The organism is Pseudoflavonifractor sp. MCC625, from assembly GCF_018784545.1.
Lineage (GTDB): Bacteria > Bacillota > Clostridia > Oscillospirales > Oscillospiraceae > Pseudoflavonifractor_A > Pseudoflavonifractor_A gallinarum.
Map to the genome: position 1 here is coordinate 518,747 of NZ_WQOJ01000030.1, position 111,139 is coordinate 629,885.

The window sequence follows — 111,139 nt, forward strand, 5'->3', positions numbered from 1 at the left end:
AAGACGAAATAGAGGTCGTTTTCGCTCTTCTGGAGCTGCTCCAGCGCCAGGAGCAGGACGGCGCAGGAGATGTGGTTGTCCATATAAGGGGCCACCATGCGCTTGCCCGCCATAAAGGAGGCGGTGTCATACACAAAGGTGTCACCCAGCGTCACCTGGCTGCGGGCCTCGGCCTCGTCGCAGGCGCCGATGTCCACATAGAGGTCGTCCAGCTTGAGCTCCTTGGGGTCGGCGCTCTCGGGCACGCAGAGCACACCACGGGTCCCGTTCTGGAACCGGACCGGCGTGGCGGCCAGATCGGGGGCGTGGAGCCCGCCGATGGCGCCGAAGCGCACAAAGCCCTTCTCATCCACGTGGGTGACGATCCCGCCGATGGAGTCCATGTGGGCGGCGAACATCACCTTGGGACCGCTCCCCTTCCGGTGCACGATCACATTGCCCAGCGTATCCACCGAGATGTGGTCGGCATAGGGGGCGGCGAGGGTCTGAATGGCCTGGGCGATCTCCCGCTCATTTCCCGAGGGGGCGTGGCAGGCGTTGAGTGTTTCTATGATCTTTACGATGTCCATCTTGGTACCTCCCTGTTTATGCGCGCGCGGCGATCGCGCCGATGAAGAGCCGGGTCAGATGCAGGATGGCGTCCAGATCCCGCTTGGCCGCCACGCTGGCCGGCGCGTGGAGATACCGTACCGCCAGGGATACGGTGGCCGTGCGCACCCCTTCCCGGGCGCGCTGGAAGGCGGCGGCGTCGTTCCCGCCGGAGATCCAGTGTTTGGTCTGCCAGGGGATCTGATGCTCCTCCGCCAGGGAGCGCAGCAGCTCGAAGAGCCCCCGGTCGGCGATGGAGCCCTTGTCCATGAAGGGGATCACCGCGCCCGCGCCGGGGACACAGACCTTCTGGTGCCCCTCCATGCCGGGCAGATCGGCCGCGGTGGTGGTCTCCAGCACCAGGGCGATCTCGGGCTTGACCGAGAAGGCCGCGCCGAAGGCGCCCCGGGTCCCCACCTCCTCCTGGGCGGTGAAGACAAAAGTGCAGTCCATGGGGAGCTCCTCCTCCAGGAGCTTCAGGAGCACCGCGCAGCCAGCCCGGTCGTCCAGGGCCTTGGCCTTGACCATGCCCTGACCAAACTCCACCCAGTCACTCTCAAAGACGGCGCAGTCCCCCAGGGAGACCAGCGCCTGGGCCTCCGCCTTGGAGCGGGCGCCGATGTCGATATAGTAGTCGTCCAGCTTGGGGACCACCTTTTCCTCCTCGGCGCTGACCAGGTGGTAGGCCTTCAGGCCGATGACTCCGGGGAGGCCCTTCTCCCCCACCTTGACGGGCTTTCCGATGAGGACGCGGCGGTCGATGCCCCCCACCGCGGAGAATTTCAGATACCCCTCGTCGGTGATGTGGCGCACGATGAGGCCCACCTCGTCCATGTGGGCGCACAGGACCAGCTTGTCGCCGGTGGCCTTCCTGCCGCGCTTTTTCACGATCAGGTTCCCCAGGGCGTCCACCCGGATCTCGTCCGCGTAGGGCTGGGCATGAGCCCGGATACAGGCGCGGACCTCGTCTTCAAAGCTGGAGACGCCGGAACAGGCGCACAGCTCTTGCAGCAACTTCAGCATAGGGTCTCCGCCTCCTCTCCCAGTCCCTCGGCAAAGGCGGCCAGGAGCTGGGCCACCTGCTCGGCGTCCGGCTCATCCATGACCTCGATGGGACTGTGCATATATTTGAGGGGCAGGCTGACCACCAGCGTGGCGATCCCCTCCCGGCAGATCTGCATGAACCAGCCGTTGGTCCCGGTGTGCCCGGCCATGACCTCCAGCTGGTAGGGAATGCCCCGCTCGTCCGCCTTCTCCATGGCCCGGCGGGTCATCCAGCGGGTCATGTTGGGACCCACCCCGATGACCGGGCCGCCGCCCACTTCAAAGCTCTTCTCCCTGGGACCGTCCGGCGTGCGGCCGTGGGTCACGTCCACCGCCACGCAGAAGTCGGGGGCGATGGCGAAGGTGGCACACTGGGCGCCCGAGCCGCTGATCTCCTCCCGGGTGGAGCCCATCACATAGAGGTCCACGTCCAGCTCCTTCCCCTGGAGCAGCTCAGCTGCCCGCAGCAGGGTCACGAAGCAGGCCCGGTCGTCCATGGACTTTCCGCAGATCTCCCGCTCGCCCAGTGGGAAGCAGCTTCCCCGGAAGGTCATGGGGGTGCCGATGGGCACCCGGCGCTCGGCCTCCTCCTGGCTCATGCCGATGTCCACGTAGAGCTCGGAGATGGGAATGGAGCGCTTGTCGTCCCCCTCCTTCTGCACGTGGGGGGGCAGGCAGGCCACCACCCCGAAGAGGGGCGGGTCGGTGAGTACGTTCAGCTCCCGGTTGGGGAGCATCCGGGGGTCCACCCCGCCGATGGTCTGAAAGCGGAGGAAACCCTCCTCGATGCCGGTGACGATGAGCCCGATCTCGTCCAGATGGGCGTCCAGCAGCAGCTTTTTGGCGCCCGGCTTTCCGCAGCGGCGCACCCCGATCACATTGCCCATGCGGTCGGTCCAGACCTCGTCCATCAGGGGCTCCAGCAGCGCCCGGGCCACCTGGGCCGCGGGGGCCTCAAAGCCGGAGGGCGCGTTCTGGGCACACAGCTGCTCCAGTGCGTTTCGCATATTCAATCCATATCACTTCCTGTTGTGTTGGGTAAAACCAAAATGGCGCTCAGTCCAGCGCGTGGATGATTCGTTTGAAGGCGTTGCCCCGCTCCATGAAGTTCTTGAACCGGTCAAAGGAGGCGCAGGCGGGCGACAGGATGACCACGTCGCCGGGAACCGTGTCCCGGTTGGCCTCCGCCACCGCTTCGTCAAAGTCCTCCACCTCCACGATGGCGGGCCGGCCCGGGGCGTAGCCCGGAGCCCCCTCCACCGCGGCGCGGATCTTGCCGGCGGTGGGTCCGGTGAGGACCAGCTTCTTCACGTGGGAGACGATCTCCGGCCCCAGGGTGTCGAAGGGGATGTGCTTATCGTATCCTCCGGCGATCAGGATGACCGGCTGGTCGAAGCAGCGCAGCCCCGCCGCCGTCCGGGACGGGCTGGAGGCGATGGAGTCGTTGTAGTAGCGCACGCCCCGCAGGGTGCGCACCAGCTCGATGCGGTGCTCCACTCCCTGGAAGGCGGCGGCAAACTCCCGGATCACGTCGTCGGGCACCAGGCCGTTCACGGCGGCGATGGCCGCCATGTAGTTCTCCACGTTGTGGACGCCGGGCAGCAGGATGCCCTCGATGGGGAGCACCTCCCGCTTGCCGTTGTCGTCGGAGACCCAGATGGCCCCGTCCTTCACGTAGACGCCCCGCTCCAGCTCCTGCTTCCGGCTGAAGCACATCACCCGGCCGGGGGCCTTGGCGGCAAAGCTGCGGGTGATCTCATTGTCCTCGTTGAGGACCACCAGGCCCTCTTCCTCCTGATGGAGATAGATGTTCTCCTTGGCGGAGACATACTCCTCCATGGAGGTGTGTACATCCAGGTGGTTGGGGGCCAGGTTGGTGATGACCGCGATGTCCGGGCTGCGCTGCATGGTCATCAGCTGGAAGGAGGAGAGCTCCAGCACGGCCACATCCCCGTGCTCCATCCCGTCCGCGTCGGGCAGCAGGGGCTTGCCGATGTTGCCGCCCACATAGGTGGTATAGCCCGCGGCCTTCAAAAGCCCGGCGATGATGGTGGTGGTGGTGGTCTTTCCGTCACTGCCGGTGACGCCGATCATCTGGCAGGGACAGACCTCGAAAAAGGCCTCCATCTCCGAGGTGAGGACCGCGCCCCGCTCCCGGGCGGCCAGGAGCTGGGGAACATCCGGCCGCAGGCCCGGGGTACGGAAGATCACATCCTGATCCAACCCCTCCAGATAATCCTCCCCCAGGCGCAGCGTCACGCCCAGGCTCTCCAGTGCCTCGGCCTGACCGCCGAAGTCGGCACGGTCCCGCTTGTCGCAGGCGGTCACCTGCACGCCGGCGCGCACCAGCATTTTAATCAGGGGCGTATTGGACACGCCGATGCCGATGACGGCCACCCGCTTCCCCCTGAGATCATCCAGGTATTGCTGTATCATGGAACTCATGGTCTCGTTCCCCTTTCCGGATCACTCCAGTTGTTTAACTGATATATTATATCTCCTCCGCCCAAAAATTTCAAACCATTCTTGCGGTTATCCGTCGGCTGTGAGTGCTGCCCGCAGGTTGCGGAAGATGGGCTTGCTGGTTTCTCTCGAAAAAACACTTGACATTGTTTATAAAAAGTGATACAATATAAAATTAATATTGACATAAATGAAGTTGCATGCTACTCTTTACTCAACACAGGGTAAGGAGTATTTTTTATGGATTTTTCCAAGAATATGTTTTTTACAAGAAAAAAGATGCTGACCATTGCGCTCAAATCGTACATTTTGCAGCAGGGCAATTCTCACCTGCAGAAATATTACAGAAGTGCAGAGGATATCGCCGGCTTTATCTGTGATTTGCAGCCGGCAGAACAGGATGATTACCACGACCTTGCGCACTATATCAAACAGTGGGAAGAGAATCGCGGTGTTCTTTTTGTTTGACAATTTTTCTTCCATAGGGTACAATACCCTTTGCAAGTAGGCTGGACAGCCGCGCAGACGGGACGAAAGGCCCGCCTGTGAGGAAAGTCCGGGCTCCGCAGGGCAAGGATAACGGGTAACACCCGCCGGGGGCGACCCTAGGAAAAGTGCAACAGAGATAAACCGCCTCGGTCCTCTCGTAGGAGCGAGGTAAGGGTGGAAAGGCGGAGATAAGAGCCCGCCCGATGGCTGGGAACAGTCCATCGCTGTAAACTCTATCCGGAGCAACGCCGTGGAGGGACATATGGTCGGCCCGACCGTCCCATGGAGGCGGCTGGAGCGTACCGGCAACGGTGCGTCGAGATAGATGGCTGTCTTAAATGACAGAACCCGGCTTACAGGCCTGCTTGTACCAGAAAGAACGTCTCGGCTGTATGGCCGGGGCGTTTTTTGCTGTTCTGAAAAGCTTATTCCACCTCCCGGCAGCGCGCCAGCTCCCGGCGCATCTGTGCCATCTCTTCCCGCTCCTGACGCTTGCGCTCCCCGGTTTCCGTGCCGCTCCCCTGCCCCGCCCGCCGGCGCTCCTGGGCGGCCTGGCGGCCCAGCCAGCGCTGGGTGTCCCGGTGGATGTTGGAACACATGAAGAGGCAGGCCATCCGGGTCTCCTCCGTCATGGCGGGAAAGGCCTCCAGGATCTCCGGGATGGACGGACTGTCCGGCTCCCCGGCGGCCATGCCGTATTCGAAGAGGGCGGTCAGCAGCAGGCCCCGCTGCTCCAGCGGCAGAGCCTGGACCATGGGGTAGTTGTCAAAATAAACGAGAAAGCTTTTCTTCTGTGCCATGGAAAGCACCTCCTACCCCTACCCTCCCGACCGCCCTTTGGTGTACGTTTGCGTACACCTGGGACGCCATATAGGGATAGAAATAGAAAAAGAAATAGAAATAAAGATAGACATAGAAATGGATAGGGTCATAGGCACAGCCACCGTGCCCCGGTGGGGCGGGGTGGCTGTGCAGCGCGTGAGGTGTTCCTTCGGGCGTAAAAAAGCCCCGGTGTACAGCCGGGGCTTTTTTACAAAATCTTTAATATCCTATTCCGATTCCTGAATAGCAGTGACAATTCCATTATCAAGATAGATATATCTCGAATTGTCGTATACCCACTGTTCCCAAGTTCCATAAGCCGTTGTCGTTTTATTCTTTTTTTTCGGAGAACCCCATGTAGAATCTAAGACTTCTTCGTCGGACATTCCAATCATCGGCTCTCGATTTTTTGACTGTGTATTATTCTGAGACTTTTTATCCGAGTATTTGCTCATTCCTGTAACTATATTTTTCGAGATATCAATTTGAACTCTCGCTTTTTCGGGGTAATAGGTTACCCATTGATACACCATCGTTTTTGCTGTGTCCCCCACAATTTCCCCCAAAAATCCTGTAAATGGTTCGTATATTTTAACCAATCTCCCTGGACTGTTAAGAATTTTTACTACTTGATTATAGTCCATACCTACTTCCACCATATTATACGCACCCAGATTTGTGATATAGTCTATTGCAATCCGCAAGGTATTTCCATTGTGTGTAAGTAAAATACTATAAGTTTTATTGGTCATTATGTATTTAGAGCCTAGGATTCGGGTAAAACCCTTTAATTGTAATTCATGTATATATCTATCTACAATTCCTTGAGAAACATTTTTATATCTAAACACTCCATCGCTGTCCTCGATTGCGGATACTCCACAAAATGCCCCGAAATCCAGTAGCCCCTGATAGGAGGAATAATCTTTGATCTGCACTGGCTGAAAAGACGCTGCCTCTTGAGCATATTGTTGTAATTCAATTATTTTATCATCTACCTCAATGTTGGGATATTCTTGCGATAATTTATTAGTATATTCGATAACATCTGTATAATTGCCTTGATCGTACAGAATTTGCATGCTACGAAGAATAATATCTTCGTTCTGTTTAAATAGTTCCTCATTTTTGGTGGTGGAAATTACATCGTAAGCCTGCATAATCGCGTCTGTATATTCCTTGGCAGCAAATGAATTGAGCACATCTATAGAATCCAACTGGGATTTACTTTCTATCATTAGGCTCTCAGCTTCATCTCTTTTTTTGGATTTTGGATAATCCTCAACTATCTTATTTGCTGCATCGAATGCCTGTTGCCAATTCTGCTCAGCAAAACTGTTTTGTGCGGTTTCAAATAGTTCTTCATCTTTACAGGAACACAAAAATGTACATACAAATAGGATATAGAAGAACAGTTTCAAAAACTTTTTTCTGTTCATCTTAAAATCACCTTTCTCTATAATATTATAAAAACTCCCCCAGATGTGTCCAATTGACTTTTCTGGGGGAGTTTTGCTACATCGAAAGATGTATAAGCACAACTTAACTTCTATTATTTATTTTGGACATATACCAAAACGAGGTATCAATCCTGATCCCAGTTGTGGTAGACGTTCTGCACGTCGTCGTTTTCCTCCAGCAGGTCGATGAGCTTCTCCATGTTCTTGATGTCGGTCTCATCGGTGAGCTTGACATAGTTCTGGGGCACCATCTGCACGGAGGCCTCCAGGAAAGCGTAGCCCTTCTCCTCCAGCTGGGCGAGCACATCGCCGAAAGCGTCGGGGGCGGTGTAGACGGTGAAGACTTCCTCTTCCACCTGCATGTCGTCGGCGCCGCAGTCCAGGGCGTCCATCATCATGGTGTCCTCGTCCAGGTCCTCCCGCTCGATGACGATGACGCCCTTCTGGTCAAAGGACCAGGACACGCAGCCGGTGGCGCCCAGGCCCTTGCCGTACTTGTCCAGGAGGTGACGGACCTCGGGGGCGGTGCGCTGACGGTTATCGGTCAGAGCCTCCACGATGACGGCCACGCCGTTGGGGCCGTAGCCCTCGTAGACCACGCTCTCGAAGTTGTCGCTGTTCCCGGCGCCCAGAGCCTTGTCGATGGTGCGCTTGATGTTGTCGTTGGGCATGTTGGCCGCCTTGGCCTTGGCGATGACGGTGGCCAGACGGGAGTTGTTGGCGGGGTCGCCGCTGCCGCCCTGCTTGACCGCCACGATCATCTCGCGGGCGATCTTGGTAAAGAGCTGAGACCGCTTGGCGTCAGCCGCGCCCTTGGTCTTCTGAATATTGTGCCACTTGGAATGTCCGGACATACAATTCGTTCCCTTCTCCAGAAATCAATACGTCTGCCCCAGCGGGCAGCCGACAAAAATCAGCTAGACTAGTTTAGCACAGCCCACAGGCCTTTGCAACCCCTAAACGTGACGATTATAGATAAGAAAAGACCTCTTTGTGCCGTTTTGTCTGCACAAACTCGACCCCGGGGAAGGCGCCGCGCAGCCATTTCTCCAAAACGGGACAGACCACCTGCTCGGTGGGATAGTGTCCGGCGTCGATCAGATTGATGCCCAGGGCCTTGGCGTCCAGGAAGCCGTTGTACTTCACATCGGAGGTCACGAAGGTGTCGCAGCCCATCCGGAAGGCGTCGGTCAGCAGGTCGCCGCAGGCGCCGCCCCCCACCGCCACACGCCGCACGGGACGGCGGGCGTCCACATAGCGCACGCCGTTGGCGCCCAGGGTCTCCTTCACGAACTGGGCAAAGGCGGGGGCGTACTCAGGGATGCCCTCCCGCATGCCCACACGGCCCACGCCGTAGGGATGGCCGTCCCCGTCCACCCCGTCGGTGTGGAGGAGCTCCAGCTGGGTGAGACCCAGCTTCTGGGCCAGGGCGTCGTTGACGCCGCCGGCCACCGCGTCCAGGTTGGTGTGTACGCAGATGGCGGCGATCTGGTGCTCGATCAGAGAGAGCAGGATGCGCCCGGTGGGATCGTTGTCCCGGATGCTCTTCACCGGATGGAAGATCACCGGGTGGTGGGACACGATGAGCTCGGCCCCCAGCTCGGCGGCCTCGGCCACCACCTCTTCCGTGATGTCCAGGGCGATCAGGACCTTGGAGACCGTGCGCTCCCCGTGGCCCACCAGAAAACCGGCGTTGTCAAAGTCCATCTGGATGGAGAAAGGCGCTCTCTGGTCCAGATAGGCGTAGATGTCATTTACTTTCATCTTGCTTCAACTCCCTTTGCATGGTGATGAGTCCCTCCCGGACGGACTCCAGCTCTGTTTTCCAGGGGATGTCCTCCGGGCGCGTCGAGTGGCGGATGCCGGCGAGGGCCCGTTCCACCCGGGCCAGCAGGTGCTCCAGCAGCGCCGGGCGCAGCGGTTCGCTCCCAGCAGTCTCCCGGGAACCGGCCCAGCACTCCGCGGGGGTCAGAGGGGGCATCTCCCCCGCTGCCACCTGCATAATGGTATAAATGGTGTTGCCTTCCCGGCACAGGCGCTCCCGCAGGATGCGGTAGCCGCTGCGCTGAAGCCAGGCGCGCAGCTCGGGCAGCGCGCTCATGGGCTGGAGGATCAGCGTCCGATCCCCCAGGCGGCACCAGGGGGCGGCCGAGAGGATGGCGGAGATGGTCTCCCCTCCCATCCCGGCAATGGCGATGGTCTGGGCCTCCTCCGGCTGCACCCGCTCCAGCCCGTTGCCCAGGCGGAAGGACATTTGATCGGTGACTCCGTAGCGCTCCGCCGTCTGCCGGGCGCGCTCCAGGGGCCCTTTCCGCAGATCGGAGGCCACCGCGCTGGGGATGATCCCCTTCTGGATCAGATAGGCAGGCAGATAGGCGTGATCCGTCCCCACATCCACAAACCTGGTCTGGGGCGGGACCAGGTCCGCCACGGCCTGCAGGCGCGGCGACAGCTCAATGGTTTTCAAGAACTTCCCTCCTGATCTGAGAAACTCAAAAAAGAGCGGCCGAAAAGCCGCTCTTTTTTTCTCGTACCGATTACTGCTGCTCGGAAGCGGCGATCTGCTCGTTGATGGCGTTGAGCAGGGCCTCCACATTGACGCCGTGGACCATGCAGGCCTCCTCCACGGTCTCGCCGCGAGAAGAGGGGCAGCCCAGGCAGTGCATGCCGATGGACATGAAGAGAGGAGCAGTCTGGGGGGCGATATCCAGGATGTCGCCGATGATGGTGTCTTTCGTAATCTGAACCATATGGGTAAACCTCCAAATCAGAAGATAAAAGGATACGTGAGTAGTATATCCTATTTGTCGCCCTTTTTCAACTCTTTTTCCGCTCTCAAAAATGCAAGCATTTTTTCGAAGGGGATGCAGGCCGCGGCGCGCACGCGCGGATGCGCGCACACTTGCGGCCTGAGAGGAGTGTTTTCCGACGTACACGCCGCCGGAAAACACGCTTTCCCTCTCTTCCGCCGTCTGCGGACGGCGGAACTCTGCGAGGCTCCGTGGCAAAGCGCAGAAACCTGCGCAAAAGACAAGGACGCCCCGGAGGGCGTCCTTGTCTTACATACAGAGCTTACTGCTGCTCGCCGCGCATACGAGCGAAGCAATCGCTGCAGTACACGGGACGGTCGGACTTGGGCTCGAAGGGCACGCGGGCCTCACCGCCGCAGGCGGCGCAGGTAGCAGTGAAGTACTCGCGGGGGCCACGGGAAGCGGCCTTGCGGGCGTCACGGCAGGCCTTGCAGCGCTGGGGCTCGTTCTGGAAGCCGCGCTCTGCGTAGAACTCCTGCTCACCAGCGGTGAACACGAACTCCTGGCCACACTCTTTGCATACCAAAGTCTTGTCTTCGTACATGATAAATACCCTCTCTTTGACTCATTTGCCCAGGTCCGGAATTGAAACCGTGAAGTGCTGGGACAGATTAATATTGCGTTCAGCTCTCGCTGACATCGCCAGATGAAAAGTGCTGCGCGACCTTCCGCCGGATACGTTGCACAGCGTTGTCCACCGATTTCGGGGACCGTTTTACCTCAGCGGCAATCTCGGAATAGGACAACCCTTCCAGATAGAGCCCGAGGATCTTCGCTTCGAAACCGGACAACTGGCCCTTTAGCACATTCATTCGCTCACGGACTTCTTCCTGACCGATCAGAGTATCCTCCGGATTTTCCAGACAGCGATACTCCCTGCCACAGATGTCATGGACGGCAAATCCGTCAAAAAGCGGGGTTTCGAAAGAAACAGAATTGTTCAACGGGGAATGCTTATCTCTTGCTGCTGCTTTAATAGCGGAGCGCAAACGGTTGCGGATACAGGTCTCGGCATAGGTCCGAAAGGAGACCTCCCGCCGGGGATCGTACTCGCGAATGGCGTTCCAAAGTCCCAACATCCCCTCCTGGATCAGATCCTCGCTGTCACCGCCCGCCAGAAAGTAGGGCCGGGCGCACACACGCACCACGCGGTTATAGCGCAGAACCAGCTCCTCTGCCGCGCTGCGATCGCCGGATTTGCTCCTGACGCACAGGCATTCGTCGGAAGGATTGGAGTTTTGGGGTTGGAAAGCACTCATGCTCTTGCTCCTTGTCTGTTATTATACGCAAGAGTATATCTTGTTGTCAAGCGTTTATGCAAAATATTTATATTATGCCAAAAAATCTCACAGGATTTTTATGACATCTACCAGTTCTTCGGCGCAGGCACGGGCTGCCTCCTCGGTCTGAGCCTCCACCATCACGCGGATGAGGGCCTCGGTTCCGGAGGGGCGCACCAGGATGCGGCCGGTCCCCTGAAGGGCGGCCTCCTTGGCCTGGACCGCGTCCTTGAGGGCCTGGGCGGCCATGATTTCTTCCTTCTTCTCCTTGCTCTCCACCGGGAGGTTGATGAGGACCTGGGGATACCGGCGGCAGTCGGCCACCAGCTCAGAGGCCTTCTTGCCCGAGCGGTGGAGCACCTGGAGGAACTGGAGGGAGGTGAGCTCTCCGTCGCCGGTGGTGGCATAGGCGCGGAAAATGGTGTGGCCGGACTGCTCTCCCCCGATGACGAAGTCGTGCTCCAGCATCTTCTCCAGCACGTTGCGGTCGCCCACGGGCGTGCAGTGCAGCTCCATGCCGTTCTCCTTGGCGAAGATGTGCAGGCCCATGTTGCTCATGACGGTGCCCACCATGGCGTTGCCGTTGAGCTTGCCCTCGGCCTGGAGCACCCGTGCGCAGGCGGCCATGATCTGGTCGCCGTCGATGTCCTCGCCCTTCTCGTCCACGGCCAGGAAGCGGTCGGCGTCGCCGTCATAGGCCAGACCCAGGTCGTACCCGCCCTTCACGACAGCGGCCTTCAGGTCCTCCATATGGGTGGAGCCGCAGCCATTGTTGATGTTGATGCCGTCGGGCTGGGCGTGCAGGATGTCGGCGTGCAGCTTGGGGAAGCGGGCGAACAGCCCCGGCGCCGTGGCCGAAGCCGCGCCGTTGGCGCAGTCCACCACGATGCGCATACCGGCAAAATCGGTGTCCACGGTGGAGACCAGGTGGTCGATGTAGGCCCGGGTCTCCTCCTCGTCCTTGTGGATGACCCGGCCCAGGTCCCCGTGGGTCTTGAGGGCGGGCAGCTGTCCGGAGAGGATGATCTCCTCGATCTCCCCCTCCAGGGCGTCGCGCAGCTTGTAGCCCTGGCTGTTGAAGATCTTGATGCCGTTGTGCTCAAAGGGGTTGTGAGAGGCCGAGATGACGATGCCCGCGTCGGCCCCCATCTCCACCGTGAGGAAGGCCACCGCCGGGGTGGGCACCACGCCCAGATGGAGCACGTCCGCTCCCGCGGAGCAAAGGCCCGCGATCAGGGCGCTCTCCAGCAGGTCGGAGGAAATGCGGGTATCCTTTCCGATGGCCACCTGGGGGCGGCTCTTTCCGGTCTCCTTGGCCATGACCACGGCGGCCGCCAGGCCCACCTGATAGGCGAGAGTGGCGTCCAGACCGGCGTTGACCACGCCGCGGATGCCGTCCGTACCAAACAATTTTCCCATAAATACACCTCATTCTCGTTGAATGTGAGTCAGATTCGATGGCAGTTCCCCGCAGGGCTTAAAAGGTGAGCTGCTCCATGCCGCCGGCGGCGCCCCCCGGGACGGGAAGTCCCAGGTGGAGATAGGCCTGCCGGGTGACGCAGCGGCCCCGGGGCGTGCGGGTGAGAAAACCCATCTGCATGAGATAGGGCTCATAGACGTCCTCCAGGGTGATGGACTCCTCATTGATGGTGGCGGCCAGAGTCTCCAGCCCCACCGGGCCGCCGCCGTAGTGCTCGATGATGGCGCGCAGCATCCGGCGGTCCACCGCGTCCAGCCCCAGGTCGTCCACCTCCAGGGCGGTGAGGGCCAGGTCGGCCACTGCGCGGGTGATGACGCCCCCGGCCTTCACCTGGGCGAAATCCCGCACCCGGCGGAGCATCCGGTTGGCGATGCGGGGGGTGCCGCGGCTGCGCCGGGCGATCTCCATGGCCCCGTCCGGCTCGATGGGGACGTTCAGGATGCCCGCGCTCCGGGTGACGATGAGGGAGAGCTCCTCCGGCGTGTAGAGCTCCAGCCGCAGGGTGACGCCGAACCGGTCCCGCAGAGGGGCGGAGAGCTGGCCCGCCCGGGTGGTGGCCCCGATCAGGGTGAACTTGGGCAGGTCCAGGCGGATGGAGTTGGCCGAGGGACCCTTTCCGATGATGATGTCGATGGCGAAATCCTCCATGGCGGGATACAGGATCTCCTCCACCGAGCGGTTGAGCCGGTGGATCTCGTCCACGAAGAGGATGTCGTTCTCATTCAGGTTGGTGAGGAGGGCGGCCAGATCCCCCGGTTTCTCGATGGCCGGGCCGGAGGTAATGCGGATATGGACCCCCATCTCGTTGGCGATGATCCCGCTGAGGGTGGTCTTGCCCAGGCCCGGAGGGCCGTGGAGCAGCACGTGGTCCAGGGGTTCATTGCGCATCTTGGCGGCTTGGATAAAGACCTCCAGGTTGTCCTTGGCCTTGCGCTGTCCGATGTATTCCGAGAGGACCTTGGGCCGGAGGGAGTACTCCCCTTCGTCCTCCTGGAGCAGCGAGGTGGTCACCAGCGGCTCTCTGGTCTCCAGGCTCCCGTCGTCCGAAAAGTCAATGCTCAAAATCTCACTTCCTGTCTCTGATGCGTTTCAAATCCATCTCGATCTCCGCCGCGACCTCCTCCACGCCCTTGCCGTCTGTCCAGACGGGGATCGTATCCATGTCCCGATACAGCGGAAGATAGGCCAGGCTCCGCCCGATCACGTCCTCCTGCCGTTTTCCCGCCCGGATATCCCGCCGCAGCCGCTCCTCCAGTACAGCGGGTGCGGCCAGCAGCGAAAAGGCGTGGACCTCCACCCCGTCCAGGGGCAGCCGGGCGCAGATCTCGTCCACGATCTCCTGGCGGTGCATGACCCAGCCGAAAATGACATACTCCACCTCCGAGCACCGGAGAAAGCGGCCCAACAGCGTCCCGATGTTGTCCAGGACCAGGGCCTTCGTCTCCTCGGTCACCCGGAAGGGGTTCAGGTTCCAGCACCAGTCCCCGTCCAGGTAGACGCTGGGCTGGAGCCGCTTTTGCAGGCGCTGGCACACCTGAGTCTTACCCACGCCCATGGGTCCGCCGATCAGGAGAAGCTGTTTCACTGCTTCACCATTTTCTTCAGGGCCTGCTTGATGATGTCCTCCAGGCTGAGGGCCTCCACGTCGATGCCCTTGAGGGCCATGGCCACCTCGCTCTGGCTGTATCCCAGCACGGCCAGGGCGGCGGCCGCCTCGCTGGACTTGTTCTGGGGGATGACGGTCACGCCGGTGCCGCCGTAGCTCTCGCCCTTGGGGGCGATCTGTCCCTTGGCCAGCTTGTCCTTGAGCTCCAGGATGATGCGCTGGGCGATCTTCTTCCCGATGCCCTGGGCCACGGTGAGGGCCTTCTCGTCCCCGGTGATGATGCTCATGGCCAGCCCCTCCGGCGTGGTGGCCGAGAGGATGGAGAGGGCGGCCTTGGGTCCCACGCCCGACACGCCGATGAGCAGCCGGAAGCAGTTGAGCTCATCCTCGGTGGCAAAGCCGTAGAGCTCAAAGATCTCCTCCCGCACGTAGAGATGGGTGAAGAGCTTCCCCTTCTCCCCTACGGTGAGGCGGGAGAGACTCTGGTTGGTGGTCCGGCAGGCATAGCCCACCCCACCGCAGTCGATCACCGCCAGATAGGGCTCCACATGGGCCACGGTACCGCTGACATAGTAAAACATACGCTGTTGTTTCTCCAATCCTGTTATGATCTGGTCCGGGCGGCGTAGCGGCCGCTGCCCGGGCGGGCGGAGTCCAGAAGACTCAGCCGCGAGGTAAAGGATCTGGCGTGGCACAGGGCGATGGCCACCGCGTCGGCGGCGTCGTCCGGCTTGGGGACGGCGGAGAGGCGCAGCAGCTTGCGGGTCATCTCCATGACCTGGCGCTTTTCGGCCTTTCCATAGCCGGCCACGGCCTGCTTGACCTGGGAGGGGCTGTACTCAAAAATGGGGACCCCCTCCTGTTCGGCGGCCAGGAGGATCACCCCTCTGGCCTGGGCCACACCGATACCGGTGGTCACGTTCTGGTTGAAAAAGAGCTCCTCCACCGCCATGGCGTCCGGCCGGAAGGTGGTCAGCAGCTGGTGCATATCCTCGAAGATCTGCCGAAGGCGCCCCGGGAGAGGCACTCCAGCCGGTGTCGTGATGGCCCCGCACCGGAGCAGACGCTGGGCATTCCGGTCGGCCTCCAGGATGCCGAAGCCCACGATGGCAAATCCCGGGTCGATGCCTAAAATAACCATGTCCTTCCTCCCTGCCCGGTGTTCCGATCCTCTGGGCCGGGCATAGACCCGGCGCTCAATCTTCTTTATTGTAGCACAGACGTTTGAAAATGAAAAGGAGATTTCTCTGCCTCTCTCGTGTGGAGATAGGAAAAGCCGGCGCGCATCCGCGCACCGGCTTTCGGCATGACGAGAAAGTGTATCCCCTCTCAAAAATGCCATGCGTTTTTGAGACAGGTTTATGCCCTTGGATGGGCCTTGCGGTAGACGTCCTTCAGCTTCTGGCTGACGATCTGGGTGTAGATCTGGGTGGAGGAGATGTCGGCGTGCCCCAGCATTTCCTGAATGGAGCGCAGGTCGGCCCCGTTCTCCAGCAGGTGGGCCGCAAAGGAGTGACGCAGGGTATGGGGGGTGATCTCCTTCTGGATGCCCGCCTTCTCCTGATAGTATTTGATGAGCTTCCAGAAGCCCTGGCGGCTCATCCGCTCACCGCTCATGTTGACGAAGAGGGCCTGTTCGTCCGGGTGCTCGATCATCTGGGGGCGCACATGCTCGATGTAATCGCTCAGGGCCCGCACCGCCGCCGGATACAGGGGGATGATCCGCTCCCGGTCCCGGCCGGAGCAGCGGATAAAGGCGGCGCTCAGGTTGATGTGGTCCATATTCAGGCCGATCAGCTCGCTCACCCGGATGCCGGTGGCATAGAGCAGCTCCAGCATGGCCCGGTCCCGGCAGCCCTTGGCGTCCGAGGCGTCGGGCTGCTCCAGAAAGAGCTCCACTTCCTTGCTGGTCAGGATCTGGGGGAGCTTGCGCTCCACCTTGGCCGGAGAGAGCCCCCGGGCGGGGTTGACCTCCACCACGCCCTGACGGATCAGGAAGCTGTAAAAGGATTTCAGCGAGGCCAGAGAACGGGTCACCGTCGCGGCCGATTTCCCCTCGGAGGAGAGAAACTGCGTGTAGGATTCGACGTCTGACTGTTTTACTTGCTCAGGCAGCTTGCCTGCACCCTCCAGCCAGTGCAAAAACTGGCGGATATCACGAAGATACGAGCTCAATGTATTGGAGGCTACTTTTTTCTCCTCCGCCAGATAACGCTCATACTCTTGATAACAGTCCATCATCCAACACCTTCTTTTTCGCTATTTACCGGTTTCCTAGAGGGAAAACAGTCCGGCCGCGCCCGCCAGCAGCGAGGGGACGACCACGGATTCTAAAAAGATACACACACACAGCGCGCAGGCACACACCCCGCAGCGCAAAAAATAGAGTCTCCCATACGGGAGGGTACGCCGTCCGTCCCCCAGCATGCGGGTGGCCAGACAGCGGGACGCGATCCAACCCTGTACGCCCAGGACGAACAGCGCCGGAAGCGCGATACAGCCGGACACGCCAAAGACCACGAAGGCCAGCAGCGCGCCGCTCGCCCCGAACATCTTGACGAACGAGGCGATGGAAAAGGCCAGGAGGAATCCCCGCACGGAAAAAACCAGCGGGATACCCAGAAGCCCCAGCGTGGTAAACCCCAGTCCGAACACCAGAAGCGGCCAGCGTATGGTCTCCCAGACGGAGATCAGCAGCGGAGGAGATGCGGGCTGCACCTGTACGCTCTGTAAAAAGGAGGTCAGATATTCCGCGAGGAGGTCGTTCCCTCCCCCGCCGACCCGCACCGCCAACAGACACCCCAGGCATCCGCCCAGGAAAAAGCAGATCGATGTCACAGCGAGCGCCGCACTCAGGCCGGACGGCACGTCCCAGACTTTTGCAGTGGGTTTATGCATCTCTCTCACCTCCACCCCATCCTATGCGGAGGAGGGAGGCCTTTAGAAGCACAGAAAAACAACGGACTGGATTCATCCATAATTATAATAATCTACATAATACAATTATGCAAGAGGATTTCCAAAACTACCCGATTTTTGTCAATTATGATAACGCATTATGTATATAATATTATGTAAATTTCAGAATGCGAAAAAAAGATGTGGCCCCCGTTTGGGGGGCACAAAACGCAAGATATAGCGATATACAAAACGGATACCGCAAAATGTAGCGGTATCCGTTTTGTTGTCAAAGTTAATCCGCCATCCCGGACGCAATGGCGCGCAGTGCAATGGCACACTCCAGCCGCTTGCGCTCCAGCACACATCCCACATGGTGGGGGTGCTTGATATCGCCGTTGACCAGCAGGTTGGACGCGCTGCACCCGCCGCTGCAGTAGAAGCGGGCCCAGCAGTTGCCGCACTCCTCGCGGGTGTAGATGTTCAGACCGGCAAACTTTCCGGACAGCTCCATATCAAAGGTGCCGTCGTAGATGTTGCCCAGCTTGTACTCCTCGTTGCCCACGAACTGGTGGCAGGGGTAGATATCCCCTTCCGGCGTGATGGCCACATACTCACATCCGGCGCCGCAGCCGCGCAGGCGCTTGATCACGCAGGGACCCTGTGCCAGGTCCACATTGAAGTGGAAGAAGTTGGTCTCGGGGTGGTCCTTGAGGTACTCGGCCAGGCGCTCGTACTCGGCCTCCAGCTCGGGCAGGTCGGACTCCTGGAGGGCATAGGGATCGTCCTCCTTGCCCACCACCGGCTCCACCGAGATGTTCCGGCCGATGGCGGCCAGAGCCTTCACGTCCTCCGCGAAGTCCTTGTGGAAGCGGGTGAAGGTGCCGCGCAGGTAGTAGTCCTTGGTGCCCCGGCCCTCGATGAGTTTCTTGAACTTGGGCACGATCACGTCGTAGCTCCCCTTCCCGTTCACGGTGGGGCGCAGGTCGTCGTTGACCTCCTTGCGTCCGTCAATGGAGAGCACCGCGTTGGACATCTCGCGGTTGATGTACTCGATGTTCTCGTCGTTGAGGAGCACGCCGTTGGTGGTGATGGTGAAGCGGAAGCACTTCCCCTTCTCCTTCTCGATGGAGCGGGCGTAGGCCACGGTCTCCTTCACGGTCTCCATGGCCATGAGGGGCTCGCCGCCGAAGAAGTCCACCTCGATGTTGCGGCGGGGACCGGACTTCTCGATGACGAAGTCGATGGCCTTCTTGGCGGTCTCCACGTCCATGGTCATGCGGTGGCCGGTGCCGAAATCGCCGGTGGAGGCGAAGCAGTACTTGCACCGCAGGTTGCAGTCGTGGGACACGTGGAGGCACAGGGCCTTGACTAGGGCGGACTGCTGCATGGAGGCAGCCTTCTCCCGGTCGATGTAGTCGTCCTCCTCAAAGAGGAGTCCCTCGGCGGCCAGACCGCGCAGCTCCTGCCACGCCTCCTCCAGCGCGGCGGGATCGTACTGGGACAGAGCGGCCTTGATGTCCTCCGGGCAGTGCTCCCCCATGGGAGGGGTCACCTTCTCCAGCAGGTGGTAGGTCACCTCGTCCAGCACGTGGACCGCGCCGCTGTTGACATCCACCGCGATATTGACCCCAAGGGCTTGAAAGGTATGTACCATGTTCTTTCGATCCTCCAAATCAGATTGAGCGTCCCGGTATCGCGGGGACGTATGCGCTTACGTAGCATGGAAAAAGGGTGGGAAGCCCCACCCTTTTCAACCATGTGTGTTGGTTCTGCCTCTTACTTGTTGTTCTCGCACTTCTGGTTGGCGACGGTGCAAGAGGTCTTACAGGCGGACTGGCAAGAGGTCTGGCACTCGCCGCAGCCGCCGTGAGCAGCGCTGTTCTTCAGGGTAGCGCCGTTGAGCGTCTTGATATGCTTCATTTCTGTTTCCCTCCCATTTGATATAGGATAACCGCAATTAGTATAGCATAGACCGGAAGAAATTTCAATCACTTTCGCCGTTTTTTCCGGCGGGGCGTCATCAACTGACTGCACAGCCCCGCGCCGCACCCGCCCAGCAGGCAGGCCAGTGCCAGCGCGACCCCTCCGTTTTCCAGGGGCTGGGCGTGAAAGGCAAGGCTTCCCACCAGGAGCAGCAGGAGCAAAACCACCGCTCCGGTCCCCGCGCCCACGGGCAGCGCCCGCCGTGTGCAGCGCTTCACGGCCCACAGCGCGCCCAAAAAGGTCCCCAGAACACACGCGGCCAGCGTGATGCGGTCCATATGAGACTCCTTCAGGGCGCCCAGATAGATGGCCGCCGAGGCGGCAAGCAGTAAAAGCAGGCACAGGCCCAGGGCGATGCATCCGCCCAGCAGGATGCCGCCTGCGTAGCGGGTCCACAATTCTTTCGGCCCCTCTTCTTTTTTCGGCACAGCGCTCTCCCCTTCCTCATCGATTCTGCTCCCATTCTATGAGGCGCATGGAGCGGTCATGCCGGACCGGAGATAAAAAAAGATTCCCGCCTCCGGAGAGACAGGAATCTTTTGATCCATTATTTCGTGGCAGCGTCCGCCTGCTGGCCCTTGGTGGAGACAGCCCACTTGGTGAACTCGATGCGCACACGGTCGGCGCCGGTCTCGATGACGATGGTCTCCTCCTTGACGGCGCAGATGGTGCCCACGATGCCGCCGATGGTGGTGATGACGTCGCCCACGGCCAGCTCGGAGCGCATCTTCTCCATAGCCTTCTTCTTCTTGTTCTCGGGACGGATCAGCATAAAGTAGAAAATGGCGATCAGCAGGACAAAGGGCAGGATCATGCTGACCATGCTTGCAGTATCACTGCCCGTCAGAAGTGCAGTTCCGATTCCGTTCAAAATAATCTCCTCCAAAATCAAAGTTCCATCACGCTTTGCACGTGAAAGATATTATACGGCAGGCTTGTCCGTTTGACAAGTGTTTTTGCGATTTTTCCCAGAATGGGCCGCACGTTACAGGCGGCGGTCCAGCTTTTCGCTGTACTCGGCCCGGAACTGGGCAAAGGTCCCGGCGTCCAGTTCGGCGCGGATGCGCGCCATGAGGCTGTTGTAGAAGTACAGGTTGTGCAGCACGGCCAGACGCATGGCCAGCATCTCCCCTGCGGCGAAGAGATGGCGCAGGTAGGCCCGGGAGAAGTGCTGACAGGCGGGGCAGCGGCACTCCGGATCGATGGGGCTCCGGTCCAGCTTGTACTTCTCGTTCTTGATGTTGATGGACCCCTCCCAGGTGTAGAGCTTGCCGTGGCGGGCGTTGCGGGCGGGCATCACGCAGTCGAAGAAATCCACGCCCCGGGCCACCGCCTCGATGATATTGGAGGGAGTGCCCACGCCCATGAGATAGCGTGGCTTGTCCTGGGGCATATGGGGCTCCACCGCGTCGATGATGTCGTACATGACCTGCGTGGGCTCACCCACCGCAAGGCCGCCGATGGCATAGCCGTCACAGGGGATCTTGGCGGTTTCCTTCATGTGCCAGACCCGCAGGTCGTGGAAGGTGGCGCCCTGGTTGATGCCGAAGAGCATCTGCTGGGGGTTCACCGCGTCGGGCTGGGCGTTGAGCCGGTCGTGCTCCTTCTTGCACCGCTCCAGCCAGCGGAGGGTCCGCTCGCAGGAGGCCTTGGCGTACTCATAGGTGGCGGGATTCTCCACGCACTCGTCAAAGGCCATGGCGATGTCCGATCCCAGATTGGACTGGATCTGCATGGACTCCTCCGGACCCATGAAGATGCGCCGTCCGTCGATGTGGGAGGCGAAGGTGACGCCCTCCTCCTTGATCTTGCGCAGCCCGGAGAGGGAGAACACCTGGAATCCGCCGGAATCGGTGAGGATGGGGCCGTCCCAGTCCATGAAGGCGTGGAGGCCTCCCATGTCCCGGACCACCTTGTCCCCCGGGCGTAGGTGCAGGTGGTAGGTGTTGGAGAGCTCCACCTGGCACCCGATCTCCTTCAGGTCGTGGGCGGATACCGCACCCTTGATGGCGCCCTGGGTTCCCACATTCATGAAAACAGGGGTCTGCACCGTGCCGTGGGCACACTGGAAAACGCCCCGGCGGGCCCGCCCCTCCGTCTTAATTACTTCAAACACAGAAAAACTCCTTTGATGGAGAACGCCGCGTCTGGCCGCACTCGTTCTTCCAATTCATAATATCGCTCTTATACCATGACGGCAACGCCGGAATGGTATAAACGTCAGGTTTTTCGGCTGCCCCGTCAGGGGCGAGAAAAACGGCAATTGAAATCCGGTATAATAGCCGCTCTGGGGCTATTATACCACAGGATAAAATCCCCTGCAATCAGAGCCCGCACGCTTCTCCCTGCAAGGACCGGAGCAGGTCCACCGCGTCCTGGACCAGGCTGCCCATGGACTGCTTCCCCACCCCGGCCACCAGGTTGTCGCAGTGGTTCACCGGGATCAGAATACGCTTGGCCCGGCTCTGCCCCACGGCGGCGGCCATGGCCGGAGTGATCTCCCCCAGCAGGGCGTCGGCGATGACGATGCCCAGGGGTCCGATGATGGCGTCCGCTTTCCGGCACCCCACCAGGACGGCATTCTCTCCGGTGGCGGCCAGATGGGCCCCCGCTTTCATCATGGCGCTGGTGGCCAGGCTGTTGGTGCCGACGGCGGTGATCTCCGCGTCGGGGCAGGTCTCCCGAATGGCGGCGACCAGCTGACGGCCGATCCCGCCGCCCTGACCATCAATCACAAGAACCTTCATGGGGGCATCTCCTCTTTCTCTCTCTCAGGGGTATTTTTATATCATATTAGCTTATATAGATTGTGCCGCAATGCCTGTAAAGTAATATCGCTATACAGTTGATTTTGAGAAGGACTTTTTGAACCTTCAAAAAGTTAACTGTAAAGTAGAATAACTTTTCATATATTGCAGCACAATGGATAGGACGGATTACGCGTCGGATTTGGGCTGGGTTTCCTCCAGGGCGGGCATCTGGTCTGTAATGAACATGGCGTCCCCGAAGGAGAAGAAGCGATAGCGCTGCTCCACTGCCTCCCGGTAGGCGTTCAGGATGTGCTCCCGCCCGGCCAGGGCCGAGACCAGCATCACCAGCGTGGATTCGGGCAGGTGGAAATTCGTGATCAGGCAGTCCAGCACCTTGAAGCGGTAGCCCGGGTAGATGAAGATATTGGTCCAGCCGGCGCTCTCCTGCATGGTGCCGTCCGGGGCGGCCCAGCTCTCGATGGTACGGCAGGAGGTGGTGCCCACGCAGATGACGCGCCCCCCCTCCCGCTTGGTGCGGTTGATGGTCTCGGCGGTCTCGGCAGAGATCATGCAGTACTCCGAGTGCATCTCATGGTCCAGGATGTCGTCCTCCTTGACCGGCCGGAAGGTGCCCAGGCCCACGTGGAGGGTGACATAGCAGATACGCACGCCCATCGCCTCGATCTCGTGGAGCAGCTCCTTGGTGAAGTGGAGTCCGGCAGTGGGAGCCGCGGCCGAACCCACCTCCTTGGAATAGACGGTCTGATACCGCTCGGGGTCGTTCAGCTCCTCCTTGATATAGGGCGGCAGAGGCATCTTCCCCAGCTGCTCCAGCAGCTCCAGGAAGATTCCCTCGTATTCAAAGCGGATCAGGCGGTTGCCGTTGTCCAGCACCTCCACCACCTCGGCCGTGAGCAGGCCGTCGCCGAAGGAGAGCCGGGTCCCGGTGCGCACCTTGCGTCCGGGCCGGACCAGGCACTCCCACACCTTTTCGCCCCGGTCCACCAGGAGGAGGACCTCCGCCGCGCCGCCGGAGGGGATGCGGTGGCCCAGCAGCCGGGCGGGCAGAACCCGGGAGTCATTGAGCACCAGGCAGTCCCCCGGCCGCAGGAGCTTGGGGAGATCGAAGAAGTGCATGTGGGCGGTCTGGCCGCTCTCCCGGTCCAGAACCAGCAGCCGGGAGGTGTCCCGCTTTTCCAGCGGGGTCTGGGCGATCAGCTCTTCCGGAAGGTCAAAGTAAAAATCAGATGTTTTCATCGGGATATGTCGACTCCTGTGTAGTAGAATTGTAAGATCTCTTGGTAAGTATAGCCCTGCTTGGCCATGGCGTTGGCGCCATACTGGCTCATGCCCACATTGTGGCCGTAGCCGGAGCCCTGGATCACAAAGCGGTCGGAACCGGCGGCGGTCCCCCCGCCCAGCAGGGCGGTCCCATTGCTGGTGATCACATAGGGCGAGGCGGAGAGATCCACCTGCCCGGTGGAGCCGTCCCCGCCGATGGCGTAGAAGGAGCTCCCCTCCAGCGGGGTCTGGGCGTTGTTGACATACAGCCCCCCGGAGCTGGAGGAGCTGCTCCCCCCGCCGCCCGTCACGGTATAGCGCTGGGAGCGCAGGCCCAGGAAGGTCCGGGCCTGCTCCTTCTGGAAGGTCCAGCTCTTGCCCGAGGCGTCGGTGAAGGTGATGGCTTTCACATTTCCGGTGGGGGTGGTCTCGGAGACCCGGAAGTCCACGATCTGGTCACAGGAGCGCCCGCTGCTGCGCAGCTTCTGGGTCAGCTCGTCGGCGGTATAGGTCACGCTCCAGTTATAGTTGGGGATCTGGCTGGAAATGGTGGCCTCGTAGGGGTCCACCTTGCCCCGCAGGTAGGGCAGCGCGTCGTTCCAAACGTTTTCGGAATTTTCGGTGGCTCCGCCGTCGCTGGAGGAGTACACGGCGTCGATGAGCGCACCGTTATACCGGATGACCATGCCGGCCGTCTCCTGGGTGGCCCGGAGGGTGTTGCTTCCCGTCAGCTTCATGCCCGGATAGGCCTGACAGTGGGTCCCGTTGCACAGGTCGAAGTGGTCGGCGGCGTGCTTGCTGCTGTTGGGCTTGCGCATGGCATAGGTCCGCGCCGCGCAGGCCTGGGCCTTGAGGGCCTCCAGCGGCCAGGAGTCGCTCATCTCCTGGGAGATGACGCAGTTGATATAGTCCTCCATGCCGATGAGGTTGACCACGGTGATGTTGTCGCCCCCCACCCGCTCATAGCGGAAGCCGCCGTAATACTTATAGCCCTTGAACCAGGTGACCGACTGGCTCACCCCGGTGATGTCGGGCATGACGCCGAACACATAGCTACTGCCCCCGTCGAATTGAAAGAGGATCTGAGCCGTGCCGGTCTCCACCACATTGATCCCGGAGGAGCTGGTCTGGACCACCTGGGCAGTGGTCCCCAGGGCGGCGGCCTCGGCCTCCGCCTGGGTGGCATAGGCCCCGGAGCGGACCTGATAGGTCCCCTCTACCCAGGCGGGAAAGCCCCCCGACACGGAAGCGGCCGCCGTCTGGGCGGAGGTAAAATCAGAATAAGTCCCCGGCCACTGGAGGGAATATCCCCCGATGGTCTGGGCCCCGCTGCTGGGCGTAGTCTGATAGGTCCCCCCAGAGAGGTAGAGAGTCTTTGTTTTCAGCATGGACAGTTTCGTTTTGCTGGTCCGTCCCAGCTCCACAAACTGATTGGCGTCGTCAAAATACCCCAGACGGTAGCCGGAGCCCACGCTGTTTTCCAGATTGGCCGACGGCATGGCGTTGCTTCCATAGTAGAGCCCGATGCGCAGAATGGTCTCCTCCGCCGGGGCCGCCCGGGCGGGCAGGCCGGAGGCGGACAGGGCGGCGGCCAGGCACAGGGCAGTCCATTTGATCCATTTTCCCTTCATGGTTTTCTCCTGTTTTATCATTTAACACAGCAAAGTATTGACACGAAAGAATTCCTGTGCTACTCTAAGAGCAACGTCAGGCGTTCGTTTCCGGCGGATACCTGTCCATACAGTAAGTACAGATCAGGCCGATCCACATACCTTATGCCATTATAGTACAAAATCAGCCGGTGTGTAAACCCGCTGATTTCTTTTTTTCCCTTGGATTTTTTTCAATGGACAGACCTGATTTCTTCTGTACCAGCATAGAATCCATCAGAACAACGGGAGGTCATCAGAATGGAAAAGTACAGAGTAGGCGTGATCGGCGGCACGGGTATGGTAGGACAGAGGTTTGTCACTCTGATGGCGGAGCATCCCTGGTTCCAGCTCACCGCCATTGCGGCCAGTGCCCGCTCGGCCGGCAAGACCTACGAGGAGGCCATCGGCAATCGCTGGGCCATGGAGGCCCCCATGCCGGAGGCGGCCAAACACATGGTGGTGCTCAACGCCGAGACCGATATTGAGCGCATCGCATCCCAGGTGGATTTTGTGTTCTCCGCAGTCGATATGAAGAAGGAGGAGATCCAGGCGCTGGAGGAGGCCTATGCCAAGCATGAGTGCCCGGTGGTCTCCAACAACTCCGCCCACCGCTGGACGCCCGACGTGCCCATGGTGGTCCCCGAGATCAACCCGGAGCACCTGAGCGTGATCCCCGCCCAGCGCCGCCGTCTGGGGACCGAGCGCGGCTTCATCGCGGTCAAGTCCAACTGCTCGCTCCAGAGCTATGTGCCCGCCCTCCATCCCCTGCGGGAGCGCTTCGGCCTCTCCAAGGCCCTGGTGTGTACCTATCAGGCCATCTCCGGCGCGGGCAAGACCTTTGAGACCTGGCCCGAGATGGTGGACAACGTGATCCCCTACATCGGCGGCGAGGAGGAGAAGAGCGAGCGGGAGCCCCTTAAGCTCTGGGGTCACGTGGAGGACGGTGTGATCGTCAATGCCGACTCCCCTGCCATCACCGCCCAGTGCTTCCGGGTAGCCGCTTCCGACGGCCACATGGCCGCGGTCTTTGCCAGCTTTGACCGCAAGCCCACGGAGGAGGAGATCAAGGAGGCGTGGGCGTCCTTCCGGGGCCGTCCCCAGGAGCTGGGCCTTCCCTCCGCGCCCCAGCAGTTCCTGCACTATTTCGAGGACCCCAGCCGTCCCCAGACCAAGCTGGACCGCATGACCGAGCGCGGCATGGCCGTTTGCGCCGGCCGTCTGCGTCCGGATACCCAGTATGACTACAAGTTCGTCTGCCTGTCCCACAACACGCTGCGCGGCGCGGCCGGCGGCGCGGTGCTGCTGGCCGAGCTGCTGTGTGCGGAGGGATACATCACAAGGAGGTAATGGATTGAAGAAAGAGCCTGTTTTTACCGGTGTGTGCACCGCTATCGTCACACCATTCGAACCGGACGGCGCCATCGCGTATGACGTCTTCGGAAGGTTGATCGAGGAGCAGATCGCATGCGGCGTGGACGCCATCTGTGTCTGCGGCACCACCGGTGAAAGCGCCACCATGAGCATCCGGGAGCACCACGACGCCGTGGCCTTCTGTGTCGCGCAGGTGAACCACCGGGTGAAGGTGATCGCGGGGGCGGGAAGCAATGACACCGCCGCCGCCCTCTACCTCTCCCAGCAAGCTCAGGATGCGGGGGCCGATGCTCTGCTTCATGTCACTCCTTACTATAATAAGACCACCCAGGCCGGGCTCATCCGGCACTATGAGTTTCTGACCCAGCGCGTGTCTCTTCCCATCCTGCTCTACAACGTGCCCAGCCGCACGGGGCTCTCTTTTACCGCCGAGACCTACCGGGTCCTCTCCCAGAACCCGGGGATCAACGGGGTCAAGGAGGCCAGCGGGAACTTCTCCCTGGCGGCCCAGACCCGGCACCTGTGCGGGGAGGACCTCTTCCTCTGGTCGGGGAACGACGATCAGGTGGTCTCCCTTATGGCACTGGGAGCAAAGGGGGTCATCTCGGTGGCCTCCAACCTGATCCCCCGGGAGATGGGGCGCATCAGCCACCTGTGTCTGGAGGGGCGCTTTGCGGAGGCCGCGCAGCTTCAGCTCCGCTATCTGGAGCTGATCAACGCCCTCTTTCTGGAGGTCAACCCCATTCCCATCAAGGCCGCCCTGGAGATGGCGGGGTACCCGGTGGGGCCCCTCCGCCTCCCCCTCTGCCCCATCTCGGAGGCACACCGGAGGGAGCTGCGGGAGGCCATGGAGCGCTCAGGGGTCCTCCCGGCCCTCACACCCTCCCCGGCTCAGAGCTCCAGGATCATGACGTAGTTTTTCAGCAAAATTCCGCCCCGCTCCACCTCCTGCTCCCGCAGCAGGGCGTAGCCCCGGGCGACAAAGAATGGACGGGCGGTGATGGAGGCGTGGGTCTCCAATCGGCGCACCCCGGCCGCCCGGGCACAGGCCTCGGCGGCATCACACAGGGCGGTGCCCACGCCCCTTCGCTGGGCGTCCTTGTGGACGTAGAGCCGGTCCAGATATCCGGCCTCCACGTCCAGGTCGGCAAAGCCCACGATGTGCCCGTCCTCCTCCGCGATCCAGGTCCGGTGGGCCTGAAAGGACGCGTCCCAGGCCGAAAGGTCCGGGTGCCCCGTGGCCCAGACCCGGCACTGCTCCGCGGTATAGTCCCGCCGGTTCACGCTGTGGACGGTCTGGTAAAAGAGCTCCGCCAGCGCCGATACGTCAGAAGGGCGATAAGGTCGAAGATTCATGATGGACTCCTTTCTTTTGGGTAGAAAAGGACTCTGCTTTGTAAGAAGCAGAGTCCTTTTTTCGCTTTTATGGTTCATTGGTTGGATCGTCCGGCCCTTCCGGCGGGATCACCTCCGGCTCGCCGCCCTTGACGGGGCGAATGCCCTTCTGGGTGAGGCGCGCCCGGGTCCACTCGCCTACCAGCGCATAGATCACCGCAAAGGTGGGCACGCCCAGCAGCATCCCGGGGAAGCCGAACAGGCCTCCGCCCACCACAATGGAGATGAGCACCCAGAAGGCCGAGATCCCGGTGCTGTCGCCCAGGATCTTGGGACCGAGGATGTTCCCGTCGAACTGCTGTAGGGCCAGGGCCAGGATGCCGAAGCGCAGGGCCTGCCAGGGGTCCACCAGCAGCAGGATGAGCACGCAGGGGACCGCGCCCACGATGGGGCCGAAGAAGGGGATCACATTGGTCACCCCGATGACCACGCTGATGAGCACCGGGAATTCGATCCGCAGGAGCGAGGTCAGGAAAAAGCACAGCACGCCGATGATGGCGCTGTCCAGGATCTTTCCGTTGATGAAGCCGGAGAAGATGCCGTTGGCCTGGGCACACACGGTGATGAGCCGATTGGCCTTTCTGGTGGGCAGAATCGCATAGACCAGCTTTTTGGACTGAAGGGACAGGCGGTCCTTGTCCAGCAGCATGTAGACCGAGGAGATCACGGTGGTGATGGCCGAGATCACGCCGGACACCACCCCGCTGCCCACGGCCACGCCCATGCTCAGCACATAGGGCACCGCCTTGGAGAGCATGTTGGACAGGTTCGTCATGATGTCCTTATAGGAGGAATTCAGGTCCAAAAGGAACTCGTTGAGGGCATTCTGGTCGATATTCAGCTGGATCGCCGCCTCCTGCATCCAGGTGTTGATATTCAGGAAAAAGCTCTGGATGATGCTGTACAGCGCCACGATGCTCTGCACGATCTGGGGCAGGATGAGCTTGACCAGAACGGCCAGCAGCGCGATGACCAGGAGATACACCAACAGCACCGCAAGGCCCCGCCGGCATTTGAATCGATAGAAGACCTTCTGCTCAAAATAGTTGGTCGGGCCGTTGAGGAGGTAGGCAAAGGCAAACCCCACGATAAACGGCATCAGCACGCCGGTGATCATGGAGACCACCCCGCGCACCATATCAAAATGGGAAAAGATCAGGTAAAACGCGATTCCGGCCAGGACTACCAGCAGATTGGACCACATGCGCTCGTCCAGCGAGAACCATTTCTTCTTTTCCTTCACAGGCATTCCACCCTTCTCATCGGTACTGGTCCGGCAAATCAGCCCAGCAGGGCACGGTGGAACACTTTCTTGCCCTTCTTGATCATGAGGCCCTCGTCGCCGAAGGAGGCGGCGTCAAAGGCGGCGTTCACGTCGGAGACCTTCTCGCCGTTGACCGACACACCGCCCTGCTCCACCAGACGGCGGCCTTCCTTCTTGGAGGGGACCAGACCGCACTTGAGGAGCAGATCCAGCACGCCGATGGAGCCGTCGGTCAGGTCGCCGGTCTCCAGCGTGGTGGTGGGCACGTTGCTCATGTCGCCGCCGCCCACGAAGAGGGCCTTGGCGGCGTCCTGGGCCTTCTGGGCCTCCTCGGTGCCGTGGACCAGCTGGGTCAGCTCAAAGGCCAGGATCTCCTTGGCGGTGTTGAGCTGGGCGCCCTCCCAATGGTCCATCTCGTCGATCTGCTCGATGGGCAGGAAGGTGAGCATCCGCAGGCACTTGAGCACGTCGGCGTCGCCCACGTTGCGCCAGTACTGGTAGAACTCGTAGGGAGAAGTCTTGTTGGGGTCCAGCCACACGGCGCCGGACTGGGTCTTGCCCATCTTCTTGCCCTCGGAGTTGAGCAGCAGAGTGATGGTCATGGCGTGGGCGTCCTTGCCCAGCTTGCGGCGGATGAGCTCGGTGCCGCCCAGCATGTTGGACCACTGGTCGTCGCCGCCGAACTGCATGTTGCAGCCGTAGTGCTGGAAGAGGTGGTAGAAGTCGTAGGACTGCATGATCATGTAGTTGAACTCCAGGAAGGACAGACCCTTCTCCATGCGCTGCTTGTAGCACTCGGCCCGCAGCATGTTGTTCACCGAGAAGCAGGCGCCCACTTCCCGCAGGAGCTCCACATAGTTGAGCTTCATGAGCCAGTCGGCGTTGTTGACCATCTGGGCCTTGCCCTCGCCGAACTCGATGAAGCGCTCCATCTGCTTCTTGAAGCAGTCGCAGTTGTGCTGGATGGTCTCGGGGGTCATCATCTGGCGCATGTCGGTGCGGCCGGAGGGGTCGCCCACCATGCCGGTGCCGCCGCCGATGAGGGCGATGGGCCGGTTGCCCGCCATCTGGAGCCGCTTCATCAGGCACAGGGCCATGAAATGGCCCACGTGGAGGGAGTCGGCGGTGGGGTCAAAGCCGATGTAGAATACCGCCTTGCCCTCGTTGATCATCTTGGAGATCTCCTCCTCGTTGGTCACCTGGGCGATCAGGCCGCGGGCCTTCAGTTCTTCGTAGCAAGTCATCTTCCATTCTCCTTTGATCGGATTCTGATGGGAATCCGTTTTGTTACAGTTTAATAGAGCCGCGTTCCGCAGTGGGGACATTTGGGGTCGTCCAGATCATGGAGCGTTCCGCAGACAGGACAGCGGGTCTGGGCGATACCGGAGCCGGAGCTGCCGGAAGCGCTCTCATCCAGGTAAAAATCCAGCCGGCGGCAGTTCTGGCAGCACCAGACCTCGACCGGCAGGAGATTCTCCCCGTCGAAATGCTCCAGGTTGCCCCGCAGATGCCAGCCGGGAGCACCTTTCTTCAGAAAATGCGATCCCATGGGCGCCATCGTACCGCCGCAGCGGATGCAGGTATCCCGCTCCATATTCTCCCCCCGTTTCGCAAAAAAACGCCCTCTGTCCCCATTCGGACAGAGGGCGTGGATCACGCGGTACCACCTCTGGTTCGTCTCCCCCTCACGGCGGGAGACCTCGTCGAGTGCCATCACACTCCCAGCGCGATAACGGGCGCACCCGACCCTCCCTACTTGACCTGAGCGTTCAGGGGGCTGCTCCGGGGTGTATTCACGGCGTCCGCTCTCCTCTTTTCACCGATCCAGAGGCTCTCTTTGCAGCGGTGGGGCCGTTACTTCTCCCCATCATCACAGTGATTGAGATGTATTATAGCGCAGTCCTCCCGGTTTGTCAAATGGAGATTTCCGCGTGCGGCGGACAGTCAGCGCCCCCGTCTGGCCGCCTTGTACCCCTCGGCGGCCGAGAGCAGCTCCTCCGCTCCGGCCAGGATGGCCGGGGTGATGTGGGCCCCGCCGGTGAGCCGGGCCAGCTCCTCGGTCCGCCGGGTGCGGGTCAGGAGCTCCACCTCAGTGTAGGTCCGCCCCTTCCGCTCCCCCTTCACCACGGAGAAGTGGGTGTCCGCCATGGCGGCAATCTGGGGCAGATGGGTCACGCAGAGCACCTGCTTGTGCCCCGCCACGTCGGCCATCTTCTCGGCCACCTTCTGGGCCGCCCGGCCGGACACGCCGGTGTCCACCTCGTCAAAGATCAGCGTGGCCACCGCCTCATTTTCCGCCAGCACGTTCTTGAGGGCCAGCATGATGCGGGAGAGCTCGCCGCCCGAGGCGATGCGCTGGATGGGCTTGAGGTCCTCCCCCACGTTGGCCGACATGAGGAACTGCACCTCGTCCATGCCGGTCTCATCCATGCCAAACTCCCCGCCCTTGGGGGAAAAGTCCACCTGAAAGCGGACCTTGGGCATGTCCAGCTGGCGCAGCTCGGACTGGATGCGCTCCCGCAGGGCCTCGGCCGCCTCCCGCCGCCGGGCCGAGAGGGCCTCGGCCTGGCATTTGGCCTTGGCCAGGACGGCCGCCTTCCGCTGCTCCAGCTTGGCGATGGTGTCGCTGGAATACTCGATCTCGGAGAGCTCGGCCCGGCATTTCTCCAGATAGGCCAGCATCTCGCTCACGCTGTTGCCGTACTTCTTTTTGAGCCGGTAGAGCACGTCCAGACGGCTCTCGATCTCGTCCAGCTCCCCCGGCTCAAAGGAAAAGGACTCCCGCAGGTCCCGGACCAGCTCGGCCGCGTCCTCGGCAGCGGAGCGCAGCTCCACCAGACGCTCGGTCACCCCGGCGATCTCCTCGCTCATCCCGGACACGCTGGAGAGGGAGCCCTCGGCAGCGGCGATGAGGGAGGCCGCTCCCTCCCGCTCGTCGTCCCCGGAGAGGGCGAAATGGGCCCCCTCCACGGCGGAGATGAGCCGCTCGGCGTTGCGCAGCAGGGTGCGCCGCTCGGTGAGGCTCTCCTCCTCGCCCTCCTTCAGGTCGGCCCGCTCCAGCTCGCCGATCTGGAAGTGGAGGCTGTCCATCCGCCGGGACTTGACCGCGTCGTCCATCTGGAGGGAGGCGATCTCCCGGCGGATGGCGGTCAGCTCCCGAAAGGTCTCCTGATAGGGGGTCAGAAGGGCTTCGGTCTCCCCGAAGCTATCCAGATAGGACAGGTGGCAGCTCTCATCCAGCAGCTGCTGTCCATCGTGCTGGCCGTGGATGTTGACCAGCTGCTGCCCCAGCTCCCGCAGCTGGCTCACATTGAGGAGCCGCCCGTTTACCCGGCAGATATTCTTTCCGTCGCTCTGGATCTCCCGCTGGATGACAAGGCTCCCGCTCCCATCCAGGGAGAGGCCGTTCTCCTCCAGCCAGGGCATGGGCTGGACCTGGGTGAACTGGGCCTCCACCCGGGCGCTTTTCGCCCCGGTACGGATGAGATCCCGGCTGGTCCGGGCGCCGATGATGGCGCTGATGGCGTCGATCACAATGGATTTGCCCGCGCCGGTCTCGCCGGTGAGGACATTGAAGCCGGAATCGAACTGGATATCCACCGACTCAATGACCGCAATATTCTCGATGTGAAGCAGAGAGAGCATGGCATACCTCCAAAGGGATGGCGGCGGATTTATTTCAGCATCTTGTGGATCTCGTCGCAGAATTCGATGGCCGACTCGTTGGTGCGCATGATGAGGATGGCGGTGTCGTCGCCCGCCAGGCTGCCCACCAGATCGGCGATCTCCATTCCGTCGATGGCCGCCGCCGCCGCCGAGGCGAGACCCGGCATGGTCTTGAGCACCACGATGTTCTGCGCCACATCAAAGGAGGTCACGCCCTCCTTGAAGATGGTGCGCAGGCGTCCGGCCAGGTTCAGGGACACCTTGCGCTCGGACACGGCATAGCGGTAAGTACCAAAGCCGGTCAGCTCCTTGATGAGATGGAGCTCCTTGATGTCCCGGGAGATGGTGGCCTGGGTGGACTGCACCCCCCGCGCCCTCAGCTCGGCCAGAAGCTGGTCCTGGGTCTCTACGTCGTGCTCTTCAATGATACGAAGGATCTCCTGTTGACGCTTTCCCTTCATATTACATCCTCCCCAGTTTCTGCGTGATGATTTCGTAAAAGCTCCGGCCGGTCAGCCGGACCAGGTTGGTCTTGGTGTCAGCCTGCCGGATGTGCATGATGTCGCCCCCGTTGAGCTTGAAGGCCTTTCCGCCGTCCACCGAGAGATAGGCGGTCTTCCGGCTCATGGAGCGCATCCGGACGGTCACGGCCCGGCGGTGGTCCAGCACGAAGGAGCGGGCGTTGACCACGTGGGGGCAGATGGGCGTGACGATGATGTTTTCCGCCGTGGGCTCCACGATGGGTCCCCCTGCGGACATGGAGTAGGCGGTGGAGCCGGTGGGGGTGCTGATGATGACGCCGTCCCCCGAGAAGGCGGTGATGGGCACCTTGTCGCTGCGCACCTCCATCTCCACCACCCGGGCTACCGCGCCCTTGGTGATGACCGCGTCGTTGAGGGCCAGGTCGGAGAAGACGGTCTTTCCGTCCCGGCGGATCTCCACCATGAGCATCATACGGGACTCCACGGTGTATTTTCCCACCGCCAGCTTGGAGAGAAGGGAGAGCTCGCTCTGCTCCACCTCGGCCATGAAGCCCACGCTTCCCATGTTGACCCCCAGGATGGGGATGCCGAAGGCGTTGGCGTCCTTGGCGGCGTGGAGGATGGTCCCGTCCCCGCCGAAGCAGATGAGGATATCGGCGTCGGGCAGCTCCTTCTGCATGTCGCAGCACTCCACCTGCCGGGGAAATTTGATGTCGGTCCCCTCGGTGGAGAAGGGCAGGCAGATCCGGGTATCCACCCCGGCGTTGTTGAGAATGCGGGCGGCAGACTGGGCCGCTTTCAATCCCTTATCCCGGAATGGATTGGGGCTGAGTACAATCTTCACGGCGTATGCTCCTCCAATGTCTCATGAGATTCGGCCACCAGAGCCTTCAGATCTCCGCTCCAGTCCTCGCCCGCGCCCACCGTCAGATAGCCCAGATATTCGATGTTCCCCTCCGGTCCCTTGATGGGAGAGTAGGTCATGTCCCGCACGGTGAAATCCGCCTCTCTGGCGTGCTCCAGAAAATGCTCCAGGACCTCCAGGTGGACCTTGGGGTCCCGGACGACCCCCTTCTTGCCCACCTTGTCCCGGCCGGCCTCAAACTGGGGCTTGACCAGGCAGACCACGGAGCCGTCCTCCTTCAGGACCCCCCGCAGGGCGGGCAGGATCAGGCGCAGGGAGATGAAGGAGACGTCCACCGAGGCAAAGTCCAGCTCGTCGGGCACCTGCTCATGGGTCAGGTACCGGGCGTTGGTCCGCTCCAGCGCCACCACCCTGGGGTCGCTGCGGATCTTCCAGTCCAGCTTTCCATACCCGGTGTCCACCGCATAGACCTTGGCCGCGCCGTTTTGCAGCATACAGTCGGAAAAGCCGCCGGTGGACGCGCCGATGTCAGCGCAGATCTTGCCGTCCAGGCGGACGGGAAAGACCTTCATGGCCTTCTCCAGCTTCAGCCCGCCCCGGCTCACATAGGGGATGGCCTTCCCCCGCACTTCGATCTGGGCGTCCTCCGCAATGGAGGCCCCCGCCTTGTCCACCCGCTGGCCGTTGACAAAGACCAGGCCACTCATGATGGTGGCCTGCGCCTTCTGCCGGCTCTCAAAATATCCCTGTTCCGTCAGCAGCACATCAAGTCTCTTTTTTGCCATGCCGCAGAACCTCCTCCGCACGTTTTGTCAGTTGTTCCGCCCGCAGTCCGCACAGCTCGCGCAGCTGTTCCACGGTGCCGTGGGGAATGAATCGGTTGCCAAGATTCTGTAAAGCAATTCCCTTTACAGGTATGTTTTGCAGCAGCAGATCGGCCGCCAGACGCTGGCCGATGCAGTTGGAGGCATTGCTCTCCTCCGCCACCAGAAGGTAGCCGGTTTTCCGGACGGAATCCAGGATGGGAGCGGGGTCGAACGGTGTAATGCGTCCTACCTTTACAACCTCTGCTTCTATGCCCAATTCCGCCAGCTGCGCGGCGCTCTGGAGCACCTCGTTGATGAGGGTGCCGTACCCCACCAGCGTGAGGTCCCCGCCGGTGCGCAGGATCGCGGTCTCCGGTCCGGCGTCGCCCCGGTACTCCCCTTCGCCGCCCCGGGGATAGCGCAGAGCCACCGGGCCGGTACACTGGAAGAGGGCGTAGCGGAGCATGGAAGAGACCTCCGCAAAGCTGGCCGGGCACAGTACCGTCATCCCGGGGATGGTGTCCAGGAAGGCGGGGTCCAGAGTGCCGTGGTGGGTCTCGCCGTCGGCGCCCACCAGGCCGGCCCGGTCCACCCCAAAGACTACATGGAGGCCCTGGATGCCCACATCGTGGACCAGCATGTCATAGGCCCGCTGCAGGAAGGAGGAGTAGACGGCAAAGACCGGGAGCATCCCCTGCTTGGCCATGCCGGCCGCCATGGAGACCGCATGTCCCTCCGCGATCCCCACGTCAAAGGAGCGCTCCGGAAAACGTTCAAAGAAGTCGTGGAGCCCGGTCCCGGGGACCATGGCGGCCGAGATGGCGCATACCCGCTCATCCTCTTCCGCCAGGGCGCACATGGCCTCTCCAAAGGCCTTGGAGAAGTCACGCTTGGAGGGCTGGACCGGCTCACCGGTCTCCAGACAGAACCGGCTCACACCGTGGAACCGGTCCGGATTGCGCTCGGCAGGTGCATAGCCTTTTCCCTTTACAGTTCTGATGTGGAGCAGGACTGGACCGTCGATGTCCTTGGCGTACTGGAGCAGACGGGTGAGCCTGCGCACATCGTGGCCGTCCACCGGTCCCAGATAGGTGAAGCCCATCTCCTCGAACATACTGCACGGGAGGAGGGTGCCCTTGATGGCCGTCTTGAGCTTGTGGGTGAACCGGTAGATATGCCCTCCGCCGGGCAGCTTCCCCATCAGCTTCCGGTAGCCCTTTTTAAAGCGCAGGTACTGAGGCTTGAGCCGCTGGCGGGCCAGGTGCTCGGCCACGCCGCCCACGTTTTTCGTGATGGACATGCCGTTGTCGTTGAGGATCACGATGAGGGGCTCCTTGCTGTCCCCGGCGTTGGAGAGGCCCTCATAGGCCAGTCCCCCCGTGAGCGCGCCGTCGCCGATGAGGGCCAGGACATGGTACTTCTCCCCCATCCGGGTCCGGGCGTGGGCCATGCCCACCGCCACCGACACGGAGTCAGAGGCATGCCCCGCGATGAATGCGTCGTGGACGCTCTCCGACGGCTTGGGAAAACCGGCCAGACCGCCAAAGGTACGCAAGGTCTTCATGGCCTCCCTGCGGCCGGTCAGCATCTTATGGATGTAGCACTGGTGTCCCACATCGAACAGGATGCGGTCCCGGCTGGTGTCAAAGACCCGGTGGATGGCCACCGTGATCTCCACTGCACCCAGGTTGGAGCCCAGGTGTCCTCCGGTCTGTGAGACGATTTGCAGCAGATCCCCCCGAAGACGGGCGCACAGCGCCTCGGCCTCGGCATCGCTGATATGATGCAGATCGGGAATGTTATCCTCGAATGTAATGATACTACCGCCTCCATATGCTCGGTGTGAGATCCACCGCGCTCTATTACTCAACAAAAATTTTCTTTTGTGGAGTAATTCGGTCAACCCCACAGCCAGACGCCGCCCAGACCGATGGCAATGCCCAGCAATCCGCCCATCAGTACCTGGAACGGCGTATGTCCCAGCAGCTCCTTGAGTTCTTTACCGAAAAACTCCGGCCGCATTTCCTTCCAGTGATCCATCATGTAGTTGAGGATCTTGGCCTGCTCTCCCGCGGCCCGCCGGACGTTGGACGCGTCATACATCACGACGATGGCCACCACCGCGGCAATGGCAAAGGTGACGGTGCTGAAGCCCTCCACCATGCCCACCGAGGCCGCGCAGGAACAGACAAAGGCCGAATGGGAGCTGGGCATCCCTCCGCTGGAGAGGATGTGGCGCCAGTCCCAGCGGTGCTTGGTAATGAGCACCGTCAGGGCCTTCAGCACCTGCGCCATCGCCCAGGCCAGGATGGAGAGATTCAGGATCAGATTTCCGGTCAGAACATCGGTCACATTCTTTACGTTCATGGACAGCGCCCCGTTTCTCAGTTCTTGCGTCCCACCAGGGACTCCGCCAGCCAGCACAGGAAAGACGGATCGGGGAAGGCAGAGAGCGCCTCCATCGCCTCCTGTGTCAGCTTTGCCACCAGCTCCCGGCAGGTCTCGACTCCCTTGAGGGTGACAAAGGTGGTCTTTTCATTCTCCTGATCGGAACCGAGGGGCTTGCCCATCAGGGTCTCGTCCCCCTCCACGTCCAGAATGTCGTCCTGGATCTGGAAGGCAAGGCCCAGCTTCTGGGCGTAGCGGCGGACCGCGGCGCGCTGGTCCTCGCTGCCCCCGGCCAGGATGCAGCCCATCTCGGCGGCCGCGGAGATGAGCGCGCCCGTCTTGAGCTGCTGCAATTCCTCCACTTCCGCCAGGGCCAGGGCATGTCCCTCACCGGCCATGTCCAGCACCTGTCCGCCCACCATGCCCCGGGCACCTGCGGCGCGGGCCAGGCAGCCCGCGGCGGCCACGATGCGCTCGGCAGGCAGGTCCACCTGGGCCTCCAGCATGGTCTCAAAGCAGGCGGTGAGGAGCCCGTCTCCGGCCAGCACCGCCGTGGCCTCACCGTAGACCTTGTGGTTGGTGGGCCGGCCCCGGCGCAGATCGTCATTGTCCATGCAGGGCAGGTCGTCGTGAATGAGAGAATAGGTGTGAAGCATTTCTACTGCACAGGCAAAGGGCAGCACCGCTTCCGCGTCGCCGCCGCACATCCGGCAGGTCTCCAGAAGCAGGATGGGGCGCAGCCGCTTCCCGCCCGCCAGGAGGCTGTACTCCATGGCGTCATAAATATCTCCATGGGGCTCTCGTCCCGCAAAGCACTGCCGGAGCCAATGCTCCACCTGTTCCCGGTCCTGCTGCATTCTCTCTGCGTGGGTCATACCGTCCCCTCCTTGTCCATGGGCTCCTCCACCGGAGCGCCATCCGGCCCGGCGGTCAGCTTACGGACCTTCTGCTCCGCCCGGTCCAGCATGGTGGTACATTTTTTCATAAGCGCCGTTCCCTCTTCAAAGAGGGTCATGGATTCCTCCAGCGGCGCGTCGCCCTGCTCCAGCTGGCGGACGATCTCCTCCAGCCGGGCGGCAGCCTGTTCAAAGGTCAGCTTTTTTTCCGCCATTGCGATACTCCTTTTGTATGCGTCGTCTGCTCTACCCGGCAGTCGATGGAACCGTCCGCCACCGTCAGCGACAGCCGCTGTCCTGGCTCCACCGCCCGGCTGGAGCGCAGGATATGCCCGTCCTCCGTCTTGGGGATGGCATAGCCCCGGCCCAGTACCTTCAGCGGGCTCATGGCGTCCAGGGCGGCGGCCAGACGGGCCAGGCGCTCCCGTTCCCCACTCAGGGCGGCAGAGAGACCGTGGCCCAGCCGCTCTCCCTGATAGCTAAGCCAGGTCCGGCGGTCCATAATCTGCGCCATGGGATCCCGGAGGACCCGGCGCTCAGCCATGCGCTCCAGCCGGGTGCGGGAGAGCTCCAGCTTGCGCTCCATGGCGCGGTTCATGCGCCGCTCCAGCTGAAAGAGGGCGGCGTACACGTCGTTTTGATCGGGGACGGCCAGCTCCGCCCCGTTGGAGGGCGTGGCTGCCCGCACATCGGCCACAAAGTCGGCGATGGTCACGTCGGGCTCATGCCCCACGGCAGAGATCACCGGGATCTCCGAGGCGAAAATGCTCCGGGCCACGTCCTCGTCGTTGAAGGCCCACAGGTCCTCCATGGACCCGCCGCCCCGTCCGGTGATGATGAGGTCGGCCACCCGGTGGCGGTTGGCCCAGGCCAGGGCGGCGCAGAGCTCGCCTGGGGCCTCGCTCCCCTGCACCCGCACCGGGATGACCACCACCTCGGCCATGGGCCAGCGGGCGTTCAGGATGCGCAGCATATCCCGCACCGCCGCCCCGGCAGGCGAGGTGATGAGGGCGATTTTCCCGGGAAATTTGGGCAGCGGCTTTTTCCGGGCAGGGTCAAAGAGTCCCTCCCGGTAGAGCTTTTCCTTGCACTGCTCAAAGGCCAGATGGAGGTCGCCGATGCCGTCGGCCGTCAGCTGGCTGCAATAGAGCTGGTACTGCCCGTCCCGAGGGAATACCGTGATGCGGCCGTAGGCGATGACCTTCATGCCGTTCTGGGGGCGGAAGCGCAGGTTGACCGCCTCCCGCCGGAAGAGGACGCACCGGATGGCTCCCTCCGCGTCCTTCATGGAAAAATAGTGGTGTCCCGAGGGGTAGAGCTTATAGTTGGAGATCTCCCCCCGAATAAAAACGCCGGACAAAAGCTTGTCGCCGTCCAGCATGCTCTTGATATACTGGTTGACCTGGGTCACGGTATAGACCGGCGTCCCGCTCACGGCGTATCCCCTCCGTTCCGCAGCCGGTGGGCCAGGATGGCCACGCCCATGGCGTTGTCGGTGGAATAGCGGGGCTCAGCAAAGGCGGCCTGGCAGGCGCGGGTCATCACGTCCCGCAGGATGCGGTTGGAGGCCACCCCGCCCGAGCAGAGCACGGGCAGGCCGGGATAGGCCTTCTGGGCCTCCAGCGTTGCCCGGCGCACCACGTCGGAGACGGTGTTCAGGACAAAGCGGGCGATGTCGGCCCCCTCTCTCCCCTGCTCCGCCATGGCGCGGCTCTTGTTCTCCATCCCCGAGAGGGAGAAGGTCAGGCCGTTCAGGCGCACGGGGAACCGCTCCTTGCTCTCCGAGGCGGCGGCCAGGGCGTCCAGCCCCTTCCCCGCCGGGAAGGGAATGCCCAGCAGGACCCCGGTCCGGTCAATGAGCTGTCCGGCCGAGATGTCGCTGGTGCCCCCCAGCTTTTCCGCGTGGACGTTCACCCCATCGGGGGTCACATGGAGCAGCTCCGTGGTGCCGCCCGACAGGTGCCACGCCAGGAAGGGCTTGTCCAGCAGCTCCATCCGCCCGGCCGACCACGCGGCGGCCGCCAGGTGCCCCTGCTGGTGGGAGACGGCATAGAACGGGACCCCCAGCGTATCTGCCAGGGCCCGCCCCTGCCCCTCTCCGGCCAGGAAGCAGGGCATGTAGGAGCCCTCTACCGCCCGGGGGCGGGTGCTGGCCGCCACGGCGGCGATGTCGTGCAGCTCCCCCTGCTCCCGCAGGGTGGCAAAGAGGGCGGGCAGACGCTTGACGTGCTGAAAGAGCGCGTCGCTCTGCCGCAGGCCCAGAGAGCCCTCCGCCACCTCGAGAAGCCGTCCGGCATTGGTGCCGCTTGTCCCGTCAAAGACGGCCACCGAGGTGGTATAGTTGCTGGTATCCAGCCCCAGGCAGCGCAGCGTGCTCATCCTTCCGCGCCGTCCTGCTTGGCGGGAGCGGCCCCCCGCTCGGGCGGGCACTCGTTGCGGACAAAGGAGCCCAGGATGCCGTTGACAAAGGAGACCACCTCGGGCTCCAGATAGTGCTTGGCCATCTGCACGGCCTCGTTGATGGCCGCGGCATTGGGGATATCCTGCATATAGAGGATCTCATACATGGCCACGCGCATGATGGAGACGGCCACGCGGGGGATGCGGGCGTACTTCCAGCCGATGGCATAGCGGGAGATATACTCGTCCAGCTCGGGGCAGTGGTCGTATACGCCCTTCACCAGCGTGCGGATGTAGGCCTGCTGCTTGTCGTCGGGAAACTCCGCATAGAGCGGCTCTTCCTCCCCGATCTGAGCAAAGACCGGACGGGTCAGCATGTGTTCCAGCAGCTCATCGGCGGTCTCGTTGGAAAATCCAAGCTCAAAGGAGAAGTGCACCGCGATTTCCCGGGCATTGGTTCTGGTCATTCGTGATTCCTCCAATCCGGGCGCCTGGCCCGGTCAATAAAATTTCGGTTCATATCCATAATATCCACTCTATTATACACAGGAACCCTCAAAAAGAAAACCCTTTCTTTTCCTCCGGCGCAGAAAAACACGCGGAAGAGATCCTGGGATCTCACCCGCGTGTCTTTGCTCTGGATATTTAGGCCTTTTTCAGCTCCCGCTCGAAGGCGATGCCGCCCACATTGATATTCACGCACTCCACATGCAGTCCGCTGGTATTTCCAATGGCGCTGAACACAGCCTCCTGTACGGCCTTGGCCACCTCGGGGATGGTATAGCCGTATTTCAGGAAGATGGAGACCTCTACACTGACGCTGGACTCATTCACAGCGATATGGACACCCTTGGACAGGTTCTTTTTGCCCAGAAGCTCCGCCAGGTCGGAACCCAGATTGGGGGCCAGGCTGGCCACGCCCTCGGTCTCCAGGGCGGCGGCGGCGGCAATGACAGCCAGGACTTCCTCCGATATATGGATATTTCCCAGCTCGTCCGGACGGGAAACGTATTCTCTTGCATCGGCCATTGCAGGTCACGCTCCTTTTTTGTACAACTCCAAAGTTGCTGCTCTTTTTGGTATTGTACCACAGAAGCCGGAAAATACCAACAGATTTTTTTGAAACTGTGCCGGTGCCTTAGGGTTCGGCCTCGATGATCTTGATCTGGCTGGCCGCCAGACCGGTCTCCCCGGTGACGATCTCGGTGATCCGGGCCACGTCGGCGTCGGTGAGGCCCTCCTCGGTGGCGGCCACGACGATGCTGGCGCTGTTCTCGTTGAGGAAGGCCACGCAGTCGGTATACCCCTTGGCGGTGACCAGATTCTCCACCTGGGCCTCGGAGACCGTGAAGTCTGCCATGGTCTCGATGGCGGCGGTCATCTCCTGCTTCATGGTCTCGTCCGCAGTCTCACTCTCGGCCGACTGCTGGAGGATGGACAGCGCGCTGTCCCGGGCCTGCTGGCGGTTGAGCCGGGCGGAGGCGAAATACCCGCTCTCCTCCTCACTCACGGTGGGGGCGGCGCTGGCGCTGGGGGCGGGAGAGACGCTGTGCTCGGCGGTCTCCCCCTCGGTTCCGGCTGAGAGGAGCGGGTCGTTGGTCTGTCCGCCCACCAGGGCCGCCTGTCCCAGCACCTTCCCCGTGTCGGCGCTCTCCTGATTATAGGACCAGTTCAGATAGACCGCCACACACACAAAGAGGACGATGGCGGCCACCACCGCATTGCGTTTCCACAGTTTCATACTCATTTTCCTCACTTTCCATTACAAATCGAAATTTTATCGGAACCCAGCCCCGTCAGGGCGGAAACCGCCTCCACCAGGGAGAGGCGCACCTCTGGATCCCCGCCCCCTGAGCATACCACCAGCGCGCCCCGGAATCGGGGCGAAATCTGCTGTACCGGGACGGCCTCCTCGCTCCCGCTGCCCCGGGAGAGGACCACGGTGCTCTCCTCCTCGCTTCGGGATTGGGCGTCCACCTCGGATTTCCGGTCTTCCGCCCAGATCTGCTTGGTCCCGGCCTCCACCGAGAGCACCACGGTCACCTCTCCCGCCCCTTCGATCTGGGAGAGGGCCTGCTCCAGCTTGTGCTCCAGCTCCGCGGTGGTATCCAGGCTCGCGGTCACCCCCGCACCGGAGGTGGGCACGCTCTCCTTCTCCTCCCCGCCGGGCAGAAGCAAAAGCAGCACGCCCGCCAGGATCACCAGCAGCACATAGCGGTATTTGCTCAGCAGGCCGGGAATCCGCTTCCCCCAGCCCGCAAGATCCAGCTCTCTCATGTCACTCCCTCCGCTTTCTGGTAGATCTGGCGCTCTGCCGGGATGGCAAAGTCCGCCTCGATGCGCCGGGTCAGCGCCTGGCGCTGCTGCTGGCTGAGCTCTCCCGCCACGGTGACCTGATAGGGGACGGGATAGCCGTCCTCCCCCGCCCGGGTCTCCACGGCGACGGAGCATGCGATGCCCAGGTCCTCCGCCTTGTCCGAAATATATGCGACTGCCTTCTCCTCTATGAGTGCTTGGAGCACATCGGCGCTGTTGTTCTGAAAGGCCTCCACCTCCTCCACCGGGAGATGGTATTCGCTCAGCGCCCGGGAGAGGGCGTCCTGGTCCAGCGTCAGCACCGGACCCAGGGCAGCCAGCAGCAGGACCAGTCCGCCGGTGAGCCGTCCCACCCGGCGGATGGCGCCGCCGGGCATCAGGCTCTGGGCCGCCGCCACCAGCAGGGCCGCGGCGGTGATACCCAGAAGCCAGGCTTTGATCCATGCCAGCACCGCTATCCACCTCCCATCGTAACGGTGATGGCCGAGACCAGCGACACCAGCAGCAAGAGTGCGCTGGCTCCGGTCATCCCCAGCACCAGTCCAAAAGCGCCGCCGATCCGGTCGATGAGCGCGGACATCCGTCCGCCCGACACGGTAGCGGCCAGCGCCGCCGTCAGTTTGTAGACCAGGTAGTGGACCCCCAGCTGCAAAAAGGGCACCACGCACAGGGCCAGCACCCCCAGCATCCCGAAGATCCCCACCGTATTGCGCAAAATACCCGCCCCGGCCAAAACCGTCTCGGCCGCGTCGGAGAGGATGCCCCCCACCACCGGCACCATGCCGGAGATGGTCAGCTTGGCCGCCTTGAGGGTCATGGCGTCGGCACTTCCCGCGATGACGCCGCTCACGGTCAGATAGCCCACAAAGGTCAGCAGCACCCCGGTCAGAATGGACCGCACCGCCCATTTCAGAAGGTCGGCCACCCGTTTGAGCCCCTCGTTCCCCAGGGCGGCATAGGCGGTGCAGGCCGCCACATAGGCGTATACCATGGGCAGCAGGAGCCGCTCGATCAGGGTGAGGAGCACATCGGAGAAGAGCATGGTGGCCAGCTGCCGGGCGGCTGCACCGCTCGGTGCGCCGCTGGCGGCCGCGGCCGCCGTGATGGTGGGGAGCAGCACCTTGGAAAAGCCCCCCATCTGCTCCAGCGCCTCCCGGCCCATGCCCACCAGGGCGTGAACGTCGGCCACCGCCACCGCGGTCACCGCCAGAGCGCCCACCAGGGCCCCGGCATCCAGCTCGCCCGATGAGCCCACGCTCTTGGAGAGCTCCTCCACCAGGGCACACAGCACCACCACCGCCAGCAGCAGCACGCCGCTGCGCACCGCCTTGCGGAGAATGCCGGGCACCGCGCCGCTCCCGGTATCCAGGATTTTCGTCAGCCCCTCATTGAGGTCCACCCCCTCCGAGAGATCCAGGCCGGAGAGCTCAGAGGACGCGGCGTCCTGGAGCTCGTCCAGCTCCAGTGCGGCCGCCTGCTGCTCCAGCACCTCCTCCGTGTCGGCCGCCCGGGCCGCCGGAAGCAGGGAGAACAGCAAGGTCAGACAGAACACCGTCACCAGCAGCTTTAAAAGAGCCCGCTCAGCGTGTCCAGCACGGAGCGCAGCAGCGGGACCGACACGCACAGGGCCATGGCGGCCCCCGCCGTCTCCACAAAGGAGGCGATGCCCCCCTCCCCCGCGTCCCGGCACAGCTCGGCGGTGATCTTGGTGAGAATGGAGATCCCCACCGTCTTGAGCACCGGGGAGAGCACCGCCGGAGAGAGCCCGGCCAGCTCGCTCAGGCTGTCCAGCAGCATCCCCAGGCCGGACAGCGCCCGGAAGGCCATCCCCAGAATGAGGGCGCCCGCCGCCAGAGCCAGGACCAGCCCAAGCTCCCGCACCTGCTTTTTGACCACGCAGGCGCACAGGGCAGCCGTGATGGCCAGGGCTGCCACCTTTACCATATCGTCCATGGGCCATCACAGTCCAAACAGGGTCTTGACCAGGTCGAAGAGGGCGCTGATCTGCTGCACCACCAGCATCAGCACCACCACCAGACCGGTCAGGGTCACCATGGTCGCCTGCTCGTCCCGCCCGGAGCGGATGAGCACCTGGTTGAGCACCGACACCAGAATGCCGATGGCCGCGATTTTAAAGATCAAATCCACATCCATGCAGTTCTACTTCCTCTCTCCCCGTCAAAGCAGCAGGATGACAAAAAAGGCTCCCGCCGTCACCCCCAACGCTCCATAGAGCCTCCCGTGGCTGTCCCGCTCCCGTTCCGCGCCCTCCAGCTGATGGGAAAGGCGCAGGCGGGCCTGTCCCACGGCCTGCCCCTGTCCATCTCCATCAAAACGGCCCAGCACCTGGCCCAGCTCGGCCAGGATGGCCCGGTCCTCTCCCCGCAGGTCGGGAAGGCTCTCCTCCACCGCGGCGGTCCAGATCTGTCCCAGACTCTCCTCGCCCAGGCGGTCCAGGCCCCCGAGGCACCGGGCGAACAGGGGCCGGGCGGGGGGCGGCGCGCGCCGGGACAGCTCGTCCAGCAATTCCGGGATGGGGGTCAGGCGGAAGGAGAGCTCCCGCTCCATCAGCTCCAGCGCCGTGACCATGGCCCGCAGCTCACTCACCCGTCGGCCCAGCTGAGCCGCCGCCCCAAAGCCGATGGCCCCGGTCCCCGCGGTCACCAGCGCCGCGCCCAACAGACTCAGCATAGCCCGTCCCCCAGGGGGAGCACCTCGTAGCTGCGCCCCGACCCGTTGCGCCGGATCAAAATGACCTGCGAAAAAATGTTCCGCTCCAGCATCCCCCGGTAGAGGGGGCGGCGGCGCAGATCCTCCAATCCGCTTCCGTGGGCGGTGGCCAGGAGGGACACGCCGCAGTTGGCCGCGTGCTCCAGGGCCGCCACGTCAGCGGGGGCGGTGATCTCATCCACCGCCAGCACCTGGGGGTTCATCCCCCGCAAAAGCATCATCAGAGCCTCGGCCTTGGGGCAGCCCTCCAGCACATCGGTGCGGCGGCCCACATCCAGCTGGGGGATCCCCTCCCACAGGGCGGCCAGCTCGCTGCGCTCGTCGGCCACACCCACCCGGATTGCCGTGCCGCCCTCCCCGTCGGAGAGGGCGCGGATCAGGTCCCGGAGCAGGGTGGTCTTTCCGCCCCCGGGGGGCGAGAGGATGAGGGTCCCCTTCACACCCTGCCCGTCCCGTACCTGCCCCAGTACCTCCCGCGCCGCGCCGGGGACCGACCGGGCCACCCGGATACACAGGGAGGAGAGCTGCCGCAGATTATGTACTGCTCCCTCCCGGAGGACCGCCGTCCCGCACAGGCCGATGCGGTGGCCCCCGCGGACGGTGACGAATCCGTTCTGGACCCGGTCCAGGGCCGTGTGGGCCGAGGCCTGGGTCGCTACTTCCAGAATAAGGGAGAGATCCGCGGGACGGACCGCCTCCTCCGCGCCCGGGACACCGTGCTCCCCGGCGGGACCGGAGACCGTCACCGGCTGTCCCGCCCGGAGGCGGATCTCCTCAATGCGGGCCTGCTCGCTGCGGGGCAGGCGCTCCAGGGGAGTGCGCAGCCACGCCGGAAGCAGCGCCGCTGTCTGCCCAAACCGCTCGGCGGGGTCCTGCTGATGCTGTGCCGCCATCTTGTTCACGCTCCTTGTCTTTGGAATGGAGTTCTGGCACATTCTATGAGGGGGAGCGGACCAGTATGACAGCCTGTCCGGATTTTTTGTTTCTCTGCGCGCTCCTCCCCAGAGGGGAAAAATAGAAACAAACCGTAAATTTTCCGGAATGGAGGTGTCAGCCCCGCTAAAATATGGTATGATAAAGTGTTGATCTCTGTGAGAGCCTAAGAGGAAGACGGGAATCTCCCGCCGCGCCTCTCTCCGGCTTCCAAAGAAAGGAATGGTGGCCTATGGCCGAATTGACACGAAGTGAACTCTTTCCCGGCGTCCATCTGACGGCGGTCCATACCGAAAAATTCAAATCCTGCGTCCTGGGGGCGTCCTTCCTGGCCCCGCTGGACCGGACCACAGCGGCCTGCAACGCGCTGGTCCCCTCGGTCCTCCGCCGGGGCACCCAGGAGCACCCGGACATGGAATCCCTGTCTGCCGCACTGGACGAGCTGTACGGCGGCTCCATCGAGCCGGTGGTGCGTACCCGGGGCGAGACCCAGTGCGTGGGCTTCCTGGGGAGCTTCTTGGACGACGCCTACACCCTGGACGGCTCGGCCATCCTGGAGAAGGCCGCCGCGCTCTTGGGGGAGCTCCTCCTCCGCCCCTGCACGGAGCAGGGGGTGTTCCGCCGGGACTATACCGACAGTGAGCGGCAGAACCTGATCGACCGTATCCAGGCCCAGGTCAACGACAAGCGCAGCTATGCCCTCCTGCGACTCAAGCGGGAGATGTGCGCCGGGGAGCCCTTCGGCGTGGACCGCCTGGGCGACGAATCCTCTGCCCGGGCCATCACGCCAGAGAGCCTCTGGGCGCGCTACCAGGATCTGCTGCGCACCGCTCCCATGGAGCTCTATTACTGCGGCTCGGCCAAGCCGGAGCGTGTGGCTGACGCCCTGCGCGCCGCTCTCTCCCAGCTCCCCACCGACGGAGTGCGCATTCCCCTGCCCCGCCCCGCCGCCAAGGAGGCCCCCGCGCAGCCCCGCGAGGTGGTGGAGTCCCTGGACGTCACCCAGGGCAAGCTGACCATGGGCCTGCGTACCGGCTCCACCGTGTGGAGCGAGGACTACCCCGCCCTGCTGCTGGCCAACGCCATTTTCGGCGGCACCACCACCTCCCGCCTCTTCCTGCATGTGCGGGAAAAGCTCTCCCTGTGCTACTACGCCAGCTCCCAGCTGGAGAAGCTCAAGGGCGTGATGCTGGTCTCCTCCGGCGTGGAGTTTGACAAGGTGGGCGAGGCCCGCTCCGAGATCCTCTCCCAGCTGGAGGCCTGCCGGAAGGGCGCATTTGAGGACTGGGAGCTGGAGGGTGCCCGCCGCTCGGTGGTCAGCGCCCTCCACAGCGCCATGGACGCCCAGGCCCGGCTGGAGGATTTCTGGCTGGGACAGGCGGTGGCCGGTCTCACCGAGGACCCGGAGGCCCTGGCCCGCCGGGTGGAGGAAGTCACCCGGGAGCAGGTGGTGGCGGCCTTCTCCTCCCTTCAGCTGGACACCATCTATTTCCTGAAAGGCAGAGAGGCGTGATGCACATGGAAAAAACGATCTATTCCCGGGTGGGAGAGACCCTCTTCCACACCCGGCTCGAGAATGGCCTGCCCATTTATGTGAATGTAAAGCCCGGCTTCCGCAAGGCCTTCGCCTTCTTCGCCACCAACTACGGCGGGATGGATATGCGCTTTCAGCTGGATGGGACCTGGCAGGAGACCCCCGCCGGTGTGGCCCATTTTCTGGAGCACAAGATGTTCGACACCAAGGAGGGCAACGCCCTTCAGGATCTGGCGGCCAACGGCGCCTCTCCCAACGCCTTCACCAGCTCGGCCATCACCGGGTACTATTTTGAGTGCACCGAGAAGTTTGAGGAGAATCTGAAAACCCTCCTCTCCTTTGTCTCAGTCCCCTGGTTCACCCCCGAGAGCGTGGAGAAGGAGCAGGGCATCATCGGCCAGGAGATCCAGATGATCGAGGACGACCCCGAGTGGCAGGTCTTCATCCACCTGCTCTCCGGCCTGTATGAGCACCATCCCATCCGCTTCTCGGTGGCGGGCAGCCGGGAGTCCATCTCCCACATCACCGCCGACACCCTCTATGCCTGCCACAAGGCCTTCTACAATCCCGCCAACATGGTGCTGTGCGTGGCGGGCGATGTGGACCCGGAGCAGGTGGAGCGTCTCGCCCGGGAGATCCTCCCCAAAGATGGGCTCTCCGACATCCCCCGGGATTACGGCGAACCGGAGCCCACCCACGCGGCCCACAGTGTGCAGGAGCTGCGCATGGAGGTCTCCACCCCCATCTTCCAGCTGGGCTTTAAGGCCGACCCCCTCCCCCAGGGGCCGGAGCACCTCAGGGGGGAGCTGATCGGCACTCTGGTCAGCGAGGTCCTGGCCGGTTCCTCCAGCCCCCTCTATGCCCGGCTCTACCGGGAGGGGCTCATCAACAAGAATTTCGGCAGCAGCTTTGAGGCCTATCCGGGCTGCGCCTTCCTGGCCGCGGGCGGCGAGAGCCGCTCTCCCGAGGCCGTGCGGGACGCCCTTCTGGAGGAGGCCCGCCGCCTGAGCGAGGAGGGGGTGGACGAGGCCCTCTTCCTGCGGCTGAAAAAGGCCCTGTACGGCGCCATGGTCCGGAGCCTCAACTCCTTTGAGCACGTCTGCATCGAGCAGGCCCAGAGCCACTTTGCGGGCGTGGATTACCTGGACTTCCCCGCTGTGTTTGACTCCATCGGCAAGGCCGACGTGGAGGAGGCGCTGCGCACCTGGTGCGTCCCTGCCCGCTCCACCCTGGCCGTGGTCCGGCCCAAGGAGGAAGCGCAGGCATGAGTCAGATCGTCACATTCCCGGGATTGGGGCTCTCCTTTGACCTCAATCCCATCCCCTTCTCCATCTTTGGCTGGCCCATCCACTGGTACGGAATCATCATCGCCGCGGGCTTTCTCCTGGCGGTGGCCTACTGTACCCGGGCCAGCAAGCGCTTCGGCATCCAGGAGGACGACCTGCTGGACATGCTGTTCTTTGCCGTTCCCCTGGGCATCCTGGGGGCGCGGCTCTACTACATCATCTTCTATCTGGACCTGTTCCGCACCGCCGACGGCTCCCTGGACTTTGCTAAAATGGTCCGGATCTGGGATGGAGGCCTGGCCATCTACGGCGGCGTGATCGCCTCGGCCCTCACCCTCCTGATCTTCTGCAAGAAACGGCACATCCCCTTCCTGGCCTTTGCGGACCTGGGCGTGTTCGGCCTTCTGATCGGGCAGGCGGTGGGCCGCTGGGGCAACTTCGTCAACGTGGAGGCCTACGGCGGCGAGACCACCCTTCCCTGGCGCATGGGGATCACCGAGGTGGTCAATGGCGTGGAGGTCTACAAGGAGGTCCACCCCACTTTCCTCTATGAGTCCCTCTGGAATCTGGTGGGACTGGTCCTGCTCATTCTCATTGCCCGGAATTGGCGCAAGTTTGACGGACAGATGTTTTACAGCTACCTGGCCTGGTACGGCGTGGGCCGCGGCATGATCGAGGGCCTGCGCACCGACAGCCTCTATTTCTTCGGCACCGGTATCCGGGTCTCCCAGATGCTGGGCTTTGCCTCGGCGCTGGTGGGTATCGCCCTGCTGGTCTGGAATCTGAAGGTGCGCCCCCATACCCCGGAGGAGCTGTGGGTCAACCGCTCCGCCGCGGTCAAGGCCGCCGGGGAGGGCGAACATGGCGGAGATTGACCGAAACGCTGCCGCCCGGGAAGTCCTCTCCTGGGTGCGCGGGGAAGCCGGACGCCTGGAAGTCCGGCCGGGTCTGGCCCTCCTCCTGGTGGAGGACGGATGGGACAGCCGCGCCTTCTCCGCCCAGCTGGAGCGAGAGGGTGAGGAATGCGGCATCTACTGCGAAGCGTACACCTTCCCCGCCCCGCTGCGGGAGGAGGCCGAGGAGCTTCTCCCCCTCCTGGAGACCCGGGGCGACCTCCACTGGGCGGTGCTCCTCCGGCGGGATGGACTGGATCTGAGCGGTCACCTCTCCGCCTCCCTTCTGGAGCGGCTGGAGGTCTGGGGTATCCTGCCCGAGACCATCGCCCGCCTGACCCCGGAAGAGGCGCTCTTCCGCGCCCTTCTGCTGGCCGGGGCCGTGGAGCGCGCCGGACAGGGTAACTGAGAAATATAACCGATAAGATAAGGGAGCGGCACGGTTGAATCAACCGTGCCGCTCCCTTTTTCCGCGCTGTATAGGGGCCGTGGGCCCCATTATTTTTTTCCGGGATTCTGTTCAAAGAGGACCAGATTCAAATCCGGATCGCAGACCGCCAGAAACACATCCTTGGCCGAGTGTATCCGGCGCTCCTTCAACTGTTTTTCCAGCCAGGTCAGATTCAGCCCCATGCGTTTCAGGTTGTCCTCCAGAATTCGGCCGTCCATAATGAGCTCGGTAAAGAGCTGCTCCTGCTTTGGGGACAGGTTCATGTCGTTTGGCGTGGCCGGGCGCTGGCTGCTCACCGGCAGGATGGTGAGCTTTCCATTGTACTCAAACACCGCGGTTTGGATGCTCGTAAGGTCAAAGTATCCCTGCTGGCGGCACATGACCATGAATTCGCTCAGATCCAGCTTGGCCTTCTTCAGGTTCTCACGGTAGAGCTTTCCGCGATCCATCAGAATGGTGGGCGTGCCGTTGAGGTATTTCCGGGCCCTGGGAAGGCGGTTGGACAGAATGCTCAGCAGCACGGTCACCCCTCCGTACAGGAGCATGGCAACCAGCGGCTTCCACGGCTCTTCCAGCTCGGTGGCCATCTCGGCCGCGATGGACCCGACCGTGATTCCGGTGATATAGTCAAAAAAATCCAGCTGGGCGATCTGCTTGTGCCCGATCAGCTTGGCAATCAGAAACAGTGCGCCGAACGATCCGAGCGAGGTGAGGCAGAGAACCAAGAAGCGCATAACATTCCCCCTTTGGGGTAGTTTGCCCACAGCTTCTGCCAATACCCGTTCCAAATACTTCCGCGGCTATATTAGCTCGCATACAGGTCGCAGATGATGCTGACACACTTGTCGATCCCAATTTTTCCGCTGTCCAGACACAGCTGATAGCTGTCGGCATTGCCCCACTCGGTACCCGTGTAGAGCTCGTAATAGGCTTTCCGCTTCCGGTCCTTTTCGTGGAGACGCTGGGCGGGAGACTCCTCTCTCTGCCCATAGACCGACACGATGCGCGCGGCCCGCTGCTCATCCGAGGCGTGGATGAACACGGTCAGGCAATCGGCAAGATCCTGCAAAATGGAATCGGCGCAGCGGCCCACAATGACGCAGGGGCCCTTTTCGGCCAGATCGGTAATGACTTCCTTCTGGGCCAGCCAGATCTTATCCATGGCGGACTGCCCGTCCCGGCCGCGGCTGGACAGGGCGTTTTCATAGAGCTTATCCGACAGGGCGTACTCACCGTATTTTTCCACGAACTCCTTTGCCAGACCGCTCTGCGCCGCGATTTTGTCGATCAGCTCACTGTCATAGCAGGGAATGCCCAGGGTTTCGGCCACCTTTTTGCCGATCGTTCTGCCGCCGCTGCCAAACTCCCGGCTGATGGTGACGATCCGGCTGCCGGATACCGGCGCGGCGGCGGGGGCCTGCTGGTGCATAACTTCCTGCATCACCGATTGCTTGAACCGGGCATACAGGGCCATTGCAATCAGGCAGGAGGCGGTATCGGTGATGGCCTGCACCCACATCAGGCCGTTGACCCCAAAGAGCGCATCCATCAGGAAGCACAGCACGGAGAAGATCACGCCCAGCCGGAGCACGGCCAGAAACAGAGAGGTCTTCCACTTGCCCACCGCCTGGAAAATGGAGTTGTACATATTGAAGAGGCTCATGCCCACCACACACCAGGACCAGCGGGCCAGGAAGACCCCGCCCACCTCGATGGTCTGGGCATCCGGGGTAAAGATCCGTACGATGGTCTCGGGCATGACCTGCACCAGCGCCAGGAAAATCAGGGAGAAGACCAGCAGGATCCGGAAAGAGAGATTGCAGACCTGATGGACCCGCTTGTGGTTCTTTGCCCCGTAGTTATAGCCGATCAAAGGCATCACGCCCTGGGCAATGCCGATGCTGATGTGCAGGGCGATGGTACCGCACTTGGAGGCCACGCCATAGGAGGCCGAGAGGATGTTGCCGCCCTCATGGCTGAGGAGCAGTCCGTTGAGCAGGGAGATGGAGACCGACACCAGCAGCACCGAAATGGCCGCCGGGAAGCCAACCGCCAGGGACGCCCAGCAGACATTTTTCTCCAGAGAAACATATTTTGGCGAGATGGTCAGGACCGTTGTCTTTCGGATCTTGGCCAGTACGGCAAAAAAATACAGCATGGAGATGGTATTGGAGAGCATGGTAGCCAGCGCCGCGCCGGCCACATCCATCTGGAAGACAAAAATAAAGACCGGGTCCAGGATGATGTTCATGACCCCGCCCAGGGTGAGACCGATACTGGCCTCTTTGGTCTTACCGACGGCGCGCACCAGATGTCCCAGCACCAGGCCGGCCACCGTGGGAATGCCGCCTATGACAAAGACCCAGCCCAGATAATCGCTGGTGTAGCCAAAGGTCAGGCTGTCCGCACCGAAGAAAAAGAGAACCGGCCGCATGAAAATGGCCAGCAGAATGGACAAAACGGCGGTCAGTGCGAGAGAGCCCCAAAAGCTGAAGGAGGACGCCTTCTTCGCCGTGGCCTCATCGTTTTGGCCCATGCTGCGGGCAATGACGCTGTTGGCGCCGATGCCGAACAGATTGGCGACCGCTGTAAGGAGCGTATAGATGGGAAAAGTGATCGAGAGAGCGGCCAGCTGGTTGGGGTCTCCGATCTGTCCAATAAAGAAGGTATCCGCCAGCGAGTAGAGGATAACGATGATCTGGCTGACCACCGTAGGTACAGCCAGCTTGGCCACTGCCCTGCCCACCGGCATGGTGGTAAAGAGTTCCTTGTCTTTTTTCATCGCTTATCTTCCTCCGGACGGCTGTGCCTGACGGACACGGTTCATGTTCTCCAGAGCGATGTCCAGTAGGCGGATGAATTCCTCCTGTTCCGCCTCACTCATCCCCTCTACCAGGGACTGCTGGGTCTCCAGGGCGATCTCTTTCAGGGGCATCTCCAGGGCCAGCCCCTGGTCCGTGGGAGTCAGGATGGCTTTCCGCGCATCCTCCTGATCCGCCTTTTTCTCGATCAGACCCTTGCCCTCCAGCCGGGAAAGAATGCCGGCCACCGTGGACTGGGAGAGCTGGAGCTGCTCCTTCAGACGGGCGGCGGTGATCCCCGGGTTCCGTAAGGCGGCGATCAGGGCGTCACTCTGCACGGAGGTGAGCCCGATGTGCTCCATCTTCAGGTTTCGATAATAGGTCACGGCGTTCCCCAGCTGTACGATCAGAGAAGCCGCGCGGAATTGTGTATTCTGAATCATATTCTCCCTCCATATTGAATCGCATAAGATGCATCGTATGCGATTTAATATACTCCTTTTTCTGAGGAAAGTCAACCGTCTTTCCTTCGGAAAAGGAAAAGGATACCCACTCCGTAAACGTTGGACAGAGAAAAGCATTACACATGTGAATCTTTACCGGAGAGTAAATATTTTCTTGATTTTTGTGATATTGCGGCGATATATGTAGAATTTTTGTAATAGCTTTTGATATTTTTCCATCTTGCTTGGTTACAAAAATTTTATTAAAATGAATAAGATAACGATTATTGTTACTTTTTGTGTGCGTAAAAAGGAGGAACTCTATGAAAAAACGGCTGCTCAGCATGGCGTGTGTCGTGCCCCTGTGTCTGACCATGCTTCCGGCTACGGCGCTTGCGGAGGATTTGGACAATCCCCCTGTTCTGTCTGAAGAAAATAGTCCCCAGACCAATGAAAACGCCGCCCTTTCCGCAGAAAACGCTCTCGCAGGAGATGAAAGCGTTGAGGTATCGGAAGAGACGCCTGCTGTCTCCGACGATTGGAAGGACAACGCCGATGTAGCTTGGTTTACCGGGTCCGAGACTCAGTACATCCTCTCTACCCCTGAGGAACTTGCCGGATTGGCCCAGTTGGTCAATCAGGGGGAAAGCTTTCAGGGTAAGACTATCCTGTTAGGCGCTGATATGGATCTGGGCAACCGGGAGTGGACTCCCATTGGCGGAGGCGGATCTGGAAAGCAGTTTCAATGGAGATGGTCATACCATTTCCAACCTGAAGATTACCCGTGGACTGTCTTATACAGATAAGAATATTAGCATCGGATTTTTTGGCGCCACCCAGAGCGGCGTAGTGAAAAACTTCACGCTGCACAACGTGGATGTGACTGGCAGCGGCCGTGTAGCCGCAGTGGTAGGCGGGGATGCGAATGTAGAGTCCAAGATCACCAATGTCCATGTTACCGGCAGCATACAGATCTCCGGCTACTGGTATGTAGGGGCTATTTTAGGCAACGGCTATACTTCCATCTCGGACTGCTCCGTGGTGGGAGATGGCGCTGAAACCTCCTTTGTTTCCATCACCGGCGGATATGCCGGAGGAATTGTAGGTTTTATGGGTGAAGGAAACTGTGTTACTTCCGGCTGTACGGTCCGGGACCTTACGGTCCAGGGCGCCCATAACGGTATCGGCGGTGTCAGCGGCATCCTCCACTACGGCAACACCATCCAGGACTGCACTGCAGAAAATGTAGTGGTGTGGCAGACCGTCACCCCCGAGGAGGATGGCCGCATCTATGCCGGCGCCTTTGCCGGCACCTTTTTGGACAACGGCGGCAAGACTCCGCCCACCCTGGAGAACTGCGAATTCACCGGCGAAATTTACAGTGGCCCGGACCGGCAGGATATTCTGGAGGCAGAACGCTATGTCGGCAGCCTGTGGTATGGCGCCCACCCCCCTGCCACGGTAAATATTGCGGGCTGCACCATCCATATGCCCGCTGTGGCACAGGTCAACGGTCAGTCCTACTCTGATCTGAGCCGAGCTGCCGAGGCTGCCAAGCCCGGCGATACCATTTCTCTGCTGCGGGACATCACTTCCAGTACTTGGAGTACCATCCGCAATCTCTCCGGCATCACGCTGGAGGGCAATGGCCATGTACTGACCCTCAACACCCAGGCATTCCAATCCAATGGCGGCAACACCTTCCGCAATTTTACATTGGACCTTACCGGCAGTGCGGACGGGTACGGCATCGGCGCAGCTTCCGGCGACGTCTTCCAGAACGTGTCCCTTTTGAGCGGCAAAGATCTCTCGTATGGCATTTTTATCAGCGGTACCGACAACGACCATGAGACCGTCACAGTGGACAACTGTACCTTTGACGGCATGTCCCATGCCATTTATGATGATAAAGAGGGAAAACTGGAGTCCCTCATCGTCACCAACTCCACGTTGAAGGGCGGTGCCTGCCTGATCCTCTGCGCTCCCCAGGGCCAGTTCACTGGCAACACCATGGACGGGACCAAGTTGAGTATCGCAGGCAATGACCAGACCATCACCGGCAACACCCTCCGCAACGGCAGCAGCATTTCCTTCTATCAGGACGGCTCTATTTTTACCGGAAACCATATTCTGTCCGGTAGCTATCTGGAGTTTGTCCAGGACAACGACCAGAACTGGGACCTCCGGGACAATGACTTCGGCGAGGAGATCATCCTCACTACGGAAGTCGAGACGGTCTCTGTGATCCTCCCCACTCTGGAGAAAACGGGCTACACTTTTGCCGGTTGGCGTGAGGGAGAGACTACTTTCCAGGGGGGCGTCCCCTGCTCTCTCACCCAAAGTATGACGCTCACTGCCCAGTGGGAAAAGACCTCCTCTGCTGGGTCCGGCGGGGGCTCCAGCAGCGGGACTTCCGGCTCGGACCATAAGACAGAAACCACGGTCCATCCCGATGGCTCCATCACCACGATCGTGACCCAGCCCAACGGTACCGTCACCGAGACCACGACCGATCCCCAGGGCAACAAGACTCAGACCGTCACCAAGCCGGACGGGTCCAGCCAGACAACGGTATCCAATCAAAACGGTGCTTCCTCTGTGGTCACCACCGATAAAACCGGCCAGGTGGATGCCCAGGTGACCCTGCCCTCTACCGTGGTGGAGGATGCCGCCCAGATGGGGGAAGCCGTTGCGCTTCCCATGCCCGGCGTATCCGCCACCAACGACCGTGAGAATGCCCCCACGGTATCCGTGATTCTGCCATCCGGCACCTCGGCTAAGGTGGAGATCCCCGTCTCCAACGTGACCCCCGGAACGGTAGCCGTCATCATCAAGGAAGATGGGACCGAGGAGATTGTGAAGAACTCCATCCCCACCCAGACCGGTGTGACCATCACTCTGGAAAATGGGGAGACCGTAAAAATCGTGGATAACAGCAAGCGTTTTGAGGATGTAGAGGACAGCTATTGGGGCAGTGCGTACATTGACTTTACTTCTAGCCGGGAGATCTTCTCCGGTACCAGCCAGACTACTTTTACCCCTGAGCAGCCCATGACCCGGGCTATGCTCGTCACTGTGCTGGCCGCCTACGATGGCGCGGATATCTCTGTTTCTTCGGGCAGTTGGTATGAGGCCGGACAGCAGTGGGCTGTGGAGAAGGGTATCTCCGACGGCAGCGATATGGAAGAGATCCTTACCCGAGAGCAGCTGGCTGTGATGCTGTGGAACTATGCGGGCAAGCCTGCATCCAGCGGCGATGTGAGTGCCTATGCCGATGGCAGCGACACCAGTGCCTGGGCGACACAAGCTATGGCTTGGGCTGTGGAGCAGGAGTTGATCTCCGGTATGGGCAACGGAAGCCTGGCACCTCAGGGCAGCGCTACTCGCGTCCAAGTGGCGGCTATCCTCTATCATTTCATCAGCCGCATGGGCTGATTGATTCCATTCAAGCCCCATACGATTTGAAACAGAATTTATGACAAAAAAGAGAGCGAACTGACCAAGCAAAATCAGTTCGCTCTCTTTTTATGAATCATGAAACGAGGTTGCCAAATCGTTGCCACAGAGGGCATCCGGCCTCAGAAAACCAGTGTCTTCCGGTTGTCTGGGTTACTCCCATTCGATGGTCCCGCTGGGCTTCGGCGTCAGATCGTAGAGCACCCGGTTGACCCCCTTGACCTCGGAGGTGATGCGCTGGGTGATCTTCTGCAGCAGAGCAAAGGGCACATCCTCCACGGTGGCGGTCATGGCATCCACGGTATTGACCGCACGCAGGATCACCGGCCAGTCAAAGGTACGCACATTGTCCCGCACGCCCACCGACTTGAAGTCGGGCACCACGGTGAAATACTGCCACACCTTGCCCTGGAGGCCCGCCTGGGCAAACTCCTCCCGCAGGATGGCGTCGCTCTCCCGGACGGCCTCCAGCCTGTCCCGGGTGATGGCGCCCAGGCAGCGCACGCCCAGGCCGGGGCCCGGGAAGGGCTGACGGTATACCATGGAATCGGGCAGACCCAGCGCGGCGCCGCAGGCGCGCACCTCGTCCTTGAAGAGCATCTTCAGAGGCTCCACCAGCTCAAACTTCAGGTCCTCCGGCAGTCCGCCCACATTGTGGTGGCTCTTCACCGCCTTCACGGTCTTGGTGCCCGACTCGATGATGTCGGGATAGATGGTGCCCTGGGCCAGGAAGTCGATACCGTCCAGCTTGCGGGCCTCCTCTTCAAAGACCCGAATGAACTCCCCGCCGATGATCTTCCGCTTTTCCTCGGGGTCGGCCACACCGGCCAGCTTGTCCAGGAAACGGTCCACCGCATCCACATAGATGAGGTTGGCGTCCATCTCATCCCGGAACACCTTGACCACCTGCTCGGGCTCCCCCTTGCGCAGCAGGCCGTGGTTCACGTGGACGCAGGTCAGCTGCTTGCCGATGGCCTTGATGAGCAGCGCCGCCACCACCGAGGAGTCCACGCCGCCGGAGAGGGCCAGCAGGACCTTCTTGTCCCCCACCTGCCGGCGGATGAGCTCCACCTGATCGGCGATGAAGTTCTCCATATTCCAGTTGGCCTGAGCGCCGCAGACCCCAAAGACGAAGTTGGAAAGAGCGGCCTTCCGCTCCTCCGGATCGGCGGGCCAGGGGGCGTCTCCCCCGTGATCGGCCAACAGGACCGGAACAGGGGCATTGTAGATCTCTTTGGAGACGTCGATCTCCACGCCGTCCACCACGCGGTTGGGGCCGCCGTTGAGAATGACGCCCTTCACGTTGGGGAGCGCGGCCAGCTCCTCCGCCGTGATGTCATGGGGATGGATCTCACTGTACACGCCAAGGGCACGGATCTCCCGGGCCAGTCGAGGGTTCTCTTCACTGCCCAGATCCAGAATGACGATCATGTCCTGCTTCATCGCAGTCCCTCCTATGTCAGATTCTGGTCTTATCCTACCATACCGGCGCACGGGCCGCAAGAGATTTGGTCGAATTCCGCCGTTATCCCGCCCGGCGTTCCAGTGCCTGACCCACCCGGCGGCCCACCAGCAGGGCCAGAGCGATCTTGATGGCGTCCGGGAGCACAAAGGGCAGCACGCACAGTCCCAGCGCCGCCGAGAGGCTCATGGGGCCGGAGGTCCGGGTATATACCGCCAGGAACCAGGCCGTCCCAAATGCATAGCAGACCACCAGACCCAGCACCATGGACAGCGCCAGGACCCATCCGCGGCGGCCCAGGAGCCGCTCCATCCCCCACACGGTCAGGGCAGAGCCCAGAAAGCCCAGGATATAGCCGCCGGTGGCCCCCAGAAGAACGCCGATCCCACCTTTGAATCCCGCAAAGACCGGCAGGCCCACCATGCCCATCAGCAGATAGACGGCCACCGCCGCGCTCCCCCGCTTTCCGCCCAGGATGGCCACTGCCGCGAAAATACCGAAGGTCTGCAAGGTAAAGGGAACCGCCGCGGGAATGGAGATCCAGGCGCACAGCGCGATCACCGCCGCCATCAGTGCACACTCGGCCAGCGCCCGGGTCCTGCCCCGGGAAAGAGTCTTTGTATCCATGTCACATCCTCCTATGTTCGGTATGATTCTGCCTGGAACTTTACCATATCCCAGATTGATTGTCAACTTAATTTTATTATCGGTTTACAATCGAATAGGAGCGTTGACAATATCGAGGTGCGATATTATAATATCAATAGACGATATCGACTCTTGATATTCGAGGTGAGACTTATGGCAAAGAAAGCCCTGGAGGCCCTGAGCGAGCCCATGTTCTATGTCCTGATGGCCTTTCAGCCCGGGCCCCGCTGCGGCACGGAGATCGCCTCCTCTGTGGAGAAGCGCACCCAGGGGCGGGTGAGGCTGGGCCCGGGCACCCTCTATACCATTCTGGCCAAATTTGAGGAGGAGGGCCTCATCCGGGAGCAGTCCATCCTGGGCCGGAAGCGCACCTATTCCCTCACCGAGCTGGGGGAACAGCGCTACCAGGAGGAGCTCCGCCGCCTGCGCGCCTGCCTGCGGGACGCGGCCGAGACCGAGCGGGAGCTGAGTGCCGCCCCGGTGCCGACGGGAGGGGAGGGGGCGCAATGGGCCTGAGCTCCTCTCGGCGTCCCCGGCTGGTCCCCCGGCTGAACTACGTAGACCCCTGGGACATCCCCGCCATGGAGAGCTGGCTGGTCCAGATGGCCGCCCAGGGGCTCTACTTCGTCCGCTGTTCCAAGGGTCTGCTCTGGTTCCGGCGGGACACCCCCGGGGCGGTCCGCTACCGGCTGGATGCCATCTCTCCGCTCTCCCCCACCCCAGACCTGGATACCTTTCAGCAGGCCCGGGAGATGGGCTGGCTCTATGTGGGAAAGCTGGGGCAGTTCTCCCTCTACCGCTGTGACGACCCGGACGCTCCGGAGCTCCACACCGACCCTCTCACCCAGAGCATGACCCTGGAGCTGCTGGAACAGTCCATCCGGCGGAATGTGAGCCTGTGTACCCCCCTCTTTCTGCTGGGCATTGGTATGATCCTTGCCGGATTTCTGGGCGGCCGCCCTCCCGTGCTTCAGTTGGTGGAGAGCTCCGCCGCCTTCTCCATGCTGGTCTCCCTTCTTCTGGATCTGATCGTCCTCGCCTGGCTGCTCCTCCAGTGCCGCCGGTTCTGCCGTCTGCGCCGCAGCCTCCGGGAGGGCATCCCCATGGAACACCGGACCGGCCGCTTCCGGGGACAGGTGACCCGGAGCCGGTTCCTGATTCTCTTCGCGCTGCTCTTCGCAGTGCTCTCGGCCGGTATCTCCGTCCGCTCTATCTCCGGGCGGGAGCGCTGGAACATCACGCCGGAGCACCCCTCTCCCCTCTCCTTTCATCTCACCCACATTGAGACCGATCCCGCCTTCACCTACCGCCACCTCTATCTCTCAGACCGGGACATGGAAAATCACGTACAAGCGGCGTGGTCCCTCTTCGCCCCCGCCCAGTATGAGATCGAGGAGGGCGGCGAGGTCCCCGGCCGGAGCTGGCCGGATAACAGCGGGACCTATTCCCCCTCCTTCCGCCTCTCCTACTACCGGCTCACCCTGCCCTTCCTGGCAGAACCCCTCCTCCGGGCGCTGATCCAGGAGGAGTACGACGACTGGTACGCCTATGAGCTGGAGCACGAGCCGGAACGCTACCAGTTCCTCCGGGTGGATCAGCCCGGCCTGGACGAGACCGCCCTGGTTTACGACGCGGTGGAAGATACCTGGGAGATGCTCTTTGCCCGGCGGGGCGCCCAGGTGGTCGTCCTGCGCTACTACGGCCTGGAAGATCTGTCCGCCGCACTGCCCGCCCTGGCCCAGGCCCTCACCTGACAGTCCATGAAAAGACCGCTGCCTCTCTCCCGGAGGTCGCGGTCTTTTTGTGTTTCTCTTCCGGTACATGGGATTCTGCACAGGCGTCTCTCGATTTTGCACGCTAAAGTTCAGTCTTTTTTACCAATCCATTTCAGGCAAACAAAGCACTTTGTACAAATTTCAAGATCAAAAAGAATTACGCTTGTATTTGTGATACAAACGATGTAGAATAATGCCGTAAACTTATAAGGACAGCGTACAACTTATAAGGATTGTGAGGATGTCGGAATGGCTGCAACCAATCTTAGCTCGTATATGGCGGTGAAACGCCGCCTCCTGGATATGTTTCGCAGTGAGACCTTTCCAGGCAACAAACTCCCGCCCGAGGATCAGCTGGCCAAGCGCCTTGGCATCAGTCTGGTCACCCTGCGGGAGGCCCTGATGATGCTCACCCTGGAGGGGTATCTCACCAAGCGGCACGGCGTGGGCAATTTCATCCACCCCAGCGCGCTGGACCCCACGAACCGGGTGGACCAGGGTTTCTCCTTTGCCGACACCTTCCGGCGCAACGGCCGCACCCCCGGGATGAAGATGCTCTTTCTGGGGATCGAGCCGGCCTCCCCCGCGCTGGCGGAGCGGCTCCAGGTCCAGCCGGAGAGCCTGCTCCAGCGCTACGAGACCATCTACACGGCCGATGCGCACCCGGGCGTCTTTACCATCAGCCGCCTCTCCCTGGATCTGGTCAAGCGCCCCTTCCGGCCGGAGGAGCAGAACTGGTACATCCACGAGTGTATCTGGGATCACTGCGGCAAAAAGCTGGCCCACTCCCTCAACGATTACCAGGCCGTGGCCGCGGACGAAAAGGTCGCCGCCCTCTTTGAGCTCCCCAATGGAACTCCCCTTCTCTACTGCGAACAGCTCTTCTATGATGTGCAGGATGTGCCCGTCCTGCTCAACGTCCACTACTTCCATCCCCAGCACTATGGGATGCGCGTGCTCCAGAACTGGAACATCGGCGCACAGTCATAACCCAACCGGATTTTGGAGAGAAAGGATGCATTGACGATGCGAGACATTACCCTTCACATCAACGGCACAGACCACGCCCTTCAAATCGAGGACAACTGGACCCTGCTCTATGTACTGCGGGAGGTTTTGAACCTGACCGGCACCAAGTACGGCTGCGGCACCAACGACTGCGGCGCCTGCAAGGTCCTGGTGGACGGCGTGCCCAAGAACTCCTGCGTGCTGCTGGCCCGCAACCTGGAGGGCGCGGACATTCTCACCATCGAGGGCGTCAGCCACGACGGCCACCTCCACCCTGTCCAGCAGGCCTTTGTGGACGCCGGAGCCATCCAGTGCGGCTACTGCACCCCCGGTATGGTCATGACCTCTCTGGCGCTGCTGGCCAACAACCCGGACCCCAGCGAGGATGAGATCCTCACCGCGCTGGAGGGCAACCTGTGCCGCTGCACCGGATACAAGAAGATCGTGGAGGCCGTTCAGCTCACCGCCCGCCGGATGCGGGAGGACGACGGCGCCCAGCAGGGTTAAATGAGGAGGGAACCAGTATTATGAAGTACATCGGACAGCCCACCCCCACCATTGACGCCGTGGCCAAGGTCACCGGCGAGGCCGTTTACACCGACGACCTGCGCTTCCCCGGTATGCTCTGGGGCAAGGTCCTGACCAGCCCCGTGGCTCACGCCCGCATCCGCTCCATCGACACCAGCAAGGCCGAGGCACTGCCCGGCGTGCGGGCCGTCATCACCTATCAGGACTCCCCCAAGACCTGCTTCAACCGCATCATGCGCTGGGCCAAGGACGGCATCCCCGCCACCGAGCGGGTGCTGGACGACGTGGTCCGCTTTGTGGGCGACGAGGTGGCCGCCGTAGCCGCCGACACCGAGGCCATCGCCCAGAAGGCCATCAAGCTCATCGAGGTGGACTATGAGGAGCTCCCCGCTGTCTTTGATCCCGAGGAGGCCCTGAAGGAGGACGCTCCCCACATCTACCCCGAGGGCAACCTGCTCAAGGCCCAGCGGGCCGAGTGCGGCGACGTGGACGCCGCTCTGGCCGAGGCCGACGTGGTGGTGGAAAACGCCCTCTCCACCCAGATGATCCACCACGGCGCCATTGAACCCCACCAGTGCATCGCCCGCTGGAACCGGGGCGACTATCTGGAGGTGTGGGAGCCCCAGCAGGGCGTCCACCGGGTCCAGATCATGCTGGGCCAGATCTTCGGCCTGCCCTATACCAAGATCGCCATTCACGGCGGACTCATCGGCGGCACCTTTGGCGGAAAGGACGGCGTCCTGCTGGAGCCCATCGCCCTGCTGCTCTCCAAGAAGGCCGGCGGCAAGGTGGTCAAGATCCGCTACAACCGCACCGAGTCCATGGTCTCCACCTACACCCGCCATGCCATCAAGCTCTACGGTAAGATGGCCGTGCAGAAGGACGGCACCATGACCGGCTTTGAGATCCGCTCCTTCATGAATTCCGGCCCCTACTGCGGCGGCAGCATCAACGTCCAGGCCGCCATGTGCGGAAAGATGTTCAAGGTCTACCAGGCCCCCAACCAGCGCTTTGACGGCAAGGCGGCCTATACCAATACCCCTGTGGGCGGGGCCATGCGCGGCTTCGGCTCCCCCAAGGTCTTCACCACGCTGGAGCTTCTGGTCAACAAGGCGGCCAAGGCAGTCCATATGGACCCCGTGGATTTCCGCGAGCGCAACCTGGTCCGCCCCTACGGTCTGGACCGGGGTGCCAACGACACCCTGGGTAACGCCCGGGTCCACGACTGTCTGGTCAAGGGCGCAGAGCTCTTCCGCTGGAAGGAGAAGCTGGCCGGCAAGGCCGCCAAGGAGACCGACCGCTATGTCTACGGCTACGGCGTGGCCACCGCCCTGCACGGCAATGGCGTGGCTCCCTTTGCCCCCGACATCACCGTGGCTGAACTGATGGTCCATGAGGACGGCTCCGTCCTGCTGCGCACCGGCCTCACCGACCACGGGGCGGGCACCTATACTCTGATGAAGCAGATCGTGGCCGAGACCCTGGACATTCCCTTCGATCAGATCGAACTGACCCACTCGGATACCCACACCTGCCCCTATGACATGGGTTCGGGCGCCAGCCGGAACACCTGGTCGGGCGGCGCCGCGGTGGAGACGGTCTCCCGCCAGATGGAGCAGACCCTCCGCGCTGTGGCCGCCGACGCCCTGGGCTGCCCGGTGGAGCAGGTCCAGCACAGCGACGGCGCCTACTGGACCGAGGGCAGCGACACCCGTCTGACCCGAGCGGACCTGGCCTGCTATGCCTATGACCACCAGAAGCGCAAGCTGCTGGAGACGGTCTCCTACTGCTCCGACCACAACGCCGGCTCCTACGGCGCCCATTTTGCCGAGGTGCGGGTGGATAAGCAGACCGGCGAGGTCAAGGTCACCGACTATCTGGCCGTGTGCGATGTGGGCACTGCCCTCAATCCCATGCTGCTGGAGGGCCAGATCGAGGGTGCCGTCCTAATGGGCATGGGCATGGCCCTCTTTGAAGGCCTCCAGCTGGACGAGAAGGGACGCCCCATCAACGCCAATCTGAAGAAATACCGTCTGCCCCGCTCCACCGACCTGCCCCCCATCTCCATCCACTTCGTGGAGGAGTTCGAGCAGGGCGGCCCCTACGGCGGCAAGAGCATCGGCGAAGCCTCCATCGTCCCGGTGGTCCCCGCCATCGTGGGCGCGGTCAACGACGCCCTGGACGCCGATCTCCATGTGCTGCCCCTGACCCCCGACCGGGTCAAGGCCGCCATGGAAGGCCGCAGCTGATCCCCCACGACTTTGGAGGGCAGAGCCTCCGCCCCTGTGCGGTAAGGCCGTCTTCCGCATCCATTTCCCTCTTGACGGCCCGTCAAAAACATCCTACCATAAAAGGCAGAAAAGAAGGATTTTATCTCGTTGTTTTCTCTGTCAGAATGCCGTCAGGCAGTTTCCCGGTATAGACCGATCAACGAAAGGAGCGCATCTCTCATGGTAAAAATTCTTGGTATCTGTGGTAGCCCCCGCAAAAAATCTGCCTACACCGCCCTGAAGGCCGCTCTCGAGGCCGCCGAGGCCACCGGCGACGTGGAAGTCGAGCTGGTGGAGCTCCGTGGCCGCAAGCTCAATTTCTGCATCCACTGCAACCAGTGCACCAAGCAGGGGGTCACCTACTGCCCCGTCTATAAGGACGACGGCATGACCGAGCTCTATGAAAAGTTCTATAACGCAGACGGGTACATCATCGCCACGCCTGTGTATGAGATGAATATCACCGCCCAGCTGGCCACCTTCTTCAACCGCTTCCGTCCCACCTGGACCATTCTGAAGGACAACCCCGACTTCTTCGCCCGCAAGGTGGGCGGCGCCATCGCCGTGGGCGGCACCCGCAACGGCGGCCAGGAAATGGCCATCAACGGGATCCTGGGCTTCTATCACACCCAGGGCATCACGGTCTGCAACGGCGGCGTCTGCGTCTATGCCGGCGCCAGTCTGTGGAATCCCGGCGACGGCTCGGGCACCATGGACGATCCCGAGGGTCTGGAGAAGGCCCAGGGCATCGGCCGCAAGGTGGCCATGCTCACCAAGCTCCTGGCCCCCGCCAAGGAGTAATACAAGGATGAATTGCCCGGCCTGCTTGTGCAGGCCGGGTTTTCTTTTGCCGGCGGGAGGGCGTACGGGACTTGCCGCCCGGTGCTCCTCCCATTATAATAGGGTCTGCCGGAGCACTGCGCTTCGGCCCATGTAAGGATGTTCTGTCCGAGCGACAGAGGAAAGGAGCTTTTTATGGCTGACATCATCGACATCACTTCCTTCCGCTCCCCCGCCGCGCCGGAAGAGGAGCGCAGACAGGCCCTTCTCGCCCAGCTGGCCCAGGTAAAGGAGGAAATTGCCCGGCTGGATCTGGAAGAGCCGGAGGATATGGAGAGCGAGGCCTATGAGGTCTGGGGCGACCGCCGGGAAGAGCTGGAGGACCAGGCCGACGATCTGATGGACCAGCTGGATGAGCTGGACTCCTGATCCTGTCTCTCATCATATATTGACGTTCTTCTATCTGTGTGGTATAATCCGTTCATAACATATCGATATTTTTCTATTTATTCAGGTAAGAGGAGGGCCGTGTATGACCCACGAAGAATTGGCCAAAGTATGCAAAGCGCTGGCTGACCCCAAGCGGCTGCAAATTCTCTCCATGCTCTCCCAGCAGCCCCTGTGCGCCTGCAAGATTCTGGAGGCCTTCTCCATCACACAGCCCACGCTCTCCCACGATATGAAGCTCCTGTGCGGCGCAGGCCTTGCCATCCCGGAGAAGCGGGGCCGCTGGACCCACTACACCTTGAACCGCGACACCCTCCACAGCGTCCGCCAGGCCATCGACGGCCTGATGGACGCCCTGGAGTCGGCCGCATGTCCCGCCGGACCGGAGGCCCCTGCCCCAGGCACCACTTTGAAAGGAGATCCCGCCATGCAGACAGAACACAGCACCAAGCTCTATGTCCTCACCGGCTTCCTCGGCGCCGGAAAAACCACCCTGCTCCTCCGCCTCCTGGATGCGCTCCAGGGCCGCCGCATCGGCGTCATTCAGAACGAATTCGGCAAGCTGGGAATCGACGGCACCATCCTCCGCAATGACAACATCCAGATGGTAGAGGTCAACCGCGGCTCCATCTTCTGCTCCTGCCTCAAGCTCCAGTTTGTCCAGGCCTTGGCCGAGATGGCCGCGCAGAACCTGGAGTACCTCTTTGTGGAGAGCTCCGGTCTGGGCGATCCCTCCAATGTGGAGGAGATTTTGCAGGCGGCCCAGGTGGCGGCCGGCGCCTCCTACGAGTTCCGGGGCGTGATCTGTCTGGTGGACGCCGTAAACTTCCTGGAGCAGCGCGGCGACCTGGAGACCGTCAACCGGCAGCTCAAGCACTGCCACCTGGCGGTCATCACCAAGACCGACCTGGTCTCCCCCGCTCAGCTGGAGGAAGTGGTCCGGGCCATCCGGGAGATCAACCCGGTCTGTCCCATCGAGCAGAGCCAGATGGGCTCCCTCTCGCCCCAGTTCCTTCAGGACGACCTGCTCCTCTATCAGTGGGCAGAGGGCGAAGAGACCACCAACTCCGCGGAGACCAAGCCCAAGACCCTCTTCATGGATTTCTCCGGGACCGTGACCCGGGAGCAGCTCACCGCCTTCCTCCGGGAGATCCAGTCCGATCTCTACCGCTGCAAGGGCTTCTTCCACCTGGCGGACGAGGGCTGGAACCAGGTGGATCTGGTGGGCTCCCGCATCGACTGGAAGCCCTGTGAGGAAAAGGAGCTCTCCCAACTGGTCTTTATTTCCCGGATCGGTCCGGCCGTCATCAAACATATCTTCTCTGCCTGGGAGACCTGTGTCGGGCAGGAGATGAAACTGCGCAACTGATCAGGAGGTCATGGATATGGATATCAAGGTAATCGGTGCCGGATGCGACAAGTGCGGCAAGCTCTACACCAACACGCTGGAGGCCCTGTCCGAGCTGGGCGTGGAGGTCCCGGTGGAAAAGGTGGAGGGATTGATGGAGATCGTGTCCCTGGGTGTGATGTCCTCCCCTTCCCTGATGGTGGACGGCAAGCTCCTCATCGCCGGACGTATCGCCAGCAAGGGCGAGATCGTGGATCTGCTGCGCCCGTATCTGTCGTAAGCCCCCTTTCGCAAATCATTTTATTTCCAACTTTCAAGGCTTTTCGGTTTATACCGGAAAGCCTTCTTTTTATTTCACCAATTAACCTGCTAAATTGACCTGTATCAATGCATCTGTTCCTAAAAATGGTATAATAAAAGCAAAAACAATTGGGAGGGATGCACATGGATATGAAGGGCTATGTGGCCGATATTCTGCACGTTCCCGCCAGCATTTTAACCGATGATTTGCTCAATGAGATCGAGATCCACGCACTGCCCAAAGGCTCCTTTCTCATCCGTCAGGGAGAGCCTCAAGTCTATGTCTCATTTCTGATCGACGGTATCATCCGCGGATTTTTTCTGGACGCCAACGGCCAGGAGGTCACCGACTGTTTTGCTTTCCGTACCGGGGCGCCTGCCATGCCCGGGCCCGATATTACGGTCCCGTCCCCCATCAGCATCGAGGCCCTGACCGATTCGACGATTTTGACCATTCCGCTCTCCATTGTGTCCTATCACCTGGAGACCAGTATGGAGCTGCTGAAATATGCCTACAACCTGCTGATGGAGTCCACAAAAATGCACTGGGAACTGAAAATCGCCATGTATCAGTACACCGCCCGGGAGCGGTATCAGTGGTTCCTGCAGACCTACCCGGGCCTGATCCAAAAGGTCAGCAACAAGTACATTGCCTCGTTTCTGGGCATGAATCCATCCACACTGAGCCGCCAGCGGACCGCGCTGCGTGAAAAACTGGTGTCCGACTCATATCCGGAGCGTTGATCCCTGTGCGGCCCCCGCCGCGGCTCAGTCCCCACGGCCGGCATATTTCATCGCCGTGGGAATCCGGATATGCTGCCCTGACCAGATGCAAGGAGCTGATTGCATGGTATGATCGCGTCCCCTTCGCATGTCCCATTCTAAACCAGTAAGAGGAGTTGGAGAGATGAAACCACAAAAGACAGATCTCCGAAAGGGACTGGCCTCCCTTCTGACCACAGCCATGCTGGCGGGTATCCTGCCCACCGGCGCCCTGGCGGCGGAAGCGGTCTCCTTTTCGGACATTCAGGGCCACTGGGGCCAGCAGGCCATTACCGATGTGGTCAATGCCGGACTGTTCAGCGGTATCGACGCGGACACTTTTGATCCCGACGGGAGTATGACCCGTGGCATGTTCGTGTCCGTGCTCTACCGTCTCTCGGAAAAGCTGGACGGTCCCGCGCCCACCGGCGCCGATGCCTCCTTCCAGGATGTGAGCGCTGACGCCTGGTATGCCCAGGCTGTCTCCTGGGCCGTCAAGTCCGGCGTCACCGCCGGATACAGCGACACCCGTTTCGCCCCCGATGAGCTGGTCACCCGGGAGCAGATGTGTGCCTTCCTGATTCGTTTCCTGAACTACATGGGCTATGACCTCAGCGGCTATCAGGCCTCCGGCAAGTTCGATGACGACGCCGCCATCAGCGCCTGGGCCAAGGATGCGGTCTATCTATCCCAGGCCCTCGGTCTGGTCAAGGGCGTGGGCGGCAATGTCTTTAATCCCAGCGCCACCGCCACCCGTGCCTCCGTGGCCGTCATCATGGACGAGCTGATGGACAAGACCGACGAGCTGGTCCAGCCTGCCAAGCCCACACCCACCACCAAGCCCTCCGGCGGCGGCGGTGGAGGCGGCGGCGGAAGCACCACCACTGCCCTGTCCGGCATCTACATCCTGCGCAATGAGGTGGATGTCACCGGCGCTGCCCTGCACTCCGGTGATGAGCTCTACACCTATGTCTCCCCCAAGGATTCGGTCTATTCCATCCGCTGGCTGGTGGGTGGTGTAGAGAAGTCCTCCGAGAATGTCTACACCGTGTCCTCCCTGGATGTGGGCCAGACCATTACCGCTGAGGCCACCGGCACCGGCAGCTACTCCGGCACCGTGACGAGCGCCGCCACCGGCAAGGTGGTCGCGCAGGTGGATCCGGGCGAGACCGATCCCGACAAGTCCCCTGTTGTCGTGGATGAGGGCGCCAAATTCGTCAACGAAAGCGGCGAAACGATCGAAATCCCCGCGGATGCTGTCCTCTCTCTGGATGTCACCCAGTCGGACGAAGAAGTCCCGGAAGAAGAGTCCGTCAAGATCCAGACTGCCATCACCAATGTCTACCCCGAGGCTGAGGTGACCCCCGAGCTGGTGACCCTGGATGTGGATCTCTCCATGACCACGGAGGACGGCGCTGAGCAGAAGGTCCACCCCGTGGGCGAGACCACCGTCACCCTGTCCCGGGAGGCCCTGGGCCTGGCATCTGACGCCGACCTGAGCCTCTACACCTTCTTCGCCAGCCACACCAATAAGGATGGCACAGAAGAGGCCGTACCGGGCGAAGTCGTCACCATCGAAGGTGTGGAGTATATCCGCTTTACCCTCAATGGCCTGAGCCGGATCTACATCGGCAACGTGCCTCCCCTCACCGTCACCTTTGACACTGACGGCGGCACTGAGATTCCCTCGCAGAAGGTCAAGCTGGGCGGCTATGTGAAGGATGTCCTGCCTCCCGTCAAGGACGGCTGGCTTTTCGCCGGCTGGGACCATGACCTGGCCAAGGAGAACATCATCAAGGACATCAAGGTCACTGCCATCTGGGTCAAGGGCGAGCTGGCCGCCAATGAGCAGCTCTCCGGCACGTGGAGCACCGGCGTGAAGCCCGAGGAGATCGAGGAGCCCACGGTGGCCAACGGCACCGTGACCATCTATGTGGATCCCACTGTGACCTATGCAGCCAATCTCAGCTACACCCTCGCCGTTTCCCCGGTGGAGGGCGCGGTCAAGGCCGCTGTGGCTCCCACCGCTGAGGCTGCCATGGCTTCCACCGAGTACAAGGAAGTCTCTGACGCCTTCCCCGGCATCGTGGCCGAGGTGTCCGATGCTGAGGGCAAGCCCCTGACCTCCAACGAGGTCCTCTACATCAAGTGGGCCGACGCCGATGGCAAGGTCCTGGGTCTCCAGTCCGCCCGCCTGGTGGTGCGCACTGCCCAGGATGTCCCCGGTGACTACGACACCCAGACCCGCCTGGAGACCAAGGACGTCAACCGCGGTCTGGGTACCGTGGAGTACTACCTCACCGGCGGTAAGGCCGGCGAGACCGTTCTGCCCGACTTTGTGGGCACGGTCAACGGCTATCTGAACAGCAACTGGGTCGACGGCGTCGAGACCTACGAACTGCACACCTACGGCAGCTTCTATGACATCTTCCAGGTTTCCGGCAGCAATGTCACCGAAAAGGACTATACCGGCCTCAAGATCGTAGTCACTCCCTTTGCGGGTGAGACCTTCTCCGGCGTGCCCGAGGTATCTGCGGAGATTTATGACAACCAGACCGACGAATATGAGACATATCCTGTGTCGGCTGCTCTGGAGGATGGCAAGGTAGTTCTCACCGCGGCGAAGCCCGCTTCCGAGGATATCGCCACGGTGGACATCACCCTCACCCTCAACGGGGTAAGCCAGATGCTCAGCGTGGACTTTGGCGGCACCTCCTATACCCGTAAGCACTACAACACCGCCGTGTGGAGCGAGGCATTGGAGATCCTCCGCGGCAACGAGTACACTGCGGTCACCTATACCGGAACGGAGGATGTGGTTCTTACTGAGGACCTTACCCTGCGTCCGGGTCAGTATCTGGATCTCTCCAGTGCTTCCCTGACCGTCTCGGCCCGTCTCACCCTGGAGGGCGACGCCAATCAGGCCGCCAACCTGTCGGTGGACAACGGCTCCCTCATCGTGGCCAAGGGCGGCGTCCTGTCCACCAACAGCCAGAGCGAGCAGCAGAACCGTTATTACAATACCAATGTCAATGCGGAGGATGGCATCACCGTTCGCTCCGGCGGCAAGGTGGAGGTACCTCAGTATGGCTATCTCCGCCTCCACAGCGAAAAGGGCGGTATGCATCTGGACGAGGGCGGCTCCATTTCCAGCGCATGCATGCTCTACCTGGACCGCAACCCGGAGAGCCAGGTTCCCAACGTCTTTGCCGGTACGGTCACCATTTCCGACACAACGAGCCACCAGGCCAGAGTGGAAGTCAACGACGGTCTGACGCTGGAGCCCACCGCTCAGGTCTTCGTAGAGGGTACCTATGCCCGCTTCGATGTCTACGGCGGCATGACTACCCAGCAGGGCGCCGTGGTGGAGAGCAGCGGCCGGGTCAACATCAACGGCCGGAGCGAGAACTACGGCAGCTTCAACGTCAACGGAGGCAGCTTCTCCTATCAGAACACCGGGTATTCGACCTACAACATGGGTACCATCACGGTGGCCTCCAGCGCCCGGCTGGTCGCCTCGGGTACTGTTCTGGTGAACTCCGGCTCCATCACCGGCGGCGGTGTGCTCCAGTGCGGCGAGTTCAATGACGTTTCCAGCTACGATAACGGCATCGAGTATGTGGAGACCGGCTTGGATTGGAACGAGCGGACTCCGGCCAACTACGACCGCTATCAGTTCGTCCGCGATCCTTCCGCCACGGTGGATGTGATCTACTTCATTGGTGAGCTGTCCAATCTCAACGACGGCAGCTGCGACCTGACGATCACCAAGTAAATTCCCACAGCATAACAAAGGGAGGACTGCTTTTCAGCAGTCCTCCCTTATATTTTAAAAATAGTTGCCAAATCGTTGCCGCAGAGAGCACCAAGCCTTCCAAAAGCGGTGTTTTCAGGCTTTTCAGGACGCCCGGGTTACTCCCATTCGATGGTGGCCGGGGGCTTACTCGTGATGTCGTAGCAGATGCGGTTGATGCCGGGCACCTCGTTGACGATACGCACGCTGATCTTGTCCAGCACCTCATAGGGGATGCGGGCCCAGTCGGCGGTCATGAAGTCGGAAGTGGTCACGGCGCGCAGAGCCAGAGTATAGTCGTAGGTGCGTCCGTCGCCCATAACGCCCACGCTGCGGGTATTGGTGAGCACGGCGAAATACTGGTTGATGGAGGTATCCAGTCCCGCGTTTGCGATCTCCTCCCGGTAGATGGCGTCGGCATCCCGCAGGGTGTCCAGCTTCTCCTTGGTCAGGTCGCCGATGACCCGGATGGCCAGGCCAGGTCCGGGGAAGGGCTGACGCATGACCAGATACTCGGGCAGACCCAGCTCCCGGCCCAGCTGACGGACCTCATCCTTGAAGAGCAGGCGCAGAGGCTCGATGATCTCCTTGAAGTCCACATAGTCGGGCAGACCGCCCACATTGTGGTGGCTCTTGATGACAGCCGCATCACCCGCGCCCGACTCGATGACGTCGGGATAGATGGTGCCCTGGGCCAGGAAATCCACGGTTCCGATCTTCTTGGCCTCTTCCTCAAAGACGCGGATGAACTCCTCACCGATGATCTTGCGCTTGCGCTCGGGCTCATCCACACCGGCCAGCTTCTCCAGGAAGCGAGCCTCGGCATCCACCCGCACGAAGTTCATGGCCCACTTGGAGAAAGCGGCCTCCACCTCGTCGCCCTCGTTCTTGCGCATCAGGCCGTGGTCCACGAACACACAGGTGAGCTGCTCCCCAACGGCCTCGGCCAGCAGGGCCGCGCACACGGAGGAGTCCACGCCGCCGGAGAGGGCCAGCAGGACCTTGCCGCTGCCCACCTTCTCCCGGATCTGGGTGATGGCGGTGCGCTTATAGTCGTCCATGGTCCAGTCGCCCACCGCACCGCACACCTCATAGAGGAAGTTGCGGATCATCTTCACACCGTTCTCGGAGTGGTTGACCTCGGGGTGGTACTGCACGCCGTAGAAGCCCCGCTTCTCGTCCGCGATGGCCACGTTGGGGCAGTTGTCGGAATGGGCCACCAGAGCAAAGCCCTCGGGCACCTTTTCCATATAGTCCCCGTGGCTCATCCAGGAGATGCCCCGCTCGGGGAGGCCCTGGAAGAGCTTGCAGGACGTGTCATAGTAGGTCTCCGTCTTGCCGTACTCGCGGGCCGAGTCGTCCTGAGCGGCGGTCACCCGTCCACCCAGAGTATGGGCCATGAGCTGGCAGCCGTAGCAGATGCCCAGCACGGGCACCCCCATCTCAAAGATGGCAGGGTCCACATGGGGCGCCTTCTCCTCATAGACCGAGTTGGGGCCGCCGGTAAAGATGAATCCGATGGGCTGCTGGGCCTTGAGCTCTTCCAGCGGCGTGGTGTAGGGCTTTACCTCGCAGTACACGCCGCACTCACGGACACGGCGGGCAATGAGCTGATTGTACTGGCCGCCGAAATCCAGTACGATGACAAGCTGATGGGACATACGCACTTCCCTTTCTGGATATAAGTTTTGAAGCATTTACGTTTTATTTTACCTCATATCCGCCGTCCTGACAAGTTCTTCGGCTTGTCTTTCTCCTCGGCAGGCCCATTTTTGTGTGCTTGTGCAAAGCGCACAGGGATATAAAGTACACCACTCGGTCATACTGATAGGGATTTCAGGAGAGGAGGATGCGCTTTGGTCATTACCTTTCTGCGTACCATTATCCTATATCTGCTCATCATCATCGGCATCCGCCTGATGGGAAAGCGCCAAGTGGGCGAGCTGGAACCCTCGGAGCTGGTCCTGGCGCTCATCATTGCCGACCTGGCGGCCGTCCCCATGCAGGATCTGGGCATCCCGCTCCTGGCGGGGATCGTGCCCATCCTGACCCTGCTCTCCCTCACCATGGTGATCTCCATGCTCAATCTGCGCAGCATCCGGTTCCGGGCCCTGCTCTGCGGACGTCCCAGCATCGTGGTGGAGGACGGCGTGATCGTGGAGCACGAACTGCGCCGCAACCGCTTTACCCTAGATGAGCTGATGGAAGAGCTGCGGCTCCAGGGGGTCACCGACCTCAGCACCATCCGCTATGCCATTCTGGAGACCAACGGCCAGCTCTCGGTCCTCCTGCGGGCCGAGGAGCTCCCCCTCACGCCCAGGCAGATGGGGCAGCAGCCGGAGGACGCCGGACTCCCCCTCCCCATCATCAACGACGGGCGGATCATGGAGCGCAATCTGCAGGCCCGTGGCCTGAGTAGGGAGTGGCTCACACACCAGATGGCCCAGCACAACATCACCCGGGTGCAGGACGTCTTCCTCCTCTCGGTGGACGAGGCGGGCGGGGTCTATTTCCTGGCAAAGGAGGCGCGCAGTTCTTGAAACGGCTTTGGATCGCAGCGGCCCTGCTCTCGCTGACCCTGGGTGCCTCTCTGTGGCACTCCCACCACCTGGAGACCTTCACCACCGCACTGGCCGACCAGCTGGCCCAGGCCGAAACGCTCGCCCTCTCCGGGGAGAACCGCCGGGCCGAGGACCTGATCCGGCAGGCCAGAGAGCAGTGGCTGGCCCAGAATACCTACCTCCACGTGACCCTCCGGCACGGGGACACTGATCAGATCCAGATCGGCTTTGACGAGGCCCTTCAGCTTCTGCGCACCGGGGAGCTGGGCGAATACGCCGCCGCCAGCGCCCATCTCATGGCTGACCTGAAGCTCCTCACCGAGGCCGAGCAGCTCACGCTGGAAAATCTCTTTTAAAGGCAAACGGGCGCCCTCCGACCGGGTATCAGTCGGAGGGCGCCCTTGTTTTTCTTATTACAGGTTGGCGTCCAGCACGGCAGTATAGGCCTGGGCGGGCATGAGGCCCACCTTCCGGTCGATCTCCTTGCCGTTCTTGAAGAAGATGACACAGGGAATGCTCATGATCCCCAGCTGCATGGCCAGCTGCTGGTTTTCGTCGGTATTCAGCTTTCCGATGATCGCCTTCCCGTCGTACTGCTCAGCCAGCTTCTCAATGGTGGGGCCCAGCATCCGGCAGGGGCCGCACCAGGGCGCCCACATATCTACCATGACCAGCTCTCCAGAGCTGACCGCCTTTTCCAGTCCCTGCTGATTGAAATGATAGAGTGCCATATCTCTTACTTCCTTTCTTCCTGTGGATGAATCGTTCTATCGTTCTATTGTTTCAAATAATCTCACACGTTGCGGCCCGATTCCCGGGTCCGGTCCAGATATTCCGCCGCCCGGTGGCCTGCGATGAGGCCTTCCCCCACCGCTTTGGAGATCTGGAGGGGAAGCCCGGTGCAGTCTCCCGCCGCAAATACCCCCGGGATGGAGGTTGCCATGTTTCGGTCCACTGCGATGTACCCGTCCTGGAACTCCAGACCAGGCAGCAGCTCCCCGGGCGCCACGGAGGGACGCAGCAGGAACACGCAGGCACAGGGGATCTCCTCCCCGTCCACCCGCAGAGCGGACACATTGCCCTCCCCTACGACCTCCAGCTTGACGCCACGGCGGAAGGGGATGGCCTCGTCCAGGGTATCCGGCCGGGTTTTGGCCACATAGGTGACCTTGCAGCCCAGGCCGTGGAGGTAATTGGCCTCCTCGGGTGCCTCGGCCGACTGGCCCACCACGACCACATCCCGTCCCCGGTAGAACATGCCGTCACAGGTGGCGCAGTAGCTCACGCCCATGCCCAGGTGCTCGGCCTCGCCGGGATACTTTGCCCCGTGGGCCGTGCCGGTGGCTAGGATGAGGGCGTCCCCCTCCACCACCTCGCTGCCCACGGAGACCAGGAACCCATCCTCTACCGGCATGGCGTTGAGGGCCCGGCCGTACATCCGCTCCATGCCCAGCGCCGCGGCGTGGGCCTCGAACCGCTCCAGCAGCTCCCGGCCGGAGACCCCCGGCATACCCAGATAGTTGTCGACCTGTCCGGCCTTCCAGAGGGGAATGTCCTCCGTCCGGGCACCCACCACCAGCACACGCTTGTTTCGGGTCCTGGCCTGGATCGCGGCGGAGAGTCCCGCCGGTCCCCCGCCGATGACGATGATATCATAACGCAAGGTGATATTCCTCCTTACAGTCGTCCAGGAGGGCGGCCACCACGGCCGCCGCCCTGGGATCAGCCACTTCGTAATAGACCTCGTTCCCGCTGCGCACCGCGCGCACCACACCGGCCGCCTTCAGCTTGGCCAGATGCTGGGAAATGCAGGACTGGGACTGCCCCGTCTTTTCCTCCATGCAGCGCACGTTCCGGCAGCCGCACTTCAGCAGTCCCCGCACCAGCTTCAGCCGCAGGGGATGCGCCAGGGCCTTGAGCAGTTCCGCCCGCTCCTCAAATGGACATTCGCTCATTCGTCTTTCCTCCCCTTCGGTTAATTCTAATATTATTATATTCTAATATTCAAATTTGTCAAGACTTTTTTCCGTTCCCCAGCAGGAGGTGCTCTCCCTCCCTGCCGCACCCTTGCCCCCGTTCCGGTCTCTATGGTAGAATATCCATATCTTCCACCTCATATTCCAAGAAAGGAGCCCGTTTTGACGCTGCTTTTACTCTTCATCGCCACCATTCTTCTGCTCAGTGTGCTGCTGAGCAAGCTCTCGACTCACGTAGGCATACCGGTACTGCTGGCCTTCCTGTTCCTGGGTATGCTGTTCGGCTCGGATGGCCTGGCACAGATCTCCTTTGAAAACTATGATTTTGCCAATCAGATCAGCACCGTGGCCCTGCTCTCCATTATTTTTTACGGGGGCTTCGGAACCAATTGGAAGGCCGCCCGCCGGGTCGCCCTGCCCTCTATCCTGCTCTCCACCCTGGGCGTACTGCTGACTGCCGGTCTGACCGCCCTGTTCTGCGCCCTGGTGCTGCGTTTCCCGTGGCAGGAGAGCTTCCTTCTGGGCGCGGTGCTCAGCTCCACCGATGCCGCCTCGGTCTTCTCCATTCTGCGCTCCAAGCGCCTGAGCCTGCGCTTCCACACCGCCTCCATGCTGGAGCTGGAGAGCGGCAGCAACGACCCCTTTTCCTACACGCTGACCTGTCTGGCGCTGGCCCTCCTGGGCGGCGGTCTCACTCCGGGCATGGCGTTCCGCCTCGCCGCCGGTCAGATCCTCTTCGGCCTGGCCTGCGGCGCAGGACTGGCGGCTCTCTCGGTCTGGTTCCTCCGCCGCCTCCCCCGGGGCACCTCCGGATACGGCCCTCTGGTCATTGTGGGGATCGCCCTCTTCTCCTACGCCCTCCCCACCGCCATCGGCGGGAACGGCTATCTCAGCGCCTACCTGGTGGGCATCATCCTGGGCGGCGAGAAGTGGCCGGAGAAAAAGGAACTGGTGCACTTTCTGGACGGCGTGACCAGCCTGATGCAGCTTACCCTCTTCTTCCTGCTGGGCCTGCTCTCCTTCCCCTCCCGCCTGCCCGCCGTGCTGCCCACCGCTCTTGCCGTCACTCTCTTTCTCACCCTCCTGGCCCGGCCCGCTGCGGTGGCCCTGCTCCTCGCTCCCTTCCGGGCGCCCTTCCGCCAGCAGATGCTGGTGGCCTGGTCCGGCCTGCGGGGGGCCACCTCCATCGTCTTTGCCATTCTGGCCGTCATGGACCAGGCCAGCCTCTCCCGGGACCTGTTCCACATCGTATTCTGTGTGGTGCTCCTCTCCATTGGCGTCCAGGGCACCCTTCTCCCCTGGTGCGCCAAGCGGCTGGACATGATCGACGACCGGGAGGACGTCCTCAAGACCTTCAGCGATTACAGTGAAGATACCCCCATCCAGTTTATTCAGCTCTCCATCGGTGCGGAGCACCCCTGGAAGGGCATCCCCCTGCGGGAGGCCCCTCTTCCCCCCGATACCCGGGCCGCCATGGTCCTGCGGCAGGGCGAGCGCATCCTTCCCCGGGGGGATACCGCCCTGGAGAGCGGCGATATTCTGGTTCTCAGCGCCCTGGCCTATGCGGAGACCGCCCAGCTCTCCCTCTCTGAGGTCATCCTCAGCCCGGAGCACGACTGGACCGGCCAGCCCATCTCCGCGGTGGACTGGGGCGGCTCCTCCGTTCTGCTGGTCCTGCGGGGCGAGGAGACCCTGATTCCCACCGGCGACCTGGTCCTGCAAGCCGGGGACCTGCTGGTGCTGGCGGACGATCCCCTCCCCGGACCGTCTTTTTAACTTTTTTACTAAAGGCTCCTTTCTTTGGATATGCTAAGAGCAGTGATCCTCCGCCGCTGTCTCGAAGCGAGATCCATTCTCACCTTTGGAAAGGAGCATTCCCATGTTGAACCCCCGCAAAGTAGCCGTGATCGGCTGTGGTTTTGTCGGCGCATCCATCGCCTTTGCGCTGATGCAGCGCGGCCTGTTTTCTGAAATGGTCCTGCTGGATGTGGACCAGGCCAAAGCAGAGGGCGAGGCCATGGACCTGAGCGATGGTCTCCCCTATGCCGCATCCATGGATATTTACGCCGGAACCTACGACGATGTGACCGACTGTGCCCTCATCGTCCTCACCGCCGGCGTCAACCAGAAGCCGGGCGAGACCCGGCTGGACCTCATCAGCCGCAACATCCAGATCCTCCAGTCCATCGTGCCCCAGATCCGGGCACGGAAATTCGATGGCATCCTGCTGGTGGTCACCAACCCCGTGGACGTGCTCACCTATGCCGCCTGGCGGCTCTCCGGCCTGCCCGCCCAGCGGGTCATCGGCTCGGGGACCGTGCTGGACACCGCCCGCCTCAAGCAGCTGCTGGGGCAGCACCTCCAGGTGGACAGCCGCAACGTCCACGCCTTTATCATCGGAGAGCACGGTGACAGTGAGCTGGCCGTGTGGAGCGGTTCCAATGTCTCCGGGCTGAACCTGGATGACTTCTGCCGCCTGCGGGGTATGCAGAACGACCCCGCCGCCATGCAGGCGCTCTATGAGACGGTGCGGAACAGCGCCTATGAGATCATCCGGCGCAAAGGGGCCACCTACTACGGCATCGCCATGGCGGTCAGCCGCATTGCGGAGTGTATCGTGAAAGACGAGCACGCGGTCCTCCCGGTCTCGGTGGTCCTCCACGGTGAGTACGGTCTGGAGGAACTCTCCCTCAGCATTCCCGCCATTCTCGGCTCAAACGGTGTGGAACAGGTGCTGGAGATTCCTCTGAACAGCAGCGAGCGCATGGCTCTCACCAATTCCGCCGGACAGCTGCGCGACATCGTGCAGCGCCTTCCCCTCTGATCCAGTCCTGTCTGCCCGGGCGTGCCCCGGGCAGACTTTTCTTTGAAAATGCGGATGAAAACAGTTGACGGGATGGAAAATATATGGTATTATTTCTATTCGTCAAGGACATATTTCTTTCTTCGCAATGCTGGAATAGCTCAGTCGGTAGAGCAGCTGATTCGTAATCAGCAGGTCGCGTGTTCAAGTCACGTTTCCAGCTCCAGAAAGCCTCCGAGCCGCAATGGTTCTGAGGCTTTCTTTTTTCTTCTCCCCCACCCCTTCCAGGGGTTTGTGGGAATCTTCGTAACATGGAACCGCAAGCAAACGCGGGAGCGCTGCCCGAAGCTATGGGCCTGTGCTCCCGCGTTTTTTGCTTCTGAATCAAGTCTAAGCGCCCGTTCTCCTCCCCGGGCGCTCCATCCTCTTGTATGAGTTAGACAAAAAACCAGCTCCGTTCGTGTATATTGTAACAGATATTACAGTTACCGCTTGACAATGAACAGGTGTTAATATATACTTAACGCACAGTTGAACAGGCGTTAAATAATACTGAACAACGGGAGGAAATGAACATGGTAGACGCACAGAAATACATTCAGGCAGACCCTACCGTCCGAGCGGTCGCAGAGCAGAAGGAGACCGTTTGGATCAACCCGGACTATCTCCCCTTCTCCGTCACCGACGGGCTGTGCCAGCTGGTGGTCTCGGATGCGGACATTGCTGACGCGGAAGCGCGCCTGGCACGCTTCGCGCCCTTCATCCAGCGCTGCTTCCCCGAGACTGAGGAGACCCAGGGCCTGATCGAGTCTCCCCTGGCCGACATTCCCCAGATGCAGAAGGCCCTGGAGGAGACTTATGGCTGCGCCATTCCCGGCCGGCTGATGCTGAAGATGGACAGCCATCTCGCCATCGCCGGTTCCGTCAAGGCGCGGGGCGGCATCTATGAGGTACTCAAGCATGCGGAGGAGCTGGCCATGGCCGCCGGTAAGCTCTCCGTGGAGGACAACTACGCCAAGCTGGCCGATGAGGACATGAAGCGCTTTTTCAGCCAGTACACCGTCCAGGTGGGTTCCACCGGAAACCTGGGTATGTCCATCGGGATCATGAGCGCGGCCCTGGGCTTCTGCGTTAAGGTCCACATGTCCGCCGATGCCAAGCAGTGGAAAAAGGACCTGCTGCGCAGCAAGGGCGTGGAAGTCATCGAGTACGCCGACGATTACTCCAAGGCGGTGGAAGAGGGCCGGAAGCGCTCCGATGCCGATCCCATGAGCTATTTCGTGGATGATGAGAAGTCGGTGGACCTCTTCCTGGGCTACGCGGTGGCCGCCAAGCGGCTGAAGCACCAGCTGGATGAACTGGGCATCACGGTGGATGAGGATCACCCCCTCATCGTCTATATCCCCACCGGCGTGGGCGGCGCTCCCGGCGGCGTGTCCTACGGCCTGAAGCGGCTGTTCAAGGACGCGGTGCACTGCTTCCTGGTGGAGCCCACCCTCTGCCCCTCTGTGCTCCTGGGCATGGCCACCAAGGAGTATGAAAAGGCTAACGTCCATGACTTCGGTATCTCCGGCATCACCGAGGCGGACGGCCTGGCCTGTGCCAGCCCCTCCAGCTTTGTCACCCGCATCCTGGGCAACCTGCTCTCCGGCGATTTTACCGTGAAGGACGGCAAGCTGTACGACTATCTCCGCCTGCTGGACCGCTCCGAGCATAAGCGCATCGAGCCCTCCAGCTGCGCCGCCTTCGCCGGTCCCTGCGGTCTGCTGGAACTGGAGGGTTCCAAGGACTACTGCGCCCGGCATGGCCTGACCCAGGAGAAGCTGGCCAACAGCGTGCAGATCGCCTGGGCCACCGGCGGACGGCTGGTACCCGCCGAGATCTGGGATCAGTATCTCAGCACGCACATGGATTGATGGGGGGATATGGGATATGTCACCGAATGTACTTGTGATACTCGGACTCGTCCTGTCCGTTGTCGTCCTGGTCCTGTGTACCGTGAAGCTCAAGATCCATCCGTTTTTCGCCCTGATCGCCACCACCGTCACCTTTGCCGTGGTCTCCGGCATGGGGATGGAGGAAATGCTCTCCGCCTTCACCAGCGGCATGGGCGGCACCGTGGCGGACATCGGTCTGGTCATCGCCCTGGGCACCGTCACCGGCGCGCTCCTGGAGAAGTCCGGTGCTGCCGAGACCATGGCTAAAACCATCCTGAAGATCACCGGCGAGAAGCATGCCGCCCTCGGCCTGGCCATCACCGGCTACTTTGTCTCCATCCCGGTGTTCTGTGACTCGGCCTTCGTGCTCCTCAGCCCCATTGCCAAGCGTCTGAGCAAGGACACCCGGATCTCCATGACCACCATGGCCATCGCCATGTGCATGGGCCTGCACGCGACGCACATGTTTGTTCCCCCCACGCCCGGTCCCCTGGCCGTCTCCGGTATCCTCAGCGCCGATCTGGGTCAGGTCATCCTCTTCGGCGCTCTGGTCTCCATTCCGGTCATGCTGGTGGGCTACTTCGGCGCCCAGCTGGCCGGTAAGAAGTACTACTATCTGCCCAAAGAGGTGGGCGAGACCCAGGAGCAGCAGAAGCTGCCCAGCCCGGTCATGGCCTTCCTCCCCATCCTGGCCCCCATTGCCCTCATGCTGATCAAGACCATCGGCGACATGTGCACCTGGCCTGAAGCCGTCATGGGCGTCATGGACATCCTGGGCACTCCCGCTGTGGCCCTACTGGTTGGCCTGATCATTGCCGCTATTGGCTACCATGAGATCTTCCCCGAGGACAAGACCGCCTGGGGCTTCGACGGTGTCTTTGCCGAGGCTCTGCGCACCGCGGGCCAGATCGTCCTGATCGTGGGCGCCGGCGGCGCATTCTCCGGCGTGCTGAAGGCTTCCCCCCTCCAGGACATCCTGACCGAGACCTTCTCCGGTCTGGCCATCGGCATCCTGGCTCCCTTCCTGATCGGCTTCCTGTTCCGCACCTGCGTCGGCTCCGCCACCATCGCCATGGTGACTGCGGCCACCATGATCGTGCCTCTGCTGGATATCCTGGGCTTTGCCTCCCCCATGGGCCGCATCATCGCCATGCTGGCCTGCGCTGCCGGCGGCCTGATGGTATTCCACGGGAACGACGACTTCTTCTGGGTCACCGCCACGACCTCTGAGATGGATACCTCGGTCGCCTATAAGACCATTCCTCTCATCAGTGTTCTGCAATCCCTGACCGCGCTCGTGTGTGTGTTCCTCCTGAGCCTGATCTTCCTGCATTGATTTCCTGTTCTGCATCCGGCGGGAAATTTTACGGGCCCGGTTTTATACCGGGCCCGTTTGTGTTATAATGGTACCTACGCGTGGAACGATCGCAAATAAACACACGATAGGACGGAACGACTTATGGCGGAAGAGATCAATATTGGCATCAAAGTGCAGGAATTCCGGAAAAAGAGCGGAATGAGCCTGCGTGAGCTGGCAGCACAGGCGGAACTATCCCCCTCCATGCTCAGCCAGATCGAGAGCAATACGGTCAATCCCTCGATCAATGCCCTGAAGAATATTGCAGAGGCGCTCCATGTGCCCCTGTTCCAATTTTTTAAGGACGATGTGCAGGCCGACCGTCTCATCGTGCGCAAGGGCGAGAACCGCATCATCGGACGCATCGGCGAAGAGGTCATGTATAAGCTCCTCACGCCGGACATCAGCGGCGCCATCGAATTCTGCCTGATGGAGATTCCGGCTGGTGTGTCCTCCTCCGATGTGCCCCGGGAGCACACCGGCGAAGAGGTCGCCTACATCATCAGCGGAGAGATTGATCTGCACCTGAGCGGGACCGTGCACCATCTGGAGAGCGGAGATTCTGTCCGGATTCCTCCCATGAGTCCCCACCGCTGGGTCAACTGCTACGACTCTGATTTCAAAGCGGTGTTTGCCATTACACCGCCAAGTTTTTGAGTTGTCTTGCGGGACAACCGATCCGTTCAGAGCCGCCGCGTAAGATTTCACGCGGCGGCTTTCAGCGTCTCTTTCTCCGGAGCCCCCGCATGGATATTTTTTATCCGAGTCCCCCTCTCCCCTGTTTGTGGGTTATCTTTTTTTCCGGGTGTAGCGCAGTTGGTAGCGCGCTTGCTTTGGGAGCATACCGGGCCCATCCATGAGGAAAAAAGCCCAACCCCACAACCCGCTGGGACACTACCAGAAGCGGGAACCATTTCCGCCAAGTCGCTGGTCAAGAAACGACCAAGACCACATGTAAGACCACAGATAAAACAATTTCATAACCGGGTGTAGCGCAGTTGGTAGCGCGCCTGCTTTGGGAGCAAGATGCCGGGAGTTCGAGTCTCCCCACTCGGACCATTTTACGCAGAAAAACCGCCTGAAATGGCGGTTTTTCTGCGTTTTTTGTTCTATTTTTGTCTCTTGGACGATTGCGGTTCAGCGGCGATTTCAGGGACAGAAAAGCGGCGGGAGCATGAGCGAGGATAGCCGCTGAAACCGCCAAATCCCTAACCCATCCCTAACGACAAAATATCTCACTTTTTGGCGTATGTCAGTCGATTATCATGTTACCTTTCATAATAGTTACATGATAGCATAAAGACAAGGCTGTCGTATTATGCTGATAGGCCGACAGTCTATACAGAAGTGTTTTATAAGGAGTTTCACTATGGATGCACATAAAGCAATTATCACAAGTATATTTAATAACTCCACGCTTATAGAGGTACCCTTCTTCCAGCGATCCTATGTTTGGAAAGAAGATCTTTGGGCTCGGATGATTGAAGATATGGTCCTCCTCTCAGACAAATCGTGTCACTCGGGTGTGGAACCCTTTGGTTGAATCTATTTTACGGTATGGGGCATGGAGCGCTCATTTTCAATCTTCTCAATCCGCTCGGGAAACATGGTCACCAACAGCTCACTGGCGTCCTCCCGGGTCAGTTTCAGACTCTCCCGGGTCAGCTGGTAAATGGTCTTGTTTTCTTTGGTGGATACTCTGGCCATGATGCTTTCCTCACTCCATGCAAGAACCAAAACTTCTAGGCTCTGTTTTCTCCATTATACGGGATATGAGGGATAAAACAATTACTTTTCTTGCCCTTTTCTCCCGTACGCCCTATGGAAACAAAAAAGGCGTTTCCTTTCCCGCCGGAATGAATCGCCGGTAAAGGTCAGGGAGCGTCTTTTTCTGCATGATAAACATCTTGTCACAGGTTCTGTTCCATATTGGCGCTGATCACATTGAAGTGGTGGTTGATGGCCAGAATCAGCTGGGCCTTATCCCGGCGGGCCAGAGCGTCCACAATCTGTTCGTGGGCGTACTGCAGCTGGTTGCCGGTCTGGAAGTTGCGCAGGATATGCCGGCGCATATCGGCGATGAAGCGGTCGATAGTGGTGGAGAGGGCCCGGTGAATCTGGATAATCAGCTCGTTGCCTGAGATGGCGGCAATGGTATCATGGAGCTGCTTATCCAGTTGGGCGGCCCGCTTGGAGGAACAGGACGCCATCTCCTCCACCATTCCGGACAGCTCCCGGACCTGCTCGTCGGTGATGCGCCCCAGGGCCAACAGGGCGGCCTGCAGCTCCAGGCCCGCCCGCAGCTCCCCCAGCCTCCGGTAGTCGATCTGCTGCAGGAGCATCAGCAGGTCAAAGGAGTCCTGCAGATTGCGCTGGATGTTGCAGCAGATAAAATTGCCGGCCCCTTGGTTGCTGACGATAAATCCCATATGCTCCAGCAGCCGAACTGCCTCCCGCACCGAGTTGCGGCTGATGCCCAGCTGCTCGGCCAGCTCCCGCTCCGGAGGCAAGGGATCCCCCAGGGACAGCTGTCCGCTGCGCAAGGAATCCTCCAGATAGGTGAGCACTTTTTCATAGGATTTGGGCTGTTCCGCCATGGAAATCTTCCTCCTTGGCATGATGTACATGCAAATAGTATAGCACAGGGAGAAGGCCACTGTAAAGGTGCGACCAACTCATTCTAACTGGTAGGACCAACACGTTTTTAAAAAAGCCGATAATTGCAAACTTTTTCGTAATATTGTCCAATTATCGCCTTGACATCTAGAAGTATCAGGAATAATATATAAATGTTCTAAAAATTCCTTGTATTGTTGCGCGTTTTTTATTTTATATGGTAGAACCAATTTAAGAAATAGGTCAACCACTGAAACAAGAGGTTATCATCTATGCAGACGATTTCCCTTCCTTACGGACGGGACCGGGTTGAGGCTCAGATCCCGGACCAGCGCCTGGCGGCGGTCCTCCGCTCCGGCGCACAGAGCTATCGGCCTCAGGCCGACCAGGCTCAGCTGGTGAGGCAGGCTCTGGAGAACCCCATCGGCACGCCCCCGCTCCGGGAATTGGCCAAAGGCAAGCATCAGGTTGTCATTATCAGCAGCGATCACACCCGCCCGGTCCCCAGCAAGGTTATTTTGCCCCAGTTGGTAGATGAGATCCGGGCCGGTTCCCCTTCTGCAGAGATCACCGTGCTGGTGGCCACCGGCTTCCACCGCCCCACCACCCGGGAAGAGATGCTGGACAAATACGGCCAGGAGCTTTTCCTCCGGTCCGGCCTGCACTTTGCCGTCCATCTCAGCGGCAAGGATGAGGACATGGTATCTCTGGGCACCCTGCCCTCCGGAGGCAAGCTGCTCATCAACAAGCTGGCCGCCCAGGCGGACCTGCTGGTGGCTGAGGGCTTCATTGAGCCCCACTTCTTTGCCGGTTTCTCCGGCGGGCGCAAGAGTGTGCTCCCCGGAGTCGCCAGCCGGACCACCGTACTGGCCAATCACTGCTCCACTTTCATTGACAGCCCCTTTGCCCGCACCGGCATCCTGGACGGCAACCCCATTCACCGGGATATGATCTACGCCGCCCAGCAGGCCAAGCTGGCTTTCATCTGCAATGTAGTCATTGACGAGAAAAAAGAAGTGATTGCCGCTTTCGCCGGCCACTTCAATGAGGCCCACCGGGCTGGCTGCGCTTTTGTAGAGCAGCTCTCCGGTGTCTCAGCTGTCCCCGCCCCCATTGTCATCTCCACCAACGGCGGCTATCCCCTGGACCAGAACATCTACCAATCGGTGAAGGGAATGACCGCTGCCGAGGCCACCTGCGCCCCCGGGGGCGTGATCATTATGGTCTCCGCCTGCAGCGACGGACACGGCGGCCAGTCGTTCTACGACACCTTCGCTCAGGAACCCGACGAGGAAAAAATCATGGCCTCCTTCCTGGCCACCCCCAGCGACCGCACCATTCCCGACCAGTGGGAAGCTCAGATTCTCTGCCGTATTCTCTTAAAGCACCCGGTGATCATGGTCACCCAGGCCCCCCGGGAGATGGTGGAGGCCATGCACATGCACTGGGCCCCCGATCTTTCGGCGGCCATCGACCTGGCCGACCGGCTGCTGGGCCGGGCGGACAGCCCCATCACGGTAATCCCCGACGGCGTGTCGGTGATTGTAAAGAAATAAATTACTTAATGAGAAGGAAAGAAAAGAGGAATCCGCTATGAGTCAGTATGAAAAAGTGACCCCCGAACTGATCCAGGCGCTGCAGGCTGCGGTGCCCGGCCGGGTCAGCGTGGACGGGGACATCAACGACGACTTCTCCCACGACGAGATGCCCATCTACGGCAAGGCCATGCCCGAGGTGGTGGTGGAGGCTGTCTCCACCGAAGAGGTGGCCGCAGTGATGAAGCTGTGCAACGAGCATCACGTCCCCGTCACTCCCCGCGGCGCCGGCACCGGTCTGACCGGCGGCGCTGTCCCCGTCTGCGGCGGTGTGGTGCTGTCCATCACCAAGATGAACAAGATTCTCTCCTATGACACCGATAACATGGTGGTCCGGGTCCAGGCCGGCGTGCTCCTCAACGACCTGGCCGAGGACGCAGCCAAGAAGGGCTTCCTCTATCCCCCCGATCCCGGTGAGAAGTTCGCCACCCTGGGCGGCAACGTGTCCACCAACGCCGGCGGCATGCGGGCGGTCAAGTACGGCACCACCCGGGACTACGTGCGGGCCATGACCGTGGTACTGCCCACCGGCGAGATCGTAAACATGGGCGCCAGCGTGTCCAAGACCAGCTCCGGCTACTCCCTGCTCAACCTGATGATCGGCTCTGAGGGCACTCTGGGCATCATCACCGAGCTGACCCTGAAGCTGATCCCCGCCCCCAAGGCTGTCATCAGCCTGGTGGCCCTCTATGAGAACCTGGAGGACTGCATCGCCACCGTGCCCAAGATGATGAAGGCCAACCTCCACCCCCAGGCCCTGGAGTTCATGGAGCGGGAGATCGTCCGCCTCAGCGAGTCCTACCTGGGCAAGAGCACCTTCCCTCAGACCTTTGAGGGCAGCGACGTGAACGCCTACCTGCTCATCACCTTCGACGGGGACAGCGAGGAGCAGCTGGACGAGATGATCGAGCAGGCCTCCGAGGTCCTGCTGGAGGCCGGCGCTCTGGACATCCTGGTAGCCGACACTCCCCAGCTGAAGAAGGACGCCTGGGCCGCCCGTTCCACCTTCCTGGAGGCCATTGAGGCCAACACCAAGCTGCTGGACGAGAGCGACGTGGTGGTGCCCGTCAACGAGATCGCCCACTATGTGAACTTCATCAACGAGATCGCCAAAGACTACGACTTCGAGGTCAAGAGCTTCGGCCACGCCGGCGACGGCAACCTGCACATCTACAACTGCTCCAACGATATGGACCCGGAGGAGTTCAAGCGCCAGGTGGCCGCCTTCATGAAGCGGGCCTACGGCAAGGCCACTGAGCTGGGCGGTCTCATCTCCGGCGAGCACGGCATCGGCCGGGGCAAGATGGAGTATCTGGCCGAGATGGTGGGCCCGGTGAACATGCGCCTGATGGAGGGCATCAAGCACACCTTTGACCCCAACATGATCCTGAATCCCGGCAAGGTCTGCTACACCCTGTAAACATACTGGAAAAGACAGAAAATCGAGCGGAGGAAAAACTCATGTCCTATTTGATTTCAGAGGCTGCCCAGGATCTGCTGGGCGATGTGAAGGATTTTTGTGAAAACGAGGTCAAGGAGCCCTGCAAGGAGTTTGACCGCAGCGGCGAGTGGCCCAAGGAGATCTACGACCAGGCCATCGAGATGCAGCTGCAGACCCTGGAGGTCCCCGAGGAGTACGGCGGCCCCGGTCTGAGCCGGGTGGATGTGGCCGCCCTGTTTGAGGAGATGGCCAAGGCCGACGCCGGCTTTGCCACCACCATCTCCGCCAGCGGCCTGGGCATGAAGCCGGTGCTCATCGCCGGCAACGAGGCCCAGAAGAAGCGCGCCTGCCAGCTGATCATGGACGGCGGCTTCGGCGCCTTCTGCCTCACCGAGCCCGGGGCTGGCTCTGACGCCAGCGCCGGCAAGACCACCGCTGTGAAGGACGGGGACAGCTACATCCTCAACGGCCGCAAGTGCTTCATTACCAACGGCGGCGTGGCCTCCTTCTACTGCGTTACCGCCATGACCGACAAGTCCGCCGGCGTGAAGGGCATGTCCATGTTCTTCATCGAGGCCGGCACCCCCGGTCTCTCCACCGGCCACGAGGAGGACAAGATGGGTATCCGCACCTCCAACACCTGCGACGTGGTGCTGGACGACTGCCGTATTCCTGCCTCCAATCTGCTGGGCGCTGAGGGGCAGGGCTTCACCATCGCCATGAAGACTCTGGACCAGGCCCGTGCCTGGATGGGCTGCATCGCCACCGGCATCGCCCAGCGGGCCATGGAAGAGGCCATTGCCTACGGCAAGGAGCGTGTCCAGTTCGGCAAGCCCATTCTGAAGAACCAGGCCCTCCAGTTCAAGGTGGCCGACATGGCCATCAAGATTGAGACCGCCCGTCAGATGGTGGCCCACGCCCTGACTCTGATGGATCAGGGCCTGCCCTGCTCCAAGGAGTCCGCCATCGCTAAGTGCTATGCTTCCGATATCGCCATGGAGGTGGCCTCCGAGGCCATCCAGATGTTCGGCGGTTACGGTTACAGCCGGGAGTACCCGGTGGAAAAGCTGCTCCGCGACGCTAAGATCTTCCAGATCTTTGAGGGCACCAACGAGGTGCAGCGCATTGTGGTTGCCAACAACACCATTGGAAAATTCTAATTGAAGGAGCTCGAGTGATATGGAGATTCTGGTCTGCCTGAAGCAGGTGCCCGATGACTCGGTGGAAATCCACCTGAAGCCCGGCACCGAGGAAGTGAATCTGGACGGCGTCACCCCCGTGGTCAACGCCTTTGATACCTATGCGCTGGAGATGGCCACCCGCCTCAAAGAAGCCGTGGGTGGCAGCATCACCGCCATCACCGTGGGCCCGGAGAAAGCCCGGGACGCGGTGAAGACCTGCCTGGCCGTGGGCGCCAACCAGGGCTATGTCATCAGCGACCCCACTTTTGAGGACGCGGACACCCTGGGCCGCAGCAAGATCCTGGCCGCCGCCATCCGGAAGCTGGAGGCGGACGCCGGCAAGCCCTTTGACCTGATTTTCTGCGGCCGCGAGGCCACCGACCGGGCCAGCGGCCAGCTGGGGCCCCAGCTGGCTGAGGCCCTGGGCACCGGCGTGATCGTGGACCTGGTGGACATCGAGCAGACGGACGCCGGCATCTGCGCCAAGCAGGAGACTGAGGAGGGCTACCGCAAGGTAGAGTCCGCGCTCCCCTGCGTGGTCACGGTGAACAAGCCCGCCTATGACCCCCGTTACCCCACCATCAAGAGCAAGATGGCCGCCCGGAAGATGGCCATCCCCGTGCTCTCCGCCGCCGATCTGGACTCTGTGGAGCCCGGCAAGCCCACCGCCCACGTGGTCAAGGTCTTTGAGCCCGCCAAGCGCCAGGCCGGTGTGAAAATCAACGAGGAAACTGCTGCGGAATCCGCCATCAAGGCTGTTGACATGATGGCCGCCGCCAAGCTGCTGTAAAGGAGAGACAGACATGGATTGGGGCAATTGCAAAGATATTCTGGTCTTCCTGGAGCAAAAGGAAGGCAAAGTGGTAAATGTGAGCCTGGAGGCTCTGACTCCCGCCCGCACCCTGGCCGGTCTCACCGGCGGTAAGGTGCTGGCTTTGGCAGTGGGCACGGACAATGCCGCCGCCGCAGAAAAGGCTGCTCCGCTGTGTGACGGCGTACTCTCGGTAGAGGGTGCTGCCTTCAGCGACGGCTGCAGCGACGCCATGGTCTGCGCGCTGGAGGCCATGGTCAACAAGTATGCGCCCGCCGCGGTGCTGGCCGGCAACACCCCCCTGGGCCGGGAGCTCACCGCCCGGCTGGACGCCCGGAAGGGCCTGGGCAGTGTGCAGGACGCCACCGCGCTGAAGATCGACAACGGCACCCCCGTATGGACCGTTCCCCTCTACGGTGGCACGGTGCTCAACGACGTGGTGGTAGACACCCTGCCTGTAGTGGCCACCGTCCGCTCCGGCGCCTTCTCCAAGCCTGAGGCCGGCGAAGCCGCCCCTGTCACCGCTGAGGCGGTGGAGGTGCCCGCCGACGCCATCAAGACCAAGGTAGTGGAAGCGGTGAAGGAGATCTCCGAGTCCGTGAACCTGGAGGAGGCCAAGGTCATCGTCACCGGCGGCCGTGGTATGGGCAGCCAGGAGAACTTCGCCCTGGTGGAGGAGCTGGCCCAGCTGCTGGGCGGCGTGGTGGGCGCCACCCGTCCTGCCATCGAGGAGGGCTGGGTGTCCCGTGCCCACCAGGTAGGCCAGTCCGGCAAGATTGTCTCCCCCGCCCTGTACATCGCCTGCGGCGTGTCCGGCGCCACCCAGCACGTGTCCGGCATGACCGGTTCCGGCTATGTGGTGGCCATCAACAAGGACGAGGACGCCCCCATCTTTGATGTGGCCGATGTGGGCATCGTAGGCGACGTGATGAAGGTTCTGCCTGCCATGATCGAAGAAATCCGCAAGCGCAAGGCGGAGTAACCCAGCGGGCAGCGCTTCGCTGCCCTTCCCCCGGCACTTTGCACGATGGCATGATTGGACAAAAACAACAACACACAACGGCACCCCGTTGGTCCAGCCTCACCGGTTGGTCCGACGGGGTGCCGTTTTTCTAAACCGGCCGCCCTCTGCCAGCAGCTAAGGTACAAATACAGAAACGGTGGGAGCCGGAGGTTCCCTCATCAGGACCTCCGGCTCCCGCCAGAAAGAAGGTCGGTATTTCCGAAACGCTTCCTGTCTCACCCCAGCAGTATCGTGATTGCATGGTCTAAAATATGGGGCGTTCTGTCATACAGGTCCTCCATCAGAACACGCTCGGTCAGCTTATGAAAATCTTTTGCAGCGGATAAGTAGTCGCGGATTTCATTGTCAGCTAGAATCGTAGCCTTTACTTGCTTTGGAGCCGAGCGACAGATTCCTTGTACTGGATTTCTTTCAATCAAGCCACGGTTTACTGCCTGGCTTAGCACCTTTGAGAGTAGATTTTGAATATGCCGCATAGTCTGCTGGGATAGTGGTTTCCCATTCCGTTTGTTTCCATGCAGTTGATGCTCTTCCAGAAACTCCTCTATCTTTTGCGTCGTCAGGGATTCCAGCGGACAATCCCCTATCCAAGGCAGAATATGATTTTTCAATACATAGCGATGCGCTTCGCAGGTCGTATGCCTCACACTCGGTGCGTCATAGTTTTTTGTCAGAAAGCGACCCATTCTTTTACTGTCATACGCAACTTATCTGGAGGAACATCTCAATGGCTTTCCTCACTATGATGACGAGGTCGTTCGCAAGATGATTGAACGGGTCACTGTAGTCGATGCGGAAACAATCCGGGTCAAGTTCCGATACAGCGATTTGGAGATTGAACAGTCCGTATGCTAAAATAGAGACAAGGAGCGATTTACTTATGGAAATTTTTATAACAGGAGATACACATGGAGATTTCTGCCGGTTCCGGCCCGACATCTTCTATGAGCAGGAACACATGTCCAAGGAGGATTTGGTTCTGGTCTGTGGAGACTTTGGTGGAATCTGGTACGGTGATCCACGGGATGATGCAGGACTGGACTGGCTGGATAGTCTGCCCTACACCACGGCCTTCGTGCTCGGGAACCATGAAAACTATGACGCCTACAAAGGTTATCCCAAAGAGGAGTGGCATGGCGGACAGATCCAGAGGATACGTCCCTCCGTCCTGCATCTCATGCGGGGCCAGGTATATGAGCTCAACGGCAGGAAGTTTTTTACCATGGGCGGCGCATCCTCCCATGATATCCAGGATGGCATTCTGGAGCCGGACGATCCAGACTTCGAGGAAAAGTTTCAGCAACTCGAACAACGCGGTGCGCTGTTTCGTGTGAACCATCGTTCCTGGTGGGCCGAGGAACTGCCCAGCGAAGCGGAATATCTGGAAGCCAGAGCAAATCTGGAGCGTGTCCACTGGAATGTGGATTACATCATCAGCCACTGCTGCCCCTCCAGCATACAGGATGTGTTCAGCGGAGGAATGTTCAAGAAAGATGCACTGACCGAGTTCTTCGATGAAGTGTGTCAGAGATGTACCTTCCGGTATTGGTTCTTCGGCCACTACCACAGCAACATGGTGATCGAGAAAAAGTATGCTATGCTATATGAGCAGATCATAAGACTGAAGTAAGAAAGAGGGCTGTGCTGACGCATGGCCCTTTTTTCGTATCCTGTTTGCACATGGCTTTGTCAGTATGTCAATATGGGGGTTCGGAAATGGCTTGAAAAAAGCGCAGAAAAACAAAAATACAAGTTGTGCAAAACCCTGAATCCATTGAGCCGCAAGGCTTTCCGGGCTGTATCTTTTTCGGCAACAAAAGACAACTTTGTCAGAAAAACCGTCCGAAATGGCGGTTTTTCTGCGTTTATCGCTTGATTTTGTTTGCGTTTATGGACCGTGGAGGTGTAACATGGGTGTAGCTTCTGTTTCCGAGTATGTGGCATCGTTAAATGAAAAGCAGCAGAGACATATCTGCGCATTCATTGAATTTATGAATGCGGAATATCCCCAGCTGACAAACAAGATCTCCTTCTCTATGCCCATGTGGCTGGTGGGGAAAAAGATGAATGAGGGATATGTGGCGGTCTCCGCAGCGAAAAACCATTTCTCCATCCATTTTTCCGATGAAGAGTTTCTGAATCATTTATCAGAGAGCCTTCCTAACTGCAAAAAGGGAAAGCGATGCATCAATATCAAATTCGGCGATGAGCAGTCCCTTCGTGCGGTCGAAGAAAGCATTAGAGATTTTCTGAAGATCTATGGCTCTGAAGGGAGTTCCTCCCGATGAAGGGCACAGAGGAAATCGGCTGCTGCGGCGCCTACTGTGGCACCTGCCGGGAATATCAGAAAACCTGCAAGGGCTGCAAACAGGGATATCTGGACGGCTCTCGGGAACTGAACCGGGCCAAGTGCAGGATGAAGAAATGCTGCCTGACTAAAGGCCACATTACCTGCGCAGATTGCGAGGAATATGACCGCTGTGAGATCATTCAGTCCTTTCTCAACCATCCTGGCTACAAATACGGCAAGTACAAGCAGGCGCTGGAGTACATCCGCATCCACGGCCACTCGGCCTTCATGACAGCGGCGGAGCACTGGAAAAATGCCTATGGCAAGTACCCCGATCAAGATCGCTGAAATAAGCAATACCACCCGCTGAATATCCACAGATTTCAGCGGGTGGTATTCTTTGTCTATGGCATATTAAAAACTGATACACCTGAATGAATGATAAGGTACAATAGGATTGTTCAACGAACAGATCTCCGAGAACTCGTCAGCAGCATCAGCGTAAGTCAAATCCAACTGCTTCTTGATAAGCTGGATGGGCTGCTTGGAAAGGAACTGGGAAGAAAGATTTTTACTCATCTTGTCCCAGTCGCCCTCTTCTTTCAGCTTGTTGATCGCAGAAAGCTTCTCATTTCCGTCGGCGTCGATATAGTGACTCTGGCCATTAGCCTTAATCAAGGCCCCAAAAGGGTTGTCGGGATCATCCTGAATTTTCTTCAGAACATCCATCTTAGGTGTTCCGGTATGCTTGTTGGTGTTAAAGACAATGTCTGCGCCATCGGGCATATCGTCAGAATACATCGCCATTCCTTTGAGGTAATGAGTACCATCCACAAGGATACGAACCTGAGCATAGTGAGAGTCTCCCAAATCAAGGTCAGCAACGCCGCGACGGATCTCAATGACACCGTCTTTCAGTGCGCCACCCTCATCGCCATAAAGGATCTTCACACGGCTGGAATCAATGCTCGCCGGATACTCACGCTTGTCCCAAGACTCGCCACCATCAGTAGAATGGTAGTCGCCAACAGACTTCACCAAATCAAGGTTTTGATAAACCTCTCTCTGGTCAATCTCAGGAACGGAAATAACGGGGGTGATCGTGCGTTTCTTCGGGTCGTTTACCTGGGGAACGCCGACGCCATAGCGGTTATAGCCCTCGGTTTCCAAAATGAAAAGAGCCTCTTGAAGAACACCGGTAGAAACGCCAAGCTGCCGCTCAACGCCGGTGCCTACATCAATGGCTCCTTTTTCCGCAAGCTCTTTCTTCAGAATCTCTGCCGTGGCTTGCGCCTTATTCTTATTGGCTGCCGTATTCTCATTCAGCAGTGCGCGAACAGAAGAGTCATTCGCATAACCGAGGATTGAGGCGATCTCATCCAGCGTCTTACCGTCTTCCCGCAAAGAACGGGCACGGTCTGCCTGAAGAGCACGGCGTTCATGCTTTGCTACGCGAACCTGCATCCGCAAGTCAGTCGTCGAAAGATGAAGTTCATCGGAAATCTGTTTTTCAGTTTTGCCGAGCCGCTGAAGCTCTTCAACGCGAGCAAGAAAGTCGCCGCCATGTTGGTAAGGGTTATCACCGGAACCCCATGGATAGCGCCCAGAGCGCCGTTTGACGCCATAGTGCATCAGAATATCTTCCTCTACGAGGTCCATAGCTTAACCCTCCTCTTCTCTAATTTTGTTGATGACCTTATCGGCTGTGATGATCCTGTCCATGATCGGCAGAATATCCTCAACAGTCGGCTTATGGTACAGAATTTGGTCGTGCTGGTAGATACGCAACTCCATTTCAATGTCGGCTGGACGAATATGATACTCCAAACAGAACAGAGCGGCATAGACCTCCAACTGTTCAATATGAGCATCAATTTCTCCGGTCTTCAAATCATGGATGCGAAGAAAATTATTTCGGAAACAAATCGCATCGGTCGTTCCGAAACAGTTCGGGGAATAGTAGAGGATCTGTTCCGGCGTCATCTTATAACCGATAGCGTCATTCACATACATGTTCAGAGTCTTCTGAGACTTAGGAAGTTTCTGCCCCAAAAGAATACACTGAGCGGCGAATGCGTGAAGAACAGTTCCTTTCTGTGTTGCCAGAAATCTCACATAGGAGTCCGCGATTTTATCGTCGGTGTAATTGATCCAGTGATACTTACTTGCACCAAGGAAGGCGTGCTGACCTTCAAGGTTGGAATGCCTGTTGAAGTTCATTCAATACCTCCTCTTTATTTTCTGGACACACAAAGCGAGAGAATGACATATCGTTCATCTTCTCGACATAGTAGTCCTGATTTGGGCGCTTCTTAGCTGTCGCAGACCTCTTGCATTCGAGGGAGGCCCACTTCTCGCCATAAAGAATCAACAGATCGGGAAGTCCCTGAATTTGGTCCATCTTGAAAACCATGCATCCAGGGAACAACGCTTTCAATGACTCGATTAAACGGTCTTGAAATCCGCTCTCAAGTCTGGAACTTCTGGCCACGAAATGACCTCCTTTCGACAAAAAATAAAATGGAGAGAGGGAAATGTGTAACACATCTCTCTCTTCTCCATAAAAGACCCTGTTTTTTCTGCGGAAGCCAAAAAGGGCATAAAAAAGCCGAGACACCTTTTCAAGCGTCTCGGTCAAACATATCCAGAGGGTCAGCTATTATTTCGCAGATACCGAATGAGTATCCAAATCAGCCACAGACCTCCTGTGCAGAAAGTAAGTATCACATCAAGGATCAGTCCGCCAGTGCTACGCTTTCCGTTACCTTTACTCATGCTGTCCGTCCTTTCTCATAAATCCGTTATGTTGTCATCATCAATGTTGTTGCTTTCTTTCAGTGCGATGTTACCTCCAAGACTCGAAGCCAAAGCCGCGACAATGGCAGCAGCTACGCCGCCGATAACCCAAATGAGCTTCAAACGGTTCCTCGATTTTTCAGAGTCCTTATCCGCTACCGCTGCGGCAACTTCCTGCATCTGATTGAGAATATAAGTCTTCTGCTCAAATGTCAGGTCGTCGTTGTCCAGCATTTTTTCAAGAGAATCCATCACGCGGTTATACATATCGTAACAACTGCGCATACTCTCTCGATCGTCTTCCATCGCTTCCTGGATGACGCTGCGGTACTCTTTCAAAACATCAAGTGAAGTCGAAGCGAAGTTCGGAAATTGCTCAAGAGCTTTCTTTGCAACTTCGGGGTTCATCTTCGGAACCATTGTCGCAAAAGCAATGACTTTTTCTTTTGTCAAATGTCTGAAATCTGGAATATCCAGTTTCTTGAGAACTTGCTGTTCAGTGTAAGGCCGTGCCACGCTCCGTCCTCCCCTCGTAAGAGTGCAAATAAAAAAGGTGCGCCCCAACGAAGAGACGCACCCTGCAAAAGCGCATCTCTCATTGCTGCGACACAATCCTCTTACCACCACTATGGGTATAACGAGTTAAGAGAGAAACACTTGTTGCCAAGTAATTCTCCCATAGTGAAGCGGATAAGAAGATTTAATTGTGTCGCAAGCTTAGTATATCACACTCGCGCACGAAAAGGAAGTCAGAGTTTTTTGAGGAAAATCAGGCTTTGGCCAAAAACCCACTTTTTCTCGTCACTTATATATATTTTTTACATTTTTTCTTCACACTAATTAAAGAAAAAAGTGGGAAAGTGGGCAGAAAGCCCGCAAAGCCTTGTGTACCAACGGTTTCAGCCTGCCCACTTTTCAAATAAAACCGGGCAAAAACCCACTTTTTTTGGCCAGAACCGTCTCTACAAGTCTCTCAACTCGCCCGAATATATCAAGTTTCTGAAAGAAAGTGGGCAGAAGCCCGTTTTTCAAAATAAAAGTGGCCACAATTTTTGCGCATGAAAGAGCCCCGAATCCTATCTTAGATTAGACAGAACCGGGGCAAATTCACACGGTTTGGAGAGGCTACCTCCATACTCGTCCGGACCGTTTGTCGATTAGAACGACACGACCTTCGATCTCGAAGTCCGCCAAGTCACACACATCCTTGATAGACCTGAGCAACTTCTTAAAGCGAAGCTCCTCGATTTCAAGGTTCATCATGGCCTGGTAGGCTGTCGGATCTGAGTAGCCCTCCGAGTTTTTTCGGTCGCTCATTGGTCACCTCTTTCTTTCTCCCATTTTTCAAGATCACAGCCGATCTCTTTCAGCTTGTAGGTACAGAGCCAGACATCATCGCCCTGTTCCATCTCATAACGACGGATCAAAGCCTCGATGCCGCGGGAGAAGTTGTCATAGAATTTTTTAAGCCTCTTATTGCCGAAGCCGAGCTGTTCACGCAGCTCCCACAGAACCAGAGCGTCGATCTCTCGGATATGCTTTCGATCGTACTCTGCGAGCTGTCGCTGTATCTCCATGTCCATAGCCTTTTTCTCGGCAGCAGACATTACGGCTCCGAACACTCTTTTTCCGGCTTTCTTTACTTTCATGAATGGGTCCTCCCATGATCCAGTTTTCTTTTGCGAAGAACATCGGAACTCCGAAGAAAAGAGAAAGGAGAAGGACCGTACCATCCCTCTCCAAAATAACAACCGGCAAAGATGCCAGCACCATCAATACCGCATAAATCTTGTTGCGGATCAGTTCGCGCTTCCACATAATCATTACTCCTTTATCAGTACGATGTTGACGGAATGAACCAGATATGTAGTTCCGTCAATTTTTACCTGAATCTGATCGCCGTCATCATAGTCTTTCCAGCTCTCGATTTTCCCGCTGATGACTGAACCATCGGGAAGCGCCAGGATAGCATTGTCATAGCTGAATGTCGTGTCGATGACTTGTCTGTTACAACCAGTCAGGAACATCAGCATCATGGCGACAACGAGGAGGATCGCCGCAAGCATACAAAGCGCTCTCTTAGCTTTCATCTTACTTATCCTCCTCAACAGTATAGATAGGCTTGTCATAAGCGTACAGAGTCGCATGACTCTCATCTGGTGCATCCATCTCCAACACAGTCATGATGGCATAGTTTGCGAGATCGAGCAGCGTATCACGAATGGACTCATCCGTAACTTGCTGCTGGTCGCGGTCATTACAGGAAAGGCGGGACAGGGTCTTGAAGCGGGAGAACTTATCTCCAAGACGGATACGGGCCATAGCAAGACCTTCCTCGACGAAAGTGGTATGGAAGCTGTCCCCATAGTCGTGGTTTTTGCGTGCGTAGAGCTCGTTCAGCCCATCGCAGATTTCCTTATGTCTTAGAACTTTTTCGTTCATTGCGATCCTCCTTAGTCTTTCATAGGCGACAGGCCAAGTCGTGTCCGGTAGTCATTGTGAGAAATCAGACCGCTGGCTCTCATGTTGCGGAGTGTCTCCTCATCCGGCCACGGGCAGACCGAAACAGAAACACCGCCATCAGGCGAAATATAAATGGACACAGATCGGTCACGAGCTGCCATTGCTTCATCAATGATTGAGTGGATTTTTTTCTCATCCATTTTCACAAGCTCCTTTCAAATATCATTTGCTCTGCGATGCAGACTATGGTCGGCATCAAAGCCATCGGGATAGCGGGCGCGGAGCTTATCAATGTTCATCTGGAAGATCGTCTCCAGGTCATAGCCGATAGCTTCTGCGCTGATGGCCAGATACCATGCGACATCGCCAAGTTCTTTTGCCATGTGTTCGCTATCGAAAGCGTGGCCCTGGTAAAGATGCTTTTTGAGAATATCAATGCATTCTCCGGCTTCGCCGTTCAGACCCATCAGGCCGTTGAGAATACGAGGGTATTCCTTAGACATTCCGGATGCGGTCCGAAGTGCTTCTTTCTGGTACTCATTAGGTGTCATAGTATTCACACTCCTGAAAAATATAAAAAGAGAAGAGCCTGTGTTTCCACAAGCCCTTCCCTCTGGGTAGAGATTAGAATTTCAGCTTTTCGTTGATCTTCGCGATTTGCTTCTCAGCCTTTTTCTGAATCTCGGTGTTCTCGGCCGCGATTGCCAGGTCAAGGATTTCCTGCCAGTCTTCTAACTGGTCAAGCAGCATACCCTTGTACTGGTTATCTGTCATACCCACAGAATCACCACCATCCAGAAGGTGAGAATCGTTGCGTTCAGCCATAGCCTAACAACCTCCTTCCATAATAGGCGATGTACTTTTTGCGCATGATTTCTTTTTTATGATTGTATCATAACAGCCGGAGTGGTGTCAAACGGCAGTGCCGGTAATCAACGCAGAATAAGGCAGACTTTCAATCCGGTCGCAAAGTGTATGCCATTCATCGAGCTTGTGATGCCGACGGGATTTGTAGATATTGGCCAGAACCTCATAGTTCAGCATGACCGTCCGTTTCTGATTGTAGGAACTTGGGAGAAGCTGGATCATCTGCCACCAAATATCCTTGGCGGGGAGGCCGGTGTATTCCTCAGTCTTCGTAGCTACAAGATATTTTTCGCGATAGTGATTTAGCACATCAATCGTCATGCCAAGGACTTCCATGGGCCCCGTATCTCTGTGATCGGTTCCTCCGATTTCAATACGGACATCGAGGTCATCAACCAGATGCTCGTGACTGAAATCATCCAGTGTAAATTCCTTTGCTGCGATTTTGTGCATCGTAGAGCAGGAATTGGCGACTGTACCGACCTTATAAGTGTCAAACTCTTTCCACCAGTAAAGCGGGGCAGTGATGTCGAGATAGACGGTAATCATTCGCATGAACTTACGGTGATCGGTGCCAGCGTTGCGAAGAGTCATCATCAGCTTTTGATCATTAGGACCAATGCTAAACTCAGCGTCATCAAAGTGACTAACCGTGATGCATTCGACCCTCTGTTTTCCATAATCCCAATGGCTATCACTCTTTTCCCAAGAGTTTTTAGGGTTTCGCATACCACGAATGGCGTGCTCCCAGCCCATAACCTCGGTGTTTTCAATCTTCAGCATTTGCTTCTCCTTTCCTTAACGCCTCGTTGTGCTTTACAAGTGCACAGAGATTGGCGTTCTCCTCATCGCAGAACTTGATAGAAACAGGGTCAACACGGCGAACACCATCTTTGAATTCAACAATGCCATAGACCTGTCCAACAGGGTGTCTACCACGAAGCAGACTGGTGCCAACAACATTACTCCACTGCTCCCAAAGATGAAAATATCCGAGTTCACCTTTGACTTCACAAAGGCGTGTTTGGAACTCAACCATTTTAAGCCGGGTCATTACAAACCTTCTTTCTGTTGGCCGCGAAGAACCTCAATGCAGTCGCAGTCAACCGTAGCAGCTTCGACATTCATAGCAGAGAGCATCATCTGAAGCTCGTCTACGAGATACTTCTCGCTCTTACCAAGGCCGCCGCTTGCGAGAAGACGGATATAGTTCGTCACCGTGATGGGAATAGGAATTTTCTTACCCATCTGAGCAGCGAGCAACTGAATGTAATTGGCCATCGGATAGGTAGCCACAACGATGGTGGCACCGGTCTTTTCAGACATTTCAATGAGCATAGTTGTTTTGCCGCTTTGCCGTTCGCCGATATAAATGGTGCTCATTTGGAAGTCTCCTTTCTCGTTCTTGCCAAGACCTTCTTTGCCTGAGAAGTGGAGCCAAAGACTCGCTTCGTAACGGCAGCACAGAACCCGGCATAGGGATCATTGTCATCACCCTCGCCGCAAGAAACGATAGTCTTTGTTCCGTCGAGCCATAACACGATCGTTTTAGGACCACTGAAAATGACCTGCTTTACGCCGAGTGATGCCCTGGGGGCTCCGAAAGTGAAGTTGAGGAAAGCCTTAGCAAGAGCCGCGGGCATGATTGCATCGTTATGTTTCGGTGTATCAAAGAACGAAGGTTTTACATTTTCTTTCTTGAACCAGAAGAGTCCATAGCCGCTCGCAGGGTTTTTAAGGTCAGAGAACTCAACCCCGACTCGATTATCTGCAAGTTTCTTAACTATGCCGAGTTTTCCGGCGTATTTACCTCCATATTCGTCGCTGCGTCTAATACTGACAATTGTACCAATACCTGCCATATTTTTTTCTCCTTTCTAAATAGATTCTCATTCGAGCCATTCGTTTTCTCGTTCATAGAATTTGAAAACTATTACGCCGGTTCCTATAATTCAAAATATCCAGAACACAACAGTGCTAACGCCTTTCTCCAGTCTTTCAACAGTCTCATCAATGGTTAAACCTTCATAGAATGGGCTGTTATCAGAGATAGTGTTGTCAGAAAGGGTTGTAAAGATGGTTCCTGTATGTGTGATGCCGATACCATAATATTCATACCGAACGTGACCGGATTCGTATATGGTGTCAATGTATCTCGTTCCGGGTAGTTCAAATTTGGAAATTGGAAAAGTAGCTTCACAGAAAGAAACAGTCGATGCTGCTTTTGACTCTTCTCCAGCATAATCCCAACTCCAATAGGTTTCGATGGTATATGTGGTGTTTCCGTTTGCATCCGTATGTGCAACTGTGCGAGTATGCATCGTATAGCGCTTTTCGATTTTCTCGACATACATATAGGAGCCGTCAATCTCTGGATAAGAAACAGGGTCAACTGCTTGAAGTGTCCCGTAGACGAATGCGTTCCCAACATTTGTTCTCATGCCATAGGAAAACATCTCTTGACTATCAATTTTGACCGCCTTGTTATAGACCTCATTTCTATCCATTTGACGTTCCGTTATTTTGGCCGAAATAAGAATCCCGACCAGTATCATGACGGCAATAATCGAGATACTGGCCAGAACTTCTCTTTTTGTAATTTCAAAATTACGCATAGTCAATCTCCGAATAGGTTCTGCGGAGCATCAACGGGAGCATTGTAGTCGAGGTAGGCATAGCTTTGCGTTTCATAACCGAGAATATTGAGAAAGAGACGAGCAGGAAATTGCCGTACATAGCGATTGTATTCCTTGACCTGCTTGTTGAAATTACTGCGGTATTCTGCAATCAGGTTCTCGGTGATGGAGAGCTCATTCATAAGTTCCTTATAGTTTTCGTTTGCCTTGAGCTCTGGATAGGCCTCGGATACAGCAGTGATAGCTGTTGCAACATTTTCAATATCTCCAGAACTTCCGCGTCCCTCTACAATGGCAGTCAGAGTTTCGGCCTCGTGCTTATCATATTGCATGACACAGTCGGCGAGGTTGTAGACTAAGTCAACTCGCCGTTTTTCCTGAACGCGAATATCAGACTGTGCAGTATTGACCTGTTCTTCCAAGGTAAAGGCATTGTTCTGAGTGCCCTGCACAGCAAAAACGCAAAGAAGGACAATCGCCAAAATGCCAGCGAGAACAATGAGAATGAGTTTGGTATCTTTTTTCATTAGGTTTCTCCTTTCAAATATCAGTGGTTACTTTTTGTCGATCCTGTTGGCTTTCCGCTCCTCGTACTCAGCATGCTCGATGCGAACCATGCCGTCCGGACCATCTTTGAAATATCCATTCAGATTAACGACCTCGCCATTGGGAAGAATAAGCTGGAGATAGCCGACGGTATCGAAGTCGCCATTTTTCTCATCGGTCAGAAACTCTTCGACGATGATCTTGAACTTCTTGTCCGCCGGGAAGTACGGAAGCGTGATCGGATACATCTTGTCGATAAGGCGAGTACCGAAGCCGTTTCTGAACGGAATATCAGGGCTTTCTTTGTTGATGAGCTGAACACGGTTGACATCCGAGTAAGTGACCGTACCGTCCTCGGCGACATCCTTAAACAGGCTACTCATGCGCTTGCACTGGAAGTGCTGGATATCTGTGCCTAATTCGAGAAACAGAAATGGTTCGCTCGTCGGGTCAGAACGGTCGATCCGAAGATTGCCGATGGGAATGTACCTTCGCCGAAATATAAGCGTTCCGACTACAAGCCCGATGATAATGCCGACAACAATGCCAATGATGAGTTCCATGTCATACCTCCAAAATGATTTTTCAGATTTTTACCCCGGGCAATTTTCCAGATACCAATTTAGCATCTGATCCTGTTACCCGCGTGCCGGAAAATATAAAAAAGAAAGAGCCGCTGACAACGGCTCAATCTTCTTTATTTTGCAATGTGTTCTTCAAGATACTTGAGTAATCTTTTTGCTTCATCGGTCGATAAAGATGCCAACACCCAACGTTCCCCATCTATGATTTCTCGATCTTTACAAGCAATTATAAAAGGTCGTTCGTCGTTATTTTCCTTATCAAACCGAAAATCTAAATTTTCAAACATAGTGTCCATAGAAAAACACTCCTTTCCATAAAGGGGTTTGCTTAATCTGCGGAACTGTCCTCGTAGACCGTCCGTTTTCTCAGAGAAGACCACGGAATGTATCTTTCTTCTCGGCAGACAGGACACCAGAACCGACTGGTCTTTCCACCGACATCGACCAGCTCGTCACTGTCAGCTTCCAGTTTGCTCCCGCAATTCGGGCAGTTGAAGCGGTAGCATTGTCTGACCGCCACATTCACAATCCGCATCTCAATCACGCTCCTTACTCAGCAGCCAGAAGAACCGCCGATACAAGTTGTAGTAGACCTCGCGGCAACAGGGGATGGCATACTGCATTTTCAAGGCATTGTAGGACAGACCCTCTGTGACCCCTCTCAAAATATAAGGATAGAGGTCACCGTCCGTACCAATGGCAGCTTGCTCGACCAGTTCCATCCGTTTGGCAAAGGATACGAGGGATTCCGCACACCTTGCAGTTGGATCGCTCCGTACTTGGCCACTTTTGACGAAAATATCAAGGTCGTTCGGACGGCTGCTTAGGCCAAGCAGAGCATTATAGGCTTTCTTCCAAATCGGATACTGGAGGCAGAAATGCTTCAGTTCGTAATACCGGTGCTTGCCGATCCAGTATGGATTTTTCTCAGACAGCTCCGGACGGATTTCCGTTGCCATTATTGTCGTTCTCCTTTCCACAAAAATCCTGTCTCCTCGTAGAGACGCTTTGGGGAGATGTAAAAGTTGATACGTCCATAGCGTGAATCCATCTCCTCGATGGTGGTGACTAATTTTCCGCTGCGAGTGGCTTTGCCAATCGGGAGCCACCCTGAGACGATGCCGGCGCGGACCCATGAAGCATCTTTGCCATACACACGGGCCGCAACAGCCACGGGGACGGACCCCTGAGGGAACTCTTGCTCGTTCATTGGCGTTTACCTCCTTTCAACGGCTATTCTAAGTTAGCAACTGCGCTTTGTTAAAACAACCTCGGTGGTCCAGTCCTGAGCTTGCCATCGGACCATCGTCATTTCGCAGGGATAGTCCTCAAAGCCGATGGTTTCGCAGGTAATGAAGCCCTCCAAAACACCGATGATGACTTCAGCCTCGTACTGTTTGTACGGAAATATCAGTTCGGGAAGCTCTCTATGTACAGAACCGCAGCGAGTGCATTGAAGCCGCCGCATGGGGATCTTCCAGGTCTTTCTTCCTTTCGTCCGTACAATCCGAGTAACACGGTCATAGTATTTCAAATCGCCGCCGCATTTTGGGCAGGTTGATACATCATTTGTAATCATATACATCGCTCCATCAAAAAATAAAGTGTAGGAATATCTTGACAACTCCTACACCATAATATATGATTACAAAGGACAAATCAACTATGGAGGTGCAACTCATGCTTGTAAAATGCCCTGAATGCGAATTGCAGGTAAGTGACAAGGCTCCGGCTTGCCCTCATTGCGGCTATCCAATGAAGCCGTCAGTAAAGCGAAAACCGAGAGCCAAAAACAATAAACGAAGACGCCTCCCGAACGGGTTTGGCCAAATCAGCGAAATAAAAAACCGCAACCTTCGGAATCCCTTTCGGGCAATGGTTACGGTTGGAAAGACTCAGGACGGCAAGCCCATTTGCAAACCGCTCAAGCCTGACTCATATTTTGCAACTTATAATGACGCATATGCAGCGCTCGTGGAATACAATAAGAATCCTTATGACCTCGGCGCCGCGATCACCGTCAAAGAGCTTTACGACAAGTGGTCGGAAGAGTATTTCAAGACGCTCAAATCGGATGGCAGTTCACGAGCCGTTACTTCAGCTTGGAAGTATTGTTCGGCTGTCTACGATATGCGAGTGATGGATGTCCGTGCCCGCCATGTGAAAGGCTGCATGGACGAGGGTGTTGCCACTGTCAGAGGGAAAGAGCAACACGCCAGCGCATCTATGAAGAATAAGATCAAGTCCTTATTCAATCTGATGCTTGACTATGCTCTGGAATATGAGATCGTCGACAGAAACTACTCGCGCACATTCAAGCTGACTGACGAAACGATCAAAGAGATCCAGAAAGTCAAGAAAGAGCACATACCTTTTACGGACGAAGAAATATCAAAGCTCTGGGAGCATGTCGACGATAAGAATTTCGTTGATGTGATACTCATTCAGTGTTATTCTGGATGGCGTCCACAAGAGCTCGGCCTAATTGAGCTTGCCAATGTAGACCTTGAGAATGGCACTTTCAAAGGCGGCATCAAGACCGAAGCTGGTGAAGACCGCGTCGTACCTATCCACTCAAAAATTCGTTACCTCGTGGAGCGACATTACAATAAAGCCAAAGAATTCGGCAGCCCGTATCTCTTCAACTGCAAAGACAAGCGCAGCGGCAAGACTGTGATGATGAGCTATCAACGCTATAAGGCCGGCTTTGAGATGATCCGTGACGAACTTAATCTTAACCCGGAGCATCGTCCTCACGACGGAAGAAAGCACTTTGTCACGGCCGCAAAGAAAGCCGGTATTGACGAATATGCAATCAAATACATGGTCGGTCACAAGATATCCGACATCACCGAAAAGGTCTATACCCAGCGAGAATTCGACTGGCTGAAGGAAGAAATCGAAAAAATAAAATAGGGTGTATTCTGTGTAGGAATGTCGATGTAGAAATAATATAGGAATAATATATGACTTACCTACATTTCTACCCTTTCAACCACATCTTACTACTGCTCAAACCATTGAAATAACAGCACTTAGCAGCGAGTAATCCGAAAAGATGTTTCTATGGTATACATAAATTGATTATCAATTATTGTGGTAACATCTGCAGAAAATTTTACTCATAATTATTTAAATTTGGATTTTCTTCCTGCAAGTTGTTTTCATCAGGCTCAGGTGGAGTAAGAATAAAATGGATTCCTTCTCCAAATTCGATATTGAAATCAACACTATACTTCCAATATATACTCGTCATGATAATGATAAAAAGCAAAACAATAACCAGTATCATAAGAAGGAAAGGACGTTTACCCAATTTACTTAAACAGGAAATATTTTTTTCTAAATCTGTCATATTTTCCTCTTTCTAAATCAGTTCTAAAAAACTGATTTCTTATTATATTCAATAAACTACACATCTGTTTCCGTATGCTGAGGCCGTTCACATATGGTCACATTTTGATGAGCAGGTTATTGTAAAAGAGGAAAAATAGAAAATTATCCAGAAATAATGCCTAAACTTCCAAGTTTTGTCACAAAATCTAACTCAGAAGTATAATCAAACTTTTCAAACATTTTTAAAATTACAGAAAAAAACTTGGTTTCAACTTTATTTCCGCCCTCCACAAATAAAATCATGTTGTTTTTGCTGAACTTGTGTACGCAATACCCCAAAACGAACGTCCATCTAATTTGGTCACACTCAGTGCTTTCTTTGGGAATAACTAAAATTGCAATTGTAGATTTATATGTGCTTTGATTTAGCGACTCAATAATGTCTATAGAATTGATGTCCACTACATTCGTATCTATTGAAAAGTTATTCAAGATTTTTGCGATAGATTCAATATATTCAGACCGTGAAATGATTGTAATCTTATTGGAACGCTTGTTTGTATTTGCGGATACATTTCTACTGTCTAAAAAAGCATTTCCGTTTTCACAACTCTTCCTAAGACGCATTAGAGTTTTGTTATTTTTTAATTTGAGTGGGAGGGTCATATATATATCTATTACTTGTTGATACTTCTTTTTTGCAATCAACCGTTTAAAATATTGCGTGACAATAAAACTATTATTCAATCTCTCACTTTCTGGACATTTGTTGTAAATTTCTTCAAATTCAGTTTCACTGGCCTCATTAAACTCAATAAGATAATTACAACATTTAAGAAGCGTTGCTGTAATATTGGGTTCAAACTTTTCTTCTGCATAGAATTTCCATGCAGCATCAAATACATTTTTTAACACGTCGATCTCTATAGCTTTTGTTATTGCTAAATCATAAGTACTAGCAAGATAGATATTATAACTCTTTAAGGAGGCGTGTTTTTCTGTTAGATATTTACTTACTTCATAAGACAAGCTTTTTTTTCCAGCTTTTCTTAACTGAACAGCAAGGGCAAAACACTTATTATTATCTTCAACATTTGCGCTATCAGCTAAGGGAACATAATACTCTCGAATATACTCTGAGGTGTTTCCTACAACTTGGTCGATTTCTTTATATAAATCGGGATCATATAGAGGCATATTGAATCTCCTTTCCTTATCTGAATTCAATAATTGACCGATAGCATATTATATTCTTAATCCCCAATATGCATATGAATTATATCAAATACGCTCAAAAACTTCAAGGCGATTAGATAAAAGCAGTTCCAAAGAGTTCCTTGCTACCTCCATCTAGTAGCAGTTGACCCAGTTAGTCCGTATCCAGGGAATAAAGATCTCATAGATGTAGATGATTATACACCATGTCTACTTGTATGTATCTGATTTGCTTCGATTTCTTTAGGTCCAAGATTAACTATCTGTAAATTCTTTGAGAATACTCGCGCGGCTCTTAGTAGTTTAGCCCTTGTTTTCGGGCAAGGATAGCATCATAGATAGTAGAATATAGTGGTAATTGGGCGCAAAAAAAGCTATATACCTTGGAGGTATTGCAAATCCTTGGTAAAAATACATTGTTACTATTGGCAATCAGTGCTATAATAAATTAAATACAACTAGTGCATATAACTGCAAAACGGCAAGATTAATATGTAATTTTCACTCAATTATGCAATTGTCGTTAGGAGAATAGATATGACATTTGAGGATATTAGAAAAAGATTAATTGACAATGATGCTTTATTTAATAACATCTATATTGTCGAACAATCATTTGATATTCTCCCTAATGACCATTCTCATTTTGGAGCAGCTATTTCTTATCAAGACATTTCGGAACTTCGCAAAGACTTTCTTGATCAGCTCATTGATACTGTGGTGGATTGGGTTTATAGTTCTGAAAAGTACGATGATTTAAAAAAAAGTTTTGTTTCTTCCGGAAAAAGTGAGGCCGCAGCAGTTTCACAGATCATTAGAAAAGCAAAACAAAAATTTCGTAGAGGAAATGACACTTTGCTTATTCAGGGGCAACTTGGAGAACTGTTGTTATTCCATTTTATTCAACATATAAAACATGCTGTTCCATTGCTCAGAAAAATGCCAATAACCACTTCATCTGAACATGAAAGATATGGAGCAGATGCTATTCACTATAAAGTTGATGGTAAAAATAACGTTATTATATTAGGAGAAGCTAAAGCTTATACAAGTAAATATCAATTTTCTGCGGCTTTTGAAAAATCATTAGAAACATCGGTGTACAAGGGGTACAAACAAGATAAAATAGAAATGAGGGGCGATAGAGCGGAAATGTCAGATTTTCCACTCTATCTGAACACGGTCGCTGGTGGCCTTGATCGTAGAGATCAAACCGTCGGCGGCTTTTCTTTTGTCGTCAAAATCTATGCTGTCCCAGTTGTCGAGATAATAGGATAACTTCTTTATCTGCTGGGGCGATATGGTTTCAACACTCAATTCGGCGATTGCCTTTGAAATGGTCTGGCGTCGGGTGTCCAGTTCTTCAATTTTTTTGTTAGCGTAGGCAAGCAAGGTCGCATTGGCTCCGGTCAGCGTCTCCAGCAGCTTTTCAATTTCTGCCTCCACCTGTGCCAGTTCCACTTGATAGGCTGTCAGTTTCGGATTGACTTTTTCCTCCCTGCCGTGGAGTATCTGAAAGTCTTTGAATTTCTCCTGCATGGCCGAGAAAATGAATTGCTCAAATTCTTCTTTGCGGATTTTCCCACAGCCCGGACAACCTTTGTTTTCCGTCCGTTTGGTACAGCGGAAATACCCGGTGCTGTTTGGCACATGGGTGGCTTTCAGCGCATACCCACAATGACCGCATTTGATTTTTCCGGCCAGCCAAGTGTTCTTCGGTTTCCGTCCCTGCTGGAAGGTGGTATTTGCCATAAGTTTTTTCCGGCATTTCAGCCATGTGTCAGAGGAAATGAGTGCTTCATGGGGAGCGATAACAAGTATCTGGTCTTTTAAGCACCTGTCCTTGTCCTCCTTCACATCCCGCCCCTTATAGAGATAGCAGCCGTTTGTTCCGGCAAAGTCAGAAGCGTCATTGACAATCGCTGCACCCTGACTCTTGAAAAATTCGTACAGCTCCAAGTCGGCCTGTGCATAAACGGGGTTTCGCAAAAGCTGGGAAAGAAAACTCCGAACCATTGACTTCTCGTAAATCTTGATACCCTGTTCCTCGAAGTATCGGGTAATATCTCCGAAGGAGGTTTCCGGTTCAGCGTACATTTCAAACATCAGCCGTACATGGTCGGCGGCTATGGGGTCGGCAACCATTTTCTTTGTACGGATACCCTCTACCACAGTAGGCTCTAACTGATAACCGTATGGTGCCTGTCCGCTCATGTGGAAACCTTTCAGACACCGGGAATAGTAGGCGTCTGTGACACGCTTCTGAATTGTCTCCCGTTCAAGCTGGGCGAATACAATGCAGATATTCAGCATGGCCCGGCCCATCGGGGTCGAAGTATCAAACTTTTCTGTGGATGATACAAACTCCACATCATACTCTTGAAACAGCTCCATCATCGTTGCAAAGTCCAGAATAGAGCGGCTTATACGGTCCAGTTTATACACGATGACCCGCCTGACCTTTCCCTTGCGGATCTCGCCCAACAGCTTTTGAAACTCCGGCCTATCCGTATTTTTACCGGAATAGCCTTTGTCCTTGAATACCCGGCAGCTCCCACCTTTCAATTCATACTTGCAAAAGTCAATCTGACTTTCAATGCTGATACTGTCCTTGCGGTCTACTGACTGTCTTGCGTAAATACAATCTTCTCTGATAAATTCCATATTGGGCTCCTTTCCTTGTTGGAATGGAGCTACCAACCTTACAACTATATTATACCATCAGCAGCCCCGGACAACAATGTTGCGAATGATTAGGGAAATCTGTCCCCATATTTTCTGAACACCTCATAAAGACAACGCTCAATTTCTTTTTTGCGCTGTGCTTTCTCCTTCGGGGGAAGTACCGGCGTGAGGCTTTCCAGCACAATGATCTTCCCTTGAAATGCGACAGACTTTGTTTCTCGTTCATAAGTGACAGCTTGCGTCATTGAAAACCTCCTTTGCGAAAGTGCGTGTATATGCCTGCCTTTCCCGCTTGTCCTGTGGGGAAATGTCA

General features: G+C 58.6%; 125 protein-coding genes, 2 tRNA genes, 1 other RNA gene, 1 pseudogene and 1 other annotated feature (1 of these 130 only partly in view). Of the genes and pseudogenes, 40 read left to right on the forward strand and 89 right to left on the reverse strand.

Annotation, left to right across the window (positions count from 1 at the left end):
• The 4 genes in view from GPK94_RS09890 to murD are tightly spaced (at most 49 nt apart) and all read right to left on the reverse strand, a layout consistent with a single transcriptional unit that may run on beyond the window.
• Positions 1–569, reverse strand: partial view of a M42 family metallopeptidase gene (locus GPK94_RS09890; RefSeq protein WP_215655681.1) — the 5' portion only. The gene continues 430 nt to the left of window position 1, outside the view; the window shows 569 of its 999 coding nt (coding positions 1–569); it begins with the start codon at positions 567–569; the stop codon falls past the left edge of the window.
• 16 nt (positions 570–585) lie between these two features.
• The gene (locus GPK94_RS09895; RefSeq protein WP_215655682.1) at positions 586–1,611 is read right to left on the reverse strand and encodes a M42 family metallopeptidase; all 1,026 of its coding nucleotides are present in this window, start codon (positions 1,609–1,611) and stop codon (positions 586–588) included.
• Positions 1,605–2,639 carry a M42 family peptidase gene (locus tag GPK94_RS09900; RefSeq protein ID WP_215655754.1) on the reverse strand — a complete coding sequence of 345 codons (1,035 nt, stop codon included), beginning with the start codon at positions 2,637–2,639 and terminating at the stop codon, positions 1,605–1,607. The genes GPK94_RS09895 and GPK94_RS09900 overlap by 7 nt, the downstream gene beginning before the upstream one ends.
• 49 nt (positions 2,640–2,688) lie before the next feature.
• Positions 2,689–4,077, reverse strand: a complete 1,389-nt coding sequence (gene murD / locus GPK94_RS09905) for a UDP-N-acetylmuramoyl-L-alanine--D-glutamate ligase (protein ID WP_186963894.1) — start codon at positions 4,075–4,077, stop codon at positions 2,689–2,691.
• Between the two features lie 258 nt (positions 4,078–4,335).
• Between murD and GPK94_RS09910 the strand changes: the two genes are divergently transcribed.
• Together GPK94_RS09910 and rnpB are read left to right on the forward strand one after the other, a co-directional pair.
• Positions 4,336–4,563, forward strand: a complete 228-nt coding sequence (locus GPK94_RS09910; RefSeq protein ID WP_193536666.1) for a hypothetical protein — start codon at positions 4,336–4,338, stop codon at positions 4,561–4,563.
• 33 nt (positions 4,564–4,596) lie between these two features.
• Positions 4,597–4,956: RNase P RNA component class A (gene rnpB / locus GPK94_RS09915), an RNA gene on the forward strand.
• 53 nt (positions 4,957–5,009) lie between these two features.
• Here the strand turns inward: rnpB and GPK94_RS09920 are convergent.
• The 23 genes from GPK94_RS09920 to GPK94_RS10030 all read right to left on the reverse strand — a co-directional run bounded on the left by GPK94_RS09920 (position 5,010) and on the right by GPK94_RS10030 (position 24,588).
• Positions 5,010–5,384 carry a DUF6291 domain-containing protein gene (locus tag GPK94_RS09920; RefSeq protein ID WP_215655683.1) on the reverse strand — a complete coding sequence of 125 codons (375 nt, stop codon included), beginning with the start codon at positions 5,382–5,384 and terminating at the stop codon, positions 5,010–5,012.
• Between the two features lie 249 nt (positions 5,385–5,633).
• Positions 5,634–6,845 carry a hypothetical protein gene (locus GPK94_RS09925; RefSeq protein WP_215655684.1) on the reverse strand — a complete coding sequence of 404 codons (1,212 nt, stop codon included), beginning with the start codon at positions 6,843–6,845 and terminating at the stop codon, positions 5,634–5,636.
• A gap of 146 nt (positions 6,846–6,991) precedes the next feature.
• Positions 6,992–7,720, reverse strand: a complete 729-nt coding sequence (locus tag GPK94_RS09930) for a YebC/PmpR family DNA-binding transcriptional regulator (protein WP_101693077.1) — start codon at positions 7,718–7,720, stop codon at positions 6,992–6,994.
• 115 nt (positions 7,721–7,835) lie between these two features.
• On the reverse strand, positions 7,836–8,630 hold the full coding sequence (locus GPK94_RS09935) for a Nif3-like dinuclear metal center hexameric protein (protein ID WP_101693076.1): 795 nt from the start codon (positions 8,628–8,630) through the stop codon (positions 7,836–7,838).
• Positions 8,617–9,333, reverse strand: a complete 717-nt coding sequence (locus GPK94_RS09940) for a class I SAM-dependent methyltransferase (protein ID WP_101693075.1) — start codon at positions 9,331–9,333, stop codon at positions 8,617–8,619. Before GPK94_RS09940 ends, GPK94_RS09935 begins: the two co-directional genes overlap by 14 nt.
• 70 nt (positions 9,334–9,403) lie before the next feature.
• Entirely contained in the window at positions 9,404–9,616 is a 213-nt protein-coding gene (locus GPK94_RS09945; protein ID WP_101693074.1) for a DUF1858 domain-containing protein, read from the reverse strand.
• A 322-nt stretch (positions 9,617–9,938) separates the two neighbouring features.
• On the reverse strand, positions 9,939–10,220 hold the full coding sequence (locus GPK94_RS09950; RefSeq protein ID WP_101693073.1) for a zinc-ribbon domain containing protein: 282 nt from the start codon (positions 10,218–10,220) through the stop codon (positions 9,939–9,941).
• A 79-nt stretch (positions 10,221–10,299) separates the two neighbouring features.
• Complete coding sequence (locus GPK94_RS09955; RefSeq protein WP_101693072.1) at positions 10,300–10,935, reverse strand: sigma-70 family RNA polymerase sigma factor; 636 nt, start codon at positions 10,933–10,935, stop codon at positions 10,300–10,302.
• A gap of 87 nt (positions 10,936–11,022) precedes the next feature.
• A complete protein-coding gene (gene glmM / locus GPK94_RS09960) occupies positions 11,023–12,375 on the reverse strand; it encodes a phosphoglucosamine mutase (RefSeq protein ID WP_101693071.1) in 1,353 nt (450 codons plus the stop codon).
• Between the two features lie 58 nt (positions 12,376–12,433).
• Complete coding sequence (gene ruvB / locus GPK94_RS09965; RefSeq protein ID WP_215655685.1) at positions 12,434–13,498, reverse strand: Holliday junction branch migration DNA helicase RuvB; 1,065 nt, start codon at positions 13,496–13,498, stop codon at positions 12,434–12,436.
• A gap of 4 nt (positions 13,499–13,502) precedes the next feature.
• Complete coding sequence (locus GPK94_RS09970) at positions 13,503–14,021, reverse strand: AAA family ATPase (RefSeq protein ID WP_215655686.1); 519 nt, start codon at positions 14,019–14,021, stop codon at positions 13,503–13,505.
• Positions 14,018–14,623: a Holliday junction branch migration protein RuvA gene (ruvA, locus tag GPK94_RS09975; protein WP_193536658.1), complete on the reverse strand. Its 606-nt coding sequence runs from the start codon at positions 14,621–14,623 to the stop codon at positions 14,018–14,020. The genes GPK94_RS09970 and ruvA overlap by 4 nt, the downstream gene beginning before the upstream one ends.
• A gap of 23 nt (positions 14,624–14,646) precedes the next feature.
• Positions 14,647–15,183 (reverse strand): crossover junction endodeoxyribonuclease RuvC, encoded by a 537-nt coding sequence (gene ruvC, locus GPK94_RS09980; RefSeq protein ID WP_101693067.1) that lies wholly within the window; start codon positions 15,181–15,183, stop codon positions 14,647–14,649.
• Between the two features lie 218 nt (positions 15,184–15,401).
• Positions 15,402–16,283: a site-specific tyrosine recombinase XerD gene (gene xerD / locus GPK94_RS09985; protein ID WP_101693066.1), complete on the reverse strand. Its 882-nt coding sequence runs from the start codon at positions 16,281–16,283 to the stop codon at positions 15,402–15,404.
• A gap of 33 nt (positions 16,284–16,316) precedes the next feature.
• Positions 16,317–16,940, reverse strand: coding sequence for a stage II sporulation protein M (locus GPK94_RS09990; RefSeq protein WP_195278668.1), 624 nt, complete (start codon positions 16,938–16,940; stop codon positions 16,317–16,319).
• Between the two features lie 295 nt (positions 16,941–17,235).
• Positions 17,236–18,597 carry a thioether cross-link-forming SCIFF peptide maturase gene (gene scfB, locus GPK94_RS09995; RefSeq protein WP_215655687.1) on the reverse strand — a complete coding sequence of 454 codons (1,362 nt, stop codon included), beginning with the start codon at positions 18,595–18,597 and terminating at the stop codon, positions 17,236–17,238.
• A 122-nt stretch (positions 18,598–18,719) separates the two neighbouring features.
• Positions 18,720–18,863, reverse strand: a complete 144-nt coding sequence (scfA, locus tag GPK94_RS10000; RefSeq protein WP_101693063.1) for a six-cysteine ranthipeptide SCIFF — start codon at positions 18,861–18,863, stop codon at positions 18,720–18,722.
• Between the two features lie 68 nt (positions 18,864–18,931).
• Positions 18,932–19,354, reverse strand: coding sequence for a TIGR04086 family membrane protein (locus tag GPK94_RS10005; RefSeq protein WP_215655688.1), 423 nt, complete (start codon positions 19,352–19,354; stop codon positions 18,932–18,934).
• Positions 19,355–19,473: 119 nt separating this feature from the next.
• Positions 19,474–19,797 carry a preprotein translocase subunit YajC gene (gene yajC / locus GPK94_RS10010; protein WP_346728012.1) on the reverse strand — a complete coding sequence of 108 codons (324 nt, stop codon included), beginning with the start codon at positions 19,795–19,797 and terminating at the stop codon, positions 19,474–19,476.
• A 114-nt stretch (positions 19,798–19,911) separates the two neighbouring features.
• Positions 19,912–21,042 carry a tRNA guanosine(34) transglycosylase Tgt gene (tgt, locus tag GPK94_RS10015; protein WP_215655689.1) on the reverse strand — a complete coding sequence of 377 codons (1,131 nt, stop codon included), beginning with the start codon at positions 21,040–21,042 and terminating at the stop codon, positions 19,912–19,914.
• Positions 21,043–21,250: 208 nt separating this feature from the next.
• Positions 21,251–21,673 carry a DUF3842 family protein gene (locus GPK94_RS10020; protein WP_101693060.1) on the reverse strand — a complete coding sequence of 141 codons (423 nt, stop codon included), beginning with the start codon at positions 21,671–21,673 and terminating at the stop codon, positions 21,251–21,253.
• 189 nt (positions 21,674–21,862) lie between these two features.
• Positions 21,863–22,933 (reverse strand): tRNA preQ1(34) S-adenosylmethionine ribosyltransferase-isomerase QueA, encoded by a 1,071-nt coding sequence (queA, locus tag GPK94_RS10025; protein WP_215655690.1) that lies wholly within the window; start codon positions 22,931–22,933, stop codon positions 21,863–21,865.
• A complete protein-coding gene (locus GPK94_RS10030) occupies positions 22,930–24,588 on the reverse strand; it encodes a SpoIID/LytB domain-containing protein (RefSeq protein WP_215655691.1) in 1,659 nt (552 codons plus the stop codon). Before GPK94_RS10030 ends, queA begins: the two co-directional genes overlap by 4 nt.
• Positions 24,589–24,867: 279 nt before the next feature.
• Between GPK94_RS10030 and asd the strand changes: the two genes are divergently transcribed.
• Positions 24,868–25,956 (forward strand): aspartate-semialdehyde dehydrogenase, encoded by a 1,089-nt coding sequence (asd, locus tag GPK94_RS10035; RefSeq protein WP_101693057.1) that lies wholly within the window; start codon positions 24,868–24,870, stop codon positions 25,954–25,956.
• Positions 25,957–25,960: 4 nt separating this feature from the next.
• The gene (gene dapA / locus GPK94_RS10040; protein WP_252192564.1) at positions 25,961–26,896 is read left to right on the forward strand and encodes a 4-hydroxy-tetrahydrodipicolinate synthase; all 936 of its coding nucleotides are present in this window, start codon (positions 25,961–25,963) and stop codon (positions 26,894–26,896) included.
• Here the strand turns inward: dapA and GPK94_RS10045 are convergent.
• The 24 genes from GPK94_RS10045 to GPK94_RS10160 form a co-directional block, all read right to left on the reverse strand.
• Positions 26,872–27,336: a GNAT family N-acetyltransferase gene (locus GPK94_RS10045; RefSeq protein ID WP_215655692.1), complete on the reverse strand. Its 465-nt coding sequence runs from the start codon at positions 27,334–27,336 to the stop codon at positions 26,872–26,874. The genes dapA and GPK94_RS10045 overlap by 25 nt on opposite strands.
• A 67-nt stretch (positions 27,337–27,403) precedes the next feature.
• On the reverse strand, positions 27,404–28,624 hold the full coding sequence (locus tag GPK94_RS10050) for an AI-2E family transporter (protein ID WP_207724940.1): 1,221 nt from the start codon (positions 28,622–28,624) through the stop codon (positions 27,404–27,406).
• A 32-nt stretch (positions 28,625–28,656) separates the two neighbouring features.
• Entirely contained in the window at positions 28,657–29,883 is a 1,227-nt protein-coding gene (gene tyrS / locus GPK94_RS10055) for a tyrosine--tRNA ligase (RefSeq protein WP_215655693.1), read from the reverse strand.
• 50 nt (positions 29,884–29,933) lie between these two features.
• Positions 29,934–30,233: a zinc ribbon domain-containing protein gene (locus GPK94_RS10060; protein ID WP_193536639.1), complete on the reverse strand. Its 300-nt coding sequence runs from the start codon at positions 30,231–30,233 to the stop codon at positions 29,934–29,936.
• 45 nt (positions 30,234–30,278) lie between these two features.
• Positions 30,279–30,519, reverse strand: a binding site (T-box leader).
• Positions 30,520–30,583: 64 nt separating this feature from the next.
• The gene (gene recN, locus GPK94_RS10065) at positions 30,584–32,284 is read right to left on the reverse strand and encodes a DNA repair protein RecN (RefSeq protein ID WP_215655694.1); all 1,701 of its coding nucleotides are present in this window, start codon (positions 32,282–32,284) and stop codon (positions 30,584–30,586) included.
• Between the two features lie 29 nt (positions 32,285–32,313).
• A complete protein-coding gene (locus GPK94_RS10070; RefSeq protein WP_193536635.1) occupies positions 32,314–32,766 on the reverse strand; it encodes an arginine repressor in 453 nt (150 codons plus the stop codon).
• A 1-nt stretch (position 32,767) separates the two neighbouring features.
• Positions 32,768–33,631, reverse strand: coding sequence for an NAD(+)/NADH kinase (locus GPK94_RS10075; protein WP_215655695.1), 864 nt, complete (start codon positions 33,629–33,631; stop codon positions 32,768–32,770).
• Entirely contained in the window at positions 33,628–34,437 is an 810-nt protein-coding gene (locus GPK94_RS10080) for a TlyA family RNA methyltransferase (RefSeq protein WP_101693049.1), read from the reverse strand. The genes GPK94_RS10075 and GPK94_RS10080 overlap by 4 nt, the downstream gene beginning before the upstream one ends.
• Positions 34,418–36,328 (reverse strand): 1-deoxy-D-xylulose-5-phosphate synthase, encoded by a 1,911-nt coding sequence (gene dxs, locus GPK94_RS10085; RefSeq protein ID WP_252192565.1) that lies wholly within the window; start codon positions 36,326–36,328, stop codon positions 34,418–34,420. The genes GPK94_RS10080 and dxs overlap by 20 nt, the downstream gene beginning before the upstream one ends.
• Positions 36,329–36,357: 29 nt before the next feature.
• Positions 36,358–36,825 carry a divergent PAP2 family protein gene (locus tag GPK94_RS10090; RefSeq protein WP_215655696.1) on the reverse strand — a complete coding sequence of 156 codons (468 nt, stop codon included), beginning with the start codon at positions 36,823–36,825 and terminating at the stop codon, positions 36,358–36,360.
• Between the two features lie 17 nt (positions 36,826–36,842).
• A complete protein-coding gene (locus tag GPK94_RS10095) occupies positions 36,843–37,721 on the reverse strand; it encodes a polyprenyl synthetase family protein (protein ID WP_215655697.1) in 879 nt (292 codons plus the stop codon).
• Complete coding sequence (gene xseB, locus GPK94_RS10100) at positions 37,718–37,957, reverse strand: exodeoxyribonuclease VII small subunit (RefSeq protein WP_101693046.1); 240 nt, start codon at positions 37,955–37,957, stop codon at positions 37,718–37,720. Before xseB ends, GPK94_RS10095 begins: the two co-directional genes overlap by 4 nt.
• Positions 37,939–39,177, reverse strand: coding sequence for an exodeoxyribonuclease VII large subunit (gene xseA, locus GPK94_RS10105; protein WP_193536631.1), 1,239 nt, complete (start codon positions 39,175–39,177; stop codon positions 37,939–37,941). Before xseA ends, xseB begins: the two co-directional genes overlap by 19 nt.
• Positions 39,174–40,121, reverse strand: a complete 948-nt coding sequence (locus tag GPK94_RS10110; RefSeq protein WP_252192566.1) for a DNA-binding protein — start codon at positions 40,119–40,121, stop codon at positions 39,174–39,176. The genes xseA and GPK94_RS10110 overlap by 4 nt, the downstream gene beginning before the upstream one ends.
• Positions 40,118–40,609 carry a transcription antitermination factor NusB gene (nusB, locus tag GPK94_RS10115; protein ID WP_193536629.1) on the reverse strand — a complete coding sequence of 164 codons (492 nt, stop codon included), beginning with the start codon at positions 40,607–40,609 and terminating at the stop codon, positions 40,118–40,120. The genes GPK94_RS10110 and nusB overlap by 4 nt, the downstream gene beginning before the upstream one ends.
• 178 nt (positions 40,610–40,787) lie before the next feature.
• Positions 40,788–41,171 (reverse strand): Asp23/Gls24 family envelope stress response protein, encoded by a 384-nt coding sequence (locus GPK94_RS10120; RefSeq protein WP_101693043.1) that lies wholly within the window; start codon positions 41,169–41,171, stop codon positions 40,788–40,790.
• A 109-nt stretch (positions 41,172–41,280) separates the two neighbouring features.
• Positions 41,281–41,883 carry a SpoIIIAH-like family protein gene (locus GPK94_RS10125; protein WP_186964280.1) on the reverse strand — a complete coding sequence of 201 codons (603 nt, stop codon included), beginning with the start codon at positions 41,881–41,883 and terminating at the stop codon, positions 41,281–41,283.
• An 11-nt stretch (positions 41,884–41,894) separates the two neighbouring features.
• Positions 41,895–42,419 (reverse strand): stage III sporulation protein AG, encoded by a 525-nt coding sequence (locus GPK94_RS10130; protein ID WP_186964279.1) that lies wholly within the window; start codon positions 42,417–42,419, stop codon positions 41,895–41,897.
• Complete coding sequence (locus GPK94_RS10135; RefSeq protein WP_215655698.1) at positions 42,416–42,910, reverse strand: stage III sporulation protein AF; 495 nt, start codon at positions 42,908–42,910, stop codon at positions 42,416–42,418. Before GPK94_RS10135 ends, GPK94_RS10130 begins: the two co-directional genes overlap by 4 nt.
• Positions 42,911–42,912: 2 nt before the next feature.
• A complete protein-coding gene (locus GPK94_RS10140) occupies positions 42,913–44,082 on the reverse strand; it encodes a stage III sporulation protein AE (protein ID WP_346728013.1) in 1,170 nt (389 codons plus the stop codon).
• Positions 44,025–44,411: a SpoIIIAC/SpoIIIAD family protein gene (locus GPK94_RS10145; protein WP_195278676.1), complete on the reverse strand. Its 387-nt coding sequence runs from the start codon at positions 44,409–44,411 to the stop codon at positions 44,025–44,027. The genes GPK94_RS10140 and GPK94_RS10145 overlap by 58 nt, the downstream gene beginning before the upstream one ends.
• 6 nt (positions 44,412–44,417) lie before the next feature.
• Entirely contained in the window at positions 44,418–44,612 is a 195-nt protein-coding gene (gene spoIIIAC, locus GPK94_RS10150) for a stage III sporulation protein AC (RefSeq protein WP_101693038.1), read from the reverse strand.
• Positions 44,613–44,636: 24 nt separating this feature from the next.
• Entirely contained in the window at positions 44,637–45,149 is a 513-nt protein-coding gene (locus tag GPK94_RS10155; protein WP_215655699.1) for a stage III sporulation protein AB, read from the reverse strand.
• A complete protein-coding gene (locus tag GPK94_RS10160) occupies positions 45,143–46,081 on the reverse strand; it encodes a stage III sporulation protein AB (protein ID WP_215655700.1) in 939 nt (312 codons plus the stop codon). Before GPK94_RS10160 ends, GPK94_RS10155 begins: the two co-directional genes overlap by 7 nt.
• A 272-nt stretch (positions 46,082–46,353) precedes the next feature.
• On the opposite strand from GPK94_RS10160, the gene GPK94_RS10165 reads away from it, so the two are divergent.
• The 4 genes from GPK94_RS10165 to GPK94_RS10180 are packed head-to-tail and all read left to right on the forward strand — an operon-like array spanning position 46,354 to position 50,243.
• Entirely contained in the window at positions 46,354–47,634 is a 1,281-nt protein-coding gene (locus GPK94_RS10165; protein WP_215655701.1) for a pitrilysin family protein, read from the forward strand.
• Positions 47,635–47,639: 5 nt separating this feature from the next.
• Positions 47,640–48,923: a pitrilysin family protein gene (locus GPK94_RS10170; RefSeq protein WP_215655702.1), complete on the forward strand. Its 1,284-nt coding sequence runs from the start codon at positions 47,640–47,642 to the stop codon at positions 48,921–48,923.
• Entirely contained in the window at positions 48,920–49,816 is an 897-nt protein-coding gene (lgt, locus tag GPK94_RS10175; RefSeq protein ID WP_215655703.1) for a prolipoprotein diacylglyceryl transferase, read from the forward strand. The genes GPK94_RS10170 and lgt overlap by 4 nt, the downstream gene beginning before the upstream one ends.
• Positions 49,803–50,243 (forward strand): hypothetical protein, encoded by a 441-nt coding sequence (locus tag GPK94_RS10180; RefSeq protein WP_215655704.1) that lies wholly within the window; start codon positions 49,803–49,805, stop codon positions 50,241–50,243. Before lgt ends, GPK94_RS10180 begins: the two co-directional genes overlap by 14 nt.
• A gap of 89 nt (positions 50,244–50,332) precedes the next feature.
• On the opposite strand, the gene GPK94_RS10185 is transcribed toward GPK94_RS10180, so the two are convergent.
• The 3 genes from GPK94_RS10185 to GPK94_RS10195 form a co-directional block, all read right to left on the reverse strand.
• Complete coding sequence (locus tag GPK94_RS10185; protein WP_215655705.1) at positions 50,333–51,019, reverse strand: DUF421 domain-containing protein; 687 nt, start codon at positions 51,017–51,019, stop codon at positions 50,333–50,335.
• A gap of 71 nt (positions 51,020–51,090) precedes the next feature.
• Complete coding sequence (locus GPK94_RS10190) at positions 51,091–53,067, reverse strand: MATE family efflux transporter (RefSeq protein WP_215655706.1); 1,977 nt, start codon at positions 53,065–53,067, stop codon at positions 51,091–51,093.
• A 3-nt stretch (positions 53,068–53,070) separates the two neighbouring features.
• Complete coding sequence (locus tag GPK94_RS10195; RefSeq protein ID WP_193536615.1) at positions 53,071–53,529, reverse strand: MarR family winged helix-turn-helix transcriptional regulator; 459 nt, start codon at positions 53,527–53,529, stop codon at positions 53,071–53,073.
• A 323-nt stretch (positions 53,530–53,852) separates the two neighbouring features.
• On the opposite strand from GPK94_RS10195, the gene GPK94_RS10200 reads away from it, so the two are divergent.
• Both GPK94_RS10200 and GPK94_RS16425 read left to right on the forward strand, forming a co-directional pair.
• The gene (locus tag GPK94_RS10200; RefSeq protein ID WP_215655707.1) at positions 53,853–54,335 is read left to right on the forward strand and encodes a hypothetical protein; all 483 of its coding nucleotides are present in this window, start codon (positions 53,853–53,855) and stop codon (positions 54,333–54,335) included.
• 43 nt (positions 54,336–54,378) lie between these two features.
• On the forward strand, positions 54,379–56,964 hold the full coding sequence (locus tag GPK94_RS16425) for an S-layer homology domain-containing protein (RefSeq protein WP_215655708.1): 2,586 nt from the start codon (positions 54,379–54,381) through the stop codon (positions 56,962–56,964).
• Between the two features lie 174 nt (positions 56,965–57,138).
• Here GPK94_RS16425 and guaA (GPK94_RS10210) read toward each other — a convergent pair whose 3' ends face one another.
• Both guaA (GPK94_RS10210) and GPK94_RS10215 read right to left on the reverse strand, forming a co-directional pair.
• On the reverse strand, positions 57,139–58,428 hold the full coding sequence (gene guaA / locus GPK94_RS10210; protein WP_101693027.1) for a glutamine-hydrolyzing GMP synthase: 1,290 nt from the start codon (positions 58,426–58,428) through the stop codon (positions 57,139–57,141).
• A gap of 82 nt (positions 58,429–58,510) precedes the next feature.
• Positions 58,511–59,074: a biotin transporter BioY gene (locus GPK94_RS10215; protein WP_101693026.1), complete on the reverse strand. Its 564-nt coding sequence runs from the start codon at positions 59,072–59,074 to the stop codon at positions 58,511–58,513.
• A gap of 174 nt (positions 59,075–59,248) precedes the next feature.
• Here GPK94_RS10215 and GPK94_RS10220 point away from each other — a divergent pair, with 174 nt between their 5' ends.
• From GPK94_RS10220 to GPK94_RS10275, 11 genes are all read left to right on the forward strand, one after another.
• The gene (locus GPK94_RS10220) at positions 59,249–59,611 is read left to right on the forward strand and encodes a helix-turn-helix transcriptional regulator (protein WP_215655709.1); all 363 of its coding nucleotides are present in this window, start codon (positions 59,249–59,251) and stop codon (positions 59,609–59,611) included.
• Positions 59,602–60,849: a DUF2812 domain-containing protein gene (locus tag GPK94_RS10225; protein ID WP_215655710.1), complete on the forward strand. Its 1,248-nt coding sequence runs from the start codon at positions 59,602–59,604 to the stop codon at positions 60,847–60,849. Before GPK94_RS10220 ends, GPK94_RS10225 begins: the two co-directional genes overlap by 10 nt.
• 270 nt (positions 60,850–61,119) lie before the next feature.
• Positions 61,120–61,860 (forward strand): GntR family transcriptional regulator, encoded by a 741-nt coding sequence (locus GPK94_RS10230; protein WP_215655711.1) that lies wholly within the window; start codon positions 61,120–61,122, stop codon positions 61,858–61,860.
• A 36-nt stretch (positions 61,861–61,896) separates the two neighbouring features.
• The gene (locus GPK94_RS10235) at positions 61,897–62,385 is read left to right on the forward strand and encodes a (2Fe-2S)-binding protein (RefSeq protein WP_101693022.1); all 489 of its coding nucleotides are present in this window, start codon (positions 61,897–61,899) and stop codon (positions 62,383–62,385) included.
• 20 nt (positions 62,386–62,405) lie between these two features.
• On the forward strand, positions 62,406–64,655 hold the full coding sequence (locus GPK94_RS10240) for a molybdopterin cofactor-binding domain-containing protein (protein WP_215655712.1): 2,250 nt from the start codon (positions 62,406–62,408) through the stop codon (positions 64,653–64,655).
• A gap of 201 nt (positions 64,656–64,856) precedes the next feature.
• On the forward strand, positions 64,857–65,477 hold the full coding sequence (locus tag GPK94_RS10245; RefSeq protein ID WP_101693020.1) for a flavodoxin family protein: 621 nt from the start codon (positions 64,857–64,859) through the stop codon (positions 65,475–65,477).
• 174 nt (positions 65,478–65,651) lie between these two features.
• The gene (locus GPK94_RS10250; RefSeq protein ID WP_215655713.1) at positions 65,652–65,885 is read left to right on the forward strand and encodes a hypothetical protein; all 234 of its coding nucleotides are present in this window, start codon (positions 65,652–65,654) and stop codon (positions 65,883–65,885) included.
• A 103-nt stretch (positions 65,886–65,988) separates the two neighbouring features.
• The gene (locus GPK94_RS10260) at positions 65,989–67,272 is read left to right on the forward strand and encodes a metalloregulator ArsR/SmtB family transcription factor (protein WP_346728014.1); all 1,284 of its coding nucleotides are present in this window, start codon (positions 65,989–65,991) and stop codon (positions 67,270–67,272) included.
• A 16-nt stretch (positions 67,273–67,288) separates the two neighbouring features.
• Positions 67,289–67,531 carry a thioredoxin family protein gene (locus GPK94_RS10265; RefSeq protein WP_193536605.1) on the forward strand — a complete coding sequence of 81 codons (243 nt, stop codon included), beginning with the start codon at positions 67,289–67,291 and terminating at the stop codon, positions 67,529–67,531.
• Between the two features lie 164 nt (positions 67,532–67,695).
• Positions 67,696–68,295, forward strand: a complete 600-nt coding sequence (locus tag GPK94_RS10270) for a Crp/Fnr family transcriptional regulator (protein WP_101693017.1) — start codon at positions 67,696–67,698, stop codon at positions 68,293–68,295.
• Positions 68,296–68,458: 163 nt separating this feature from the next.
• Positions 68,459–72,088, forward strand: a complete 3,630-nt coding sequence (locus tag GPK94_RS10275) for an S-layer homology domain-containing protein (RefSeq protein WP_215655714.1) — start codon at positions 68,459–68,461, stop codon at positions 72,086–72,088.
• Between the two features lie 137 nt (positions 72,089–72,225).
• On the opposite strand, the gene guaA (GPK94_RS10280) is transcribed toward GPK94_RS10275, so the two are convergent.
• Positions 72,226–73,767 (reverse strand): glutamine-hydrolyzing GMP synthase, encoded by a 1,542-nt coding sequence (gene guaA / locus GPK94_RS10280; RefSeq protein ID WP_101693015.1) that lies wholly within the window; start codon positions 73,765–73,767, stop codon positions 72,226–72,228.
• Between the two features lie 195 nt (positions 73,768–73,962).
• Here guaA (GPK94_RS10280) and GPK94_RS10285 point away from each other — a divergent pair, with 195 nt between their 5' ends.
• Together GPK94_RS10285 and GPK94_RS10290 are read left to right on the forward strand one after the other, a co-directional pair.
• A complete protein-coding gene (locus GPK94_RS10285; RefSeq protein ID WP_215655715.1) occupies positions 73,963–74,646 on the forward strand; it encodes a DUF421 domain-containing protein in 684 nt (227 codons plus the stop codon).
• Positions 74,643–75,023: a DUF4363 family protein gene (locus GPK94_RS10290; protein WP_215655716.1), complete on the forward strand. Its 381-nt coding sequence runs from the start codon at positions 74,643–74,645 to the stop codon at positions 75,021–75,023. The genes GPK94_RS10285 and GPK94_RS10290 overlap by 4 nt, the downstream gene beginning before the upstream one ends.
• 57 nt (positions 75,024–75,080) lie before the next feature.
• Here the strand turns inward: GPK94_RS10290 and trxA are convergent, their stop codons facing one another.
• From trxA to GPK94_RS10305, 3 genes are all read right to left on the reverse strand, one after another.
• Entirely contained in the window at positions 75,081–75,398 is a 318-nt protein-coding gene (gene trxA, locus GPK94_RS10295) for a thioredoxin (protein WP_101693012.1), read from the reverse strand.
• A 62-nt stretch (positions 75,399–75,460) separates the two neighbouring features.
• Positions 75,461–76,330, reverse strand: a complete 870-nt coding sequence (locus GPK94_RS10300) for an NAD(P)/FAD-dependent oxidoreductase (protein ID WP_215655717.1) — start codon at positions 76,328–76,330, stop codon at positions 75,461–75,463.
• Positions 76,320–76,622, reverse strand: a complete 303-nt coding sequence (locus GPK94_RS10305; protein WP_101693010.1) for a metalloregulator ArsR/SmtB family transcription factor — start codon at positions 76,620–76,622, stop codon at positions 76,320–76,322. Before GPK94_RS10305 ends, GPK94_RS10300 begins: the two co-directional genes overlap by 11 nt.
• A 183-nt stretch (positions 76,623–76,805) precedes the next feature.
• On the opposite strand from GPK94_RS10305, the gene GPK94_RS10310 reads away from it, so the two are divergent.
• The 7 genes from GPK94_RS10310 to GPK94_RS10340 all read left to right on the forward strand — a co-directional run bounded on the left by GPK94_RS10310 (position 76,806) and on the right by GPK94_RS10340 (position 83,799).
• The gene (locus tag GPK94_RS10310) at positions 76,806–78,419 is read left to right on the forward strand and encodes a potassium/proton antiporter (protein ID WP_215655718.1); all 1,614 of its coding nucleotides are present in this window, start codon (positions 76,806–76,808) and stop codon (positions 78,417–78,419) included.
• Between the two features lie 103 nt (positions 78,420–78,522).
• Positions 78,523–79,467: an L-lactate dehydrogenase gene (locus GPK94_RS10315; RefSeq protein WP_101693008.1), complete on the forward strand. Its 945-nt coding sequence runs from the start codon at positions 78,523–78,525 to the stop codon at positions 79,465–79,467.
• Positions 79,468–79,596: 129 nt separating this feature from the next.
• Positions 79,597–79,672, forward strand: a tRNA-Thr gene (locus GPK94_RS10320).
• Between the two features lie 349 nt (positions 79,673–80,021).
• On the forward strand, positions 80,022–81,362 hold the full coding sequence (dsdA, locus tag GPK94_RS10325) for a D-serine ammonia-lyase (protein ID WP_346728015.1): 1,341 nt from the start codon (positions 80,022–80,024) through the stop codon (positions 81,360–81,362).
• A 16-nt stretch (positions 81,363–81,378) separates the two neighbouring features.
• Positions 81,379–82,719 (forward strand): GntP family permease, encoded by a 1,341-nt coding sequence (locus GPK94_RS10330; RefSeq protein WP_101693006.1) that lies wholly within the window; start codon positions 81,379–81,381, stop codon positions 82,717–82,719.
• 123 nt (positions 82,720–82,842) lie between these two features.
• Positions 82,843–83,397 carry a cupin domain-containing protein gene (locus GPK94_RS10335; RefSeq protein ID WP_101693005.1) on the forward strand — a complete coding sequence of 185 codons (555 nt, stop codon included), beginning with the start codon at positions 82,843–82,845 and terminating at the stop codon, positions 83,395–83,397.
• A gap of 326 nt (positions 83,398–83,723) precedes the next feature.
• Positions 83,724–83,799, forward strand: a tRNA-Pro gene (locus tag GPK94_RS10340).
• Positions 83,800–84,285: 486 nt separating this feature from the next.
• Here the strand turns inward: GPK94_RS10340 and GPK94_RS10345 are convergent.
• On the reverse strand, positions 84,286–84,447 hold the full coding sequence (locus GPK94_RS10345) for a hypothetical protein (RefSeq protein ID WP_235370174.1): 162 nt from the start codon (positions 84,445–84,447) through the stop codon (positions 84,286–84,288).
• A gap of 203 nt (positions 84,448–84,650) precedes the next feature.
• Positions 84,651–85,337, reverse strand: coding sequence for an FCD domain-containing protein (locus GPK94_RS10350; RefSeq protein WP_195278442.1), 687 nt, complete (start codon positions 85,335–85,337; stop codon positions 84,651–84,653).
• A 291-nt stretch (positions 85,338–85,628) separates the two neighbouring features.
• Between GPK94_RS10350 and larA the strand changes: the two genes are divergently transcribed.
• Genes larA through GPK94_RS10375 form a run of 5 tightly spaced genes read left to right on the forward strand, consistent with a single transcriptional unit; the run spans position 85,629 to position 91,366 of the window.
• Positions 85,629–86,912 (forward strand): nickel-dependent lactate racemase, encoded by a 1,284-nt coding sequence (gene larA / locus GPK94_RS10355; protein ID WP_215655720.1) that lies wholly within the window; start codon positions 85,629–85,631, stop codon positions 86,910–86,912.
• A gap of 37 nt (positions 86,913–86,949) precedes the next feature.
• Complete coding sequence (locus tag GPK94_RS10360; RefSeq protein WP_193539268.1) at positions 86,950–88,371, forward strand: FAD-binding oxidoreductase; 1,422 nt, start codon at positions 86,950–86,952, stop codon at positions 88,369–88,371.
• 41 nt (positions 88,372–88,412) lie between these two features.
• The gene (locus GPK94_RS10365) at positions 88,413–89,552 is read left to right on the forward strand and encodes an acyl-CoA dehydrogenase family protein (RefSeq protein WP_193539270.1); all 1,140 of its coding nucleotides are present in this window, start codon (positions 88,413–88,415) and stop codon (positions 89,550–89,552) included.
• A gap of 19 nt (positions 89,553–89,571) precedes the next feature.
• Complete coding sequence (locus GPK94_RS10370) at positions 89,572–90,363, forward strand: electron transfer flavoprotein subunit beta/FixA family protein (protein ID WP_087287368.1); 792 nt, start codon at positions 89,572–89,574, stop codon at positions 90,361–90,363.
• Between the two features lie 13 nt (positions 90,364–90,376).
• Positions 90,377–91,366, forward strand: coding sequence for an electron transfer flavoprotein subunit alpha/FixB family protein (locus GPK94_RS10375; RefSeq protein WP_087287365.1), 990 nt, complete (start codon positions 90,377–90,379; stop codon positions 91,364–91,366).
• Positions 91,367–91,623: 257 nt separating this feature from the next.
• On the opposite strand, the gene GPK94_RS10380 is transcribed toward GPK94_RS10375, so the two are convergent.
• On the reverse strand, positions 91,624–92,094 hold the full coding sequence (locus tag GPK94_RS10380) for a phage integrase SAM-like domain-containing protein (RefSeq protein WP_087287362.1): 471 nt from the start codon (positions 92,092–92,094) through the stop codon (positions 91,624–91,626).
• A 194-nt stretch (positions 92,095–92,288) separates the two neighbouring features.
• Between GPK94_RS10380 and GPK94_RS10385 the strand changes: the two genes are divergently transcribed.
• From GPK94_RS10385 to GPK94_RS10395, 3 genes are all read left to right on the forward strand, one after another.
• Positions 92,289–93,038: a metallophosphoesterase gene (locus GPK94_RS10385; RefSeq protein WP_087287359.1), complete on the forward strand. Its 750-nt coding sequence runs from the start codon at positions 92,289–92,291 to the stop codon at positions 93,036–93,038.
• Positions 93,039–93,318: 280 nt separating this feature from the next.
• A complete protein-coding gene (locus GPK94_RS10390) occupies positions 93,319–93,696 on the forward strand; it encodes a DUF1801 domain-containing protein (RefSeq protein WP_215655721.1) in 378 nt (125 codons plus the stop codon).
• Positions 93,693–94,046 (forward strand): DUF3795 domain-containing protein, encoded by a 354-nt coding sequence (locus tag GPK94_RS10395; protein WP_215655722.1) that lies wholly within the window; start codon positions 93,693–93,695, stop codon positions 94,044–94,046. The genes GPK94_RS10390 and GPK94_RS10395 overlap by 4 nt, the downstream gene beginning before the upstream one ends.
• 66 nt (positions 94,047–94,112) lie before the next feature.
• Here the strand turns inward: GPK94_RS10395 and GPK94_RS10400 are convergent, their stop codons facing one another.
• The 22 genes from GPK94_RS10400 to GPK94_RS10505 all read right to left on the reverse strand — a co-directional run bounded on the left by GPK94_RS10400 (position 94,113) and on the right by GPK94_RS10505 (position 105,169).
• Positions 94,113–95,357, reverse strand: a complete 1,245-nt coding sequence (locus GPK94_RS10400) for a hypothetical protein (RefSeq protein ID WP_215655723.1) — start codon at positions 95,355–95,357, stop codon at positions 94,113–94,115.
• A gap of 3 nt (positions 95,358–95,360) precedes the next feature.
• Positions 95,361–95,918, reverse strand: coding sequence for a DUF2800 domain-containing protein (locus tag GPK94_RS10405; RefSeq protein WP_136890845.1), 558 nt, complete (start codon positions 95,916–95,918; stop codon positions 95,361–95,363).
• Positions 95,890–96,189, reverse strand: a complete 300-nt coding sequence (locus GPK94_RS10410) for a hypothetical protein (protein WP_136890844.1) — start codon at positions 96,187–96,189, stop codon at positions 95,890–95,892. The genes GPK94_RS10405 and GPK94_RS10410 overlap by 29 nt, the downstream gene beginning before the upstream one ends.
• Positions 96,190–96,488: 299 nt before the next feature.
• Complete coding sequence (locus GPK94_RS10415; protein WP_215655724.1) at positions 96,489–97,010, reverse strand: hypothetical protein; 522 nt, start codon at positions 97,008–97,010, stop codon at positions 96,489–96,491.
• A gap of 609 nt (positions 97,011–97,619) precedes the next feature.
• On the reverse strand, positions 97,620–97,811 hold the full coding sequence (locus GPK94_RS10420) for a hypothetical protein (RefSeq protein WP_215655725.1): 192 nt from the start codon (positions 97,809–97,811) through the stop codon (positions 97,620–97,622).
• Entirely contained in the window at positions 97,808–98,143 is a 336-nt protein-coding gene (locus tag GPK94_RS10425; protein WP_136890840.1) for a hypothetical protein, read from the reverse strand. Before GPK94_RS10425 ends, GPK94_RS10420 begins: the two co-directional genes overlap by 4 nt.
• A gap of 174 nt (positions 98,144–98,317) precedes the next feature.
• On the reverse strand, positions 98,318–98,584 hold the full coding sequence (locus tag GPK94_RS10430) for a hypothetical protein (protein ID WP_136890839.1): 267 nt from the start codon (positions 98,582–98,584) through the stop codon (positions 98,318–98,320).
• 1 nt (position 98,585) lies between these two features.
• Entirely contained in the window at positions 98,586–98,936 is a 351-nt protein-coding gene (locus tag GPK94_RS10435) for a nucleotide modification associated domain-containing protein (protein ID WP_215655726.1), read from the reverse strand.
• Positions 98,937–98,947: 11 nt separating this feature from the next.
• On the reverse strand, positions 98,948–99,157 hold the full coding sequence (locus tag GPK94_RS10440) for a hypothetical protein (RefSeq protein ID WP_215655727.1): 210 nt from the start codon (positions 99,155–99,157) through the stop codon (positions 98,948–98,950).
• Positions 99,158–99,172: 15 nt separating this feature from the next.
• The gene (locus GPK94_RS10445; RefSeq protein ID WP_215655728.1) at positions 99,173–99,508 is read right to left on the reverse strand and encodes a nucleoside triphosphate pyrophosphohydrolase family protein; all 336 of its coding nucleotides are present in this window, start codon (positions 99,506–99,508) and stop codon (positions 99,173–99,175) included.
• A 73-nt stretch (positions 99,509–99,581) separates the two neighbouring features.
• The gene (locus tag GPK94_RS10450) at positions 99,582–99,782 is read right to left on the reverse strand and encodes a hypothetical protein (RefSeq protein ID WP_215655729.1); all 201 of its coding nucleotides are present in this window, start codon (positions 99,780–99,782) and stop codon (positions 99,582–99,584) included.
• Between the two features lie 87 nt (positions 99,783–99,869).
• Positions 99,870–100,607, reverse strand: a complete 738-nt coding sequence (locus GPK94_RS10455) for a hypothetical protein (RefSeq protein WP_215655730.1) — start codon at positions 100,605–100,607, stop codon at positions 99,870–99,872.
• Positions 100,594–100,878 (reverse strand): hypothetical protein, encoded by a 285-nt coding sequence (locus tag GPK94_RS10460; protein ID WP_215655731.1) that lies wholly within the window; start codon positions 100,876–100,878, stop codon positions 100,594–100,596. The genes GPK94_RS10455 and GPK94_RS10460 overlap by 14 nt, the downstream gene beginning before the upstream one ends.
• Complete coding sequence (locus GPK94_RS10465; protein ID WP_215655732.1) at positions 100,878–101,207, reverse strand: hypothetical protein; 330 nt, start codon at positions 101,205–101,207, stop codon at positions 100,878–100,880. Before GPK94_RS10465 ends, GPK94_RS10460 begins: the two co-directional genes overlap by 1 nt.
• A complete protein-coding gene (locus tag GPK94_RS10470; protein ID WP_215655733.1) occupies positions 101,204–101,686 on the reverse strand; it encodes a hypothetical protein in 483 nt (160 codons plus the stop codon). Before GPK94_RS10470 ends, GPK94_RS10465 begins: the two co-directional genes overlap by 4 nt.
• A gap of 90 nt (positions 101,687–101,776) precedes the next feature.
• Positions 101,777–102,439, reverse strand: coding sequence for a hypothetical protein (locus GPK94_RS10475; protein ID WP_346728016.1), 663 nt, complete (start codon positions 102,437–102,439; stop codon positions 101,777–101,779).
• Positions 102,440–102,441: 2 nt separating this feature from the next.
• Positions 102,442–102,987 (reverse strand): LemA family protein, encoded by a 546-nt coding sequence (locus tag GPK94_RS10480; RefSeq protein ID WP_215655734.1) that lies wholly within the window; start codon positions 102,985–102,987, stop codon positions 102,442–102,444.
• Positions 102,988–103,014: 27 nt separating this feature from the next.
• A complete protein-coding gene (locus GPK94_RS10485) occupies positions 103,015–103,569 on the reverse strand; it encodes a hypothetical protein (RefSeq protein WP_215655735.1) in 555 nt (184 codons plus the stop codon).
• Between the two features lie 134 nt (positions 103,570–103,703).
• On the reverse strand, positions 103,704–103,886 hold the full coding sequence (locus GPK94_RS10490) for a hypothetical protein (protein WP_215655736.1): 183 nt from the start codon (positions 103,884–103,886) through the stop codon (positions 103,704–103,706).
• A gap of 240 nt (positions 103,887–104,126) precedes the next feature.
• Positions 104,127–104,549, reverse strand: coding sequence for a hypothetical protein (locus GPK94_RS10495; protein WP_215655737.1), 423 nt, complete (start codon positions 104,547–104,549; stop codon positions 104,127–104,129).
• Positions 104,549–104,800, reverse strand: a complete 252-nt coding sequence (locus GPK94_RS10500; protein ID WP_136890807.1) for a hypothetical protein — start codon at positions 104,798–104,800, stop codon at positions 104,549–104,551. The genes GPK94_RS10495 and GPK94_RS10500 overlap by 1 nt, the downstream gene beginning before the upstream one ends.
• Before the next feature lie 33 nt (positions 104,801–104,833).
• Entirely contained in the window at positions 104,834–105,169 is a 336-nt protein-coding gene (locus tag GPK94_RS10505) for a DUF6431 domain-containing protein (RefSeq protein WP_215655738.1), read from the reverse strand.
• 86 nt (positions 105,170–105,255) lie between these two features.
• On the opposite strand from GPK94_RS10505, the gene GPK94_RS10510 reads away from it, so the two are divergent.
• Positions 105,256–106,506 (forward strand): tyrosine-type recombinase/integrase, encoded by a 1,251-nt coding sequence (locus GPK94_RS10510; protein WP_346728017.1) that lies wholly within the window; start codon positions 105,256–105,258, stop codon positions 106,504–106,506.
• 202 nt (positions 106,507–106,708) lie between these two features.
• Here GPK94_RS10510 and GPK94_RS10515 read toward each other — a convergent pair whose 3' ends face one another.
• Both GPK94_RS10515 and GPK94_RS10520 read right to left on the reverse strand, forming a co-directional pair.
• Positions 106,709–106,945, reverse strand: a complete 237-nt coding sequence (locus GPK94_RS10515) for a hypothetical protein (RefSeq protein ID WP_215655739.1) — start codon at positions 106,943–106,945, stop codon at positions 106,709–106,711.
• Positions 106,946–107,088: 143 nt separating this feature from the next.
• Complete coding sequence (locus GPK94_RS10520; RefSeq protein WP_215655740.1) at positions 107,089–108,123, reverse strand: hypothetical protein; 1,035 nt, start codon at positions 108,121–108,123, stop codon at positions 107,089–107,091.
• Between the two features lie 555 nt (positions 108,124–108,678).
• Here GPK94_RS10520 and GPK94_RS16080 point away from each other — a divergent pair.
• Positions 108,679–109,251: pseudogene (locus GPK94_RS16080) on the forward strand (DUF1837 domain-containing protein); the annotation flags it as partial.
• 45 nt (positions 109,252–109,296) lie between these two features.
• Here GPK94_RS16080 and GPK94_RS10525 read toward each other — a convergent pair.
• Entirely contained in the window at positions 109,297–110,805 is a 1,509-nt protein-coding gene (locus tag GPK94_RS10525; protein WP_215651972.1) for a recombinase family protein, read from the reverse strand.
• Between the two features lie 89 nt (positions 110,806–110,894).
• Positions 110,895–111,071, reverse strand: a complete 177-nt coding sequence (locus GPK94_RS10530) for a hypothetical protein (protein WP_165483719.1) — start codon at positions 111,069–111,071, stop codon at positions 110,895–110,897.
• Positions 111,072–111,139: the final 68 nt, after the last annotated feature.

Coding starts and splice junctions, on each gene's coding strand:
- GPK94_RS10405 (WP_136890845.1), bottom strand. CDS start 95,918: ATGAACTTCAACAGGCATTCCAACCTTGAAGGTCAGCACGCCTTCCTT.
- GPK94_RS10475 (WP_346728016.1), bottom strand. CDS start 102,439: ATGCGTAATTTTGAAATTACAAAAAGAGAAGTTCTGGCCAGTATCTCG.
- GPK94_RS10385 (WP_087287359.1), top strand. CDS start 92,289: ATGGAAATTTTTATAACAGGAGATACACATGGAGATTTCTGCCGGTTC.
- GPK94_RS09945 (WP_101693074.1), bottom strand. CDS start 9,616: ATGGTTCAGATTACGAAAGACACCATCATCGGCGACATCCTGGATATC.
- GPK94_RS10425 (WP_136890840.1), bottom strand. CDS start 98,143: ATGAAAGTAAAGAAAGCCGGAAAAAGAGTGTTCGGAGCCGTAATGTCT.
- murD (WP_186963894.1), bottom strand. CDS start 4,077: ATGAGTTCCATGATACAGCAATACCTGGATGATCTCAGGGGGAAGCGG.
- GPK94_RS10145 (WP_195278676.1), bottom strand. CDS start 44,411: ATGGACGATATGGTAAAGGTGGCAGCCCTGGCCATCACGGCTGCCCTG.
- GPK94_RS10170 (WP_215655702.1), top strand. CDS start 47,640: ATGGAAAAAACGATCTATTCCCGGGTGGGAGAGACCCTCTTCCACACC.
- GPK94_RS10330 (WP_101693006.1), top strand. CDS start 81,379: ATGTCACCGAATGTACTTGTGATACTCGGACTCGTCCTGTCCGTTGTC.
- GPK94_RS10430 (WP_136890839.1), bottom strand. CDS start 98,584: ATGAAAGCTAAGAGAGCGCTTTGTATGCTTGCGGCGATCCTCCTCGTT.
- GPK94_RS10465 (WP_215655732.1), bottom strand. CDS start 101,207: ATGAGCACCATTTATATCGGCGAACGGCAAAGCGGCAAAACAACTATG.
- glmM (WP_101693071.1), bottom strand. CDS start 12,375: ATGGGAAAATTGTTTGGTACGGACGGCATCCGCGGCGTGGTCAACGCC.
- GPK94_RS09910 (WP_193536666.1), top strand. CDS start 4,336: ATGGATTTTTCCAAGAATATGTTTTTTACAAGAAAAAAGATGCTGACC.
- GPK94_RS10350 (WP_195278442.1), bottom strand. CDS start 85,337: ATGGCGGAACAGCCCAAATCCTATGAAAAAGTGCTCACCTATCTGGAG.
- ruvA (WP_193536658.1), bottom strand. CDS start 14,623: ATGTTTTACTATGTCAGCGGTACCGTGGCCCATGTGGAGCCCTATCTG.
- GPK94_RS10480 (WP_215655734.1), bottom strand. CDS start 102,987: ATGAAAAAAGATACCAAACTCATTCTCATTGTTCTCGCTGGCATTTTG.
- GPK94_RS10435 (WP_215655726.1), bottom strand. CDS start 98,936: ATGAACGAAAAAGTTCTAAGACATAAGGAAATCTGCGATGGGCTGAAC.
- GPK94_RS10445 (WP_215655728.1), bottom strand. CDS start 99,508: ATGACACCTAATGAGTACCAGAAAGAAGCACTTCGGACCGCATCCGGA.
- GPK94_RS10030 (WP_215655691.1), bottom strand. CDS start 24,588: ATGAAGGGAAAATGGATCAAATGGACTGCCCTGTGCCTGGCCGCCGCC.
- GPK94_RS10470 (WP_215655733.1), bottom strand. CDS start 101,686: ATGGCAGGTATTGGTACAATTGTCAGTATTAGACGCAGCGACGAATAT.
- GPK94_RS10400 (WP_215655723.1), bottom strand. CDS start 95,357: ATGGACCTCGTAGAGGAAGATATTCTGATGCACTATGGCGTCAAACGG.
- GPK94_RS10510 (WP_346728017.1), top strand. CDS start 105,256: ATGGAGGTGCAACTCATGCTTGTAAAATGCCCTGAATGCGAATTGCAG.
- GPK94_RS10505 (WP_215655738.1), bottom strand. CDS start 105,169: ATGATTACAAATGATGTATCAACCTGCCCAAAATGCGGCGGCGATTTG.
- GPK94_RS10420 (WP_215655725.1), bottom strand. CDS start 97,811: ATGAGCGACCGAAAAAACTCGGAGGGCTACTCAGATCCGACAGCCTAC.
- spoIIIAC (WP_101693038.1), bottom strand. CDS start 44,612: ATGGATGTGGATTTGATCTTTAAAATCGCGGCCATCGGCATTCTGGTG.
- GPK94_RS10245 (WP_101693020.1), top strand. CDS start 64,857: ATGGTAAAAATTCTTGGTATCTGTGGTAGCCCCCGCAAAAAATCTGCC.
- GPK94_RS10360 (WP_193539268.1), top strand. CDS start 86,950: ATGAGTCAGTATGAAAAAGTGACCCCCGAACTGATCCAGGCGCTGCAG.
- guaA (WP_101693015.1), bottom strand. CDS start 73,767: ATGTCCCATCAGCTTGTCATCGTACTGGATTTCGGCGGCCAGTACAAT.
- GPK94_RS10050 (WP_207724940.1), bottom strand. CDS start 28,624: ATGCCTGTGAAGGAAAAGAAGAAATGGTTCTCGCTGGACGAGCGCATG.
- GPK94_RS10370 (WP_087287368.1), top strand. CDS start 89,572: ATGGAGATTCTGGTCTGCCTGAAGCAGGTGCCCGATGACTCGGTGGAA.
- GPK94_RS10250 (WP_215655713.1), top strand. CDS start 65,652: ATGGCTGACATCATCGACATCACTTCCTTCCGCTCCCCCGCCGCGCCG.
- GPK94_RS10530 (WP_165483719.1), bottom strand. CDS start 111,071: ATGACGCAAGCTGTCACTTATGAACGAGAAACAAAGTCTGTCGCATTT.
- dsdA (WP_346728015.1), top strand. CDS start 80,022: ATGGTAGACGCACAGAAATACATTCAGGCAGACCCTACCGTCCGAGCG.
- larA (WP_215655720.1), top strand. CDS start 85,629: ATGCAGACGATTTCCCTTCCTTACGGACGGGACCGGGTTGAGGCTCAG.
- GPK94_RS10315 (WP_101693008.1), top strand. CDS start 78,523: ATGTTGAACCCCCGCAAAGTAGCCGTGATCGGCTGTGGTTTTGTCGGC.
- lgt (WP_215655703.1), top strand. CDS start 48,920: ATGAGTCAGATCGTCACATTCCCGGGATTGGGGCTCTCCTTTGACCTC.
- xseB (WP_101693046.1), bottom strand. CDS start 37,957: ATGGCGGAAAAAAAGCTGACCTTTGAACAGGCTGCCGCCCGGCTGGAG.
- GPK94_RS09955 (WP_101693072.1), bottom strand. CDS start 10,935: ATGAGTGCTTTCCAACCCCAAAACTCCAATCCTTCCGACGAATGCCTG.
- GPK94_RS09920 (WP_215655683.1), bottom strand. CDS start 5,384: ATGGCACAGAAGAAAAGCTTTCTCGTTTATTTTGACAACTACCCCATG.
- GPK94_RS10500 (WP_136890807.1), bottom strand. CDS start 104,800: ATGAACGAGCAAGAGTTCCCTCAGGGGTCCGTCCCCGTGGCTGTTGCG.
- GPK94_RS10190 (WP_215655706.1), bottom strand. CDS start 53,067: ATGAAAAAAGACAAGGAACTCTTTACCACCATGCCGGTGGGCAGGGCA.
- GPK94_RS10160 (WP_215655700.1), bottom strand. CDS start 46,081: ATGGCGGCACAGCATCAGCAGGACCCCGCCGAGCGGTTTGGGCAGACA.
- GPK94_RS10495 (WP_215655737.1), bottom strand. CDS start 104,549: ATGGCAACGGAAATCCGTCCGGAGCTGTCTGAGAAAAATCCATACTGG.
- GPK94_RS10395 (WP_215655722.1), top strand. CDS start 93,693: ATGAAGGGCACAGAGGAAATCGGCTGCTGCGGCGCCTACTGTGGCACC.
- GPK94_RS09950 (WP_101693073.1), bottom strand. CDS start 10,220: ATGTACGAAGACAAGACTTTGGTATGCAAAGAGTGTGGCCAGGAGTTC.
- GPK94_RS10110 (WP_252192566.1), bottom strand. CDS start 40,121: ATGAGCACGCTGCGCTGCCTGGGGCTGGATACCAGCAACTATACCACC.
- GPK94_RS10515 (WP_215655739.1), bottom strand. CDS start 106,945: ATGACAGATTTAGAAAAAAATATTTCCTGTTTAAGTAAATTGGGTAAA.
- GPK94_RS10485 (WP_215655735.1), bottom strand. CDS start 103,569: ATGGAACTCATCATTGGCATTGTTGTCGGCATTATCATCGGGCTTGTA.
- GPK94_RS10225 (WP_215655710.1), top strand. CDS start 59,602: ATGGGCCTGAGCTCCTCTCGGCGTCCCCGGCTGGTCCCCCGGCTGAAC.
- GPK94_RS10235 (WP_101693022.1), top strand. CDS start 61,897: ATGCGAGACATTACCCTTCACATCAACGGCACAGACCACGCCCTTCAA.
- nusB (WP_193536629.1), bottom strand. CDS start 40,609: ATGACCAGAACCAATGCCCGGGAAATCGCGGTGCACTTCTCCTTTGAG.
- GPK94_RS10460 (WP_215655731.1), bottom strand. CDS start 100,878: ATGACCCGGCTTAAAATGGTTGAGTTCCAAACACGCCTTTGTGAAGTC.
- GPK94_RS10525 (WP_215651972.1), bottom strand. CDS start 110,805: ATGGAATTTATCAGAGAAGATTGTATTTACGCAAGACAGTCAGTAGAC.
- GPK94_RS09925 (WP_215655684.1), bottom strand. CDS start 6,845: ATGAACAGAAAAAAGTTTTTGAAACTGTTCTTCTATATCCTATTTGTA.
- GPK94_RS10080 (WP_101693049.1), bottom strand. CDS start 34,437: ATGGCAAAAAAGAGACTTGATGTGCTGCTGACGGAACAGGGATATTTT.
- GPK94_RS10120 (WP_101693043.1), bottom strand. CDS start 41,171: ATGGCCGATGCAAGAGAATACGTTTCCCGTCCGGACGAGCTGGGAAAT.
- queA (WP_215655690.1), bottom strand. CDS start 22,933: ATGAAAACATCTGATTTTTACTTTGACCTTCCGGAAGAGCTGATCGCC.
- GPK94_RS10345 (WP_235370174.1), bottom strand. CDS start 84,447: ATGGCCAGAGTATCCACCAAAGAAAACAAGACCATTTACCAGCTGACC.
- GPK94_RS09900 (WP_215655754.1), bottom strand. CDS start 2,639: ATGCGAAACGCACTGGAGCAGCTGTGTGCCCAGAACGCGCCCTCCGGC.
- GPK94_RS10335 (WP_101693005.1), top strand. CDS start 82,843: ATGGCGGAAGAGATCAATATTGGCATCAAAGTGCAGGAATTCCGGAAA.
- ruvC (WP_101693067.1), bottom strand. CDS start 15,183: ATGGTTATTTTAGGCATCGACCCGGGATTTGCCATCGTGGGCTTCGGC.
- GPK94_RS09990 (WP_195278668.1), bottom strand. CDS start 16,940: ATGCATAAACCCACTGCAAAAGTCTGGGACGTGCCGTCCGGCCTGAGT.
- GPK94_RS10155 (WP_215655699.1), bottom strand. CDS start 45,149: ATGCTGAGTCTGTTGGGCGCGGCGCTGGTGACCGCGGGGACCGGGGCC.
- asd (WP_101693057.1), top strand. CDS start 24,868: ATGGAAAAGTACAGAGTAGGCGTGATCGGCGGCACGGGTATGGTAGGA.
- GPK94_RS10260 (WP_346728014.1), top strand. CDS start 65,989: ATGACCCACGAAGAATTGGCCAAAGTATGCAAAGCGCTGGCTGACCCC.
- GPK94_RS10095 (WP_215655697.1), bottom strand. CDS start 37,721: ATGACCCACGCAGAGAGAATGCAGCAGGACCGGGAACAGGTGGAGCAT.
- GPK94_RS10020 (WP_101693060.1), bottom strand. CDS start 21,673: ATGAAGGTTCTTGTGATTGATGGTCAGGGCGGCGGGATCGGCCGTCAG.
- GPK94_RS10305 (WP_101693010.1), bottom strand. CDS start 76,622: ATGAGCGAATGTCCATTTGAGGAGCGGGCGGAACTGCTCAAGGCCCTG.
- GPK94_RS10455 (WP_215655730.1), bottom strand. CDS start 100,607: ATGCTGAAGATTGAAAACACCGAGGTTATGGGCTGGGAGCACGCCATT.
- GPK94_RS10125 (WP_186964280.1), bottom strand. CDS start 41,883: ATGAAACTGTGGAAACGCAATGCGGTGGTGGCCGCCATCGTCCTCTTT.
- scfA (WP_101693063.1), bottom strand. CDS start 18,863: ATGAAGCATATCAAGACGCTCAACGGCGCTACCCTGAAGAACAGCGCT.
- GPK94_RS10450 (WP_215655729.1), bottom strand. CDS start 99,782: ATGGCTGAACGCAACGATTCTCACCTTCTGGATGGTGGTGATTCTGTG.
- GPK94_RS10215 (WP_101693026.1), bottom strand. CDS start 59,074: ATGGATACAAAGACTCTTTCCCGGGGCAGGACCCGGGCGCTGGCCGAG.
- GPK94_RS10090 (WP_215655696.1), bottom strand. CDS start 36,825: ATGAACGTAAAGAATGTGACCGATGTTCTGACCGGAAATCTGATCCTG.
- trxA (WP_101693012.1), bottom strand. CDS start 75,398: ATGGCACTCTATCATTTCAATCAGCAGGGACTGGAAAAGGCGGTCAGC.
- GPK94_RS10165 (WP_215655701.1), top strand. CDS start 46,354: ATGGCCGAATTGACACGAAGTGAACTCTTTCCCGGCGTCCATCTGACG.
- GPK94_RS10240 (WP_215655712.1), top strand. CDS start 62,406: ATGAAGTACATCGGACAGCCCACCCCCACCATTGACGCCGTGGCCAAG.
- GPK94_RS10230 (WP_215655711.1), top strand. CDS start 61,120: ATGGCTGCAACCAATCTTAGCTCGTATATGGCGGTGAAACGCCGCCTC.
- GPK94_RS10390 (WP_215655721.1), top strand. CDS start 93,319: ATGGGTGTAGCTTCTGTTTCCGAGTATGTGGCATCGTTAAATGAAAAG.
- GPK94_RS10490 (WP_215655736.1), bottom strand. CDS start 103,886: ATGGACACTATGTTTGAAAATTTAGATTTTCGGTTTGATAAGGAAAAT.
- GPK94_RS10130 (WP_186964279.1), bottom strand. CDS start 42,419: ATGAGAGAGCTGGATCTTGCGGGCTGGGGGAAGCGGATTCCCGGCCTG.
- GPK94_RS09895 (WP_215655682.1), bottom strand. CDS start 1,611: ATGCTGAAGTTGCTGCAAGAGCTGTGCGCCTGTTCCGGCGTCTCCAGC.
- GPK94_RS10520 (WP_215655740.1), bottom strand. CDS start 108,123: ATGCCTCTATATGATCCCGATTTATATAAAGAAATCGACCAAGTTGTA.
- GPK94_RS10375 (WP_087287365.1), top strand. CDS start 90,377: ATGGATTGGGGCAATTGCAAAGATATTCTGGTCTTCCTGGAGCAAAAG.
- tyrS (WP_215655693.1), bottom strand. CDS start 29,883: ATGACTTGCTACGAAGAACTGAAGGCCCGCGGCCTGATCGCCCAGGTG.
- GPK94_RS10440 (WP_215655727.1), bottom strand. CDS start 99,157: ATGGATGAGAAAAAAATCCACTCAATCATTGATGAAGCAATGGCAGCT.
- GPK94_RS10200 (WP_215655707.1), top strand. CDS start 53,853: ATGAAAAAACGGCTGCTCAGCATGGCGTGTGTCGTGCCCCTGTGTCTG.
- GPK94_RS10265 (WP_193536605.1), top strand. CDS start 67,289: ATGGATATCAAGGTAATCGGTGCCGGATGCGACAAGTGCGGCAAGCTC.
- scfB (WP_215655687.1), bottom strand. CDS start 18,597: ATGGTACATACCTTTCAAGCCCTTGGGGTCAATATCGCGGTGGATGTC.
- GPK94_RS10185 (WP_215655705.1), bottom strand. CDS start 51,019: ATGCGCTTCTTGGTTCTCTGCCTCACCTCGCTCGGATCGTTCGGCGCA.
- GPK94_RS10270 (WP_101693017.1), top strand. CDS start 67,696: ATGGATATGAAGGGCTATGTGGCCGATATTCTGCACGTTCCCGCCAGC.
- GPK94_RS10045 (WP_215655692.1), bottom strand. CDS start 27,336: ATGAATCTTCGACCTTATCGCCCTTCTGACGTATCGGCGCTGGCGGAG.
- xerD (WP_101693066.1), bottom strand. CDS start 16,283: ATGATGGACTGTTATCAAGAGTATGAGCGTTATCTGGCGGAGGAGAAA.
- GPK94_RS10195 (WP_193536615.1), bottom strand. CDS start 53,529: ATGATTCAGAATACACAATTCCGCGCGGCTTCTCTGATCGTACAGCTG.
- guaA (WP_101693027.1), bottom strand. CDS start 58,428: ATGAAGCAGGACATGATCGTCATTCTGGATCTGGGCAGTGAAGAGAAC.
- GPK94_RS10380 (WP_087287362.1), bottom strand. CDS start 92,094: ATGGGTCGCTTTCTGACAAAAAACTATGACGCACCGAGTGTGAGGCAT.
- GPK94_RS09930 (WP_101693077.1), bottom strand. CDS start 7,720: ATGTCCGGACATTCCAAGTGGCACAATATTCAGAAGACCAAGGGCGCG.
- GPK94_RS10220 (WP_215655709.1), top strand. CDS start 59,249: ATGGCAAAGAAAGCCCTGGAGGCCCTGAGCGAGCCCATGTTCTATGTC.
- GPK94_RS10365 (WP_193539270.1), top strand. CDS start 88,413: ATGTCCTATTTGATTTCAGAGGCTGCCCAGGATCTGCTGGGCGATGTG.
- GPK94_RS09935 (WP_101693076.1), bottom strand. CDS start 8,630: ATGAAAGTAAATGACATCTACGCCTATCTGGACCAGAGAGCGCCTTTC.
- recN (WP_215655694.1), bottom strand. CDS start 32,284: ATGCTCTCTCTGCTTCACATCGAGAATATTGCGGTCATTGAGTCGGTG.
- GPK94_RS10070 (WP_193536635.1), bottom strand. CDS start 32,766: ATGAAGGGAAAGCGTCAACAGGAGATCCTTCGTATCATTGAAGAGCAC.
- GPK94_RS10180 (WP_215655704.1), top strand. CDS start 49,803: ATGGCGGAGATTGACCGAAACGCTGCCGCCCGGGAAGTCCTCTCCTGG.
- GPK94_RS10060 (WP_193536639.1), bottom strand. CDS start 30,233: ATGGAGCGGGATACCTGCATCCGCTGCGGCGGTACGATGGCGCCCATG.
- GPK94_RS10275 (WP_215655714.1), top strand. CDS start 68,459: ATGAAACCACAAAAGACAGATCTCCGAAAGGGACTGGCCTCCCTTCTG.